At 68.3% G+C, this 113658-nt stretch carries 107 protein-coding genes and 1 tRNA gene (2 of these 108 running past the window's edge); 75 read left to right on the top strand and 33 right to left on the bottom strand.

All coding sequences use genetic code 11. From position 1 onward, the window contains the following. The 3 genes in view from ACLF6J_RS07700 to ACLF6J_RS07690 are tightly spaced (at most 10 nt apart) and all read left to right on the top strand, a layout consistent with a single transcriptional unit that may run on beyond the window. On the top strand, window positions 1-908 hold the 3' portion of the coding sequence (locus tag ACLF6J_RS07700; protein WP_047520508.1) for a DUF917 domain-containing protein. The gene continues 211 nt to the left of window position 1, outside the view; only the last 908 of its 1119 coding nucleotides appear in the window; the start codon falls outside the window, past its left edge; it ends in the stop codon at window positions 906-908. A 10-nt stretch (window positions 909-918) separates the two neighbouring features. Next, a complete protein-coding gene (locus ACLF6J_RS07695) occupies window positions 919-1947 on the top strand; it encodes a DUF917 family protein (RefSeq protein ID WP_134352997.1) in 1029 nt (342 codons plus the stop codon). After that, window positions 1944-3458 (top strand): PucR family transcriptional regulator, encoded by a 1515-nt coding sequence (locus ACLF6J_RS07690; protein WP_134352999.1) that lies wholly within the window; start codon window positions 1944-1946, stop codon window positions 3456-3458. Before ACLF6J_RS07695 ends, ACLF6J_RS07690 begins: the two co-directional genes overlap by 4 nt. A gap of 12 nt (window positions 3459-3470) precedes the next feature. Here ACLF6J_RS07690 and ACLF6J_RS07685 read toward each other — a convergent pair whose 3' ends face one another. Together ACLF6J_RS07685 and ACLF6J_RS07680 are read right to left on the bottom strand one after the other, a co-directional pair. Further along, window positions 3471-3911, bottom strand: coding sequence for a VOC family protein (locus ACLF6J_RS07685; RefSeq protein WP_331283714.1), 441 nt, complete (start codon window positions 3909-3911; stop codon window positions 3471-3473). A 92-nt stretch (window positions 3912-4003) separates the two neighbouring features. Beyond that, window positions 4004-4744 (bottom strand): SDR family oxidoreductase, encoded by a 741-nt coding sequence (locus ACLF6J_RS07680; RefSeq protein ID WP_131491734.1) that lies wholly within the window; start codon window positions 4742-4744, stop codon window positions 4004-4006. A gap of 120 nt (window positions 4745-4864) precedes the next feature. Here ACLF6J_RS07680 and sigJ point away from each other — a divergent pair, with 120 nt between their 5' ends. The 3 genes from sigJ to ACLF6J_RS07665 are packed head-to-tail and all read left to right on the top strand — an operon-like array spanning window position 4865 to window position 8628. After that, on the top strand, window positions 4865-5746 hold the full coding sequence (sigJ, locus tag ACLF6J_RS07675) for an RNA polymerase sigma factor SigJ (RefSeq protein ID WP_134353001.1): 882 nt from the start codon (window positions 4865-4867) through the stop codon (window positions 5744-5746). 25 nt (window positions 5747-5771) lie between these two features. After that, window positions 5772-7112, top strand: a complete 1341-nt coding sequence (locus ACLF6J_RS07670; RefSeq protein ID WP_134353003.1) for a M20/M25/M40 family metallo-hydrolase — start codon at window positions 5772-5774, stop codon at window positions 7110-7112. Window positions 7113-7167: 55 nt separating this feature from the next. Next, window positions 7168-8628: an MFS transporter gene (locus ACLF6J_RS07665; RefSeq protein WP_134353004.1), complete on the top strand. Its 1461-nt coding sequence runs from the start codon at window positions 7168-7170 to the stop codon at window positions 8626-8628. A 2-nt stretch (window positions 8629-8630) separates the two neighbouring features. Here the strand turns inward: ACLF6J_RS07665 and ACLF6J_RS07660 are convergent, their stop codons facing one another. The 4 genes from ACLF6J_RS07660 to ACLF6J_RS07645 form a co-directional block, all read right to left on the bottom strand. After that, entirely contained in the window at window positions 8631-9455 is an 825-nt protein-coding gene (locus ACLF6J_RS07660; RefSeq protein WP_134353006.1) for an acyl-CoA thioester hydrolase/BAAT C-terminal domain-containing protein, read from the bottom strand. Next, a complete protein-coding gene (locus ACLF6J_RS07655) occupies window positions 9455-9745 on the bottom strand; it encodes a hypothetical protein (protein WP_244093596.1) in 291 nt (96 codons plus the stop codon). The genes ACLF6J_RS07660 and ACLF6J_RS07655 overlap by 1 nt, the downstream gene beginning before the upstream one ends. 238 nt (window positions 9746-9983) lie before the next feature. After that, on the bottom strand, window positions 9984-11153 hold the full coding sequence (locus ACLF6J_RS07650; RefSeq protein WP_134353009.1) for an RtcB family protein: 1170 nt from the start codon (window positions 11151-11153) through the stop codon (window positions 9984-9986). Between the two features lie 391 nt (window positions 11154-11544). Continuing rightward, window positions 11545-12312 (bottom strand): siderophore-interacting protein, encoded by a 768-nt coding sequence (locus ACLF6J_RS07645; protein WP_134353011.1) that lies wholly within the window; start codon window positions 12310-12312, stop codon window positions 11545-11547. A 100-nt stretch (window positions 12313-12412) separates the two neighbouring features. Here ACLF6J_RS07645 and ACLF6J_RS07640 point away from each other — a divergent pair, with 100 nt between their 5' ends. Genes ACLF6J_RS07640 through ACLF6J_RS07625 form a run of 4 tightly spaced genes read left to right on the top strand, consistent with a single transcriptional unit; the run spans window position 12413 to window position 16231 of the window. Then, window positions 12413-13408 carry a siderophore ABC transporter substrate-binding protein gene (locus ACLF6J_RS07640; RefSeq protein ID WP_134353013.1) on the top strand — a complete coding sequence of 332 codons (996 nt, stop codon included), beginning with the start codon at window positions 12413-12415 and terminating at the stop codon, window positions 13406-13408. 48 nt (window positions 13409-13456) lie between these two features. Further along, window positions 13457-14443 carry an iron chelate uptake ABC transporter family permease subunit gene (locus ACLF6J_RS07635; protein WP_134353014.1) on the top strand — a complete coding sequence of 329 codons (987 nt, stop codon included), beginning with the start codon at window positions 13457-13459 and terminating at the stop codon, window positions 14441-14443. A gap of 7 nt (window positions 14444-14450) precedes the next feature. Beyond that, window positions 14451-15479, top strand: a complete 1029-nt coding sequence (locus tag ACLF6J_RS07630) for an iron chelate uptake ABC transporter family permease subunit (RefSeq protein ID WP_134353954.1) — start codon at window positions 14451-14453, stop codon at window positions 15477-15479. Beyond that, window positions 15476-16231 (top strand): ABC transporter ATP-binding protein, encoded by a 756-nt coding sequence (locus ACLF6J_RS07625; protein WP_131491744.1) that lies wholly within the window; start codon window positions 15476-15478, stop codon window positions 16229-16231. Before ACLF6J_RS07630 ends, ACLF6J_RS07625 begins: the two co-directional genes overlap by 4 nt. Window positions 16232-16249: 18 nt before the next feature. Here the strand turns inward: ACLF6J_RS07625 and ACLF6J_RS07620 are convergent, their stop codons facing one another. The 3 genes from ACLF6J_RS07620 to ACLF6J_RS07610 are packed head-to-tail and all read right to left on the bottom strand — an operon-like array spanning window position 16250 to window position 18180. After that, window positions 16250-16447 (bottom strand): hypothetical protein, encoded by a 198-nt coding sequence (locus ACLF6J_RS07620; protein WP_047520535.1) that lies wholly within the window; start codon window positions 16445-16447, stop codon window positions 16250-16252. Between the two features lie 22 nt (window positions 16448-16469). Continuing rightward, the gene (locus ACLF6J_RS07615; RefSeq protein WP_131491745.1) at window positions 16470-17429 is read right to left on the bottom strand and encodes a DNA-3-methyladenine glycosylase family protein; all 960 of its coding nucleotides are present in this window, start codon (window positions 17427-17429) and stop codon (window positions 16470-16472) included. 43 nt (window positions 17430-17472) lie between these two features. Further along, entirely contained in the window at window positions 17473-18180 is a 708-nt protein-coding gene (locus ACLF6J_RS07610) for a winged helix-turn-helix domain-containing protein (protein ID WP_131491746.1), read from the bottom strand. A gap of 331 nt (window positions 18181-18511) precedes the next feature. Here ACLF6J_RS07610 and ACLF6J_RS07605 point away from each other — a divergent pair, with 331 nt between their 5' ends. The 3 genes from ACLF6J_RS07605 to ACLF6J_RS07595 all read left to right on the top strand — a co-directional run bounded on the left by ACLF6J_RS07605 (window position 18512) and on the right by ACLF6J_RS07595 (window position 23102). Beyond that, window positions 18512-18820 carry a GNAT family N-acetyltransferase gene (locus ACLF6J_RS07605; RefSeq protein WP_047520540.1) on the top strand — a complete coding sequence of 103 codons (309 nt, stop codon included), beginning with the start codon at window positions 18512-18514 and terminating at the stop codon, window positions 18818-18820. Window positions 18821-18932: 112 nt separating this feature from the next. Then, entirely contained in the window at window positions 18933-20102 is a 1170-nt protein-coding gene (locus tag ACLF6J_RS07600; RefSeq protein ID WP_131491747.1) for an exonuclease SbcCD subunit D, read from the top strand. After that, entirely contained in the window at window positions 20103-23102 is a 3000-nt protein-coding gene (locus ACLF6J_RS07595; protein WP_134353016.1) for an AAA family ATPase, read from the top strand. Between the two features lie 26 nt (window positions 23103-23128). On the opposite strand, the gene ACLF6J_RS07590 is transcribed toward ACLF6J_RS07595, so the two are convergent. Beyond that, window positions 23129-23686 (bottom strand): nucleoside phosphorylase, encoded by a 558-nt coding sequence (locus ACLF6J_RS07590; protein ID WP_134353018.1) that lies wholly within the window; start codon window positions 23684-23686, stop codon window positions 23129-23131. A 109-nt stretch (window positions 23687-23795) separates the two neighbouring features. Between ACLF6J_RS07590 and nadE the strand changes: the two genes are divergently transcribed. The 3 genes from nadE (at window position 23796) to ACLF6J_RS07575 (ending at window position 28946) form a co-directional block, all read left to right on the top strand. Continuing rightward, on the top strand, window positions 23796-24614 hold the full coding sequence (gene nadE / locus ACLF6J_RS07585) for an ammonia-dependent NAD(+) synthetase (protein WP_047520547.1): 819 nt from the start codon (window positions 23796-23798) through the stop codon (window positions 24612-24614). A gap of 85 nt (window positions 24615-24699) precedes the next feature. After that, window positions 24700-28170, top strand: a complete 3471-nt coding sequence (locus tag ACLF6J_RS07580; protein WP_421076848.1) for a TM0106 family RecB-like putative nuclease — start codon at window positions 24700-24702, stop codon at window positions 28168-28170. After that, on the top strand, window positions 28167-28946 hold the full coding sequence (locus ACLF6J_RS07575) for a hypothetical protein (protein WP_134353021.1): 780 nt from the start codon (window positions 28167-28169) through the stop codon (window positions 28944-28946). Before ACLF6J_RS07580 ends, ACLF6J_RS07575 begins: the two co-directional genes overlap by 4 nt. A gap of 6 nt (window positions 28947-28952) precedes the next feature. Here the strand turns inward: ACLF6J_RS07575 and upp are convergent, their stop codons facing one another. Beyond that, window positions 28953-29585 (bottom strand): uracil phosphoribosyltransferase, encoded by a 633-nt coding sequence (gene upp / locus ACLF6J_RS07570; protein WP_047520553.1) that lies wholly within the window; start codon window positions 29583-29585, stop codon window positions 28953-28955. A gap of 81 nt (window positions 29586-29666) precedes the next feature. On the opposite strand from upp, the gene tadA reads away from it, so the two are divergent. Next, entirely contained in the window at window positions 29667-30122 is a 456-nt protein-coding gene (tadA, locus tag ACLF6J_RS07565; protein ID WP_134353022.1) for a tRNA adenosine(34) deaminase TadA, read from the top strand. Between the two features lie 28 nt (window positions 30123-30150). Here tadA and ACLF6J_RS07560 read toward each other — a convergent pair whose 3' ends face one another. Next, window positions 30151-31122, bottom strand: a complete 972-nt coding sequence (locus tag ACLF6J_RS07560; RefSeq protein ID WP_047520558.1) for a cation diffusion facilitator family transporter — start codon at window positions 31120-31122, stop codon at window positions 30151-30153. Between the two features lie 60 nt (window positions 31123-31182). Between ACLF6J_RS07560 and proC the strand changes: the two genes are divergently transcribed. Further along, window positions 31183-32022, top strand: coding sequence for a pyrroline-5-carboxylate reductase (gene proC, locus ACLF6J_RS07555; RefSeq protein WP_134353024.1), 840 nt, complete (start codon window positions 31183-31185; stop codon window positions 32020-32022). Between the two features lie 46 nt (window positions 32023-32068). On the opposite strand, the gene ACLF6J_RS07550 is transcribed toward proC, so the two are convergent. The 4 genes from ACLF6J_RS07550 to ACLF6J_RS07535 all read right to left on the bottom strand — a co-directional run bounded on the left by ACLF6J_RS07550 (window position 32069) and on the right by ACLF6J_RS07535 (window position 36592). After that, a complete protein-coding gene (locus ACLF6J_RS07550) occupies window positions 32069-33661 on the bottom strand; it encodes a hypothetical protein (protein ID WP_134353026.1) in 1593 nt (530 codons plus the stop codon). Then, on the bottom strand, window positions 33643-34419 hold the full coding sequence (locus tag ACLF6J_RS07545) for an ABC transporter ATP-binding protein (protein WP_421076847.1): 777 nt from the start codon (window positions 34417-34419) through the stop codon (window positions 33643-33645). The genes ACLF6J_RS07550 and ACLF6J_RS07545 overlap by 19 nt, the downstream gene beginning before the upstream one ends. Before the next feature lie 78 nt (window positions 34420-34497). Continuing rightward, window positions 34498-35169 carry a potassium channel family protein gene (locus tag ACLF6J_RS07540; protein ID WP_047520565.1) on the bottom strand — a complete coding sequence of 224 codons (672 nt, stop codon included), beginning with the start codon at window positions 35167-35169 and terminating at the stop codon, window positions 34498-34500. After that, on the bottom strand, window positions 35162-36592 hold the full coding sequence (locus ACLF6J_RS07535) for a TrkH family potassium uptake protein (protein WP_047520583.1): 1431 nt from the start codon (window positions 36590-36592) through the stop codon (window positions 35162-35164). Before ACLF6J_RS07535 ends, ACLF6J_RS07540 begins: the two co-directional genes overlap by 8 nt. Window positions 36593-36698: 106 nt before the next feature. On the opposite strand from ACLF6J_RS07535, the gene ACLF6J_RS07530 reads away from it, so the two are divergent. The 9 genes from ACLF6J_RS07530 to ACLF6J_RS07490 all read left to right on the top strand — a co-directional run bounded on the left by ACLF6J_RS07530 (window position 36699) and on the right by ACLF6J_RS07490 (window position 41423). Then, entirely contained in the window at window positions 36699-37115 is a 417-nt protein-coding gene (locus ACLF6J_RS07530; RefSeq protein ID WP_134353029.1) for an ArsR/SmtB family transcription factor, read from the top strand. Between the two features lie 350 nt (window positions 37116-37465). Continuing rightward, window positions 37466-37657: a helix-turn-helix domain-containing protein gene (locus ACLF6J_RS07525; RefSeq protein WP_047520567.1), complete on the top strand. Its 192-nt coding sequence runs from the start codon at window positions 37466-37468 to the stop codon at window positions 37655-37657. Window positions 37658-37780: 123 nt separating this feature from the next. After that, a complete protein-coding gene (locus ACLF6J_RS07520) occupies window positions 37781-37879 on the top strand; it encodes a 30S ribosomal protein bS22 (RefSeq protein ID WP_003792170.1) in 99 nt (32 codons plus the stop codon). Window positions 37880-37957: 78 nt separating this feature from the next. Next, on the top strand, window positions 37958-38260 hold the full coding sequence (locus tag ACLF6J_RS07515; RefSeq protein ID WP_047520569.1) for a rhodanese-like domain-containing protein: 303 nt from the start codon (window positions 37958-37960) through the stop codon (window positions 38258-38260). Next, complete coding sequence (locus tag ACLF6J_RS07510) at window positions 38257-38571, top strand: glutaredoxin family protein (RefSeq protein WP_134353031.1); 315 nt, start codon at window positions 38257-38259, stop codon at window positions 38569-38571. The genes ACLF6J_RS07515 and ACLF6J_RS07510 overlap by 4 nt, the downstream gene beginning before the upstream one ends. Next, the gene (locus tag ACLF6J_RS07505) at window positions 38550-38852 is read left to right on the top strand and encodes a Dabb family protein (RefSeq protein ID WP_134353033.1); all 303 of its coding nucleotides are present in this window, start codon (window positions 38550-38552) and stop codon (window positions 38850-38852) included. The genes ACLF6J_RS07510 and ACLF6J_RS07505 overlap by 22 nt, the downstream gene beginning before the upstream one ends. Before the next feature lie 174 nt (window positions 38853-39026). Beyond that, window positions 39027-39839, top strand: a complete 813-nt coding sequence (locus ACLF6J_RS07500) for a basic amino acid ABC transporter substrate-binding protein (protein ID WP_134353034.1) — start codon at window positions 39027-39029, stop codon at window positions 39837-39839. A gap of 34 nt (window positions 39840-39873) precedes the next feature. Beyond that, window positions 39874-40671 (top strand): amino acid ABC transporter permease, encoded by a 798-nt coding sequence (locus ACLF6J_RS07495; protein ID WP_134353036.1) that lies wholly within the window; start codon window positions 39874-39876, stop codon window positions 40669-40671. Next, window positions 40668-41423 (top strand): amino acid ABC transporter ATP-binding protein, encoded by a 756-nt coding sequence (locus ACLF6J_RS07490; protein ID WP_134353038.1) that lies wholly within the window; start codon window positions 40668-40670, stop codon window positions 41421-41423. Before ACLF6J_RS07495 ends, ACLF6J_RS07490 begins: the two co-directional genes overlap by 4 nt. A gap of 244 nt (window positions 41424-41667) precedes the next feature. Here the strand turns inward: ACLF6J_RS07490 and ACLF6J_RS07485 are convergent, their stop codons facing one another. The 6 genes from ACLF6J_RS07485 to ACLF6J_RS07460 all read right to left on the bottom strand — a co-directional run bounded on the left by ACLF6J_RS07485 (window position 41668) and on the right by ACLF6J_RS07460 (window position 46539). Next, a complete protein-coding gene (locus ACLF6J_RS07485) occupies window positions 41668-41847 on the bottom strand; it encodes a YegP family protein (RefSeq protein WP_134353040.1) in 180 nt (59 codons plus the stop codon). 88 nt (window positions 41848-41935) lie between these two features. Beyond that, window positions 41936-43027, bottom strand: coding sequence for an ABC transporter ATP-binding protein (locus tag ACLF6J_RS07480; RefSeq protein ID WP_047523413.1), 1092 nt, complete (start codon window positions 43025-43027; stop codon window positions 41936-41938). Beyond that, window positions 43024-43818, bottom strand: coding sequence for an ABC transporter permease (locus ACLF6J_RS07475; protein WP_134353955.1), 795 nt, complete (start codon window positions 43816-43818; stop codon window positions 43024-43026). The genes ACLF6J_RS07480 and ACLF6J_RS07475 overlap by 4 nt, the downstream gene beginning before the upstream one ends. After that, window positions 43815-44753, bottom strand: coding sequence for an ABC transporter permease (locus tag ACLF6J_RS07470; RefSeq protein ID WP_134353042.1), 939 nt, complete (start codon window positions 44751-44753; stop codon window positions 43815-43817). Before ACLF6J_RS07470 ends, ACLF6J_RS07475 begins: the two co-directional genes overlap by 4 nt. After that, window positions 44750-45889 (bottom strand): ABC transporter substrate-binding protein, encoded by a 1140-nt coding sequence (locus ACLF6J_RS07465; protein ID WP_134353043.1) that lies wholly within the window; start codon window positions 45887-45889, stop codon window positions 44750-44752. Before ACLF6J_RS07465 ends, ACLF6J_RS07470 begins: the two co-directional genes overlap by 4 nt. Before the next feature lie 134 nt (window positions 45890-46023). Continuing rightward, window positions 46024-46539 carry a GNAT family N-acetyltransferase gene (locus tag ACLF6J_RS07460; RefSeq protein ID WP_134353044.1) on the bottom strand — a complete coding sequence of 172 codons (516 nt, stop codon included), beginning with the start codon at window positions 46537-46539 and terminating at the stop codon, window positions 46024-46026. A gap of 65 nt (window positions 46540-46604) precedes the next feature. Between ACLF6J_RS07460 and ACLF6J_RS07455 the strand changes: the two genes are divergently transcribed. After that, the gene (locus ACLF6J_RS07455) at window positions 46605-47432 is read left to right on the top strand and encodes a sulfite exporter TauE/SafE family protein (RefSeq protein WP_134353045.1); all 828 of its coding nucleotides are present in this window, start codon (window positions 46605-46607) and stop codon (window positions 47430-47432) included. A gap of 76 nt (window positions 47433-47508) precedes the next feature. On the opposite strand, the gene aspS is transcribed toward ACLF6J_RS07455, so the two are convergent. Then, entirely contained in the window at window positions 47509-49290 is a 1782-nt protein-coding gene (gene aspS, locus ACLF6J_RS07450) for an aspartate--tRNA ligase (protein ID WP_134353046.1), read from the bottom strand. 143 nt (window positions 49291-49433) lie between these two features. Here aspS and ACLF6J_RS07445 point away from each other — a divergent pair, with 143 nt between their 5' ends. Together ACLF6J_RS07445 and ACLF6J_RS07440 are read left to right on the top strand one after the other, a co-directional pair. Then, complete coding sequence (locus ACLF6J_RS07445; RefSeq protein ID WP_134353047.1) at window positions 49434-49808, top strand: DUF5684 domain-containing protein; 375 nt, start codon at window positions 49434-49436, stop codon at window positions 49806-49808. 1 nt (window position 49809) lies between these two features. Next, a complete protein-coding gene (locus ACLF6J_RS07440) occupies window positions 49810-50439 on the top strand; it encodes a histidine phosphatase family protein (RefSeq protein WP_134353048.1) in 630 nt (209 codons plus the stop codon). Window positions 50440-50512: 73 nt separating this feature from the next. Here ACLF6J_RS07440 and ACLF6J_RS07435 read toward each other — a convergent pair whose 3' ends face one another. Continuing rightward, window positions 50513-51418, bottom strand: a complete 906-nt coding sequence (locus ACLF6J_RS07435) for an NAD(P)/FAD-dependent oxidoreductase (protein ID WP_134353049.1) — start codon at window positions 51416-51418, stop codon at window positions 50513-50515. Between the two features lie 54 nt (window positions 51419-51472). Here ACLF6J_RS07435 and ACLF6J_RS07430 point away from each other — a divergent pair, with 54 nt between their 5' ends. From ACLF6J_RS07430 to ACLF6J_RS07405, 6 genes are all read left to right on the top strand, one after another. Further along, complete coding sequence (locus ACLF6J_RS07430) at window positions 51473-51877, top strand: MerR family transcriptional regulator (protein WP_047520711.1); 405 nt, start codon at window positions 51473-51475, stop codon at window positions 51875-51877. 62 nt (window positions 51878-51939) lie between these two features. Further along, entirely contained in the window at window positions 51940-52590 is a 651-nt protein-coding gene (locus tag ACLF6J_RS07425) for a TlpA family protein disulfide reductase (RefSeq protein ID WP_047520716.1), read from the top strand. Window positions 52591-52606: 16 nt separating this feature from the next. Next, window positions 52607-53386 (top strand): cytochrome c biogenesis CcdA family protein, encoded by a 780-nt coding sequence (locus ACLF6J_RS07420; RefSeq protein ID WP_047520718.1) that lies wholly within the window; start codon window positions 52607-52609, stop codon window positions 53384-53386. A gap of 52 nt (window positions 53387-53438) precedes the next feature. Further along, window positions 53439-55223 carry a cytochrome c biogenesis protein ResB gene (gene resB / locus ACLF6J_RS07415; RefSeq protein WP_227991992.1) on the top strand — a complete coding sequence of 595 codons (1785 nt, stop codon included), beginning with the start codon at window positions 53439-53441 and terminating at the stop codon, window positions 55221-55223. Between the two features lie 4 nt (window positions 55224-55227). Continuing rightward, window positions 55228-56202: a c-type cytochrome biogenesis protein CcsB gene (gene ccsB, locus ACLF6J_RS07410; protein ID WP_421076846.1), complete on the top strand. Its 975-nt coding sequence runs from the start codon at window positions 55228-55230 to the stop codon at window positions 56200-56202. Between the two features lie 145 nt (window positions 56203-56347). Continuing rightward, window positions 56348-56983: a response regulator transcription factor gene (locus ACLF6J_RS07405; protein WP_134353052.1), complete on the top strand. Its 636-nt coding sequence runs from the start codon at window positions 56348-56350 to the stop codon at window positions 56981-56983. Window positions 56984-56999: 16 nt separating this feature from the next. On the opposite strand, the gene ACLF6J_RS07400 is transcribed toward ACLF6J_RS07405, so the two are convergent. Continuing rightward, window positions 57000-58568, bottom strand: coding sequence for an SLC13 family permease (locus ACLF6J_RS07400; protein ID WP_134353053.1), 1569 nt, complete (start codon window positions 58566-58568; stop codon window positions 57000-57002). A 96-nt stretch (window positions 58569-58664) separates the two neighbouring features. Here ACLF6J_RS07400 and ACLF6J_RS07395 point away from each other — a divergent pair, with 96 nt between their 5' ends. Next, window positions 58665-60326, top strand: a complete 1662-nt coding sequence (locus ACLF6J_RS07395) for an AbgT family transporter (protein WP_131491777.1) — start codon at window positions 58665-58667, stop codon at window positions 60324-60326. Between the two features lie 55 nt (window positions 60327-60381). Beyond that, entirely contained in the window at window positions 60382-61887 is a 1506-nt protein-coding gene (locus ACLF6J_RS07390) for a leucyl aminopeptidase family protein (protein WP_134353055.1), read from the top strand. Window positions 61888-61998: 111 nt separating this feature from the next. Here the strand turns inward: ACLF6J_RS07390 and ACLF6J_RS07385 are convergent, their stop codons facing one another. Together ACLF6J_RS07385 and ACLF6J_RS07380 are read right to left on the bottom strand one after the other, a co-directional pair. Then, on the bottom strand, window positions 61999-63972 hold the full coding sequence (locus tag ACLF6J_RS07385; protein WP_134353056.1) for a YhgE/Pip domain-containing protein: 1974 nt from the start codon (window positions 63970-63972) through the stop codon (window positions 61999-62001). Further along, on the bottom strand, window positions 63969-66824 hold the full coding sequence (locus ACLF6J_RS07380; protein WP_134353057.1) for an efflux RND transporter permease subunit: 2856 nt from the start codon (window positions 66822-66824) through the stop codon (window positions 63969-63971). Before ACLF6J_RS07380 ends, ACLF6J_RS07385 begins: the two co-directional genes overlap by 4 nt. 131 nt (window positions 66825-66955) lie before the next feature. On the opposite strand from ACLF6J_RS07380, the gene ACLF6J_RS07375 reads away from it, so the two are divergent. Beyond that, window positions 66956-67579: a TetR/AcrR family transcriptional regulator gene (locus tag ACLF6J_RS07375; protein WP_134353058.1), complete on the top strand. Its 624-nt coding sequence runs from the start codon at window positions 66956-66958 to the stop codon at window positions 67577-67579. A 98-nt stretch (window positions 67580-67677) separates the two neighbouring features. Here the strand turns inward: ACLF6J_RS07375 and ACLF6J_RS07370 are convergent, their stop codons facing one another. Continuing rightward, window positions 67678-68661, bottom strand: coding sequence for an o-succinylbenzoate synthase (locus ACLF6J_RS07370; protein ID WP_134353059.1), 984 nt, complete (start codon window positions 68659-68661; stop codon window positions 67678-67680). 129 nt (window positions 68662-68790) lie between these two features. On the opposite strand from ACLF6J_RS07370, the gene ACLF6J_RS07365 reads away from it, so the two are divergent. From ACLF6J_RS07365 to ACLF6J_RS07315, 11 genes are all read left to right on the top strand, one after another. After that, the gene (locus ACLF6J_RS07365; protein WP_134353060.1) at window positions 68791-69123 is read left to right on the top strand and encodes a PadR family transcriptional regulator; all 333 of its coding nucleotides are present in this window, start codon (window positions 68791-68793) and stop codon (window positions 69121-69123) included. Between the two features lies 1 nt (window position 69124). Beyond that, on the top strand, window positions 69125-70123 hold the full coding sequence (locus ACLF6J_RS07360; protein WP_134353061.1) for a permease prefix domain 1-containing protein: 999 nt from the start codon (window positions 69125-69127) through the stop codon (window positions 70121-70123). A 47-nt stretch (window positions 70124-70170) separates the two neighbouring features. Then, window positions 70171-71091, top strand: a complete 921-nt coding sequence (locus ACLF6J_RS07355) for a 1,4-dihydroxy-2-naphthoyl-CoA synthase (protein WP_134353062.1) — start codon at window positions 70171-70173, stop codon at window positions 71089-71091. A gap of 13 nt (window positions 71092-71104) precedes the next feature. Beyond that, complete coding sequence (locus ACLF6J_RS07350) at window positions 71105-72259, top strand: AMP-binding protein (protein ID WP_208526516.1); 1155 nt, start codon at window positions 71105-71107, stop codon at window positions 72257-72259. Window positions 72260-72294: 35 nt separating this feature from the next. Further along, a complete protein-coding gene (locus tag ACLF6J_RS07345; RefSeq protein WP_134353063.1) occupies window positions 72295-73086 on the top strand; it encodes a class I SAM-dependent methyltransferase in 792 nt (263 codons plus the stop codon). Window positions 73087-73147: 61 nt separating this feature from the next. After that, window positions 73148-74326, top strand: coding sequence for a sensor histidine kinase (locus ACLF6J_RS07340; protein ID WP_047520744.1), 1179 nt, complete (start codon window positions 73148-73150; stop codon window positions 74324-74326). Then, complete coding sequence (locus tag ACLF6J_RS07335; RefSeq protein WP_047520746.1) at window positions 74323-74958, top strand: response regulator; 636 nt, start codon at window positions 74323-74325, stop codon at window positions 74956-74958. Before ACLF6J_RS07340 ends, ACLF6J_RS07335 begins: the two co-directional genes overlap by 4 nt. 92 nt (window positions 74959-75050) lie before the next feature. Beyond that, entirely contained in the window at window positions 75051-75812 is a 762-nt protein-coding gene (locus ACLF6J_RS07330; protein ID WP_047520748.1) for an ABC transporter ATP-binding protein, read from the top strand. Continuing rightward, window positions 75809-77269, top strand: coding sequence for an ABC transporter permease (locus ACLF6J_RS07325; RefSeq protein ID WP_134353064.1), 1461 nt, complete (start codon window positions 75809-75811; stop codon window positions 77267-77269). Before ACLF6J_RS07330 ends, ACLF6J_RS07325 begins: the two co-directional genes overlap by 4 nt. 18 nt (window positions 77270-77287) lie before the next feature. Further along, window positions 77288-77947 carry a 2-phosphosulfolactate phosphatase gene (locus ACLF6J_RS07320; RefSeq protein WP_134353065.1) on the top strand — a complete coding sequence of 220 codons (660 nt, stop codon included), beginning with the start codon at window positions 77288-77290 and terminating at the stop codon, window positions 77945-77947. A 66-nt stretch (window positions 77948-78013) separates the two neighbouring features. After that, entirely contained in the window at window positions 78014-78418 is a 405-nt protein-coding gene (locus tag ACLF6J_RS07315) for a DUF3054 domain-containing protein (RefSeq protein ID WP_134353066.1), read from the top strand. 25 nt (window positions 78419-78443) lie between these two features. Here ACLF6J_RS07315 and ACLF6J_RS07310 read toward each other — a convergent pair whose 3' ends face one another. The 4 genes from ACLF6J_RS07310 to ACLF6J_RS07295 form a co-directional block, all read right to left on the bottom strand. Next, window positions 78444-78932, bottom strand: coding sequence for a SprT-like domain-containing protein (locus tag ACLF6J_RS07310; protein WP_047520761.1), 489 nt, complete (start codon window positions 78930-78932; stop codon window positions 78444-78446). Window positions 78933-78978: 46 nt separating this feature from the next. Then, a complete protein-coding gene (locus tag ACLF6J_RS07305) occupies window positions 78979-79506 on the bottom strand; it encodes a hypothetical protein (protein ID WP_047520763.1) in 528 nt (175 codons plus the stop codon). Between the two features lie 111 nt (window positions 79507-79617). Then, a complete protein-coding gene (locus tag ACLF6J_RS07300) occupies window positions 79618-80478 on the bottom strand; it encodes a spermidine synthase (protein ID WP_134353067.1) in 861 nt (286 codons plus the stop codon). 29 nt (window positions 80479-80507) lie between these two features. Continuing rightward, entirely contained in the window at window positions 80508-81764 is a 1257-nt protein-coding gene (locus tag ACLF6J_RS07295; protein WP_134353068.1) for an LCP family protein, read from the bottom strand. Window positions 81765-81913: 149 nt separating this feature from the next. Between ACLF6J_RS07295 and ACLF6J_RS07290 the strand changes: the two genes are divergently transcribed. The 5 genes from ACLF6J_RS07290 to ACLF6J_RS07270 are packed head-to-tail and all read left to right on the top strand — an operon-like array spanning window position 81914 to window position 87407. Next, window positions 81914-83200 (top strand): sugar ABC transporter substrate-binding protein, encoded by a 1287-nt coding sequence (locus tag ACLF6J_RS07290; protein WP_131491789.1) that lies wholly within the window; start codon window positions 81914-81916, stop codon window positions 83198-83200. A 15-nt stretch (window positions 83201-83215) separates the two neighbouring features. After that, on the top strand, window positions 83216-84190 hold the full coding sequence (locus ACLF6J_RS07285; RefSeq protein ID WP_047520770.1) for a carbohydrate ABC transporter permease: 975 nt from the start codon (window positions 83216-83218) through the stop codon (window positions 84188-84190). Continuing rightward, window positions 84187-85020, top strand: a complete 834-nt coding sequence (locus tag ACLF6J_RS07280; RefSeq protein ID WP_047520772.1) for a carbohydrate ABC transporter permease — start codon at window positions 84187-84189, stop codon at window positions 85018-85020. Before ACLF6J_RS07285 ends, ACLF6J_RS07280 begins: the two co-directional genes overlap by 4 nt. Beyond that, window positions 85017-86528 carry a glycoside hydrolase family 3 N-terminal domain-containing protein gene (locus tag ACLF6J_RS07275; protein ID WP_134353069.1) on the top strand — a complete coding sequence of 504 codons (1512 nt, stop codon included), beginning with the start codon at window positions 85017-85019 and terminating at the stop codon, window positions 86526-86528. The genes ACLF6J_RS07280 and ACLF6J_RS07275 overlap by 4 nt, the downstream gene beginning before the upstream one ends. 12 nt (window positions 86529-86540) lie before the next feature. After that, a complete protein-coding gene (locus tag ACLF6J_RS07270) occupies window positions 86541-87407 on the top strand; it encodes a MurR/RpiR family transcriptional regulator (RefSeq protein WP_047520776.1) in 867 nt (288 codons plus the stop codon). A 27-nt stretch (window positions 87408-87434) separates the two neighbouring features. Here the strand turns inward: ACLF6J_RS07270 and ACLF6J_RS07265 are convergent, their stop codons facing one another. Next, complete coding sequence (locus ACLF6J_RS07265; RefSeq protein WP_134353070.1) at window positions 87435-88355, bottom strand: sugar kinase; 921 nt, start codon at window positions 88353-88355, stop codon at window positions 87435-87437. A gap of 163 nt (window positions 88356-88518) precedes the next feature. Between ACLF6J_RS07265 and ACLF6J_RS07260 the strand changes: the two genes are divergently transcribed. From ACLF6J_RS07260 to ACLF6J_RS07165, 20 genes are all read left to right on the top strand, one after another. Beyond that, window positions 88519-90192, top strand: a complete 1674-nt coding sequence (locus tag ACLF6J_RS07260; RefSeq protein ID WP_047520780.1) for an ABC transporter substrate-binding protein — start codon at window positions 88519-88521, stop codon at window positions 90190-90192. 86 nt (window positions 90193-90278) lie between these two features. Continuing rightward, window positions 90279-91283, top strand: a complete 1005-nt coding sequence (locus ACLF6J_RS07255; RefSeq protein WP_047520782.1) for an ABC transporter permease — start codon at window positions 90279-90281, stop codon at window positions 91281-91283. A 34-nt stretch (window positions 91284-91317) separates the two neighbouring features. Then, the gene (locus tag ACLF6J_RS07250) at window positions 91318-92283 is read left to right on the top strand and encodes an ABC transporter permease (RefSeq protein WP_047520784.1); all 966 of its coding nucleotides are present in this window, start codon (window positions 91318-91320) and stop codon (window positions 92281-92283) included. After that, complete coding sequence (locus ACLF6J_RS07245) at window positions 92280-93998, top strand: ABC transporter ATP-binding protein (protein WP_134353071.1); 1719 nt, start codon at window positions 92280-92282, stop codon at window positions 93996-93998. The genes ACLF6J_RS07250 and ACLF6J_RS07245 overlap by 4 nt, the downstream gene beginning before the upstream one ends. A 209-nt stretch (window positions 93999-94207) precedes the next feature. Further along, window positions 94208-97711, top strand: a complete 3504-nt coding sequence (locus ACLF6J_RS07240) for a DNA-directed RNA polymerase subunit beta (RefSeq protein WP_134353072.1) — start codon at window positions 94208-94210, stop codon at window positions 97709-97711. Between the two features lie 81 nt (window positions 97712-97792). After that, complete coding sequence (gene rpoC / locus ACLF6J_RS07235; RefSeq protein WP_421076845.1) at window positions 97793-101668, top strand: DNA-directed RNA polymerase subunit beta'; 3876 nt, start codon at window positions 97793-97795, stop codon at window positions 101666-101668. 285 nt (window positions 101669-101953) lie between these two features. Continuing rightward, window positions 101954-102883: a PfkB family carbohydrate kinase gene (locus ACLF6J_RS07230; RefSeq protein WP_134353073.1), complete on the top strand. Its 930-nt coding sequence runs from the start codon at window positions 101954-101956 to the stop codon at window positions 102881-102883. An 86-nt stretch (window positions 102884-102969) separates the two neighbouring features. Further along, window positions 102970-103054: transfer RNA gene (locus ACLF6J_RS07225), tRNA-Tyr, on the top strand. A 223-nt stretch (window positions 103055-103277) separates the two neighbouring features. Continuing rightward, the gene (locus ACLF6J_RS07220) at window positions 103278-103730 is read left to right on the top strand and encodes a hypothetical protein (RefSeq protein ID WP_134353074.1); all 453 of its coding nucleotides are present in this window, start codon (window positions 103278-103280) and stop codon (window positions 103728-103730) included. 73 nt (window positions 103731-103803) lie between these two features. Continuing rightward, window positions 103804-104685: a bile acid:sodium symporter family protein gene (locus tag ACLF6J_RS07215; RefSeq protein ID WP_131491797.1), complete on the top strand. Its 882-nt coding sequence runs from the start codon at window positions 103804-103806 to the stop codon at window positions 104683-104685. Window positions 104686-104788: 103 nt separating this feature from the next. Further along, window positions 104789-105910, top strand: coding sequence for a LacI family DNA-binding transcriptional regulator (locus ACLF6J_RS07210; protein WP_081996922.1), 1122 nt, complete (start codon window positions 104789-104791; stop codon window positions 105908-105910). Window positions 105911-105919: 9 nt separating this feature from the next. Further along, the gene (locus ACLF6J_RS07205) at window positions 105920-107212 is read left to right on the top strand and encodes a sugar ABC transporter substrate-binding protein (protein ID WP_047520795.1); all 1293 of its coding nucleotides are present in this window, start codon (window positions 105920-105922) and stop codon (window positions 107210-107212) included. Between the two features lie 82 nt (window positions 107213-107294). Beyond that, window positions 107295-108236, top strand: a complete 942-nt coding sequence (locus ACLF6J_RS07200) for a carbohydrate ABC transporter permease (protein ID WP_131491799.1) — start codon at window positions 107295-107297, stop codon at window positions 108234-108236. Next, window positions 108236-109186 carry a carbohydrate ABC transporter permease gene (locus ACLF6J_RS07195; protein ID WP_134353075.1) on the top strand — a complete coding sequence of 317 codons (951 nt, stop codon included), beginning with the start codon at window positions 108236-108238 and terminating at the stop codon, window positions 109184-109186. Before ACLF6J_RS07200 ends, ACLF6J_RS07195 begins: the two co-directional genes overlap by 1 nt. An 11-nt stretch (window positions 109187-109197) precedes the next feature. Continuing rightward, window positions 109198-110166, top strand: a complete 969-nt coding sequence (locus ACLF6J_RS07190) for a glycosyl hydrolase family 32 (protein WP_134353957.1) — start codon at window positions 109198-109200, stop codon at window positions 110164-110166. Window positions 110167-110175: 9 nt separating this feature from the next. Next, window positions 110176-110667, top strand: a complete 492-nt coding sequence (locus ACLF6J_RS07185; protein WP_047520802.1) for an FBP domain-containing protein — start codon at window positions 110176-110178, stop codon at window positions 110665-110667. A 46-nt stretch (window positions 110668-110713) separates the two neighbouring features. Further along, a complete protein-coding gene (locus ACLF6J_RS07180; protein WP_134353076.1) occupies window positions 110714-111514 on the top strand; it encodes an enoyl-CoA hydratase/isomerase family protein in 801 nt (266 codons plus the stop codon). A gap of 115 nt (window positions 111515-111629) precedes the next feature. After that, a complete protein-coding gene (locus ACLF6J_RS07175) occupies window positions 111630-112625 on the top strand; it encodes a hypothetical protein (protein WP_134353077.1) in 996 nt (331 codons plus the stop codon). Further along, a complete protein-coding gene (locus ACLF6J_RS07170) occupies window positions 112622-113416 on the top strand; it encodes an inositol monophosphatase family protein (RefSeq protein ID WP_134353078.1) in 795 nt (264 codons plus the stop codon). Before ACLF6J_RS07175 ends, ACLF6J_RS07170 begins: the two co-directional genes overlap by 4 nt. A gap of 121 nt (window positions 113417-113537) precedes the next feature. Further along, window positions 113538-113658: the start of a M23 family metallopeptidase gene (locus ACLF6J_RS07165; RefSeq protein ID WP_134353079.1), read on the top strand. It continues 1163 nt past the right edge of the window; 121 of the gene's 1284 nt are visible here — the first part of the coding sequence; the start codon lies at window positions 113538-113540; the stop codon falls past the right edge of the window.

Below are 113658 nucleotides of genomic sequence, written 5' to 3'. Positions count from 1 at the left end.
TCGAGAAGATCCCGGCCGGCACCGAGCCCACGCTCGCCCTGCGCACCCTCGAGGAGCACCTCGGACGCACGGCGGATGCCACGATGCCGATCGAGTGCGGCGGCATCAACTCGATGATCCCGCTCATCGTCGCGGCCGAGACGGGCTTGCCGGTGGTAGATGCCGACGGCATGGGCAGGGCGTTCCCCGAGCTGTCGATGGAGACCTTCGCCGTGTACGGCGTGCACGGATCGCCCCTCGCGCTCGCGGGAGAACGCGGCGAGAAGGTCGTGATCGACACGGGAGACGACGACCGGCAGATGGAGTGGCTCGCCCGCGGCATCACGATCCGTCTCGGCGGCGTCGGCCACATCGCCGAGTACGCGATGACCGGCGCGGACGTCCGGCGCACCGCCGTCCCGCGCACGATCTCGATGGCCCTCGCGCTGGGCCGCGCCATCCGTCTCGCCCGGGAGGAGCATCGTTCACCGTTCGAGGCGATCGCCTCGACCCTCGCGACGACGCTCTACCCGCACCTTCGGGAACTCTGCGTCGGCAAGGTCATCGACGTCGAGCGGCGCACGACCGAGGGGTTCGCCAAGGGGCGTGCGGTGATCGCACCGCTCGGCGCAGAGGAGGGTGCCACCTTCGAGATCTCGTTCCAGAACGAGAACCTCATCGCCCATCACGGGGAGACGCTCGTGGCCATCGTGCCCGACCTCATCTGCGTGGTCGATCACGAGACGGCCGAGCCCATCACCACCGAGGGACTCCGCTACGGGCAGCGCGTACGGGTGCTCGGCATCTCCACACCCGAGATGATGCGCACCCCCGAGGCGCTCGCCGCCTTCGGACCGTCCGCTTTCGGCCTCGCCGCGGACTTCGTCCCGGTCGAGACTCTGGCCGCGGGTGAGGACGTTTCTCCCTAGGCTGGAGCGCATGATGCTGCAGCGCGACGACCTCACGGCGCTCGCCCGCGGCTATTCGCTCCTCGGATCCGGCGGTGGCGGTTCGACGACCATGCTCGAGCTGATGCTCGCCGGGTCCGACCGGGAGCCGATCGAGATCTCCCCGATCTCCTCGCTGGACCCGCGGACACCCTGCCTGGGCGTCGCCTTCGTCGGTTCGACGATGCTGCTCGGCGAACGCCTTCCCGGCGCCGAGCCCTTCGCTCGTCTGCTGGCCGCGGTCGAACGGTGGATCGGTCATCCCGTTCCCGCGGTCTGCTCCCTCGAAGGCGGCGGGATGAACGGGCTCGCTCCGTTGACGCTGGCCGGGTCCCACCTCGTGGTGGACGCGGACTGCACCGGCCGCGCCGTTCCGGGGCTGGACCAGATGTCGCTGTTCGTCGACCGCGTTCCCGGACTCGTGTTCGCCTGCGACACCGGCGCCGGAGGGGTCGCCCTCGTCGAGGCGCACCGGGCGATCGACGCCGAGCGGGTCGTGCGCTCCGCGATCATCCAGGCGGGCGGCGTCGGCTGTGCGGTGCTCGGAGGCTTCACGGTCGGCGACCTCCACGAACACGCGATCGGGGGCCATCTGGCGCATGCACTCGAACTCGGCAGGGCCTACCTCGCATCGGCGGGCGCGCCCCTCCCGCTCCTGGCGGATGCCCTCGGTGGCGAGCTGCTGGCTGAAGGGCGTATCGTCTCGGTCGCCGCGTCGCCGCAGGATCCGCACGTGAACGCCGTCGAGATCAGCGGACTCGGCGGTGCCGTCCACCGTGTGGTGAGCCGATCGGAGACCCTCGCGGTGCTGACCGATGGGCTGCTCGTCGCGTCCGCCCCCACGATCATCGTGGTCGTCGATGCGGTGTCACGCGAGATCCTCGAGGTCACGGAACTGCGTCTGGCACGGAACGTCGCGGTCTTCTCCATCCCTGCGCCCGCCTGGTGGAATGCGCGGCCCGAGCGTCGCGCGAAAGTGCTGCCCTCCGCCTACGGCCTCGACGATCTGGATGCGGCGTGAGCGCGCGGCTGCCCGTGAGCGCGCTGCTCTCCCACACGGAGAACGGCGGCCTGCAGTGGGTCGCAGGACCACGCGATGCGGCGTGGGAGGAGGTGGCCGTCGGCGCGAGCGAAGCCGAACTCACGGAGAAGGGCGCCGAGCGGCTCGCGATCATCACCGCATCGGCCCCGACATCGACCTGGCAGCAGGACGCTCTGCTGCGCCGGCTGCGGGACCGGGGGTTCACCGGGCTCGCCGTGTCCGGGGCGGCGGACTTCGATGCGGGCGCGTTCCGCCTCGCGGATCGGATCGGCCTGTGCCTGCTCGACGTCCAGCGCCCCATCCAGCTCGCGAAGGCCTGTTGGATGCTGATCGAGGCGCGCGATGCGCTGACGCTCAGCCAGGTGCGCAAGGTCGCGCAGTCGTTCGAGTACGCCGCCGATGATCTCACCGATCTGCTCGGACACATCGCGGCGAACCTCGGTGTCGGTGCCGCACTGATCGACTCGTCCGGTGTCCTGCAGGAGGCGGGCGCGCATCTCGACGAGCGACTGCATGCGGCCATCGGCTTCGACTCGTGGCTCGACCGGGTGAGCGTCGGCGAGACGGCTGCGGCGTCGGTGCGGGTCGACAGCCCCGGACGCAGCGGTCTGAGGCTCGTGCTCTTCGGGCAGGGCCTCGGCGAGGCACAGGTGCAGTCGCTCTCGGTCGCGGCCGAGGTCGCGATGCCCGCCGTCGCGGCCCGCATCCTGATCGACGAGGTGGCGGCCGTGAATGACGTCGCCGTGTCGTCCGGGCTGCTGCGTGACTTCGTGGACCTGCACGGAGCGGCGGATGCCGATGTCCAGCGGCGGATGCTCGAGCGCGGCTGGCGCACGAGCGGTCATCATCTCGGTTTCCGGGTGGTGGCGAGAGGGCGGCTCGATTCGTTCTCGCTGCTGCGCTCCGTCAGTGCCGGACTCAGTGCGATCGACGCGGAGGCGCATGCCACGACAGCGGGTCGAGGACTGAGCGGGTGGCTGACGTTCCCGGACGCCCCCGATCCCGATCGCGTCGAGCGGGCCGTGGCCGCACTGCGTGAGCTCCACCTGGGTGTCCTACGGGACTTCACCGTCGCGACCGGCGTCGGATCCTTGCAGGCCGGATCCGAAGGACTCGCCACGACGCTGGACGAGGCGGGGGATGCGGCGCGGATCGCGGCGGCGCGGTCGGCGACCGGGTGGTTCGTGCGGGTGGACAGTCTCGGCCTGGAGCAGCTGCTGCTGGCGTGGACGGGGAACGACACGTTCGTGCCCGCCGCGGAATCCCTCCTCGCTCCGCTGCGGGAAGGGGGAGGCGAACTGCTCACCACTCTTTCCGCGTATCTCGATCACGAGTCGGGCATAGCGGCGACGGCGACGGCCCTCGGTCTGCACCGCAACACCATCGCCGTGCGGATCCGGCGCGTGCAGGAGCTGCTCGGGATCGACATGAACGACCCCGAGGCACGATTGGCGCTGCACCTGGCCTGTCGGGCTGTGCAGCCGCGCTGAGGCCGGGCGGGTTCAGTCCTCCGGATCGCCGTGCAGCATCCAGGGGATGCCGAAGCGGTCGACGAGCATCCCGAAGAGGCCACCCCACGGCGGCACATCGAGCGGCATCGTGATGGTCGCCCCTTCGGACAGCTTCTCCCAGACCTCGCGGGTGGTGTCCTGAGAGTTGCCGCTCAACGAGACCGAAAAACCCTGCGGCTTCTCGTACGGCATGCCGTCGGGGGAGTCGGAGCCCATCAGCACGAGTCCTCCCGGTGCATCCAGCTGTGCGTGCATGACGAGGTCCTTCTGGCTCGGATCCTGCACCATGTCGGGGAACTCTCCGAAGGTGTTGATCACGAGCTCCCCGCCGAGCACGCTCCGGTAGAACTCCATCGCCTCGCGGGCTTCGGTGCGGAAGGACAGATACGGATTGAGGTTCGCCATGATCGCTCCGGGGTGAGGTGGATGCATCGACCGCACGCTCAGTCTGCGCCGCCTCCGACCGGATCCGCAAGAGGACTCCTGCGCGCTCCGAGAACCCCGTGCCTCGGTGGAGCAGGTGCTCACCGCGCGGCGAGCCACTCCGTGAAGGTCTGGCGTCCGAGATCGGCGTCGGGACCGGGAAGTGCATCGCCGGCACGCATCCCCGCCATCTGCGGCCCGGGGACGTTGAGCGCCGGGATCCACCCTCGATACCCCTCCCGGCGGGCGAACGCCCGGATCATGGTGGAGAGCTGTTCCTCGCGCGGGCCGGCGAGGTCACGCGCCCGGCCCTGCGGCTCCGACGTCGCGAGGGCTGCGAGCCGGGCGCCGACCTCGGAGGCGGCCACGGGTTGGGTGCGGGCGTTCGGGGCGAGGTGCAGCGGCCCGAGTTTCGCCCGCGCGAACATCTGCCCCGCGAACTCGTGGAACTGTGTCGCCCGCAGAATCGTCCAGGGCACCCGTGAGGACGCGATCACCTTCTCCTGCGCGATCTTGCCTGCGTAGTAGTCGTAGGGGATGCGGTCGATACCCACGATCGACAGGAGCACGACGTGTCGGACCCCGGCCTCCTCGGCCGCGGAGACGAGGGTCCCGGTCGCGGCGGTGAAGAACTCGATCGCCGCGGCGGCCTTGAGCGTCTCGATGCTCGTGACGTCGATCACGACGTCGGCACCGTCCAGCGCGGCATCGAGTCCCCGGCCGGTCACCAGGTCCACCCCGTGCGAACGGCTGAGCACCACCGCGTCATGTCCGTCGGCCTCGATCGCGGCCACGGTCGGCCGACCGACCGTCCCGGTTCCTCCTGCGACGGCGATTCTCATGTGTGCTCCTTCTCTCTCGATTTCATCCTTCTCCTCTTTCGACGACGCAGACCACGGGAATGTGAGGCGACAGCCGAAAGACGGCAGCGGCGGGCGCCGAGTCGGGCCAGGATGGAGACGATGGATGATCTCGAGGTGATCGACGCCGAACGCCGCACCCTGCTCGCTCTCGCCTATCGTCTGCTCGGCACGGTCGCCGATGCGGAAGACGCGGTGCAGGAGACGTATGTGCGGTGGTATCGGATGAGCGTCGAGGAACGTGCACAGATCAGGAACCCCGCTGCGTGGCTGACCCGCGTCGCCGGACGCATCTGCTTGGACGCGCTGGGATCGGCGCGTGCACGTCGGGAGAGGTACGTCGGCCCCTGGTTGCCGGAGCCCGTTCCGCACGACTCGCTGCTCGCCGCCCGTCCGCACCCGGATCCGTTGGAGCGGATGACGCTCGACGAGTCGGTGGGGATGGCCCTGCTCGTCGTGCTGGAGTCGCTCACCCCCGCCGAGCGGGTCGCGTTCGTGCTGCACGACGTGTTCGGTGTCCCCTTCGCCGAGATCGCGGAGACGGTCGGTCGGAGCCCGGATGCGGTGCGCCAGCTCGCCTCGCAGGGTCGCCGGCGCGTGCGCGAACGCCGGGCGGTCGTAGCGTCGCGGGAACAGCACGATGTCGTGGCGAGAGCTTTCCTCGCCGCTGCGTCGACCGGAGAGCTGCAAGGTCTGATCGCACTGCTCGACCCCGACGTCGTGCTCGTCTCCGACGGAGGAGGGAAGAAGTCGGCTGCGCTGCGGCCGGTGGCGGGAGCGGACCGCGTGGCACGCTTCCTGCGGGGGATCGCGCAGCGCCATCCCGAGGCCGACGTCTCGCTCGTCGCGGCCCCCGATGGGCTCGTGATGCTCGCGACGATCGACGGCCGCGCGGATGCGGTCTTCTCCTTCGTCGTCCGCGAAGACCGCATCACGGAAGTCTTCGCCGTGCGCAATCCCGACAAACTCAGCCAATGGCCGTGAGACCTCACTCGGTACGATGACGAGCGTGACCACCCCGACCGTGCGCCCCGGCATCGCCGAACGGCTTTCGCAGATGATCCGGATCCCGACGGTCTCGGCGGAGCTCGATGAGCGCGGACCTGCCCCCTTCGAGGAGTTCGTCGCGCTGATCGCCGAACTGTACCCCTTGACGCACCGGGACTTGCGGCTGGAACGGCACACCGACTTCGGTCTCCTGTTCCACTGGGCGGGCAACGGCGCGGCGGGCCGAGACCCTCTCGTGCTGATGGCGCACTACGACGTCGTCCCCGTCGACGAGAGCGACGCGTGGACGTATCCGCCGTTCGCGGGAACCATCGCCGACGGTTCGGTGTACGGCCGAGGCGCCCTGGACGACAAGGGCCCGCTGCTCGTCGTGCTCGAAGCCGTGGAGAATCTGCTCGCGGACGGCTTCGTCCCGTCCCGCGACGTGTACCTCTCGTTCGGCGGCAACGAGGAGACCTACGGGAAGGCGGCGGAGGAGATCGCACGCGTGCTGCGCGCACGCGGCGTGATGCCGTGGCTCGTCCTCGACGAAGGCGGCGCCGTCGTCGATGCGCCGCTGCCCTTCGTCCCCGGTCGAGCGGCGATGATCGGCGTGGGGGAGAAGGGCGTGATGACCCTCCGGTTGACGGCACGGGGCGAGGGTGGTCATGCGTCGGCACCGCCGTCGCTCACCGCGGTCCGACGCGTCGCGAGAGCCGTCGACCGGCTCGGACCCGCGACCTTCAGACCTCGTGCCTCGAAAGCGATCCTGCGGATGCTGTCGCAACTGGCGACACGCACCCCGGGGCCGGCCCGCCACCTGCTGAGCTTCTTGGGGTCGATGCCGCTGGTGACCGCGCAGGTCTTCGCCGCGCTCGGGGGTGAACCCGCCGCTCTCGTCCGCACGACCGTGGCTCCGACCATGCAGTCGGGCGGCACGGCGGCGAACGTGCTGCCCTCGCAGGCGTCCGCCACCCTCAACCTCCGCATCGCGCTGGGGGAGACCACCCAGCAGACGGTCTTCCGGGTACGGCGGCGCATCCGCGATCCGCTCGTCTCCGTCGAGGTCGTCGAAGCGGGGGAGCCCTCGCCGGAGTCGCCCACCGACAACGCGCAGTTCGCGCTGCTCGCAGCCGCGTTGGGCGTCTCTCATCCCGGAGTCCCCGCCGTGCCCTATGTGATGATGGCCGCCACCGACTCCCGGCACTTCCATCGCTTCTCGCCCGCCGTCTACCGCTTCGCGCCCTTGGACATGTCGAATGCCCAGCGGGCGTCGATCCATGGCGTCGACGAGAGCGTCGAGATCGTCGCCCTGGAGCGCGGGGAGCGATTCCATCGGGCACTTCTCGAACGACTAGGGTGATCTCACCCCGCCTCCTGCCGACGCAGGAGCATCCGAACGAGAAGCAGGAGACGCGATGACGCGCACCCGCACACTGGGCACCCTCGCCGTCGTCGTCGGCTTCCTCGCCTTCGTCGAGTTCACGAGCGGTGTGCTGCAGGGGTATTACACGCCCATGCTGACGGACATCGCCCGTCATCTCGGGGTCCATGATGCCGACGTGAACTGGCTCGAGGGCACGCAGCTGATGCTCTCAGCCCTCGTCGTCCCGGCGTTCGCGAAGCTCGGCGACATGGTCGGCCACAAGCGGATGCTGCTGATCTCCACCGCGGTCACCGGCTCGGCCGCCCTGGTGCTGCCGTTCACGGACTCCTTCGGCGTGTTCCTCGCCGCCTGGGCGCTGATGGGGTTCTACGTCGTCTGGCTCCCGCTGGAGATCGCCCTCATCTGGTCGCGGTCGCGGCGGATGGAGGGTCGCTCCTCGATCACGGCCAAGGCGGCGGGACTCCTGGTCGCGGCGCTCGAAGGCGGCGCGATCATCGGCGCCCTCGTCGGCGGTGCACTCATCGACGTCCTGCCGCTCACCGTGGTCCTGCTGGTGCCCGCCGTGCTGATCGTGGTGTGCTTCTTCGTGATCCTGCTCGGGGTCAAGGAGTCTCCGGAGCCCGCGGGCGGCGTCTTCGACACGGTCGGTCTCGTGCTGATCTCGCTCGCACTCGTCTGCTTCACCGGGGGTCTCAGTCTGCTTCGTCTCGAGGGCGGACTGGAGAACCCCTGGTCGTGGGGTGTGGTGGTCCTGGGTGTACTGCTGGTGGTTCCGTTCGTGTTGTGGGAGCTGCGGTGCGAAGACCCCCTCATCGATGTGCGCATGTTCCGCTCGCCCGCGCTCGGCCCGGTGTTCCTGACGGCAGGGCTCTTCGGGGTGAGTGTCCTCGGCGCGCAGGCACCGCTGTCGACGTTCGCGCGCACCGACCCCGCGGTCTACGGCTACGGTCTCGGGACCAGCGGATTCGCGACCTCGCTGATCATCGGCGTCTACCTCGTCGCCATGATCACGGGTGCCCTGCTGTTCCCGTCGTTCGCCCGCTGGATCACCCCACGCCTGACGCTGATGGGGGCATCGGTGCTCGTGGGACTCGGCTTTCTGCTCTTCCTGCCGTTCCACGACACCTACACGCAGGTCATCGTGAACATGGTCGTCGTCGGACTCGGCTCAGGCGCCCTGGTGGCCGCGCTCCCTGCCGCCGCGGCCTCGGCAGCACCGGCGTCGCAGACCGGCGTCGCGACGGGCCTCACGAACTCCGTCAAGACCGTCGGCGGGGCGATCGCCTCGTGTGTGTTCGGCATCGCGCTGCTGCACGGCGTCGCGACCACGGCGGGGGCGACCGAGGGGACCGCGGGGTCGCTCGCCGGCTACTTCACCGTGTGGATCGTGTGCGGCGCCACCGCTCTCGCCGCAGCCGTGATCCTCGTGTTCGTCCCGAAGACCGCGTTCACCGACCGGGCTGCCGATGCGGAGGTCGTCTCGGCACTCTGACGTCACTCGCGCAGATCGAGTGCCCGGGCGATCGCCGTCCAGGCGTCGGCGCCGAGGGCCGCACCGGCGGATGGTGTGCCGCCCCGACCCATGGTCACACCGCCGTGGACGCCGGTCTCGCCGGGAAGGGTGATGCGGTGTCCGGCCTCGGGGTGGGTGACGACGGTCGTCTCTCTGGCGTGCAACGAGCGGCGACGCTGGATCTCGGCCGCAAATCGGTCGCTCGGCCAGACACGGTCGTCTCCGCCGGCGACGAGGATGACCGGACCGGTGATGTCCTCGACACGGATCACCGCGCGGCTGGGATCGGGATCGCGGGCGAGGCTGGATTCGTAGAGCGATCGATACTCCGGCGGTTCGGTTGTCGGGGACCACGACGGATCGAACCCCACGGAGGGAAGCGGAGTGCCACGAAGGCTCCAGTGCGACGACCAGTTGCCGTCGACGACGCCCGACCAGACGACGGACGACGGCGCGACCGCGACGGTGGCGTCGACCGGGTGCAGCGACGCGGTGACGAGTGCCGCTTCTGCTCCGAACGACGTGCCGAAGATCGCGACGCGATCCGCATCACGGCGGAGCAGATCCAACTGGTCGATGAAGATCTCGATCGGTACCTCGTGCGGAGCGGGGCGCTGGCCCGTGCCGCCGAACCAGCGGATGGCGCGGACCCGAGCCCCGTGCCGCGCGAGCAGGTCGGCCCGCTGAGCCTCCACACGTCCGCTGGATCCGGCGAGGAGCAGGACCGCGGTGCCGCAGGGGGCCTCCGGAAAGGCATCGTGCCGGTCGGCGGGGTCGACCGAGGTGCGGGGAAGCTTCGTCGTCATCACTCGCGATCGAGCCCGAACGTGCGCTTCACGATGGCCTGGACGTCGCGGTCGAGGGCATCGATGCGGGTGTTCACGGTGTCGAATCGGGCATTCATCTCGGTGCGCAGACCGCCGAGCTGTCCGTTCATCTCGGTGCGCAGACCGCCGATCTGTCCGTTCATCTCGGTGCGCAGGCCAGCGATCTCGCTGCGAACGATCCGGACGAACAGGGTCGAGACGACCGTGAGGGTGCTGAACATCAGCACGGTGAACGATCCGATCATGGTCCAGATCTGTGCGTCATTCATGAATCCCACTCCGTCATCGTCGCATCGATCCGGCAAGCTTGCCAGAGTGCGGGAGACGAAGATATCGGCTACTCACGAACGGCGAACAACTGGTTTGCATGTCGTTCGGTGGAGGAAAGGTCAGTCCCCGCCCTGGGGGGGGTGTGCAGGAACTCGATCCGGATGCCGTCGGCATCTTCGACGGAGGCGAGGTGCTGCCACCCGACCGGGCGGTGGGGTTCCCACCGCCCGGTCCTGTTCAGTCGCCCTTCACGTTGACGATCTGCCGCAGCGTGTGCCGGATCGATACGAGGCTCGCGGCATCCGCCATCACCTGGTCGATCGGCTTGTACGCCTGCGGGATCTCATCGATGAAGGCATCCGTGTCGCGGAACTCGATTCCCGTCATCGCTGCCCGCAGCTGCTCGTGGGTGAAGGTCCGCCGTGCTGCCGACCGGGAGTACTCCCGCCCGGCACCGTGCGGAGAGGAGTTCAGCGACTGCGGGTCGCCGAGCCCCTCGACCACGTACGAGGCGGTGCCCATCGACCCGGGGATCAGTCCTGGTCGGCCGGCGTCCGCCTGGATGGCACCCTTCCGCGACACCCACACCTGCGTGCCGTAGTGCTTCTCCGACTCCGTGAAGTTGTGGTGGCAGTTGATGCGCTCCTGCTCGTCGACCGCGGTGCCGAGGAATTCCGAGACCTGGCGCATGACGCGGTCCATCATCTCCTCCCGGTTCAGCAGGGCGAAGTGCTGGGCCCACCGCAGTTCCCGGATGTAGCGGGTGAACTCCGCGGTCCCCTCGACCAGGTAGGCCAGGTCGGGGTCGGGGAGGTCGATCCACCACTGCTTCGCCAGCCGCTGGGCGACACCGATGTGGTGTCCGGCGATCTTGTTGCCGACGCCTCGCGATCCCGAGTGCAGGAACAGCCAGACCCGGTCGAGTTCGTCGACCGACACCTCGATGAAGTGGTTGCCTGAACCGAGCGTCCCCAGCTGCAGCCGCCAGTTCCCGGCGTACTGAGCGGGATCGAAGCCGCCCTTCTCGGCGAGCTGCTCGAGCTCGGCGATGCGCGGTTCGGCGGTGGCCACGACCTTGCGGTTGTAGCGTCCGGCCGACAGGGGGATGGCACGTTCGATCTGCTCCCGGAGTCCTGCGAGGTCATGACCTGCGAGGTCGTTCCCGGTGAACTGGGTGCGAACGGCGATCATGCCGCAGCCGATGTCGACGCCGACGGCCGCGGGGATGATCGCGCCGAGCGTCGGGATGACCGAGCCGACCGTCGCCCCCTTGCCGAGGTGGGCATCCGGCATCAGTGCCAGGTGCGGGTGGATGAACGGCATGCGAGCCGTGGTGTGCGCCTGAGCGAGTGTCTTCTCGTCGATCAGTGACGCCCACGACAGCAGCCGTGCGGAGAGCCTCTCCATGATTCCTTTCCTTGTGGTGGTTTCCGGCCACAGGTCAGGGGTCTTCCACGGAAAACGCCCCGGACCTGACGGTACGGGGCGTTGTGAGAGCGGGTGCTGTCACACGGCGCGTGCCGGAGGGTATGACTCGTAGCGGTCATTGCGCTTCTGCTGAAGCTGCAACACCGCTGCGATGGGGAGGTTCCGCTGCGCGGTCATCCGTCGACTCCTCGGCTGGTGTGCTGCGCCGAATGGCACAGCCTTGCCACCCTAGGGTGCGACACGCCCGGGAGTCAAGCGGCACCGACCGCGCCGGAGGGCGAAAACCCAGATCGGCGCCAGGAGCTCCGGTGTGTCGAACCACGACCCGCCGCGAACACGTCGGCTGGTCCGAGCTTTCGCGGGGAAAGGGTCAGTGTGGCGCGTGGTACTCGGCCTCGCCGCGCTTCCAGTACCCCTTCACGACGGCCTTCGCCGTGTCGACGCCCCAGCGTTCGAGCAGTGCCCTGCCCGGCTTGACGATCGACTGCTCCGCGGCGATGAACACGAACGGGTCGTCTCCGACGGCGTCGTCCGCGGTCAGAGCCTCGAGGAAGGCGATGAGTGCGGAACCGGAGGGGGCTTCGCCGCGATGCAGCCACTCGATGTCGACCGGTGCATCGATCTCGAACTCGCGTCCCTGGTTCACGGTCTCCACCACGATGCGGGCCGGGGTGCCTGCCGGGATCAGCGCGGCGAAGCGTCGGATGGCGGGGATCGCGGTCTCGTCGCCGACCAGCAGCCAGGAGCCGGGGTCGCCGGCCAACACGGCTGACCCGCGCGGACCGCCGACACCGATCCTGGATCCGAGCGGTGCCGTCGCCGCCCAGGGGGCCGCGACGCCCTGGTCTCCGTGCACCGCGAACTCGACATCGAGCCAGTCGTCGCCCCAGGCGAGCGGCGTGTACTCGCGGCTCGGCGAGGCGCGGAGTTCCTCGACCGAGTCCGTGGGGCCGGAGGGGAAGAAAAGCCGCATGTGGTCATCGGCGCCCGGCGAATCGAAGCCGGCGAGGTCCGAGCCGGTCAGCCGCACTCGGACGAAATCCGGCGCGAGCCATTCCCGGGCGCTCAGTGCGACGTGGCGGAAGCGCAGCTCCAGGCCACGACGTTCGATTGAGAATCCGGATTTCGTGTTGCTCATAAAGTAAGGCTAACCTAAAACTGTCGAGGGAAGGTTGCCCTAACCTCGCCGCCCGGCGCCCGTCGTGTGCGCATCGATCCCGCAGAACAGGAGTCTCTCCATGTCCGTGCCCAGAACCCTCACCGCCACGAGCGTCGCGCTCGTCGGTCTTCTCGCCCTCGCCGGCTGCGCATCCGGCGGTTCGGCGGAATCGGAGAACAACGAACCCGCAGCCGCGACCGTCACGGTCGAGGACAACACCGGCACGCACGAGATCGCGACACCTCCCACCTCCGTCGTGGCTCTCGACAACCGCACCTTCCAGACGCTGTCCGACTGGGGCGTCGAGCTCTCGGCCGGAGCCGTCGCGCTCATGCCCGAGACCGTGTCGTACATGAAGGACGACGGCATCGTCGACATCGGACTGCACAGTGAGCCCGACCTCGAGGCCATCGTCGCCGTGGAGCCCGACCTGATCATCAGCGGCCAGCGATTCACGCAGCACAACACCGCGATCGCCGACCTCGTGCCCGATGCGACGATCGTCGACCTCGAGCCGCGCGAGGGAGAGCCCTTCGACGAGGAGCTCAAGCGCCAGGTCACCGTGCTCGGAGAGATCTTCGGCAAGCAGGACGAGGCCGCGAAGCTCGTCGAGGACTTCGACGCCGCTGCCGAGCGCGCGAAGGCCGCGTACGACGACGCCGACACCGTCATGGCCGTCAACACCTCGGGCGGCGAGATCGGCTACCTCGCCCCGACCGTCGGCCGCTCGCTCGGCCCGATCTACGACCTTCTCGGGCTCACCCCGGCACTTCAGGTCGACGACGCGACCGATGACCACCAGGGCGATGAGATCTCCGTCGAGGCGATCGCCGCGTCGGACCCCGACTGGATCCTCGTGCTCGACCGCGACGCCGTGTTCGCTGCCGAGACCCCGGACTACGTGCAGGCCGCGGAGATCCTCGAGAGCTCCGAGGCCCTCGCCGGCGTCACGGCCGTGAAGGAGAAGCAGCTCGTCTACATGCCCACCGACACGTACCTGAACGAGGGCATCCAGACTTACACGTCGTTCCTCAACGACTTCGCAGACGCCCTCGAGAAGAGCGCGAAGAACTGAGGTACTGCGGCGGCATCCGGATGATCCGGGTGCCGCCGCACGGTCATCATGGTCTCCACCGACATCACCCAGCCGCCCCGCCACGCCGGGCGGCTCTTCGACGTGAAACTGCTCATCGGCGTGCTCGTCGTCGCGGTGCTCCTCGTGATCTCGCTCTTCACGGGCGTCTACGACATCGCCGGGGCGGACGACGGCGCGCAGATGTTCCAGATCACGCGCGTCCCCCGCACGATCGCCCTCGTTCTCGCCGGCGCCGCAATGGCCATGGCGGGCCTCGTGATGCAGCTTCTCACCCAGAACCGCTTCGTCGAGCCCACGACGACCGGGACCACCGAATGGGCGGGGCTCGGGCTGCTGATGGTCATGGTCCTCGTGCCGCAGCCGTCGCTCCCGTTGCGGATGGCCGGTGCGATCCTCGCGGCCTTCGTCGGCACGATGGTGTTCTTCGCGTTCCTCCGTCGGGTCGCCCTCAAGTCCTCGCTCATCGTCCCGATCGTCGGCATCATGCTCGGTGCGGTCGTCGGTGCCCTGTCCACGTATCTCGCCCTGGTCACCAACTCGCTGCAGATCATCGGCGTCTGGTTCGCGGGGAGCTTCACCTCGGTGATGCGCGGTCAGTACGAGATGCTCTGGATCGTGGCGGTCATCGGGGTCATCGTCTTCATCGTCGCCGATCGGCTGACCATCGCCGGACTCGGGGAGGAGGTCGCCACGAACGTCGGTGTGAACTACAACCGGATCATCCTGCTCGGCACGGTGCTCATCGCGGTGACCACCGGTGTCGTGACGGTCGTCGTCGGCAATCTTCCTTTCCTGGGGCTGATCGTGCCGAACATCGTCTCGATGGTGCGCGGTGACGATCTGCGCAGCAATCTGCCGTGGGTGTGCCTGCTCGGCATCGCGATCGTCACGGTGTGCGACATCATCGGCCGCACCATCATCATGCCGTTCGAGGTCCCGGTGTCGTTGATCCTCGGGGTCGTCGGCGCGGTGGTGTTCGTGCTCCTCCTGCTGAGGCAGCGTCGACGTGGCTAGCGCGGTGATGACACCGACGACGACGGGCGGCCCGGTGCGATCGGCCGGCTCGTTCACGACCCCGCGAGCGCGCCGTCGCTACGTCCTCGTCCTCGGCGTGCTCGTCGTCCTCGCCGCCGTCTCCGGCTTCGGGCTGCTGGCATGGGCGAACCCGATGCCGGTCGGCTCCGCAGGATTCTGGCGCATCGCCCAGCACCGCGCGATCGATGTCACCGTGATGGCGCTCGTCGCCGTGTCTCAGGCGATCGCCACGGTGAGCTTCCAGACCGTCACCAACAACCGCATCATCACGCCGTCGATCATGGGCTTCGAGTCGCTGTACCGCGTCGTGCAGACCTCCACCGTCTACCTGTTCGGGGTCGCCGGACTCGTCGCGATCCAGGGCATCGGCCAGTTCGCGATCCAGGTCGTCATCATGGTCGGACTCGCGGTCGCCCTGTACGGATGGCTGCTCTCGGGGCGGTACGGAAACCTGCAGATCATGCTTCTGGTCGGCATCGTGGTCGGCGGCGGTCTCGGAGCGGTCGCCACGTTCATGCAGCGTCTGCTCACCCCCAGCGAGTTCGACGTGCTCGCCGCCCGTCTCTTCGGCAACGTCTCGAACGCGGACGCCTCCTACCTGCCGCTCGCGATCCCGCTCGTGATCGTGGCCTCCGCTCTGCTGTGGATCCGATCGCGTCGGCTCAATCTCATGGCCCTGGGTCCGGACGCCGCGCGCTCGCTCGGTGTCGATCATCGGCGCGAGCTGTTCGTCGTGCTGTTCCTCGTCGCCGTGCTGATGGCGACGTCGACCGCGCTGGTCGGGCCGATGACCTTCCTCGGCTTCCTGGTCGCCACGCTCGCCTACCAGTTCGCCGACACGCATGACCATCGGCTGATCTTCCCCGTCGCGGTGCTCACCGCCTTCACGATCCTCGCGGGGGCGTACTTCGTGATGAAGAACGTGTTCTACGCGCAGGGGATGGTCTCGATCCTGATCGAGCTCGTCGGCGGGACCGTGTTCCTCATCGTCATCCTCAGAAAGGGCAGACTGTGATCGCTCTCGACGGCGTCCGCCGGGACTACAGCAGCGAGGTCGCGATCGGTCCGGTCGACCTCGAGATCCCGACCGGCGGCATCACCGCGCTGATCGGACCCAACGGCGCAGGCAAGTCGACGCTGCTCACGATGATCGGCCGGCTGAACGGGATGGATGCGGGGGCCATCGAGATCGCGGGGCTCGATGTGGCCTCGACGAAGTCGAAGGACCTGGCGAAGGTCGTGTCGATCCTGCGTCAGGAGAACCACTTCGTCACGCGACTCACCGTGCGCCAGCTCGTGGGATTCGGCCGGTTCCCGCATTCGAAGGGACGGCTGAACCGGGCCGACGAGGAGATCATCAGCCAGGCCATCGACTTCCTCGACCTCGGTCCGCTGGAGGGGCGGTATCTCGATGAGCTCTCCGGAGGGCAGCGTCAGCGCGCCTACGTGGCGATGGTGCTGGCACAGGACACCGAGTTCGTGCTGCTGGACGAACCGCTGAACAACCTCGACATGCGCCACGCGGTGCAGATGATGAAGCACCTGCGACGGGCGGCGGAGGAGCTCGGACGCACGATCGTGATCGTGCTGCACGACATCAACTTCGCGGGGCATTACGCCGACCACATCTGCGCGATGAAGGACGGCGCGGTCGTGGAGTTCGGATCCCCTGCCGCGATCATGACGGATGAGGTGCTCTCACGGGTCTTCGACACCCCCGTGAGCGTGATCGCCGGACCCTCCGGACCGCTCGCGGTGTACTACTGACCTCCGCGCACGAGCTCCTCAGAGCTCGATGCCGTGGTCTTCATCGTTGACGCCGGCGTTGTTCCCTCGCCGCGACTCGTACCCGAGGAACCAGCCCAGCCACACGATGGCGGCGAGAAGAACGCCCAGCCACACATTCTGGAAGATGAGCCCGACCACCACGCCGACGATCAACAGGCCGACGGTGATGGAGATGCGGATCGCTCTGCGGGACATGGCCCCAGCATAGGCGGCGGAGTCAGCGGTCGCGATGGTTCTCGGGTGCGAGGCGAGGGCCTCGGCGCGGCTCGTGCACCCCGCTGGCGGCGATGAGGCGGACCGCTCGCTGCCGTTGCCCCGCCCAGGGAGCGAGGAGCTCGAGCATCCCGGCGTCATCGGTGCGCGTGCCGGTGAGGGCGTAGCCGATCTCGTGGGCGAGGTGGTAGTCGCCGACGCTGACGGCATCGGTGTCGCCGAGCGCGCGGGCCCGGGTCTCCGCCGAGGTCCACACCCCGACGCCGGGAAGGCTCGTGAGAACGCGGTCGCGCGCCGTGCCGTCCGGGGCGGTCCGCACGGCGTGGGCGATGCGGTCGCCTCGTTCCGCGGCGCGCACGAGGGTCCGGGACTGTGGGGGCTCGACCCCGGCGCGGTGCCAGGCCCAGGAGGGGATGCGGTGCCACTGTGCGGCGGTGGGCGCGGTGAACATCGGTCGTGGCGTCGGGCCGGGGGCGCGCTCGCCGAAGCGGGAGACGAGCCAACGCCACGCTCCGAACGCCTGCATGCCGGTGACCTTCTGCTCGATGATCGCGCATGCCAGCGCGTCGAACACCTCGTCGGTGCGTGTCAGGCGCAGCCCGGGATGGCGATGCGCGGACTCGGCGACGAGAGGGTGATGCGATGCGTCGAACCCCTCGGCGTCGTCGTGGGCTCCACAGAGTGCGGGGACGGCATCGAGCGCGAAGTCCGTTCCGGGGCCCCAGGCGGTCGCGCGCACCTCGCCACCGATCGTGCGCACCGCCAACGTCGTCGGACCGAGGGGTGTGCGCACCGCCCGCCAGATCACCGATCCGGCGATGACCATGGTCGGGTCGCCCGTGCCACGGCGAAGGAAGCCGAGTGTGCGGCCGAGATCGAGAGGGTGCGAGGGGCGGTAGACGGTCTCCCGAGGGGCATCCGATGGCGCGACCTCAGCCGCTGCGGATTGCGCCGTCGATGTCATGCGCCCACCCTACGCGCCGGCCCTGACACCGACTCGCAGACGGTCAGAAGCGGTCGGGCGAGGGGGTTCCGTGTCCGTAGCGGATGACGACGTCGGCGTGCCGGTCGAACCGGTAGCCGATTCCCCGCACCGTGCGGACGATGTCCTCGTAGCGTCCGAGCTTCGCGCGGAGACGACGCACGTGGACGTCGATCGTGCGTTCACCGGGGGTCTCGTCGTCCTGCGCCTGCCAGAGAGCAGAGACCAGCTCGCTGCGTTCGATCGTGCGGCCCTCGCGCAGCACGAGGTACTGCAGCAGCTCGAACTCCTTATAGGTGAAGGCCGCGGACTCCCCGTCGATCAGGACGCGCTTGCGGGAGATGTCGACGGTGACGCCGCTCTCCTCTTCCGCCGTGTCCTCTTCGGCAGCGGCCTTGGTGCGCGCGATGGCGCCCGGCTCCTGCAGGGCGAGGCGGACGACGTCGAGGTCGCGGCCGCCCGAGCCGTGCGGCGCGAGGGCGACCGTGGCGTGCGTCTCCGCACCCGGAGCGAGTTCGGCGAGGGTGCGCCGCAGGGCATCGACGAGCAACGGCAGGCTCACACCGGCTTCGGCGGCCTTGATCTCGTCGAGCCCCACGTAGAGCGCGAAGCCTCGCGGGGAGCGGACGGCGGGAAGGTCTGCGGTGGCGGAGGGCACCGGTGCGGTGGCCTCGGTACGAGTGCGGATCGCGGCGGTGGTGGCGGGACGCTCGAGAAGTGCGGTGTTCGACATGATGATGAAGTCCTCAGGACGTGAGCCCGGATCGAGGGGGCTCTGATGCGTTGCATGAATGACCGGCGGAGCCGGGAAGCGAGCAGAGGGTGGATGCTCGGAAACACTGGCCTCGCAGTTCGCGAGGAATCAGGTCAGGCGGGGTGGCTGTTCGTTCAGCGACACATTCGGCAACACATGCCAACGCGACCGGGCATCATCATCCCGGCAGTCCTGTTCGCCTCCTGGGCGGACAAAGGGCTTGCGTTGGTGGTCATGGGGGGATTATGTCCGATCGTGACGCCCCATGTCAAAACGCCCGGGCGCTCCTGGCGGGCGTAACGTGGATCGAATGACGATCTCGCACACTGTCGGAGGCTTCATCCTGACCGACGAGAAGGACGCGTCCCGCTACACGCTCATGCGCGACGGAAAGCTCGTGAGCGTTCTCGACTACCGCGACGACGGTCACACGATCGCCCTCACCCGCGCGTTCACTATCCCGACTTTCCGCGGCAACGGCTACGCGGGCAAGGTCGTGGAGGGTGCGGTGGCCGACATCGAGGAGCGTGGCGACCGCACGGTGGACGCGGTGTGCTGGTACGTCGCCGATTGGTTCGCCGCGCACCCCGAGCACGCCCCCCTGCTGCGCTCGCGCTGACCGCCGTCGTTTCATGACGTCGTGTTACGGCGGGTTACCGACGGGGTGACGTCATGAACGGGTCGCGGCACGCCTCGGACGGAATGTCCGAGGGGGTTCGTACCGTGTGAGTATGCGAATCCTGCACACCTCCGACTGGCACATCGGCCGCACGTTCCATGGCAACTCGACCATGGACGCGCTGACCGAGGTGCTCGGGGCGCTGACCGAGCAGGTGCGCACGCACTCCGTCGACGTCGTGGTCGTCGCGGGAGACGTCTTCGACTCCGCGACGCCGTCCGGACCCGCCTACTCGCTCCTCGGCGATGCGCTGGTGGCGCTGGAAGAGGCCGGGGCGCGAGTGATCGTCACGAGCGGAAACCATGACTCGGCCGCGCGACTCGGTTTCCAGGCGCGGCTGCTCCGTGACGGCATCCACGTGCTGACCGATCCGCTCGCCGTCGGGGAGCCCATCACGATCGCGGATGCCGATGGACCGGTTCATTTCTTCGGCATCCCCTACCTCGAGCCGGCCATCGTGCGTCAACACTGGCCCGAGGGCGACAGCGCGGGCCGCCCGCTGCGCACCCAGGCGCAGACCATGGGGCATGCGATGGACCTCGTCCGTGCGGGCATGGACACGCACGAGGGCCGTGCGGTCGCCATCGCGCACTGCTTCGCCGCAGGGGTCGACGCCACCGCAGGCCTCGAGCGCGAGGTGCGTCAGGGTGGGCTCGACGTCGTGCCTCTCAGCGTGTTCGACGGCCCCGACTACGTGGCGCTCGGGCACATCCACGGTCGCCAGACGCTCAGCGAGCGCGTCCGCTACGCCGGGGCTCCGCTGCACTACAGCTTCGGCGAGCAGCACAAGGCGCGCGGTTCGTGGCTCGTCGACCTCGATGCCCACGGTCTCGCCGCCGTCGAGTGGCTCGAGCTGCCCGTGCCGCGTCGTCTGGTCACGCTCACGGGAACGCTCGACGAGATCCTGGCGCCGGAGATGGTCGCCGAGCATGCGAACGAGTGGGTGTGCGCCGTGTACACCGATGCTCTGCCCCAGGCCGAGCCGATGCGGCGTCTGCGCGAGAGCTACCCCTACTGCGCCATGGTGCAGCACCAGCCCGTGGCCGTCTCCGAGGCGGAGGAGAGGTCGTACTCGCAGCGACTCCGTACCGCGGTGACCGATGTCGACCGGATCGAGGCGTTCCTCGAGCACGTCCGAGCCGGGCACGGCGCCACGGATGCGGAGCGCGATCTGATCCGCGCGGTGCTCGACGAGCGCGTGCGCGCGGAAGCTCTCGTCTAGATGCGCCTCCATCGCCTGGAGATCGAGGGGTTCGGCCCTTTCCGGTCGCGGCAGATCGTGGATTTCGACGCTTTCGGCGACGATGGCATCTTCCTGATCGCCGGGCGGACCGGCGCCGGCAAGTCGAGCATCCTCGATGCCGTCTGCTTCGGTCTCTACGGTGGTGTGCCACGCTACGACGGGGGCGAGAAGCGGCTCCGCAGCGACCACTGCGAGCCCGATGATCCCTCCGAGGTCGTGGTCGAGTTCAGTACGCCGGCCGGCCGGTTCCGCGTGACGCGCTCGCCGGAGTACCTTCGTCCGGCCAAGCGCGGCGGGGGGCTGACGAAGCAGGCCGCAGCGGTGTCACTGGAGGAATGGACGGACGCGGGCTGGGTGGGGCGTGCCGCACGAGCCGTCGACGTCGCCGGCGACCTCGATGAGATCCTGCAGCTGAGCCGCGAGCAGTTCCTGCAGGTGATCCTCCTGGCGCAGAACCGCTTCTCCGAGTTCCTGCTGGCGGGGAGCAGGGATCGCCAGGCGCTGCTTCGCCGCCTCTTCGGCACTCAGCGATTCGAAGACGTGCAGGCCCGTTTCGACGAGCGGCGCCGCCAGGCGGAGCAGACGCTCGGTGCGCGGCTCGCCACCGTCGACGCTCGTGTCGGTGAGGCCGAGCGTCTGGTGGACACCACGGGCCTCTCGGGCGATGCCGACGACGGCACGGCCACCACGGCGGCGGGGGAGCAGCCGACGACATCACAGACGATCGATGAGCGTCTCGACGCCCTTCGCCGAGCCCAGGCGCGAGCGGACTACCGTGCCGAGCGGCGGGCCTCCGAACAGGCCGACGCCGAGAAGCGATCCGCCGAGGCCGATGCGGCGCTGGCGACGACGCGTGAGGAGCAGCGCGCACAGCAGGAACGCGACCGTGCACGTGCGGCACTCGCCCGTCTCGAAGCGGATGCGCCGCTGATCGACGAGGCGCGTGCCGAGCTCACGGCTGCGCGTGCTGCCGAGGCGCTGCGCTCGACGATCGCTGCGGCATCACGGGCTCACGAGCTGGTCGACGCTGCCGCGACGGCCGAGGAGCGCGCTCGCGCGGAATGGGACGCCCTCGAGTTCGACGTCGACGGAGATCTCGAGGCGTGGGTGACGGCGCGTACCAAGGAGACCGGGTCCTGGGAGCGGGCGCGTGAGCTCGAGGAACAGGCACCGGCCCTCGACGAAGAACTGCGGATCGCGGTCGCCGCCGTCGACGCAGCGACCGCACGCATCGAGGCCGGGGAAGCGGAGCGCGCCTCGTTGCCCGACGCGGTGGCCGCGCTGAAGGCGGAGCGAGACCAGACCCGGCGCATCGCCGATCGTGCGGACGACCTGAGGATCGCGCAGGAGTCGGCGGACGTACGTGTCGTGGCGGCGAGGGCAGCCCGACGGCTCCAGGCCGACCAGGCGGCCACGGAGCGCGATCTCACCGCTGCCACCACCGAGCACGCCGCTGCGCAGACCGCGCTCGCGAAGCTTCGTCAGCGTCGGACCGACGGGATGGCCGGCGAACTGGCGTCGAGTCTCCGCCCTGACGACCCCTGCCCGGTCTGCGGCTCTGTCGAGCACCCGAGCCTCGCCACGCACTCCGGTCCGGTGTCGCCCGACGACATCGCCGACGCCGAACTCATTCGTGACGCTGCGGCACAGCGGGAGCGTGAACTCATGTCGGCCGTATCGACCGTGCAGGCCGAGTTGGCCGCGGTCCTGGCTCGCGCCGACGGAAGGAGCGTCGAGCAGGCCGAGAGGGAGCACGCCGAGGCGACGGCGGCGTACACACGCAGCCTGAGCGCCCTGGAGGAGTTGGAGGCGCTCGACGCGAGACTGGCGGCACTGACGGCGCGTGTCGAACGGCTCGAGGCCGAGAAGGCGGCAGACGCGGCGGCCCTCGCTCAGGCACGAGAAGACCACGCTCTGCTGCGGCAGCGGGAGGCGCAGGCGCGCGAGTCGATCGCCGAGGCTCGGGGCGACTTCGACACGGTTGCCGCCCGGCTCGCGGACACGGCGACCGCGATCGCCGCCGCCCGTGCTCTCGCTGCGGCGGTCGCGGAACACCGTCGCAGGTCCGAGGCGCTCGTCGCGGCGGAATCCGAGCGAGACACGGCCCTCGCCGACTCACCTTTCAGCGACGCGGCGGCCGCGGAGGAGGCGCTTCGCTCGTCGACGGCGCAAGAGGCCCTCGACGCCCGGATCGCGCAGCATGCCGTCCAGCGCGAGAAAGAGCGCGGGATCCTGTTCGATCTGGAACTGCGCACGCTCCCCGAAGAGCCCATCGACCTGGAACCGGCCGAGCAGGCGGCGGAAGCCGCCCGGGCGCTCTGGAAGGGCGCGGTCGATGAGGCGGCCCGCGCTGCAGGTGTCGCCGAGCGACTCGAAGGGCTGATCGAGTCGGCTGCCGCGGAGCATGCGAGGACGACCGCGGAGGCGACCGAATTCGAGCTGCTGCAGAATCTCGCAGACACGATCGCCGGGCGCGGAGCGAACACGCACAAGATGACGCTCGAGACCTTCGTCCTCGCCGCCGAACTCGAAGAGATCGTCGAAGCGGCGAACCGGCGGTTGCACGACATGTCGACGGGGCGCTACCAGCTGCGGCATTCGGATGCGCTCGCCGCACGAGGCGCCGCTTCCGGTCTCGGCATCGTGGTGTTCGACGCGTTCACCGGACAGTCCAGGCCGCCGCAGTCCCTCTCGGGTGGGGAAACGTTCCTCACCTCGCTCGCGCTCGCGCTCGGCCTCGCCGAAGTCGTCACCGCGCGAGCCGGCGGCATCCGCTTGGACACGCTCTTCATCGACGAGGGATTCGGCTCGCTCGACGGCGACACTCTCGATGTCGCCATGCGCACCCTCGACGAACTACGACAGGGCGGCAGGACCGTCGGGGTGATCAGCCACGTCGAGGCCATGCAGGAGCAGATCCCGGCGCAACTCACGGTGCGGGCGTTGCCGAACGGTCCCAGCATGATCGAGCCTCGCTGAGGTGGTGCCCGAACGGCGCCGCGGTGTCACACGTCGTATTCGGTGAGGATGAACTCGCGCAGCTGCACACTGCAGCGCGCGACGGCTTCGCGCCAGTCCGTGAGGGCGCCGTCTTCGGCCTGATCGGAGATGGCCCGGAACACGCGGATCGGGACCTCGAATTGCCCCGCCACCCAGATGTACGCATAGGTCTCCATGTCGACCAGAACCGCGCCGGACGGGCGGATCACGGCGGTGATCTCCGCGTCCTCGACGAAGTGGTCGCCGGTCGCGATCAGTACGCCCTCCTTCCCGGTCGACACCTTCGTGGGAAGGGAGACGTGCTGCCCGGAGATCCCGTCGAGATCGGTGACGTCGTGCTGGAATGCCGTGCCGACCTCGTGCACCCTCGACTCGAGGTCGGGGTCGATCGCCCCGGCGGTGCCCACCACGACGATCTCGTCGTAGTCGTTCGCATCGAGGGCACGGGTGAGTGCGTACGTCGCCTGCAACTTGCCGGGGCCCGTGATGAGCCGATCGAAGCCCTCGAGCTCCTCCGGGAAGGCGGACAGTTCGGAAGCGAGCGCGGCGACGAGGAGTTTCACTGCCCCATTCTCTCAGGTCACCGCGAACAGAACCTGACGAGCGACGCGGCGTCACCCGGGTGTAACACGGAGGGGCGATACTGATTCGAGGAACAGAGCGGAGGATCACATGTCGTTGCAGCAGCAGATCTCGGAGGACCTCGGCGTCCGGCCCGAGATCGATCCCGAGGCCGAGGTCGAACGTCGAGTCGCGTTCCTCGTCGAGTACCTCCGCACGACGGGCGCGAAGGGTTACGTACTCGGGATCTCGGGCGGGCAGGACTCGACCCTCGCCGGGCGTCTGGCGCAGCTCGCGGTCGAGAGGGTGCGGTCCGAGGGCGGCGAGGCGAAGTTCCTGGCCGTGCGCCTGCCGTACCGCGTCCAGCATGATGCGGCGGACGCTGAGGCGGCACTCGACTTCATCGCTCCGGATTCCTCGGTCGAGGTCAACATCCAGAACGGCGTCGACGGTGTGGAGGAAGACATCGAGTTCGCGGTCACGAGTGACATCAGCGACTTCAACCGCGGCAACATCAAAGCACGCGTGCGCATGGTCACGCAGTACGCGCTCGCCGGGCACGACGGCCTCCTCGTCATCGGCACGGATCACGCTGCCGAAGCGGTGACCGGTTTCTTCACGAAGTTCGGTGACGGCGCGGCCGACATCCTTCCGTTGTCCGGTCTCAGCAAACGGCAGGGGCGTTCGCTGCTGCAGTTCCTCGATGCCCCGGATCGACTCGCGTTCAAGGTGCCCACCGCCGATCTTCTCGACGGGCAACCCGGCCGGGCCGACGAGGAAGAACTCGGGCTCACGTACGAGCAGATCGACGACTTCCTCGAAGGACGGTCGGTGGATCCCGACGTCGCCGGCCGCATCGAGGCGCGATACCTCGCGACGCAGCACAAGAGACACCTGCCGGTGACCCCGGACGACACCTGGTGGCGGTGATCGCAGTCCGCTTCTGAGAGCGTCCCGCTTCGCCCGTGTCGGATGCCGCGGATAGTGTCGAAGCATCCGACAGAACGGGAGCATCGTGCGGATCGACACTCAGGCGCAGCGCGTCATCTGGAGCGCGAGCGACCTCAAGGCGGCCGCGGAATGCGAGTTCGCGTGGTGTCGGGCGATCGACGCGAAGCTGGGCCGGGTGCCGGCAGTCGAAGAGCCGGAGGACGCGACGCTGAAGCGCGCCGCGGAGCTCGGTGACGTCCACGAGCAGAACGTGCTCGCCCGCTACATCGACGACCTCGGCGACGAGAACGTGCATCGCATCGAGAAGGTGTCCTCGGTCGATGCGCAGGCGTTGGCCGCGGCGATCGACGAGACCGTGCGAGCGCTGCGGTCCGAGGCGCTGGTCGTCTTCCAGGCGGCGTTCGCGACCGAGGAGTTCGTCGGGTTCGCTGATTTCCTGCGCAAGGACGACGAGGGGCGGTGGCGTGTCCAGGACTCGAAGCTGGCGCGCAAGGCTCGTGTGACAGCACTCATGCAGCTCGCGGCATATGCCGATCAGCTCGACCGGCTCGGCATCCCGCGCTCCGATGAGGTCGATCTCATCCTCGGCGACGGCACTCTCAGCACGCATGCCGTCGACGACCTCCTCCCGTTGTTCCAGGTGCGTCGCGCCCGGCTTCGTGCACTCATCGCCGATCGTCGTGTCGCCGACGGTGCCACGGGCACTCCTCTCGCCTGGGGCGATGATCGCGGTGACCTCCAGATCGTGGCCTGCGGCCGGTGCGCGACCTGTGAGGAGCAGGTGCTCGCACATCGAGACCTCCTGATGGTCGCGCGGATGCGACCCGTGCAGCGGGCGCGACTGCGGGCAGCCGGTGTCGAGACGATCGACGCCCTCGCCGCCGCGATCCATGCTCCGGCGGGAATGAACACCGACACGTTCGAGAATCTCCGCGCTCAAGCCCGTCTGCAGCTGCGCGCGGATGCAGACGGCGAGCCGACGTACGACGTGCACTACGCGCAAGCGATCCATACGCTTCCCCTGCCCAGTCACGGCGACATCTTCTTCGACTTCGAGGGGGATCCGCTCTACACCGAGCCCGCAGCCGACGGTGAGGCGCAGTGGGGGATCGACTACCTCTTCGGCTGGGTGGACAACGCGGACCAGTACTCGGCGCTGTGGGCGCACACCTTCGCCGACGAGAAGCGGGCGCTCGAGTCCTTCCTCGACTTCGTCACCCTGCGCCGGGCGGCGCATCCCGGTATGCACATCTATCACTATGCCCCGTACGAGACGTCGCATCTGGTGGCGATGGCCGCGCGACACGGCGTGCGCGAAGGAGAGGTCGACCGGCTGCTGCGAGAAGGGGTGTTCGTCGATCTGTACCCGCTGGTGCTGCGTACCGTGCGGGTGGGATCCCGCTCGTACTCGATCAAGAAGCTCGAACCGCTCTACATGGGTGAAGACGTGCGCACGAGCGACGTGCAGAAGGGCGATGACTCGATCGTTCAGTACGTCGCGGCGCGCGAGCTCGCGGCGGCCGGGAACCAGCGTGAGGCGGAGGTGGTCCTCGCCGACCTCGCCGACTACAACCGCTACGACTGCGTGTCCACTCGAAGGCTGCGCAACTGGCTCATCGACATCGCACGGCAGAAGGGCGTCACACCGGCGCCGCCGGACGCCGCCGACGAGGTCATCTACGAGCCGTCGCCCCGCTCCGTCGCGCTCCTCGCCGACGCGGAGCAGGCCGTGGAGGCCGGGGGCGACGGACTCGTCCATCGCATCGCGGCCGCGGCGATCGACTACTTCCCTCGCGAGGCGAAGAGCTTCTGGGTGTCGCATTTCCAGCGGCTGCGGGAGCCGGTGACGATGTGGGACGGCACGCGAGACGTGGTGCGGGTCGATCGTCCCTCGTCTTCCGTCCGTCGGGACTGGAGTATCGGGGAAGGGCGCAGGGTGATGTCCCGCGACATCGAGATCCGGGGAGAGGTGTCACCGGGAACGACTCTCGGCGCGGGTTCGCAACCGTTCGCCCTGTACGAGGTGCCGGCGCCCTTCGATACCGAAGTGCCGTCCCGAGCAGTCCACGTGCCGCACACCGTCACGGTGGCCGAAGTGCTCGACGACGGTTACCTCGTCACCGAATCGGCGGTGCGGGGCCAGACCTGGGACGAGCTTCCCCTCGCACTCACCCCCGCCGCGCCGCCGCGGGTCGTCTCCCTGCAAGGGGCGATCGACGAGTGGGCCGATGCCGTGCACGTTGCGGCCCCGGGCTACCCGCATGATGCCGCGACCGACATCCTGCGTCGTATCCCTCCGCGCACGACGTCAGGGGATGCGCTCCCGCCCGCAGACGACGACGTCATCGATGCGATCGTGCGCGGCGTGCTCGACCTCGACCACAGCTATCTCGCCGTGCAGGGGCCTCCCGGAACGGGCAAGACCTACACCGGGTCTCGTGTGATCGCACGTCTCGTGAACGAGCACGGCTTCAAGGTCGGCGTGGTCGCGCAGTCGCACGCCATCATCGAGACGCTGCTGGCGCGGATCGTGTCCGACGGCGTCTCGCCCTCTCAGGTGGCGAAAGCGCCGAAGGATCCCGACGCCGAACCGCCGTACACCGCGATCCCCAAGAACGGCATGGCAGCCTTCCTCGCGGAGCACATCGGGGAGGGCGCGGTCGTCGGTGGCACGGCATGGGACTTCAGCAACACCCAGCGCGTCGACAGGGAGGGACTCGATCTGCTCGTGATCGACGAGGCCGGACAATTCTCGCTCGCCTCGACCATCGCCGTCGCCGCCGGTGCGAAACGGCTCCTGCTGCTCGGTGATCCGCAGCAGCTCCCGCAGGTGAGCCAGGGCGCTCATCCCGAGCCGGTGGACACGTCCGCTCTCGGGTGGGTGATGGACGGCGATCCGGTGGTCCGGCCGGAGTACGGCTACTTTCTCGCGCGATCGTGGCGCATGCACCCGGCGGTGGCGGCTCCGGTGTCGAAGCTCGCATACGCCGGACAGCTCGCCTCGGCGCCCGGCACGGAACTCCGCTCGCTCGACGGTGTGGAGCCCGGACTGCACGTGGTTCCGCTCCGGCACCGGGGGAACGCCACTGCGTCACCGGAGGAGGCCGCCGAAGTCGTACGGCTCGTCGACGATCTGATCGGTCGGACTTTCACCGACAACGATCCGAATGCCTCGGCGCGTCCGCTGACGCAGTCCGACATCATCGTCGTCACGCCCTACAACGCGCAGCGACAGCTGGTGCTCGATGCGCTGGCCGATGCAGGCTTCCCGGATGTTCCGGTGGGGACGGTCGACAACTTCCAGGGCAAGGAGGCGGTGGTGTCGATCACCTCGCTGGCTGCCTCGAGCGGTCGGGATGCGCCGCGGGGGCCGGAGTTCCTGCTGCTGCAGAATCGTCTCAACGTGGCGATCTCCCGCGCTCAGGTCGTCGCCTACCTCATCCACTCCCCGGCCCTCCTCGACGATCTGCCGTATACGCCCGAGGGAGTCGCTCGTCTCAGTGCCTTCGCGCGTCTCGTGGGTGCGGCGGAGTGAGCGTCCACACCACGGAGGACATCCTCCGGGCCTCCGCTGCGTGGGTGTGGTTCCCCCGTGACAGCGATCAGGTGCACGAGGAACTGCAACTCGTGCGGTACCCGGCGCGCTTCGGCGGCGGGGTTCGTGCATCGCAGGTCCGCTCGTCTGTCGATGCCTCTTCGGTGCTCGATCACGCGATCGCGCACACCCGCGGCTGGGGCGAGGCGCAGCTGACGTTCTGGACCAACCCCTCGGACTCTCCCGATCTCGAAGACGAGCTGCGTCGGCGCGGCGCTGAGCACCTCGACACCGTCGCCGTCCTCGCGCGCGCCATCGATGAGCTCGTCGTCGACGTCCCCGGGGAGGCGTCGGCGGAGATCGTGCGCACGCTCGAACAGGTGCGGGAGGTCGACGCGATCAACGTGCCGGTCTGGGCGCAGGAACCGCTCGACGAGGAGGGGATCCGCATCGAGAAGGATGAGGTCGTCGCAGGGCTGAAGACGGGGCGCGACGTGCGCGTCCTCGGTCGGCTGGAGGGACGGTCTGTGAGTACCGGCGGATGCACGATCGTCGACGGCTTCGCACGGTTGTGGGGAGCGGCGACACTACCGGATGCGCGTGGTCATGGTGCCTATCGGGCTGTCCTCGCCGAGCGGTTGCGCGCTGCCGCCGAACGGGGCGCGGCGACCGCCCTCGTGAAGGGCCGCATCGCCACGTCCGCACCGATCCTCAGACGTGTGGGCTTCCGGCATTTCGGCGACGAGCGCGCCTATCGACTCGCCCTCGCAGACTGAAATCGGTCAGACCGTGCCGTAGAGGCGATCGCCGGCGTCGCCGAGTCCGGGGACGATGTAGCCCTTTTCGTCGAGACGCTCGTCGAGCGCGCCGAGCACGAGGGTCACGTCGCGGTCGCCCGCCATCGCCTCGATCGCGGCGACACCTTCGGGAGTGCCGAGCAGGCAGATCGCCGTGACGTCCTTCGCCCCGCGGTCGAACAGGAACTGGATCGCCGCCGCGAGCGATCCGCCGGTGGCGAGCATCGGGTCGATGGCGAAGCACTGGCGGTCGCTCAGGTCGTCGGGGAGACGCTCGGCGTACGTGGTCGGTTCGAAGGTCGTCTCGTCGCGCACCATTCCGAGGAACCCGACCTCTGCGGTCGGGAGCAGCTTGACCAGACCTTCCAGCATCCCGAGGCCGGCGCGGAGGATCGGCACCACGATGGGACGCGGCTCCGAGATCTTGACGCCCGTGGTCGTCGTCACAGGGGTGGTGATCTCGATCGGGCTGACCTTCACGTTGCGGGTCGCCTCGTACGCGAGCAGGGTCACGAGTTCTTCCGTGAGCTGACGGAACACCGGCGACGGGGTGCGCGCGTCGCGCAGCACCGAGAGCTTGTGAGTGACGAGAGGGTGGTCGGCGACGTGAACACGCATGGATACAGGGTAATGCGCCGGGGAGCCCGGCACGACATCCGGGCCCGGGTGACCTGGGTGCGGCTGTCGTAGGCTCGACGCATGACCGCCGCCGACGACCTCGCGATGCAGCGGGCGCTCGCGCTTGCGGACGAGGCGGCGGCAGCGGCGGAGATCCCGGTCGGAGCGGTGGTCCTCGACCGTGACGGGAACATCGTCGCCGAGGGGCGAAACACCCGCGAGGCCACGAACGATCCGACCGGTCATGCCGAAGTGGAGGCCTTGCGTCGTGCGGCGGCATCCGTCGGCTCGTGGAACCTCGAGGGGCACACCCTGGTGGTCACCCTCGAGCCGTGCATCATGTGTGCCGGGGCGATTCTGCAGGCGCGCATCGGGCGCGTGGTCTTCGGCGCCTGGGACGAGAAGGCGGGCGCGGCCGGCTCCATGTACGACGTCCTGCGCGACCGGAGGCTCCCGTACCGCGCCGAGGTGATCGGCGGTGTGCAGGCGGACGCGGTGGCGTCGCAGCTGCGCACCTTCTTCGAGCAGCGGCGCTGAGCACTCGCTGCCCGTCCGGGCTCCGCGCTCAGTCGGAGGACTTCAGCACGAAGACGTCGGTCGACGGCTCGGGATCGATCGCGGGGCGATACACGTCCGGCTCGATGTAGACGATGCGAGCGACCGGAACGGCCTCGCGGATGCGCGCCTCGATCGCGTTGATGTCGTCGGCGGCTTCCCGCAACGGCTTGTCGGCGTTGAGGGCGATCTTCGCAGCGACCATCAGCTCGTCCGGTCCGAGGTAGAGAGTCTTCATGTGGATGATCTTCTCGATCTCGTCGCCCGCGTTGATGGCATCGACGATGCGGTCGTGATCGGCGGCCGTCGCCCCTTCGCCGACCAGCAGGCTCTTCGTCTCGACGCCCAGCACGATCGCGATCAGCACCAGCAGCACACCGATCATCACGGTCCCGAGGGCGTCGAACACCGGGTTTCCGGTGAGGAGCGTGAGCCCGACGCCGAGCAGCGCGAACGTGAGGCCGGTCAGCGCACCGACGTCTTCGAGCAGCACGACAGGGAGTTCGGGAGCCTTCGAACGACGCACGAAGGAGACCCACGACTGCCCCTTCTCCCGCACGATGTTGCTCTCACGCACCGCGGTGCGCAGCGAGAACGACTCGAGCCCGATCGCGATGAAGAGGACGACCAGCGGCAACCACCACCAGGTCCTGTCGAGCTCGTGGGGGTTGGTGAGCTTCTCGACGCCCTCGTAGATCGCGAAGAGTCCACCGACGGAGAAAAGGATGATCGACACGACGAAGGCGTACACATAGCGCTCCCGGCCATAGCCGAAGGGGTGCGCACGGTCCGCTTCGCGACGTGCCTTGCGTCCGCCGAGCATGAGCAGGAGCTGGTTGCCGGAATCGGCGACCGAGTGGATGGCCTCCGCGAGCATCGAGGCGGAACCGGACAGCGCCCAGGCGACGAACTTCGCGAGCGCGATGCCCAGGTTCGCCAGGAACGCCGCGACGATGGCCTTGTTGCCTCCGGATGCACTCATGGGACGAGTCTAGAACCGCCCACCGGAGGATGCGGGGAGTGCCCGCCGTAGGATGACGACATGGCTGACTTGCTTCCTTCCCTCGCTTTCCTCGGTGCCGGCTCGATGGGCGGTGCGATCCTGCGCGGAGTGGTCGCGTCGGGCATCCGGATCGACGGCGGGATCACCGCGACGAACCGCACCGCGGAGAAGGCGGAGGCGTTCGAAGGGCTCGAAGGCGTCACCAGCATCGCACTCGCAGAGCGGCCGGACGGCAACGTCGAGGCCGCTGCGGGCGCGCGCATCGTCCTGGTCGGCGTCAAGCCGGCGATGGTGCCCGACCTGCTGCGCGAGATCGCCCCGCACCTCGCCGCCGACGCGATCGTGGTGAGTGTCGCCGCCGGTGTCACGCTGCAGACCTTCGCCGATGTGCTCGGCCCCGATGCCCGCGTGATCCGGTCGATGCCGAACACTCCGTCGACGGTGCGCAAGGGCGTCACCGGTCTCGCCGCAGGGGCCGCCGCGACCGCGGACGATCTGTCGCTCGTGCGTCGTCTGTTCGAGACCGTCGGCGCGGTCGTCGAGGTGCCGGAGTCTCAGATCGACGCGCTGTCGACGATCTCGGGATCGGGTCCGGCCTACGTGTATCTGCTGATCGAGGAGTTCACGAAGGCAGCCGTCGGCATGGGCTTCGAGGATGCCGACGCCAGGCTCATGGTGGAGCAGACGTTCATCGGCGCGACCGCACTGCTCGACGCCTCGGGAGAGGATCCTGCCGAGCTGCGTCGCCGCGTCACGAGTCCGAAGGGGACGACGGAGCGGGCTGTCGCGGTGCTGCAGGACGCGCACCTCGAACGCACTTTCTCCGATGCCGCTGCCGCCGCACTCGCGCGGGCGAAGGAACTCGCCGCCGGAGCCTGAACCGGGCCCCGGCGGATCGGCACCCCCCTATCGGTGCACGAGGTCGCTAGCTCTCGCTGGCGACCTCGGCGAGCACTTCGGGCCAGCGTCGGTTGAGGATGCTGCCTCCGAGCACCGTCCCACCCCACAGGGCGAGCGCGCCGAGCACGACACCGCACGCGAGGCTGACCCAGCCCAGCGCAGGATTCCAGATCCCCGCGATCGCGAACCCGAGGGCGGGTGCGCCGACGAGCAGCGTGATCGGTCCGATGATGATCATCGCGAGAAGCGACTGCACGCCACCGGAGGAGCCGCGACCGAGCGGGTTGGCCTCGGGCGCGGGAGCGCGACCCGGGAGGAAGCTGCCCACCCAGGCGCCTGCGCCGGCCGAGATCGCCGTCAGTCCGAGCGCCGACCCGAGGCTGCCGGGCAGCAGGTCCATCCGGCCGGCGAGCAGGCAGGTGGCGACGCACAGCACGAGGGTCAGGGGCACGGCGATCAGCCCGAATCCGAGCAGTCGTCCCGCCCGATCCGCGGCGCCGCGGACGCCGCCCAGGATGTGGGCGGCGATCGCGTCGTTGTCGTAGGCGATCGCCATCTGGATGATGGTGCCGGTGAGGAGGGCGTTGATCGTCGGGATCAGCGTGAGTGCGGGCCCGAATCCGACGGACTCGTCCTGCAGTCCGTTCATGAGCGCGAGCCCGATGAAGATCGCGGGCAGGAGCAGCATCATCACGACGTTCACGACCTGTCGAGGGTCGCGGCGGAAATATCGCAGTGTGCGTGCGGCGATGGCGCCGGTCGGAGTGGCGGGCAGGACCCGGTCCAGCAGACCACCGGAGCGCACACGTCCTCCGCCGCTGTTCTGGATCGGGGCGACGAGGCGTGCGGCGAGCAGCCCCCGTGCCGCGAACCACAGGGCGATGACCGTCGCCAGGGCGATGAGCAGGCGGAGTGCTGCGGAGAGGTATTCGCCCTGCGCGACCGACGCGGAGACGCCGAACACCGCGCCGATGGGCGTCCAGCCGACGATGTCGGTGACGGCGGTGAACGCCCCGCCGATGTCGTTCACCCGGAACAGCGCACCCATGCCGAGGTTGAGCAGCAGGCCGGAGGAGGCGACGAGCAGCACCCCCAGGATCACGACGAGGTCGCGGGTGCCACGGCGGGCCAACCACCCGGCGAGGACCCCGCTCACCACACGGGCGCCCAGCACACACGTCACGACGGCGACGGGTGCGAGGATCAGAGCGCTGAGCAGTGCCGGAAGGCTGATCGACCAGCCGAGGAGCATGAGCAGCAGTGCCGTGATCGTGCCGAGGCCCCCGATGGTCGTCGCGCCGGCGACGACCAGTCCGGGCAGCAGGGCGCCGGCGGTGAGGGGGAGCAGAGCGAATCGCTCGGGGGCCAGCGAATCATCGCCGCTCACCAGGATCGACCCGACCCACCACCCGACGACCAGCACAGTGCCGGCGAGGACCATGACGGTGACCGCGGCCTCGGGGGCGGCGAAGCGCAGCGCCACGAGTCCCGCCGTCAGACCCGCGAGCATGCCCAGGGCGATCATCCCGGTGAGGACCAGGGTCACGATCATCCAGGGGTTGCGCGAGAGCTGGTGGCCCAGCTGCCGCCAGCGCAGGCTTACGAGGAGCGCAACCACGCGAGTGTCTCCGTCCCGAGATCGTGTGCGCCCACCAGGGCCAGGAACCGCTGCTGAAGCGTGAGACCGGCGCGCACCTCATCCAGCGTGCCGTGCGCGAGCAGACGACCCTCCGCGACGATGGCGACCCAGTCGCACATCGACTCGACGAGCTCCATCACGTGGCTGGAGAGCACCACCGTGCCGCCGCCGTCGACGAACGCGCGCAGGATCTGGCGGATCGTCTCGCCCGACACAGGATCGACCGCCTCGAGGGGCTCGTCCAGGATCAGGAGTCGCGGCGCATGGATCAGGGCGCACGCGAGGCCGATCTTCTTGCGCATGCCCGCCGAGTAGTCCACGACGAGGCGATCACGCGCATCGGTGAGGCCGAGGGCGGCGAGGAGCTCTTCGGTGCGCGATGCCACGTCAGCCTCAGGCATGCCCCGCAGCAGGCCCGTGTAGCGCAGCAGCTCTGCGCCGGAGAGCCGGTCGAGCATGCGGATGCCGTCGGGGAGCACGCCCATGCGCGCCTTGGCTTCGGCGGGGTTCTGCCACACATCCGCACCGAGCACCCACGCGTTCCCGGCGTCCGGACGCAGCAGTCCGGTCGCCATGGCGAGGGTCGTGGTCTTGCCCGCGCCGTTCGGTCCGAGGAGTCCGAGCATCGATCCGGCCGGCACGTCGAGGGAGAGGTTGTCGACGGCGACCTTCGGCCCGAACTGCTTGTGGAGCCCGCGGAGAGCGAGGACGGGTGGGGCCGTTGTGGGGTCGGTCATGCCCTCCATCCCACCACGGACGGGTCGTCTGCGCGTCCGCCCTGAGGGGGAGTCGTGGATCCGGGGTGGGTCCCGCCGTCAGCGGTCGAGTGCAGCGAAACGCTCGATGTCGCTGTTGGTGCCCGACACGATGATGAGGTCGTGGTTGGTGACGATCGTGTTCGCCTCGGCGTAGCGGAACGGCTTGCCGGGGCTCTTCACCCCGACGACGGTGACCTTGTACTTCGAGCGGACGCCCGACTCGTTCAGGCCGACGCCGCGGATGAACTTCGGCGGGTACATCTTGGCGAGCACGAAGTCGTCATCGAAGCGGATGAAGTCGAGCATCCGTCCGCTCACCAGGTGCGCCACGCGCTCGCCGGCCTCGCGCTCCGGGTAGATGACGTGGTTCGCGCCGACACGGGCCAGGATCTTGCCGTGGGACTGGGACACGGCCTTGGCCCAGATCTGCGGCACCTTGAGGTCGACGAGGTTGGCCGTGATCAGCACGGACGCCTCGATCGAGGAGCCGACGGCGACGACGGCGACCTGGAAGTCCTGCGCACCGATCTGGCGGAGCGCATCGATGTTCTTCGCGTCGGCCTGCACGGTGTGCGTGACGCGGTCGGACCACTTCTGCACGAGCTCGAGGTTGTCGTCGATCGCGAGCACCTCGCGGTCGAGACGGTCGAGCTCTCCGGCGCAGGCGGCGCCGAAGCGGCCGAGACCGATGACGAGGACGGGAGCGTCGCCCCGGAGGACTTCAACCAACGATCGGCCTTTCCACGGGCAGTGAGTAGTACTGCGTTCGCGATGTCGCGGCGACCGCCGCGGCGAGAGTCACTGTACCAACGCGCCCCATGAAGATGGTCGCGGCCATGACGTAGGAGGCTGAATCGGGCAGATCCGCGGTGAGCCCCGTCGACAGCCCGACGGTGCCGAAGGCCGAGATCACATCGAACAGGACGTGGCTGATCTCCTCCTTGGTGAGCTGGGCGATCACGATGGTCGACAGCGCGACGATGGTCGCCCCCCACGCGACGACGCTGAGCGCCACGCGTTGCACGTCGCTCGGGATGCGCCGCCCGAAGGCCTCGACGGACTGACGGCCCTTCGCCTCCGACCACACGGCGATCGCGAGGACGGCCAGGGTGGTGACCTTGATGCCGCCCGCCGTCGACGCCGAGCCGCCTCCGACGAACATCAGCATGCTGGCCGCGAGGAGGGAGGAGCCATTCAGATCGTCCATGTCGATCACGCTGAAGCCACCGGATCGGGTCATCGCCGAGAGGAAGAAGGCCTGGAACGTCGTGTCGGCGGCATCCATCGACCCGAACGTCTTCGGGTTGTCGAACTCCAGGACGACGAAGACGGCCGCACCCAGGATGAACAGGAGCACCGTGGTGACGAGGGTGAGCTTGGTGTGCAGCGACCAGCGCTTGACGTGCCAGACGTGCTTGGCGAGCGAGTAGATGACGGGGAAGCCGATGCTGCCGAGGAACACGCCCACCATGAGGAGAGAGAGCACGAGGTAGTCGTCGCCGAACACGGCCACACCGCCGTCGTTCGGGGCGAAGCCGGTGTTGGTGAAGGCCATGGCCGCGAAGTACGGGGCCTCCCAGAGCGCCGCGATGGGGTTGACCTCCGCCATCACGAGGGCGGGGTAGAGCAGAACGGCGAGCGTGGCCTCGATGATGAGCGCCGATACCGCGACGGTCGTGAGCAGCTGGCCGACCTCGCCCAGGCGCACCGTCTGGCTCTCGTTCACCACGCCCCCGTGCGCGCGCAGAGGGTTCGTGTCGCCGGCCGCCAGCAGTTTGGCCCGCAGCCCCAAGCGCTTCGAGATGAGCATCCCCATGAGGGACGCGAGGGTGAGGACGCCGATACCGCCGATGTTCACGCCGAGGAAGACGACGACGTGCCCGAACGGCGACCAGTGGTTCGCCATGTCCACGGTCGACAGGCCGGTGACGCAGATCGTCGACATGGCCGTGAAGAGGGCGTCGCTCAGCGGGGTGACGGTGCCGCTGGCGGACGCGATCGGTAGCGACAGGAGAACCGTGAACACGAGGATCAGGAGCGCGAAGACGACGATCGCGAAACGGGAGGGCGAGGAGGTGAGGATCTGCCTCGCACGGCCGGCGATGCCCGACAGACCCTGTCCTGGGGACGACGCCGAAACGATGCCCGACATCGCTGCCCCCTCATCTTCTCTCTCGGACGCGCCCCACGGTCGCACGGCGCCGGTCAGCCGAGCCTCCGTCATGGTACTCCGTGCCGGAGCCGACTACCCTGATCACATGACGGACATCTTCGACGTGATCGCAGACGGTACGAGGCGCGACATCCTCCAGCTCCTGCTGCGGCACATGTCCGAAGGGGAGACCGGCACGAGTGTCAGCCAGATCGTCGCCGATCTCGGCATCAGCCAGCCCACCGTCTCGAAGCACCTCAAGGTTCTTCGCGATGCCGAACTGGTGTCCGTGCGCGAAGACGGACAGCGCCGGTTCTACAGCCTCGCGGTCGAACCGCTCGAAGTCGTCGATGACTGGCTCGTCCCGTTCCTGGTCGACGCGTACGGCGACGCGGCGCCGGACATCGACTACCCCGGTGGCCCGCTTCCCGACAGTGCGGCACATGCCGCCGAGGTCGTCGGGCGCGCCGCAGCCTCCGCCAAGCACGCCGTCACCTCGGCGCTCAAGCGGTTCGGCGGCTGAACCCCGTCGACGGTTCGCGTCCCGGTGTGGCCGCTCGTGGGGCGTGCCCGGAAATGCCTCGCCCCTGACGGCCGGGGGGCATGACGTCAGGGGCGATCCGCGGATCCCCAGATCCGCGAGGACTCGGCGCGGTGCCGGCGCGAGTCCTGCACTGACAGTGGCAGTCGCGGCTGAGCGAAAGGCGAGCGACGCCTATGTCTCGGCTGGACGGCGGGAGCCGGTGTCGGAGGCCTGCGCGAGTTTCCTGGCTGTGGATCCCGCCGATGCCCCACTGATCACATGAGTCACACGGGTTTACAGGTGTCCCAGCTACCCCATAGAGTGTGCACATCGAGAAAGGGGTACGTGGGATGCCCGAGGTTCCAGACGTCCGATTCCTCACGGTGGCCGAGGTCGCCGAAATCATGCGCGTGTCCAAGATGACCGTGTATCGGCTGGTGCACGCCGGGGAACTGCCAGCCGTCCGCTTCGGGCGGAGCTACCGCGTACCGGAGTCGGCCGTGGCCGACGCCCTGCAGCGCCCCATCGCCGACGTCGGGTGAGTCGACGCGAGGCCGCACGGCGCACGCCGTCGGGTTTGCTAGACTGATCCGAGGCATTTTTCCGTGCCCGTACCCGGGTGTCCGATTTCGGGGACACCCAGCCCCTGACTTAGTGAGGTTTCCGTGGGTTCTGTCATCAAGAAGCGCCGCAAGCGCATGGCGAAGAAGAAGCACCGCAAGCTGCTTCGTAAGACTCGCCACCAGCGTCGCAACAAGAAGTAAGCGACCAGACACGAGCGCCTGTCTTCGGACGGGCGCTTTGTGTCTCTGCCCACAGATCTGCACCGCCGAGAGGATGTCATGAAGTCGATCACCGTCACCGAACTCGCCGAGCGCTCCGGTGTCCCGCTCATCGATGTCCGGGAGGTGGACGAGTTCGCCGCAGGCCACGTGCCCGGTGCCGTCAACATCCCGATGTCCGAGATCGGCAACCGGCTCGAGGAGTTGCCGTCGGAGGCGTTCGACGTGATCTGCCAGGCCGGCGGCCGTTCGGCGCGGGTCGTCGAGGCGCTGGAGTCCCGCGGGTACGACGCGACGAACGTCGAGGGTGGCACCGGTGAGTGGATCTCGCAGGGACGTGCCGTCGAGGTGCCGTCGGCGTGACCACGCTGACCCTGATCCGCAAGCCCGACTGCCATCTGTGCGAGGTGGCTTCTGAGGTGATCGACGCCGTCGTCGCCGAACTGCCGGACGCGGCGGCGGAGCAGATCGAGATCGTCGAGGCATCGATCAACGACGACCCCGCCCTGTACGAGCTGTGGTGGGAGAAGATCCCGGTCCTGTTGATCGACGGCGAGTTGCATGCGCACTGGCGCGTGACGCCGGACCGTCTGCGGGAAGCGCTGGAGACAGCCGTCCGCAGCGATGTGAAGTCCGAGTCGAAGGAAGCCCTGTGGCCATCCGCCATGTCGTGACTTGGAAGCTCGCCGCCGAAGACGCCACCGTGCGTGCCGAGCAGGCGAAGGAAGCCGCGCGCCGCCTGAACGCCCTCGACGGTGTGGTGCCGCAGCTCCTCTCGATCTCCGCTGGAGCCAACATGGCGTACCCGGAGGCGAACTGGGACGTGACGCTGGTCGCGGACTTCGACTCGGTGGAGGCGATCGAGGAGTACCAGGTGCACCCCGCGCACGAAGAGGTCGTCACGTACATCCGCTCAGTCGTGGCATCGCGCGTCGCCGTCGACTTCGAGGTCTGACACTCCGTCGCGGGTTGCGAGGAACTCGATTTCGTCCGTCTTCCCAGCGGTCTCGCAACACAAACGTGATACGCGGCGACGCCGATGCCATTGGTCACGTGACCGACCGCATGTTTAGATGTTCTCCTACCCGTCACCGGGCGTCACATTCGCCCTCGACTCACAGGAGCCGACATGCCTCGTCGTAACCTCATCGCCGGTCTCGCCCTCGCGGCGACCGCCACCCTCGCGCTCGCCGGCTGCGCGACGGGATCCTCCGACGCAGGCAGCGGTGGTGAGCCGGCTGCGGGCGACGACTACGGCTTGATCGAGGCGGGTACGCTCACCGTCTGCTCGGACATCCCCTACAAGCCCTTCGAGTTCGAGGATGAGAACGGGGAGTACACCGGCTTCGACATCGATCTGCTCACCGCGATCGCGGAGAAGCTGGACCTGAAGATCTCCGTGCAGGACGTGGGCTTCGAGGCGCTTCAGTCGGGCACGCTGCTCGCCGCCGGCAACTGCGATGTCGGCGCGTCCGCTATGACGATCACCGATGAGCGCAAGGCGAACATCGACTTCTCCGACCCCTACTACGACTCGCTGCAGTCGCTCCTGGTGCGCACGGATTCGGGCATCGAGTCCATTGACGACCTCGCCGGGAAGAACGTCGGCGTGCAGCAGGGGACGACCGGCGAAGCCTATGCGGGGGAGAACGCTCCGGAGGCACAGCTCGTGCAGTATCCGTCTGACGGTGAGCTGTGGCCGGCCATGCAGGCCGGACAGATCGAGGCCATCCTGCAGGACCAGCCGGTGAACCTCGAGCACGAGAAGGCTGACTCGAACTACAAGATCGTCGAGACCTACGAGACCGACGAGTCGTACGGCTTCGCCTTCGCGAAGGGCGAGAAGGACGCGCTGCTCGACGCGGTGAACGGCGCACTGGCGGACCTCCGCGACAGCGGCGAGTACCAGAAGATCTACGACCAGTACTTCACGGCCAACTGAGTCCGCAGGCGAGTCGGTCGAGAGGACCTTGACGATGGCGTTGAGGCGCACCACGAAAAGCAAGCTGTACCGGTACACCGTCTATGCGGTGCTGATCGCGATCGCCGTCTGGGTGATCGTCAGCACTGACTGGGCTCGGATCGCGAATCTCTACTTCAACCCCGAGGTCGCGGTGAAGATGCTCCCGGGCATCATCACCACGGCACTCGTGAACACCCTATGGTTCACCGCGGTGGCCTTCGTCGGTGGTCTGCTGCTCGGCGTGGTGCTGGCGTTGATGAAGTTGTCCGCAATCGGTCCGTTCCGCTGGATCGCGACCTGCTGGATCGAGCTGTTCCGCGGCCTTCCCGCAATCCTCACGATCTTCGCGATCGCGTTCATTGTGCCGATCGGGTTGGGAGTGCCCGGCACGAAGCTCGGCGGACCGGTGGTCCTCGGACTCATCGGTCTGATCCTGGTCGCTTCGGCCTACATGGCCGAGACGATCCGCGCCGGTATCCAGGCGGTTCCGAAGGGGCAGACGGAGGCGGCGCGTTCGCTGGGCATGTCGCCGATGAAGACGACCTTCTGGATCGTCGTGCCCCAGGGTTTCCGGATCATCATCCCGCCGCTGACCAATGAGTTCGTCCTGCTGTTGAAGGACACCTCGCTCCTGTTCGTGGCAGGATCCTTCATCTGGTCGAAGGAGCTCACGAACTTCGCCCGCGACGCGAGCACGCAGAACGCGAACGGAACGCCGCTGATCATGGCGGCGATCCTGTACCTGATCGTGACGATCCCGCTCACGCGCTTCAGTGCGTGGCTGGAACGACGGATGGCGAGGCAGCGATGATCACCGACCTGATCGATGTCCATGCCCCCGCGATCGACGTGCAGGGGCTCGTGAAATCCTTCGGCGACAACGAGGTGCTCAAGGGCATCGACCTCACCGTCACCAAGGGCGAGGTGGTCTGCGTGATCGGGCCCTCGGGCTCGGGGAAGTCGACGCTGCTGCGCTCGGTGAACCTGCTCGAGGAACCGACTGACGGCAAGGTGCTGATCGAGGGGATCGACATCACCGATCCCGACGTCGACATCGACCGGGTGCGCACGCGGATCGGCATGGTGTTCCAGAGCTTCAACCTGTTCCCGCACCTCGATGTGCTCGGCAACCTCACCATCGCTCAGCAGCGGGTGAAGAAGCGCTCCAAGAAGGACGCCGAGCAGGTCGCACACGCGATGCTCGAGCGAGTGGGGCTCTCCGAGAAAGCGGATGCCTTCCCAGGACACCTGTCGGGAGGGCAGCAGCAGCGCGTGGCGATCGCGCGTGCCCTGTGCATGAACCCCGACATGATGCTCTTCGACGAGCCGACGTCGGCGCTGGACCCCGAACTGGTCGGCGAGGTGCTGCAGGTCATGCGCTCGCTGGCGGACGAGGGGATGACGATGCTCGTCGTCACGCACGAGATGGGCTTCGCGCGCGAGGTCGGGTCACGCCTCATCTTCATGGACGGTGGACACATCGTCGAAGAGGGCGACCCGCGCGAGGTTCTCAGCAACCCGCAGCACCCGCGCACGAAGGACTTCCTCTCGCGCGTGCTCTGACTCGGCACCCCGCCGCGTCCGCGCGTGGGCACCCCGTCTGCGCGTCGAGACCCCGTCTGCGCGTCGGCACCCCGTCTGCGCGTCGAGACCCCGTCTGCGCGTCGGCACCCCCGGTGGCAGACGTCTGCCACCGGGGGTCTCGACGCTGAACGGGGGCGTCGAGCTCAGTCGGACGCGAGCTCAGCTGACCGCGAGCTCAGTCGGACGCGAGCTCAGCTGACCGCGAGGTCAGTCGGACGCGAGCTCAGTCGACTTCGACGACCTCGGCGTCGGGGGCGTTCCGCCGGACAGACTCGATGCCGTTCAGGGCAGCGGACTTCGATGAGTAGCCCTCGCTGATCGCGATGACCTCGCCGTTGCCGGCCTTGAGGCGGAAGCGGTGCTCGCCGGACCTGTCGGTGTACAGCTCGAACTTGCCTGCCATGAGGAGTCCTTTCTCTCTCGGATGAGGGCACCCCGCGCCCTCGCGCCTCACGCTAGCGGTCGACGCGGATCCGGGGAAGAGCGCGTGGTCAGCCGCGCGGGTGCACGGCGACGGGTTCGGGAGCGACCGCGATGCGCACGCGGTCGCCGAACGAAGGATGGATCCCGGGGGCGTGCTGCACACGCACGAGCTCGCCCGACTCGGTGCGGACCAGGGTGCGGCGCATGCTTCCCAGGAAGGTGCTCTCCTCGACCAGGGCGTCGGTCGACGAGTCGGCCTCCGACGCGAAGTACACGTTCTCCGGCCGAAGATAGACATCGACCGGGCCATCCGCCGGCGACTGCAGGGGGAGGCGCTGTCCCCACACCAGCACATGGTCGCCCTCCGCCACGCCCGAGACGACGCTCGAGAGTCCCACGAAGGCCGCGACCCCCGCCGTGGAGGGCAGCGTGTACAGCTGCTCCGGCGAACCGATCTGTTCGATCCGTCCGGCGTTCATCACCGCGATCCGGTCGGAGACGGCGAGCGCCTCCTCCTGGTCGTGCGTGACGAAGACGGTCGTGATACCGAGGCGCAACTGGATGCGGCGGATCTCGTCGCGCAGCTGCACCCGCACCTTCGCATCGAGCGCGGAGAGCGGCTCATCGAGCAGCAGCACCTTGGGCTCGGTCACCAGCGCTCGCGCGAGGGCCACCCGTTGCTGCTGACCGCCCGAGAGTTGATGCGGGAACCTGTCGGCCAAGTCACGCAAACCGACCAGCGCGAGCGCGTCGAGTGAGCGCTTCTCCGCCTCCGCCCTGCCGATGCCCCGCCGCCGCAGTCCGAAGGCGGTGTTGTCGGCGACCCGCAGGTGGGGGAAGAGCGAGTACGACTGGAAGACCATGCCGATGTCGCGCTTGTTCGTCGGTATGCGTGACACGTCCCCACCGCCGAGCAGCACGGCGCCGGCATCGGCTCCTTCGAGGCCTGCGAGCACTCGGAGCAGCGTCGTCTTGCCGCACCCCGAGGGACCGAGCAGCGAGACGAACTCACCGGGTGCGATGTCGAGGTCCACACCGTGCAGGACCCGCGTGCCGGCGTAGCTCTTCACGATCCCCTGGAGCTCGACGCGCGTGCCCTCCCCGGCACGGGCGAGCAGCAGGTTGTCCTTGGTGCGGGGCAGGGCATGGTCGACGGTCATGAGCGGGCCTTTCGTGGGCCGCGGGCGACACGGCCGATCAGGAGGAGCAGGAGGAACACGAACGCCAGCGCGAGCAGGGTGAAGATGGCCGGCGCGTACGGATCCTGTTTGTTCACCACGACCATCGCGGTCTGGAACACCTGGCGGTTGAGGAGGGAGGCGATCGTGAACTCGCCGAGCACCACGGCGATCGAGATCAGCGAAGCCGCTAGGAGCCCCTGGCGGAGGTTCGGAGCGAGCACCTTGAGCACGACGACCGGCCAACTCGCTCCGAGCGAGCGTGCGGCCTCGGCGAGTGTGCGCAGGTCGGCGGCATCGATCGAAGCCTGGATCGAGCGGAAGGCGAACGGCAGCACGGTGATGCCGTAGGCGAAGGCCAGCGTCCACGTGCCGGTGCCGAGCGTGCGTCCGATCTGCAGGTAGATCGGCGCGAGACCGACGACCAGCACGATCGCGGGAATCGAGATCGGGAGGAGCACCGCGAACTCGAACGCCGGCCGGAGTCTCGGGAAGCGCAGGTTCACCAGGATCATGGTCGGCGCCAGCAGGAGCAGCACGATGGCCACGGTGACGACGGCGAGGATCAGTGAGTTGCCGAGTCCCGTCCAGATCGGCTTGAGGGTGGCGGCGGCCGCGGGATCGAACAGCGCGATCCAGCGGGCGAACGACAGACCGCCCTCGGGATCGCGCAGCGTGAAGAGGAACGTCGAGACCAGCGGGACGGCGAAGAACGCACCGACGACGATGCCGATGACCCAGCGGGTGGGGCGGGACGGACCGAGCCGGTTCACGACTGCCACCTCGCCGCGCGTCGCTGCACGAAGGAGTACAGGCCCATCACGATGCCGACCACCACGATCATGCCGAGCGCGAGGGCGCCGGCGAGGTTCTCCCGCCCGAGCACGGTCTCGCTCGTGAGAGCGGTACGGATCTGGAGCGGCACGATCTGCGCCCCCTGGCTCGCGAGGGCGGCGGCCGTGGCATAGGACGAGAACGCGTTCGCGAACAGCAGCAACAGGCTGGCGAGGAACGAGGGTGCGAGCACGGGGAGGCCGATGCGCATCCAGAAGCTCGCACGGGTGCCGCCGAGGGTGAGATTCGCCTCCGCCCACTGTGGCTTGAGGGCAGCGAGGGCGGGCATGAAGGTGATGACCATCAGGGGGATCTGGAAGAAGAAGTAGGGGAGGATCAGACCCGGCAACTCGTAGAGCCAGGTGCCGTTCGCGAAGATGTCGATGCCGAGCGAGTCCCTCAGGAAGACGGTGACGACGCCCTGGATGCCGATGGTCGCGATGAAGGCGAAGGCCAGCATGACGCCACCGAACTGGGCGAGCACTCCCGCCGCGGCATCCACGGCGGAACGGCTGCGGCTCTCGGGGTCCATGCCGAGCAGTGCGTAGCAGACGAGCGCACCGACGACGGCGCCGACCAGGGCGGTGAGGAGCGAGAGTCCGGCGGAGTTCGCGAACGTGTTCAACACGACGGGGTCGGCGAGGGCCGCGATGTTCGACCAGGTGAACGCGCCGTCCTTCGTGAAGAAGCCGGAACCGACCGCGAGCACGGTGGGAACGGCGAGGAACAGTACGACGTAGGCGGTGAAGGGGACGAGCCCGAGCCAGGCGAAGGACGGAGTGGACCGCCGGGCCCTCGCGTGGGGCGAGGACCCGGCGGTGGGAGCGGGGGCGGATGCCGTGGCATCCGCCCCCGTTGCGGTGAGGGCCGTCACTGGACCGCCGCGGCCCACTTCTCGCCGAGAAGCGTGCCGGCGTTCGTGGACTGCTCCTCGGTCGGGACCACGGTCGTCTCCGGCGCCTCGGGGAGCGCAGCAGCGAGGTCGGCGTCGATCGTGCCCGCGTCGGTCATGGCCTCCATGCGCACCGGACGGGCGCCGCCCTTCAGCCACAGGTTCTGGACCTCGTCGCTGTAGAGGAACTCCTGCCACAGACGGGCTGCAGCGGGGTGCGGGGCGTCGACGTTGATGGCCTGGTTGTAGTAGCCGGCGTAGCCTGTGCCGTCGAGCACGACGACCTTCCAGTCCTCGTTGTCGGCCGAGTGCGAGGCGTTCAGGTAGTCCCAGTCGAACACGACCGGGGTCTCGCCGCTCACGATGGTCGCGGTGGTGACGTCGACCTTGAGCAGGTTGCCCGCCTGCTGAAGCTCGGAGAAGAAGTCGATGCCCGGCTGGAAGTCGTCGAGCGTGCCGTCGGACTGCACGGTCGCCAGGCCCACGGCGGCGAAGGCGGCACCGGCCTGCGTCGGGTCGCCGTTGATCGCCACAGCACCCTTGTAGTCGGACGAGATCAGGTCGGAGAGCTCGGCGGGAGCATCGAACTTCGACGAGTCGTAGCCGATCGACATGTACCCGCCGTAGTCGCCGACGAAGAGGCCGCTGGGCTCCTTCAGCTCCTCGGGGATGTCGTCCCAGGTCTGCACCTTGTACGGCGCGAACGTGTCGGTGTTCTGGAGCGCGACGGTCAGTCCGAGGTCGAACACGTCCGGGGCGGTGTCGAGACCCTTGTTGGTCTTCGCGGCCTGGATCTCCTCGGCGCTGGAGACGTCGGGCGAGGTCTCGTTGATCGTGATCTCCGGGTACTTCTCGGCGAACAGATCGAGGATCTCGCCGTAGTTCGCCCAGTCACGCGGAAGGGCGATGACGTTGAGGGAGCCCTCGGCCTTGGCTGCGGCTTCGAGGTCGGCGAAGGTGCCGAAGTCGGTGACCGAGGTCGCAGTGGCGGCGTCGACGTCGGAGCTGCCACCACCGGTCGCGTCCGCTGCGCCGGAGCAGGCGGTGAGTGCGAGTGCGGCCGTGGTGGCCAGGGCGATGCCGGCGCCGATGCGCGCGCGGCGGGTGATGCGGGCCATGAGTGTCCTCTCGGTGTCCGGCGCTGTGAGCCGGGTTCGGGTTGCGAGAGGACACTATGAGGCGCAGGTTGCCGACCGTCGCGGTGCGGGTGAACGGTCGGTGGCGAGAGGGTGGCCGAACAGGGCCGCGGGCCTCAGACCTGCGGGACGCTGTACTTGAAGCCGCGGTGCGAGCCGACGTAGCCCAGTCGCTCGTAGAAGCGGTGCGCGTCGGTACGGGCGGCATCGGAGGTGAGCTGCACCATCGTCGCGCCCACGGCGGGGGCAGCGACCTCTCCCACCCAGCGCATCACGGCGGAGCCGATGCCCGACGAGCGCAGACTGCTCCGCACGCGCACTGCCTCGACGAGCAGTCGCCGCGCGCCCCGACGCGCCATCCCCGGGATCGAGGTGAGCTGCAGCGTGCCGACGACGTCGCCGTCCAGCTCGACCACGAGGAGGTCGTTCGACGGCTCGGTCAGGATCTCGACGAGCCCCCGTGTGTACGCGGGACGGTCCTCGTCGGAAGCCACGTCACCGCGCGCGGCGCTGATCGGATCGTCGGCGAGGAGAGCGATCACGGCATCCGTGTCGTCCACGGTCGCCCGGCGCAGGAGCGCGGTGCCCCTGCGCGAATCGAACGAGTGCGGCAGCGGGAGGGCATCGAGCATGCCACCAGTCTGCCAGCGCCCGGCCGGATGCCGGAGCACCGCCGACTCTCTGGAATCATGGCCAGGTGGATATCGGCGCTGTGCTCGGACTGGAGCAACTCACGTGGGGCATACTGCTGCTCGTCGTCATCGCCGCTTTCTGCGCCGGCTGGATCGACGCGGTCGTCGGTGGGGGAGGTCTGCTGCAGCTCCCCGCGCTCCTGCTGATCCCCGGCATCTCGCCGGTGCAGGCCCTCGCGACGAACAAGCTCGCCTCGGTCTTCGGCACCGCGACCAGTAGCGTCACCTACTACCGCCGCGCGAAGCCCGACATACGCACGGCCCTGCCCATGGCGGCGATCGCCTTCGTCGGCTCGTTCGGTGGCGCGGCCGTGGCGACCGTGCTTCCGCCCGCCGCGTTCAAGCCCATCATCGTGATCGCCCTGCTCGTGGTGGCGCTGTTCACCGCATTCCGTCCCCAGATGGGCGCGGCGACCCAACTGCGTTTCCACGGGCACAAGCATCACATCATGGCGGGTGCCGCCGGCTTCGGGATCGGCTTCTACGACGGGATGATCGGTCCCGGCACCGGTACCTTCCTCGTGATCACTCTCGTCGCGCTGCTCGGCTACGACTTCCTGCAGGCGAGCGCCAAAGCGAAGATCGTGAACCTGGCCACGAATGCGGGTGCCCTGATGCTGTTCATCCCGCACGGCGCGGTGCTGTGGTTGCTGGGCGGCATCCTCGCCGTGGCGAACGTCGCGGGCAGCTACCTGGGCTCGCGCATGGCCATCTCCCGCGGCACGACCTTCATCCGCGTGGTGTTCCTGGCGGTCGTGGTCGCCCTGATCGCGAAGCTCGGCGTCGACGTGTGGAACGAGAACATCGTGCCCGCGCTCGCGCTCCTCGGCTGAGCAACGAAAAAGCGCCCGGGTCGCACGAATCCGAAGATCTCGTGCGACCCGGGCGCGCGTCGCGGTGACGGCGGGGTCAGGCCTCGTCGTCCTCCGGCTCGAAGTCGACGCCGGCCTCGGCGCGCTGCGCCGCGGTGATCGGTGCCGGTGCAGCGGTCAACGGGTCGAAGCCGTTGCCTGACTTCGGGAACGCGATGACTTCGCGGATCGACTCGGTCTTGGTGAGGTGCTGCAGCACGCGGTCCATGCCGAGCGCGATTCCGCCGTGCGGCGGGGCGCCGAACTTGAACGCGTCGAGCAGGAAGCCGAACTGCTCGTCAGCCTGCTCGTCGCTGATGCCCATGACCTCGAACACGCGCTTCTGCACGTCTTCGCGGTGGATGCGGATCGACCCGCCGCCGAGCTCGGATCCGTTGCACACGATGTCGTAGGCGTAGGCGAGAGCAGAACCGGGGTCGGTGTCGAAGGTGTCCTCGAACTCCGGCTTCGGGCCCGTGAACGCGTGGTGCACGGCGGTCCATGCCCCGGCGCCCACAGCGACGTCGCCCGAGGCCACGGCATCTGCAGCGGGCTCGAACATCGGGGCGTCGACGACCCAGGTGAAGGCGAACTCGTCCGGGCTCAGGTAGCCGAGGCGACGACCGATCTCGACGCGTGCGGCACCGAGCAGGGCGCGGCTCTCCTTGGTGGAACCGGCGGCGAAGAACACGCAGTCGCCGGTCTCCGCACCCACGAGCTCTGCGAGTCCGGCCTGTTCCGACTCGGACAGGTTCTTCGCCGCGGGGCCGCCGAGCGTCCCGTCCTCGTTGAACAGCACGTACGCGAGACCACGGGCTCCACGCTGCTTCGCCCAGTCCTGCCACGCGTCGAGCTGCTTGCGCGGCTGGCTCGCGCCGCCGGGCATCCGCACGGCGCCGACGTACTCGGCCTGGAAGACGCGGAACGGGGTGTCCGCGAAGTACTCGGTCGCGTCGACGAGTTCGAGGCCGAAGCGCAGGTCGGGCTTGTCGGAACCGTACTTCGCCATGGCATCGGCGTACGTCATGCGCGGCAGCGGGGTCGCGACCTCGACGCCGATCGTCGCCCACATCGCGACGATGAGCGACTCCATCAGGGCGATGACGTCTTCCTGGTCGACGAAGCTCATCTCGATGTCGAGCTGCGTGAACTCGGGCTGGCGGTCGGCGCGGAAGTCCTCGTCGCGGTAGCAGCGTGCGATCTGGAAGTACTTCTCGACACCGCCGACCATCAGCAGCTGCTTGAACAGCTGCGGCGACTGCGGCAGGGCATACCAGCTGCCGGGGCTCAGTCGTGCGGGCACCAGGAAGTCGCGGGCGCCTTCGGGCGTCGAACGCGTGAGGGTCGGCGTCTCGACCTCGGTGAAGTCCTCGGCGTGCAGCACATCGCGGATCGCCTTGTAGACGTCGGAACGCAGGCGCAGGTTCGCAGCCTGTCCGGGACGACGCAGGTCGAGGTAGCGGTACTTGAGGCGCGCCTCTTCTCCGACCGTCTCGGTGTCGGCGAGCGCCGTCGACACCTGGAAGGGCAGCGCAGCGGACTCGTTGAGCACCTCGACATCGGTCGCGATGAGCTCGATCTCACCGGTCGGCAGGTTCGGGTTCGCGTTGCCCTCGGGGCGCAGCGACACCTCCCCGGCGACCTTCAGGACGAACTCGTTGCGCAGCGGGTGCGCGATCTCCTCGTCGCGGATGACGACCTGGGCGATGCCCGAGGCATCCCGCAGATCGATGAAAGCGACTCCTCCGTGGTCACGACGGCGATCGACCCAACCCGTGAGGGTGACGGTCTGACCGATGTGCTCGGCTCGCAGAGAGCCTGCCGAGTGGGTGCGAAGCACGGAGTATTCCTTCTGATCTGGGAAATGGGGAACGCGCCCATTCTACGGGGGTGGTCGGCACGGCTCCGGCCCCGTCAGCGGCGCCGGAGCCGTCGGATCAGTAGGATCGCCACGACACAGCTCTTACACAGAAAGGGAGCACCGTGGACAACAACGGCATCTCCGATCTCTACGCATCGATCTTCTCCGGCACCACGGGGCTGATCGCGCTCGTCTTCTACATCCTCGTCGCCGTCGGACTCTGGAAGGTGTTCACGAAGGCCGGATACCCCGGGATCCTCGCGATCATCCCGATCGTGAACCTCGTCTTCCTGGTGAAGATCGCCGGCATGTCCGGGTGGTTCGCGCTGCTCTACCTGATCCCGATCGCGAACCTGGTCCTCGCGATCATCGTGGCGTTCAAGCTCGGCGCACGCTTCGGCAAGGGCGGGGTCTTCTCGTTCTTCCTGCTGTTCATCTTCCCGTACATCGGGTATCTGATCCTCGGCTTCGGGGATTCGCGCTACAGCAAGGCGTGACATGACGGCGTCCCGGTTGCACCTCGTCCGACACGGCGAGGTGCACAATCCGGCCCGCGTGCTCTACGGGCGGCTGCCCGATTACCACCTGAGCACGGCGGGCCGGGGGATGGCGGCGGCCGCTGCCGAGCACGTCGCGGAGTCGGGTCGGCCGGTCTCCGCGCTGTACTCCTCACCGTTGGAGCGTGCGCAGGAGTCCGCCGAGCCGTTCGCCGAGGGCTTCGATCTCGTGCCGGAGATCGACATCCGCCTCATCGAGCCGACCAACGTCTTCGAGGGCACGCAGATGCGTCGTTCCCTCATGAACCCGCTGAACTGGTGGCACCTGCGCCAGCCCGCGCTGCCGAGCTGGGGCGAACCGTATTCCTCCATCGCGGAGCGGATGCTCGGCGTCATGGACGAGGCCTGGGATGGGGCGGCCGACGGAGACGTCGTGATGGTGTCCCATCAGGCGCCGATCTGGATCACGCACCTCCGCGTGGCGGGTCTGCCCCTGCGCCACGACCCGCGCACCCGCCGCTGCGCCCTGTCGAGCGTCACCTCGTTCGAACGCGTCGGTGATGTCTGGCGCGAAGTCGCCTACGCCGAGCCGGCCGCGACCGGCGGCGCCGTGGATGTCGGGGCCGTCTGACCCCCGTTCGAATCGCGCAACCGGCTCCCCTTCGGCGACGGATGCGGCCGGTTGCGCGATTCGAAAGCCGAGGTCAGTGCTCGGCAGCCAGGAGTGACTGGATGATGCCGACGGCTGCGAGCTGACCGGCGCCGGCCGCCAGCAGGACGGACGCCATCGGGCCGGGGAGCGAGGCGCGGTGCGCGAGGTCGCCCGCGGCGAAGACCCCGGGGAGCGAGGTGCGGCCGAATTCATCGATCTCGATCGCACCGGACTCGAGCATCCGCACGCCGAGATCTGCGGCGAAGGGTGCCCGCTGCCGCATCGTGCCGGACGCCACGAAGACGCCGGCCACGACGGACTCCTCGGAACCGGCGATGATCCGTACCCCGTCGTCGTGCCTCTCGACGGATGCCACCGGAGCAGCGCTGATCCGCACTCCCTCCGCCTCGAGGGAGATGCGTTCCTCGTCCGTGAACGCCTCGGCGATCGGGAACACCGTGATGTCCTCGACGATGCGCCCGAGCAGCCCGATCAGATGGCCGGCGCGAGGGGCGGCACCCACGATGCCGATCGACCTGCCCGCATGCTCGTGACCGTCGCAGAAGGGGCAGCTGAACGCGAGGGTGCCCCACAGGTCCTGCAACCCGGGGACGACGGGCAGATCGTCGGCGACGCCGGTGGCCAGGATGACCCGTCGCCCCTCGACGGTCGATCCGTCGGCGAGCGTCACGGTGAACGCATCCTCGGATCCGGAGATCCCGGTGGCGGCACCCTCGCGGATCTCCACGTCGGCGTAGGCCGAGAGCTCGTCTCGAGCCTTCGCTCGGAACTCGGCAGGGGGAGTGCCGTCTGCACCGATCATGTTGTGCATGTGCAGCACGGTGCCGTTGCGGTACTCGCCCGAGTCCAGCAGCAGTGTCGAGCGGTGCATCCGGCCGAGGGTCAGGGCGGCTTGCAGCCCTGCCGGGCCTGCGCCGATCACGATGGCGTCGTACATGGGAATCCTTCCGTGGAGGTTGCTTTCCCGCACAGTCTGTGACTTCATGTCAACATGAAGTCAAGCGCCGAGCATCCCTGGTCCGTGGGCGACGTCGCCACCCGGTTCGATCTGCCGACCAATGTGTTGCGGCATTGGGAGTCGGTCGGGCTGCTCACTCCTCCCCGCGACTCCGCCGGGCGGCGACGTTATGGCGAGGACGAGGTCGTGCGCATCGCCGTGATCCAGCGCAGCAAGGCCGCGGGGATGAGCCTCGAGCAGATCGCGGTGCTGCTCGACGACGGGAGCGCCGGACGGCACCAGGTGCTGCAGCAGCACCTGGACGACATCGACCGGCGCATGGAGGAGATGCGCCGATCACGGGAGATGACCGAGCACGCGATGGGGTGTCGCGCGCACGACATCGCCACGTGCCCTCGTTTCCGAGCCGGTGTGGACGACGTCCTGGCGCGGTTCTGAGGCTTCGTCAGACGCCTCCGTTTCCATCTCGCGCATAGGAAGCTCTGCGTAAACTCGGAGTCGTGCCAAGCGATTCGACGGTCCGTCCGATCCGCAGCGGCCGCTCCTCCCGCACCCGGCGCTCGCGTCGTGCGGTCGGTGCCGCGCTCGCTGCGGTGCTCGCCATCGGTCTGAGCGCCTGCGCTCCCGATCCGGTGAGTGAATCGTTCCTGAACGGCGAGAACACCGGCTATGTCGCGGCCGACGGCGCGATCGTGGAGATCCCCGCCGCCGACCGTGGCGAACCGGTGGAGTTCGGCGGTGTCACCGAGACCGGCGAGAAGTTCGACAGCGCAGACGTCGCCGGACAGGTCACGGTGGTCAACTTCTGGTACGCCGGCTGCGCGCCGTGCCGCCTCGAAGCCGCCGACCTGGAGGCCGTGTGGCAGAAGTTCGCCGACGAGGATGTGTCTTTCGTGGGCATCAACACCCGCGACCAGGCCGACACCGCCGTCGCGTTCGCCGAAGAGTACGGCATCACCTACCCGAGTCTGATCGACGTCGACACCGCTGAGGCCAAGTTGGCGTTCGCCAAGGTCGTGCCGATCGCGGCCACACCCACCACACTCGTCCTCGACAAGCAGGGTCGTGTCGCCGCCAAGATCATCGGTCCGATCGATGGCCCGTCGATCCTCTCCACGCTGGTCAAGGACGCGCTCGCGGAGGACTCGTGAGTATCTCGGGAGCGTTGTGAATCCCGACGCGATCATCGGCTCCGGAGCCCTCTGGCTCGCGATTCCGGTCGCGATGCTCGCGGGACTCGTCTCGTTCCTGTCCCCGTGCGTCCTCCCGCTGGTCCCCGGTTACCTCGGGTTCCTGGGCGGTGCGGTCGCGCCCCGGTCTTCCACGGTCGCCGGTGCGGAGGCGCAGACGACGACCCAGGCGACGGCGACCCGCGGTCGACTCGTGATGGGCGTGCTGCTGTTCATCCTCGGCTTCACGATCGTCTTCATCGCCTACACGGTGCTCGGAGGAACGGTCGGTGTCTTCCTCCTGCAGTGGGGTGACCTGATCACCCGCATCCTGGGCGTGGTCATCATCGGAATGGGATTGGTGTTCCTGGGCCTGTTCGGGTTCGCGCAGAAGGAGTTCCGCTTCCACGTCGACTCGCGGGCCGGCATCGTCGGAGCCCCGCTGCTCGGTATCGCCCTCGGCATCGGCTGGGCACCGTGCATGGGGCCGACGCTCGCCGCCATCATCGCCCTCTCCTTCAATGCCGGAGATCCGGTGCGTGCGGGCTTCCTGGGCCTCGCCTACTCGCTCGGACTCGGCATCCCGTTCCTCCTCGTCGCGCTCGGGTTCGGGTGGGCGACGAAGGCAGTCGGCTTCCTCCGTCGTCACATCCGCACGGTGAACGTCATCGGCGGAGTGATGCTGATCGTCCTCGGCGTCCTGATGGCCACCGGCCTGTGGACCGAGATCATGTCCCGGCTGATGGCGGTGATCGGCAGTGTCATCCTCCCGCTCTGATCACGCCGCGAAATCCACCAGCCCCGAGAAGAACCCCCGCACAGAGAACACCATGACCGAGAACAAGGGTGCCGTGAACAGCGACTCCAGCGACCCGCTCCGCCCGTCCGACCACGTCGACGGCGACGACACGATCACCCAGCCGCGGCTCGGGTTCGTGGGTTGGCTGCGGTGGGGGTGGCGGCAGCTGACCTCGATGCGCACGGCTCTCATCCTGCTGCTCGTGCTCGCGATCGCGGCGATCCCCGGCTCGATCTTCCCGCAGCGGATGGCCGACCCGAACGGCGTCACGCAGTGGGAGCGCGACAACCCCGACCTGTTCCCGGTGCTCGACGGACTCAAGATGTTCGACGTGTACCTGTCGCCGTGGTTCTCGGCGATCTACCTGCTGCTGTTCGCTTCGCTCGTCGGCTGTGTGATCCCGCGCATCAAGCACCATGCGAAGGCGCTCCGCGCACGTCCGCCGCGCACTCCCGCACGGCTGCAGCGCCTCGAGGACTACCGTGCGGTGACGCGAGACCCCTCTGCGGACTCCGGGACGAAGACCGGTGATGCCGATGCCGAGGCCGCCGCATCGATCGAGGTCGCGACGAAACAGCTCAAGGCACTCGGCTATCGGGTCGAACGCTACGACCGGGGCCGCACGTTCTCGGTCTCCGCGGAGCGCGGATACTGGCGTGAGACCGGCAACCTCCTGTTCCACCTCGCGCTCGTGGGCGTGCTCGTCACGGTCGGCATCGGCGGCGGGTTCTCGTACACAGGTCAGCGCGTGCTCGTCGAGGGGGAGACTTTCGCGAACACGCTCCTCGACTACGACTCGATGAACCGCGGTCGGTTCGTGGGTGACGATGCGTTCGCTCCGTACTCGATGCGCCTCGACTCGTTCGACGTGACGTATCAGCCGTTCGGCGAGCCGGGTTCCGGGCAGGCGGGCGACTTCTCGGCGAACGTGACCGTGCAGGAGAACGGTGAGGAGCGCACCGGCGCGGTCAAGGTGAACGAGCCGCTCGCGGTCGCCGACGACGACGTGTTCCTGCTCGGCAACGGCTACGCGCCCACCGTGACCGTGCGTGATCCCGAGGGCAAGGTCGTCTTCACGGGCAGCACGCCCTTCCTCCCGCAGGACACCAGCATGACCTCCCTCGGAGTTCTCAAGGTGCCGGACGGACTCGCCGAGCAGGTCGGCCTGGTCGGGTTCTTCTATCCGACGACCGGCGTGCTCGACACCGGTGCGTTCTTCTCCGCGTACGGCGACCTCACCAACCCGACGCTGACGCTCGACGTGTACACCGGCGACTTGGGCATCAACGAGGGCGTGCCGCGCTCGGTCTACGTGCTCGACACCACGGGGATGACCAAGCTCACCGGCCGCACCACGGACGTCGAGTCGATCGAACTCACCCCCGGACAGACCGCGCAGCTGCCGAACGGCCTCGGTTCGGTCACCTTCGAGGACGACTCTCCCGCAGGTGCGACGGACGCCTCGCAGTCGGTGAAGCGCTTCGCCTCGCTGCAGATCCACCGTGACGAGTCCGGCGTCTGGGTCCTCGGCTTCGCGCTGCTCGCCCTCGGCGGTCTCATGATCGCCCTGTTCGTGCCCCGTCGACGCGTGTGGGTCAAGGCCACGGCACGCGACGGCGAGATCGCTCTGGAGTACGCCGCACTCGCCCGTGGCGAGGACCCGACGCTCGCTGCTGCCGTGGACGACCTCGTCGCAGGGCACACCCGACTGCTCGACGCGGCCGGAGGAACCACGGCGCGCTCCCCAATCGATGACACTGCGGACGAGTCCGCCGAGCCGGAGACCCCGGCGCCCGAAACCCGGAAAGTAGACTGACACCATGCTCGAGCTCAACGTGATCTCGCCGGTCCTGCTCTGGACGGCGATCGCGATCTACGCGGCGGCCTTCGTGGCCTACGCCTTCGATCTCGCGCGGCGCTCGCAGACGACGGCCGACGCGCTCACCGTCCGCGAGCAGGTGCTCGTCGGAGCCTCTGGGGGGAGCGTCCCGGCATCCGGCGAGGCCCCCGGTGCGGTCGCCGCCCCGCAGCGATTCGTGATGGCGCGGATCGGCACCTCGCTGACGGTGCTCGGATTCCTCTTCCAACTCGCCGCCACCGTCACCCGCGGCATCGCGGCGGGGCGCGTGCCGTGGGCGAACCTGTACGAATTCGCGATGATGGGCACGTTGCTCATCATCGCGGTGTACCTGGTGGTGCTCACCCGCATCGACCTGCGGTTCCTCGGCACTTTCATCACAGGCCTCGTCGTCGTGCTGCTCGGCCTGGGGGCGACGAACTTCTACGTCGATGTCTCTCCGTTGATGGACCCGCTGAAGAGCGTGTGGCTCGTCATCCACGTGTTCGTGGCCTCTCTCGCGACGGCCTTCTTCGCCCTCGCGTTCGCGCTCTCGGTGATCCAGCTCATGCAGTCGCGTCGTGAGAGACTCGTCGGCGAAGGTGCCACGAAGACCGGTCCCGGCTTCCTCCGGACCTTCCCCAACGCGGTACGCCTGGAGAGCCTGGCGTACATGTTCACGATCATCGGCTTCATCCTCTGGACCTTCACCCTCATCGCCGGTTCGATCTGGGCGTACTACGCCTGGAGCCGTTTCTGGGGCTTCGACGTGAAGGAGACCTGGACGTTCGTGATCTGGGTCCTCTATGCCGGCTACATCCATGCCCGTGCAACCCGCGGCTGGCGCGGCAACCCTTCGGCGTGGCTGGCGATCGTGGGCTTCTCCGCCGTGATCTTCAACTTCACGATCGTGAATGTGTTCTTCAAGGGCCTGCACGCGTACTCCGGTCTGAGCTGACCCGACTCTCGCAACGACACCGAGACCCGTCCGCGGCAGCATCCGCGCGGACGGGTCTCGTGCGTCCGGAGTATTTGCCCTCCGGTGCGCCGATGCGCAGTTGTATGCTCATCGCAAGGGAGCGCGCCCACGGCAGGAGTCCCACATGCCCGTCCTCGTCGGAATCGTTGAAGATCATCCCGCGATGCTGTTCGGGATCGTGACCATCCTCAACCGCAGCGGCGGTATCCGGGTCGCAGCCAGCGGTGCGACCGCGAACGAGGTCGCGCGCCGTGCACGGAGACTCGATGTGGTCCTGCTCGACCTCGCCCTCTCCGACGGTTCGACCCCGGCGGAGAACATCCGGAAGCTCCAGTGCCTCGCGGCGAGCATCCTCGCGTACACCTCGGGGGACGAGTCGCAACGGCTCCGCGAGGCGGTGCGCGCGGGTGCCTCGGGGATGATCGCCAAGTCGGACTCGCTCGAGGTCATCACCGCGTCGGTGCGACGCGCTGCTCAGGGGCAGGTCGTGGCGACGACCGAATGGGCGGCAGCGCTCGATGCGGACCGCCGGTTCGTCGCTGCGCATCTCAGCCCCCGTGAGTCCGAGGTGCTGTCGCTGTACGCCTCCGGCGAGACGGCCGAGCAGGTCGCACAGGCCCTGTTCCTGTCGCGGGAGACCGTGCTCGATCACATCCGTCGCATCCGCGCGAAGTACGCCGCGGTCGACCGGGCGGCGCCGACGAAGGTCGACCTCTTCCGTCGCGCGGTGGAGGACGGACTGGTCCTGCAGCCCAGCTGATCGTGGCGGGAGGCGCTCAGCCCGTGAACGGCCAGATCAGGGGGACGTAGAAGACGGCGACGGCGAAGAACAGGATCATGAGGGGCCAGCCGAAGCGCGCGTAGTCCCCGAAGCGGTAGCCGCCGGGTTCCATCACCATCAGGTTCGCCGGCGTCGCGACCGGGGTGAGGAATGAGGCCGCTCCCGCGATCGTGAGGGCCATCAGGAACGGCAGCACCGACGCCTCCATCGCGGCGGCGAGAGCGACCGCCACCGGGGCCACGATGAGCACGGTCGCGGTGTTGCTGATGAGCTGCCCGAGTACCAGGGTGATGAGCACGATCACGGCGACGGCGGCGTGCGGGCCGGCCGTGCCCAGGAACGAGCGCAGGCCGTCGGCGATGAGCTGCGCGGCACCGGTCTCCTGGAACGCGGTCGAGAGCGGGATCATGCCGGCGACCAGGATGACCGTCGTCCAGGAGATCGCCCGGTACGCCCGGGTGATCGACACCACCCTCGTCAGGATCAGGGCACCGGCTGCGAGGAGCCCCGCGATCGCGGCGGGCACGATGCCGGTCGCGAGCAGGACGATCATCGCGAGCAGGATCACGGCCGTACGCTTGGCACCGACTCCGAGCGGGACCGAGCGGCGCAGGGTGAGCGGCGCATCGACGACCAGAACCTCGTCGCGTTTCGAGGTGTGCCGGTGCAGGTCGTCCCAGGACCCGTCGAGGAGCAGCGCATCTCCCGCCTGCAGGTCGGTGCCCGACTCGTCGAGCGCCTCCTGCCCTCGTCGCACTCCGAGCACGACGAGATCGCCCGATGGCGTGCACATGCCGGGGAAGACATGCAGGCCGATCAGCACGGATCGCGGCGGAACCACGACCTCGGCGACCCCTCGCGACGCCGAGACCAACGCGCGGTCGGGTGAGATCGCGTAGTCGGATCGCAACGTCGAGGCGAGGCGTTCGAGGTCGATCGGTGCCGACGCCGGGGTCCGTTCGGGCAGCAGCCGGTTACCGAGCAGCAGGATGATGGCCAGCGTCCCCACCAGAAGCGGAAGCCCGGCGAGGGCGAACTCGAAGAACCCGAACGGGCGGGCACCGCTGTCGGCGGCGACCTCGGACACGATGATGTTGACCGGTGTACCGGTGAGAGCCATCATCGAGCCGGCGTGCGCGGAGAACGCGAGCGGCATCAGCATCTGAGACGGGCGGATCCCGGCGCGCGCCGCGACGACCACGACCAGGGGCAGGAGCGCGGCCACCGACCCGTTCACGCTGATGACCGCGGTCATCGCGGCGGCCAGCAGCCCGATCGTGAGGAGCAGGCGCGCGCGGCCGGTTCCGGAGCGGGCCACGACCTCCTGTCCGGCCCAGGCGATGATGCCCGTCGACTCCAGAGCCTCGCTCACCACGAACAGGGAGGCGATGAAGAGCACGGTCGGATCACCGAACCCGGCGAGGGCGGAGGTCAGATCGAGCACCCCGGTCAGATAAAGGGCGACCGAGACCCCGACGGCCACGACGCCGAGCGGGATGCGATTCGAGACGAACGCGATCACTGCGCAGAGCAGGATGACGAACGTCGCGATGATCGGGTCCACGGCCCCACGATAGGGCGACGCTCGCATCGCGGCGACCCCCCTAGTTCTAGGGGGTGGTCTTGTGGGAGCTTCTCGCTCGACAGGATCATGGGGGCTATGGCTACGGAGAAGTCGTCGAGCACCCCCGATGCCGGGGACAAAGGGTTCCTGAACTGGATCGAGAAGGTCGGCAACAAGGTGCCGGATCCGACGATCATGTTCGTCTACCTGATCGGCCTCATCGCCGTGCTCTCCGCGGTCCTCGCGTGGATCGGGGTGTCGGTCACCGATGATGTCGTGATCCCCGTTCCGAAGGAAGAGTTCTCCCAGGTCAACGAGCAGTTCGGTGGCAACTGGCAGATCTATGACACCACCACCGGGATGCCCGCCGAGATCCCCGACTACACGATCGAGGAGCGCACCTTCGAGGTGCGCAACCTGCTCTCGATCGACGGCATCCGCTTCTTCTTCTCCTCCTTCGTCGACAACTTCGCGGGCTTCGGTGTGGTCGCCGTCGTGCTCATCGCGATGGCGGGCGTCGGAGTGGCAGAGCACGCGGGGTTGATGGGCGCGATGATCCGTCGCGTCGTGAAAGTGGCCCCGCGCCGTTGGCTCGCGTTCATCCTGATTTTCGTCGGTGTGCTGTCGTCGGTGGCGACGGATGCCGGCTACCTGATCCTCGTGCCGCTCGCCGCCGCCGCCTTCCTCACCGTCGGGCGGCATCCGCTGGCCGGTCTCGCCGGGGCATTCGCCGGTGTCGGCGCGGCCTTCGGGGCGAACCTCCTGATCACGCCCAGCGACAGCATGCTGACCGAGATCACCAATGAGGTGCTCGTCAGCGCCGGAATGCAGCCGATCGAGGTGACGCAGAACTTCTACTTCGGGATCGTGTCGACCTTCCTGCTCGCCACGGTGGCGCTCCTGGTGACGGTGTTCGTCACCGAGAAACGTCTGGGCTCCTACGACCGCAGAGACATGACGATCGCGGATGAGGCCGAAGGCGTCGACCACGACGCCGAGGCCCGCGGGCTGAAGTTCTCGTTCTGGGCGCTGCTGGGGTTCGTCGCCCTGGTCCTCGCGCTGACCCTGCCACCCGGCGCACCGTTGCGTGACCCGGAGACCGGCGCGATCATCGGCACGACGCCCTTCATGGCCAGCCTGGTGTTCCTCATCTCCCTCGCCTTCCTGGTGTGCGGCGTCGCCTACGGCGCGGGGGCGAGGACGCTGCGAGGCGGAACGGCCACCGTCCGTGCGATCGCCAAGACGTTCGCGAGTCTGGGCGGTCTGCTGGTGATGTTCCTGATGATCGCCCAGTTCATCGCGCTGTTCAACTGGACCAATCTCCCGACCGTCGCCGCGGTCTCGGCCGCCGAGCTGCTGGAGCAGGCGAGTGTCCCCGCCATCGTCCTGCTGCTCGCGTTCATCGTCGTGATCGTGATCCTGGACTTCATCCTCCCGGGACTCGTGCCCAAGTGGGTGATCTTCGCGCCGGTGTTCATCCCGATCTTCGCGTCGCTCGACGTGGCACCACAGACGCTCCTCGCCGCCTACCGGGTGGGGGACTCGCCCGTGAACGTGCTCACGCCGCTGATGGTCTACCTGCCGTTCATGGTCACCGTGGCGCAGCGTTACAAGAAGGAGGCGGGTATCGGCACGATCATCGCCCTGATGATCCCGTATGCGGTGTGGATGCTGCTCTCCTGGACGGCGCTGTACGTGGTCTGGTTCCTCCTCGGCATCCCCTGGGGCCCGGGCTCACCGGTCGACATCGCCGGCTGACCGACATCGCCGGCGGACGACGTATCCGAACAACCGCACAGAAGGAGCAGACCCCATGGACCGCAGACCCAACAAGTTGATCCCCGCCGATCTGAAGACCACGCCCGGGCTGGATGCCGTGGACGCCGTGGATCTCCGGGTCGGTGAGATCGCCTCCGACGTCGAGGCGATCGGAGTCGGGGTGTACACCGACGGGGACGTTCCGGGTGAGCTCGGGTTCGACCGCGCCGGCCTGGAGGATGCGGGGTTCACTGCTGAGCCGGGGACCTCGCTGGTGCTGCCGCGTGCGGGTCAGCCTGATCTCGTCGCCGTCGGTCTGGGCGATCGGGCGGATGTCGGGCCGCGTGGCCTTCGCGATGCAGCGGCTGCTCTCGCTCGCGCCGTCCCCCGTCGGGCGACCCTGGGGCTGCGGATCGGCGACCTCGCGGGGGTGGAGGCAGGCGAGGCTTTGCGAGCGCTCGCCGAAGGGGCACTCCTCGCGCGCTACCGGTACACGGTGCTGAACGCGTCGTCGAAGCACGTCCCGCTCGCCGCGTTCACCGTGGATGTGCCGGGCGCGGACGGGGGGCCACTCGAGGTCGCACGCACGGCTGCCCGCGCCGGTGTCGTCGCCCGTGATCTGGCGAACACCCCTCCCGGTCACCTGACGGCGGTGAACATGGGCGAGATCGCGGTGGAACTCGGAGCGCGTTTCGGATTCGAGGTCGAGCTGTTCGACAAGCAGGCGCTCATCGATCTCGGCTGCGGGGGTCTGCTCGGCGTCAATCAGGGATCCGTGGAGGAGCCGCGCATGATCAAGCTCGTCTACACGCCCGAGGGTGGGGGCTCCCGCCACCTCGGTCTGGTGGGCAAGGGCATCATGTACGACTCGGGTGGCATCAGCCTCAAGCCCAGCGACCCGATGCATCTGCTCATGAAGATGGACATGGGCGGTGCTGCGGCCGTGCTCGGTGCCTTCGTCGGGCTGCGCGACGCCGGAGTCTCGACCAAGGTCTCGGGCTGGCTGATGTGCACCGACAACATGCCGTCCGGTACCGCGTACAAACTCGGTGACGTGCTCACGGCGCGCGGCGGCACCACGATCGAGGTGAAGAACACCGATGCCGAAGGGCGTCTCGTGATGAGCGATGCCCTCGTGCTCGCGACCGAGGACGGGGTGGACGCGATCGTCGACATCGCCACACTCACCGGTGCCGCATTGGTCTCCCTCGGCTCCGCGACCGCGCCGGTCTTCGGCAACGACCAGACGATGGTCGACCGGGTGCGTGAGGCCGCGGCGCTCGCCGACGAGCCCGTGTGGCAGCTGCCGCTCGAGCAGAAGTATCGCAAGCAACTCGACTCGGACATCGCCGACATCGCGAACCTCGGTGGCCCCTTCGCCGGAGCCACGACGGCGGCGCTGTTCTTGCAGCACTTCGTGGGCGAGACGCCGTGGGCGCACATCGACATCGCCGGGACGATGCAGACCGAGAAGGACGACTCCTGGCGCACCGCGGGTGCCACCGGTTTCGGTGCGCGACTGCTGTGGGAGGCGGCCCGGAGCTTCACGCCGACCTCGTGAGCCTCAGCCGCCGAGGGGGATGCGAAAACCGAGACCGAAACACTCCGGCCCGGCGCGTCATGAGTCGACGCGCCGGGCCGGGAGCGGATGGTCTCCGATTTCGCAGGGTGCTCAGGCCGCGGCGACGACCGCCCGCGCCGAAGTGGTCCGTCGGAGGGCGACGGCGAGGGTCGTGGCCACGAGCGACAGCACGCCCCACACGACCAGGGCTGCGACCGCGGAGCCGCTCGCGGTGATCAGTCCTGCGAAGGCCGGAGCGGTGGGCAGGACCGCGCCGAGTCCGGCCAGCCAGTCGGGCACGGTGGAGATCAGACCCGTGGCGACCGCGAGCACACCGACGAGCGCCGAGATCCACCGTCCCACACCGCCGAACAGTGCGACGAGTGCCTGGTTCACAGCGGCGAACACCACGCCGGCGAGCACGGCTGTGCCGGCGAAGGCCCACCAGGCGGGGGCATCGTAGCTCGCGACGATCTGCACGATCAACGACACCAGCAGGCCCTGACCTGCCCCGATCAGAGCAGCGGGTGCGAAGGCGCGCAACGTGAGCGTGGCAGACGAGCGTCGTGAGGTGAGGGTGCGGGCGGTGTGGGCGCGCATGACGAGGAAGGTCGCGAGTCCGCCGAACCACAGCACGACCGCGGCGAGCAGCGGGATCGCGGTCGGGCCGAAGATCGTGTCCATCGACGAGTTCGACGACACCGGATCGGCGATCACCGAGGCGAGGGACTTCGACTCCGAGTCGCTGAAGGAGGGGAGCGAGTCGGAGGCCGTGCGCAGCCCGCCCGCGAGGTCACCCGTTCCGGTGGCCAGCGTGTCGAGCCCGGTCGAGAGCTCGGTGGCACCGTCGGCGAGGGCGGTGGCGCCGGTCGACAGCTGGGTGGCTCCGGAGGCGATGCCCCGCGCGCCCGTGGCGGACGCGCTGATGCCCTGATCCGCGAGCTGGGTGAGCCCGGACGACAGCTGCGTGACACCGGCGCCGGCTTGGGACATCTGCCCGGCGAGGGTCGAGAACGTCCCCGGAAGGGCGGCGACTCCGGCGGCGACCTTCTCGCTGTTCAGGATGCCGGAGGCCGTGCCGGCGTCTTTCGCGACGGTTCCTGCCTCCGCGGCCAGGTCGGAGAGCTGCTGGCATTCCGCCGGGTCCGAGACCGGGGGCGTGCAGGCCGCGGCCGCTGCGGCCCCGAGTTTCTGAGCGAGGTCGGCCGAGCCGCTCGCGGCCGCTTGCGCCGACGAGGACGCGCTCTGAATCGCGCCGACCAGTTGCTTCGAGTCCTCGGCTCCGGACTGGAGCTGAGATGCCCCGGCTGTCAGCCCCGACCCGATCTGCGCAGCACCCGCGGCGGCATCCCGCGTGTTGCCCGCGATCGTGTCGAGTCCCGTGGCGAGTGACGATGCGCCGGTGCTGAGTTCTCCCGCACCGGAAGCGAGTTGGGTGGCGCCGTCGGGGATCGCGGCGGCTCCGGTCGCGGCATCCCGCGCTCCGTTCGCGAGCTTCAACGCACCATCCGCCGCCTCGCCGATCTGGTCGCCGATCGTGGTGAAGCCGACCAGGATGTTCTCGGTCGTGGCCTCGGAGAGCATGGTGCCCATGGTCGAGGCGGCGACGTCGGCGATCTGTCCCGTGATGAGGTCATCGGCGACGAGGCCGTCGTCGGGTGTGGTCACGGTGATCGTGGCCTGCTCGGCCTTCCCGCCGCCGTCCGAGATCGCGGTGCCCGCGGAGGTGGCGGCTGCGGAGAACTCCTCCGGGATCGTGATGACGGCCTGGTAGGTGCCGTCGGCGAGTCCGTCGGTGGCGTCGTCCTGGTTGGAGATGACCCAGGTGAGGTTCGAGTCCAGGTCGTCCGATCCTTCGACCAGGCCCGAGGCGAGCTGGCGTCCGAGCGGGGTCACCTGCCCGTCGATGGTCACCGGATCGTCGAGGTTGACGATCGCCGCGGTCATCGAGTCCAGACGCTCGGTCGGGTTCTGCAGGGCCGCGACCAGGATGCCGCCGACCGCGGCAGGCAGCAGCAGCACTCCGAGAATCGTGAGCCACGTGATGGGTTTGCGGGAGCGGGCGCGCTCGATGGGGAGGGTCATGCGGTCACCTCGGTGGCTTTCGTCGTGTCGTCTTCAGGTCGAGGCCCCCGCTCGTCGTCGGCACCCCCGTCTGGATGCGGTGACTCGAGGGGGTGTCGACGCTCGGCGGGGGTGTCGACGGAGAGAAGGTCGGGGGCGGGACGACCTGCGGCGGCGAGGAGGTCGCGCGCGACCTCGGGTGCGGTGGTCGTGAGGATCACGGCGGTCGCAGCATCCGCATCCCGGAGCCGGGCGGCGATCTGATCGCGAGCGGCGAGGGGGAGCCTCTCGACGCCGTCGATCACGACCACCGCGGGTCGATCGCGCAGCGCCTCGGAGAGCTCGGATGCCGGAACCCCGGCATCCGTCGCGATCAAGGCGCCGACGTGTGCGCGCACCCAGGCCGCGCGTCCTGGCAGCAGATGCCCCGCCACCCGGAGGCGGCCGGTGTCAGGCGTCACCCGTCCGGCGATCGTCAGAGCCAGCGCACGCAACGCGGCACCGGAGCTCCCGGTCAGCAGCAGCGCTCCGCCCGGACGGACCCGGAGGTGCAGGCCGTCGATCCCGGCCTCCGTCAGCACGAGGTCGTCGGCGGCGACGATCGAACCGTCTCCCGGCCAGGCAGCGAGGTGCCGTTCACGTTCCACCGCCTCGCCCTCGACGTCGACGCGGGGGAGGATCTTCTCCAGCCAGGCCGGGAGCTCCCAGGCGCGCTCCCCGAGGATGGCCATCAGCGCGGGGATCAAGGTCATGCGCACCAGGAAGGCGTCGATCGCGATGCCGGCTGCGAGGCCCAGGGCGATGGGTTTCAGTGACGAGTCGCCCTCGGGGACGAACGCCACGAAGACGGCGAACATGATGAGGCCGGCTGCCGTGACCACCTTCGCCGACCCGGTGAACCCGCTGCGAACGGTGCGCAATGCGGCGGCGCGCCGCGTCGCCCGGTCGGGGCTCTTGGAGTCCGGGTCGTGCACGAAGTCCTCCCGCATGCGCGAGACGAGGAAGACCTGGTAGTCCATCGCGAGTCCGAACAGCACGCCCATCAGGATGATCGGCATGAAGCTGATGATGGGCCCGACCCGGGCGACGTGCAGGAGGTCGGCGAACCAGCCCCATTCGAACACGGCCCCGACGACGCCGAACGCCGCCACGATCGAGAGCAGGTATCCGGCGGCCGCGGTGATCGGCACCCACAGCGAGCGGAACACGATGGTCAGCAGGATGAGGGAGAGGCCGATCACGAAGATGCCGAACGGCAACAGGGCATTGCCGAGCTGATCGGAGATGTCGATGCCGACGGCGGTGAAGCCGGTGACCTTGAGGTCGATGCCGAATTCGTCGAGCCACTCGTCGTGATGGCTGCGCAGTTCGCGGACGAGGTCGGCGGTCGCCGGGTCGTCCGGGGCCGTCTCCGGGATGATCTGGACGATGCCGGTGTCAGCGGTCTCGTTCGGCGTCGCGAGGGCGACTTCCTTGACGCCGGGCACCTTCGCGACGGCATCCCCGAGGTCTTCCATCAAGGTGAGCGGGTCGGTGGACGTGACGATCGTGCCCGTGAGGATCAGCGGGCCGTTGAATCCGGGTCCGAATTCCTCAGCGACGAGGTCGTAGTTCTGACGCGCTTCCGAGTCCTTCGGCAGCACCCCGGCGTTCGGGAGGGCGAGGTTCAGGCTGAGGGCGGGGATGGCCACGATGCCGAGGCCGATCACCACGGCGAGGGAGACGAGGAGGGGGCGCTTGGTGACACCGTTCACCCAGCGGGCACTGCCCTTGGCGCGGGCGGGAGCCGCGGGCGCGCTGTCGGGGTCGTCGCTCGCGTCCTTCTTCTTGGGCTTCGGTGCGCGCTTCGGCCGACCCACCACTCTGCCCTTCATGAATCCGAGGAGCGCGGGGGTGAGGGTGACCGCGATCGCGACCGCGACGGCCACGGCGACCGAGGCGGCGATGCCCATGGTCGTCAGGAACGGGATCCCGGCGAAGCCGAGTCCGATCAGGGCGATGAGCACGGTGACGCCCGCGAACACCACGGCGGAGCCTGCCGTCCCGACGGCGCGCGACGCGGACTCCTCCGGATCGACGCCCTCGCGCACCTGATCCTGATGCCGCGCCATGATGAACAGTGCGTAGTCGATGCCGACCGCGAGCCCGAGCATGAGCGCCAGCAGCGGCGTGGTGGAGGAGACCGTGGCGAAGGCCGTCGCCGTGAAGATGCCTGCCATCGAGATGCCGACGCCGAGGATCGCCGTGAGGAGGGGAAGACCGGCGACGACGAATGAGCGGAAGGTGACGATCAGGACCAGCAGCGCGATGAGCAGACCGACCGCCTCGGTGAGCGTGACGCCCGGGATCGAGATCGCGAAGAGGTCGCCGCCGAGGGAGGTCTGTGCGCCGTCCGGGAGCTCGGAGTCCAGGTCGCTCACGACGGTGCGCAGTGCTTCTTTCGTGTCGTCCGAGACATCCGTGGACTCACCGTCGAACTGCACACGGACGATCGCCGCGGTGTCGTCGTCATTGATCATCCCGCTGACCATCTCGTCGTACGGCGAGGTGGCCGCGAGGACACCGTCGAGGTCCGCGAGGTCGTCGACGGCCTCTTCGATGTGGTCGCGGTAGTCGTCATCCGTGACCTGATCGCCGTCGGCGGCCACCACGATGAACTGCGCGTTCGTGCCGCTCACCTGGGGGAAGGACCGGGAGAGCTGCTCCAGACCTGCCTGGGACTCGGTTCCGGGGATGGAGAACGTGTTGTCCGTGCCTGCGCCGAGCACGAGGGCACCGGCACCGGCGATGCCGAGCGCGAGGAGCCAGGACACGAGGACTCGCCACGGGTGACGGAACGACCAACGTCCGAGTGAGGACAGGAGTGTGGACACGCGTTCCTCCGAAGGGTGCGGGATGGATACACAGGTGTATCCGATACATAGATGTATCGTAAGGTGACCCGCACGGGTGAGTCTGTGTGCGGGGTGTGAATCGTGCGAGAGTGAAGGGTCAGGAGGTTTCGATGTCGACACCCGCAACCCGTAGTCGCGAGAACACGCGTGCCCGTCTGCTGGAGGCGGCGGCGCAGGTCTTCGCCGAAGTCGGACTCGACGGTGCCTCCGTCGAGGCGGTCTGCGAGCGTGCAGGGTTCACTCGCGGCGCGTTCTACTCGAACTTCGAATCCAAGGACGAGCTCTTCCTGATGCTGGCGGCCAGCGTCTCCGAGGTGCGTGTGAGCGCGGTGCGTGCGCGCGTCGAGCAGCTGACCGCGGACGGCGCGCTCGCCGAGGGCTGCGACCCCATCGAGCTCGTCCAGCAGATCATGGAGCTCGGAGGCGATGACCGCCTCGGCGTGATGCTGATGAGCGAGATCCGTATCCGTGCACTGCGTGACCCGGAGTTCGGCGCGGCCTATCTCGTTCAGGAGAGCGAGATGGTCGGGAGCATCGCGCAGATCATCGAGGACATCGTGTCGGCGGGGCCGTTGCAGTTGCGTCTGCCTGCGGAGACGGCGGCGCGGATGCTCATGATCCTCTGGGAGGGACTGACCGTGCGCGGTGCGATGGCAGGGCTCGACGACGCGCAACTGCGGCATTCGGGCAGCGAGCAGCTCGGACGGCTCGTGCAGTTGTTCATCGAGTTGTAGCGGTCCCGGTCCGCTCGTTCAATCCTCGGCCGACACGCCAGATGCCGGACCGTACCCGCGGAAGCGCCCGAGATCTGGCGTGTCGGCGGTGCGCCGGGTCAGTGCGCGGCGGCGGACAGCTCGTAGTGGCAGCGGGCGAGGCGGGCGAGCCACCATTCGCGGCGTTCGTCCGAGGCGGCGAGGCGGCTGAGTGCTTCGGCGTCCGGGGTCACGCGCCCGACGGGGATCGAGCCATCGACCGGGCGCAAGTCGGCCACGTCGTCGAGGAACAGCGACGCCGTGCCGAGCCCGCAGTCGTAGTCCAGCGTCGGAAGGGCAGCGGCGAGCGCGGCTCCCTGGGACAGGCCGATCGCGGTGTCCAGCGCGCTCGAGACCACGACCGGGAGTCCAGCAGCCGTGACGATCTGCAGGGCGTGCGTGATGCCGCCCAGCGGCTGGGCCTTGATCACGAGGAGGTCGGCGGCACCGGCGCGGGCGACCGCGAGTGGATCGGAGGACTTCCGCACGCTCTCATCTGCTGCCACCGGGATGCCCATGTACTTCACGCGCGTGCGGAGTTCCGCCAGCTCCGGAACCGTCGCGCAGGGCTGCTCGACGTATTCCAGGTCGTATTCACCGAGGGCATGCACCGCGTGCTCGGCCTCGTCGACGTTCCAGGCGCCGTTCGCGTCGACCCGGATGCGTCCCTCGGGCCCCATCGCCTCGCGCACCCCCCGGACGCGTGCCACGTCGTCGGCGAGGGTCTGCCCCGGCTCGGCGACCTTGACCTTGGCCGTGCGGCACCCCGTGAACCGCGACAGCAGCTCAGCCACGCGGTCGGCCTCGATCGCCGGGACGGTCGCGTTCACGCCGATCCGATCACGGAGCGGTTCAGGCTGGGGGCGCCAGGCGAAGTCGATCGCCGCGGCGAGCCAGGTCGAGGCCTCGACGTCGTCGTACTCGACGAACGGTGAGAACTCCGCCCAGCCTTCCGGTCCTTCGAAGAGGAGCGCTTCGCGCACATCGACGCCGCGGAAGCGACTGTGCAGGGGGAGGGCGACGACCCTGGCCGAGTCGAGCAGGTCTGCGAGCGGCGGGATCATGTGCCCATTCTGCTCCGTGGCGCATGCGGGCCGGTGTTCGTCGTCCGGGTGAGTCGTCAGGTCGGCACCGCTCTTCGATTGTCGATGTGCCATTGCCAATAGTGTGCGTCACACAGTAATGTGTTCGACATGAACGAGACGCTCGATACGCACCTGCAGGAACTGAGGCGCGGCACGGTGGTGCTCGCCTGCCTGCAGCTGCTGCGTACGCCGGGGTACGGCTACTCGCTTCTCGAGCAACTCGAGCGCCGCGGCTTCGCGACGGACGCCAACACGCTGTATCCGCTGCTTCGCCGTCTGGAGAAGCAGGAGTACCTCACGAGCGAGTGGAACACCGAGGAAGCCAGGCCGCGCAAGTTCTACCGCACCTCCGAAGCAGGCATCCGGCTGGCCGACACCCTCACCGACGAATGGCGGTCACTCACGACCGCGATCACCTCTCTCGCCACAGAGGAGAACTGACATGACCACGACGACCACGCTCACGGAGCGGTACATCAGTGCCACGATCCGCAGTCTCCGTCCCGACGCCCAGGACGATGTCCGTGCAGAGCTCGAAGCCTCCATCGCCGATGCGATCGAGGCGCGGGTGGACCAGGGCGACGCACCGGAGGATGCCGAGCGCGCGGTGCTCGCCGAGCTCGGCGACCCCGGCGTCCTCGCCGCCGGCTATGCGGATCGCCCGCTGTACCTCATCGGTCCGCGGTTCTACCTGACCTGGTGGCGGCTGCTCAAGCTGCTGCTGATCATCGTTCCGGTCTGCGTCCTCGGAGCGGTCGCCCTCGGGCAGACCATCGCGGGCGCTCCGGTCGGCGAGATCGTCTCCTCGTCGATCCTCGCCGCCGGGGGCGCGATCCTCCACATCTGCTTCTGGACCACGTTGGTGTTCGTCATCCTCGATCGCACCGACAGCGCGACGGCGATCGAGAAGTGGGACCTCGACCAGCTCCCGGAGCCGAGCGAGAACGGTGTGGCGGGGCGGAACGATCTGATCGCCTCGCTCGTCTTCCTCGGGATCTCCGTCGGCGCGCTCCTCTGGGACCGTTTCCGAGGCTTCGTCATCGTGGACGGCGCCGTCGTGCCGATCGTCGATCCACAGTTGTGGCCCTGGGGGATCAGCGTCCTGTTCCTCCTGATCGCCGCGGAGGCGGTGTTCGCCGTCGTGCTGTTCCGCACGAGACGGTGGACGATCGGCCTGGCTGTGGTGAACACGATCCTCGCTCTGATGTTCCTTCTCTGGGTCGTCGCCCTCCTGCTCACGAACCAGCTCGTGAATCCGGACTTCCTCGCGCGGATCGCAGCTGCGGGCGGCGAGGGTTTCGCCGCGGGGCAGGCGGCATCCGCCGACGAGGGTGGCGTCTTCCGCATCCTCGCCGTGCTGTTGGGGTTCGGCTTCGCGATCGGTGTCGGCTGGGACATCGTCGACGGCTGGATCAAGACGGTTCGCGCACGCCGCGCCTGACATCACGGAATCCCGTGCCGAGCGGGCCGAGGAATAGGCTGGATGTCGTGACCAGTGCATTCGTCTCCGACCTCTTCGACCCGGCCGAATGGGTGCTCGCGCCCGGGGCCGAGAGCTACACCGACATCACTGCGCACGTCTCGCACGACGGCGGAGTCGCACGCATCGCCTTCAACCGTCCGGAGGTGCGCAACGCGTTCCGCCCGCACACCGTCGACGAGCTCTACCGTGCCCTCGACATCGCCCGGCAGGATGCCCGCATCGGCGCGGTGCTGCTCACCGGAAACGGCCCGAGCTCGAAAGACGGCGGCTGGGCGTTCTGCTCCGGTGGCGACCAGCGCATCCGCGGTCGTGACGGCTACAAGTACTCGGACGCCGAGACGGCGGTCGTCGACGGTGCGAGCCGTGCCGCGGTCGGTCGTCTGCACATCCTCGAGGTGCAGCGCCTCATCCGCTTCATGCCCAAGGTCGTTATCGCCGTCGTCCCCGGGTGGGCAGCAGGAGGCGGGCACTCGCTGCACGTGGTCTGCGACCTCACGATCGCATCCGCGGAGGAGGCCCGCTTCAAGCAGACGGACGCCGATGTCGGCAGCTTCGACGCCGGCTACGGGTCTGCGTACATGGCCCGCCAGACCGGTCAGAAGTTCGCGCGTGAGGTGTTCTTCCTCGCCGAGGAGTACTCCGCGCAGCGCGCGTACGAGATGGGCGCCGTGAACCGTGTGGTCCCGCATGCCGAACTCGAACGCGAAGCGCTGAAGATGGCCCGCACCGTGCTCACGAAATCGCCCACGGCGATCCGCATGCTGAAGTTCGCCTTCAATGCCGTCGACGACGGTCTGGTGGGACAGCAGGTGTTCGCCGGGGAGGCGACCCGCCTGGCCTATGGCACCGATGAAGCCGTCGAGGGCCGCGACTCGTTCCTCGAGAAGCGCGATCCCGACTGGTCTTCCTTCCCCTGGCACTACTGAGCCGGAGAGCAGCATGGTCGCACTGATCCCGACGGATGCCGAAGACCCGGCACAGCTGCGGGATGCCCTGGAGCGCGCGTTCGACGGCGGCCCCGCCCTGGGACTCGGGATGGTCGCCGGAGCGCCCGAGGGGGTGGCCGACGGAATCGCGGCCGTCATCGCGACGTCCGGGTCGAGCGGGATCCCGAAGCGAGTCGCGCTCAGCGGTGAGGCGTTGCGGGCGAGCGCCGAGGCCACCGCGGCGCGGATCGGCAGCGGACGTTGGCTGCTCGCCCTCCCCGCCGGCTATGTCGCGGGGCTGCAGGTGCTCGTGCGCTCGATCCTCGCCGGCACCCAGCCGACGCGGATCGAGGGCCGCTTCTCGCCGGAGTCCTTCGCTGAGGCGACCTTCGAGATGATGCGCCCTTCGTCGCCGTCGGGCATCCCCGACCTCTACACCTCGCTGGTCCCGGCCCAGGTCGCGACGCTGCTCGATGCGGCGGAGGACACGGCGGTCCGCGCCGCGCTCACGGCGTATCGAGCGATCCTCGTCGGTGGGCAGGCGCTCCCGGAGCCCCTCCGCGAGCGGGCGGCCGACCTCGGAGTGCGTCTGGTGCGCACCTACGGCTCGACGGAGACCAGCGGCGGGTGCGTCTACGACGGTGTGCCGCTCGACACCGTGGGGGTGCGCGTGGTCGACGGCGAGCTGCGCCTCGCGGGTCCCATGCTCGCCGAAGGGTACCTCGGCGACGGGTCGCTGACGGCCCGGACGTTCGTCCACGACGAGCACGGGATCCGCTGGTACCGCACCGGCGACCTGGGCCTGGTGGAGGACGGGATCGTGCGTGTGCACGGCAGAGCGGACAATGTGATCGTCTCGGGCGGGATCAACATCTCGCTCGATCGGGTGGAGCGCATCGTCCGTCGGATCGCGGGACTTCACGAGGCCGTGGTGGTCGGCGTGGAAGACGAGCGCTGGGGGGAGGCCTCGGTGATCGTCGCAGTCCGCGGCGAGGTCCTGCGGCGCAGCGAGTCTGAGCAGCTCGCCCACGCGCGCGACGCCGTCGAAGACGAGCTCGGCAGGCACGCACGTCCGGCCCGCCTGATCCTCGTGGACGAGATCGACGTCCTCCCGTCCGGGAAGCCCGACCGCGAGGCGATCCGGCGCGCCGTCGTCGAGTTGCACTGAGTGTCGCTGCCCTGCGCTCTGCCAGACTGAACCGCATGGCCTCGTACACGCATGGACACCACGAATCCGTCCTCCGCTCGCACAACTCGCGCGACATCGCGAACTCCGCGGCCTATCTTCGCCCGCACCTCACCGCGGCGACGCGGCTTCTCGACGTCGGGGCGGGGCCGGGCACCATCACCGCCGACTTCGCCGGGATCGTCGCCCACGTCACCGCGACCGAGATCGATGAGAACGCACTGTCCCTGTCGCGCGACCTCGCCGGCGAGCGGGGCCTGACGAACCTCGCCTTCTCGATCGAAGACGTGCATGCCCTGAGCTTCCCCGATGCCTCCTTCGACGTCGTGCACGCGCACCAGGTGCTGCAGCATGTCGGCGACCCGGTGCAGGCACTGCGGGAGATGCGCCGAGTGACCGCTCCGGGTGGCATCGTCGCCGCTCGCGATGCGGACTACGCGGGCTTCATCTGGTTCCCGATCCTGCCCGAACTCGACCGCTGGCTGACGCTGTACCAGGCAGCCGCGCGGGCGAACGGCGGGGAGCCCGATGCCGGAAGACGACTGTTGGCCTGGGCGCGCGCCGCGGGCTTCGAAGAGGTCACGGCGACGGCGTCCACCTGGTGCTACGCCTCTCCTTCCGAGCGTGCGTGGTGGGGCGGGATGTGGGCCGACCGCATCCTCGAGTCGGCACTCGCACGGCAGCTCGTCGACAGCGGCCTGGCGACGCGGGCCGAGCTGCAGGAGATCAGCGACGCCTGGAAGCGCTGGACCGATGACGGCGACGGCTGGTACCTCGTGCCGCACGGAGAGATCATCGCCCGCGTCTGACGAGCCGGGGATACATCCTGCGACGGATGCCCGCGCCCAGACCCTCGCGTAGCGTGGGGGAGTGATCCGCCCCCTGTCCCGCACGGCGCTGATCCTCGACATCGTCGGGGCTGCGCTGCTCTTCCTCGTCTTCGTCCCGATGTCGATCGTGTTCTACGGTCCGGGCACCGGGAACAGCGCGCTCGGGGGCGCGGCGGTCGTGGCCGTGGTCTTCGCCGCCGTCCTGATGTTCGGCGGTGTCGCGATCGGGCGACTCGCGCCCGGGCTCGCCCTCGCCGCCGCGTGGGCGGGCGCGATCCTCCAGATGCTGGCCGGATTCGGGCCGGTGCCGATCGACATCGCGATCCTGCTCGTGCTCTACGCCACGGCGGCCTGGGGAACTCGGCGCGTGCTCTGGTGGGGGTTCGGGTCCGCGCTTCTGGGCGGCCTCATCGCCGCGCTGTACATGGTGGTCGTCAACGGTGTCGCCTTCGGCACGAGCAGCGGCTGGGAGAAGGTGACGACGGGCACACTCCTGCTGGTGATCTCGGTCATGGCCCTCGGCTTCGCCTGGGTGTGCGGGTTGCTGTGGCGGGTCGTGCTGCGTGCGCGGCGCACCCGTGCGGCGCAGCTGCAGGCCGAGTCGCTCGCCATCGAGGAGCAGGAGCGGGTGCGCATCGCGCGGGACATGCACGACATCGTCGCCCACTCCCTGGCCGTCGTCATCGCGCAGGCGGACGGTGCACGGTATGCGGCAGCGGCGAAACCCGAGATGGCGACCGAGGCGCTCGGCACGATCGCGCAGACCGCGCGCGGAGCCTTGAGCGATGTGCGGATGCTGCTCACGCAGCTCCGGCACCGTCAGGGTGACGGTCCGCAACCGACCCTCGCCGACCTCGAAGCCCTGTTCGCGCAGGTCCGGCAAGCGGGAATCGAGCCGCGGGTCACGGTCGATCCCATGCCCCCGGGGGAGCCGCCCGGGGCCATCCAGCTCGCGGTGTACCGCATCCTGCAGGAGGCGCTCACGAACGCGATCCGGCACGGCGACGGCGCGGTCGACGTCCACCTCGCGTGGCTCGCGGACCGCGTCGACGTCGACGTGCGCAACACGGTGTCGCGCGACGCTGCCGTCGGTGTCGGAGGCCACGGCGTGATCGGGATGCGGGAGCGGGCGCAGCTCGTCGGCGGTAGTCTGCAAGCCGAGCGTCGAGGGGCGCAGTTCGTCGTCCATGCCACGCTTCCGATCGGAGCCGCCGAATGATCAGAGTCGTGCTCGTCGACGACCAGGCGCTGTTCCGTGCCGGTATCCGCATGCTCGTGGCTTCGCAGCCCGATCTCGAAGTGGTCGGCGAGGCGGGCGACGGGCGGGAGGCTCTCGAGGTCGTACGGGCGACGCGGCCGGACGTGGTGCTGATGGACATCCGGATGCCGGTCATGGACGGGCTCACCGCGACGGCCGAGATCCTCGCCCGTCCGGAGCCTCCGCGCGTCGTCATGCTCACCACGTTCGACCTCGACGAGGCCGCCGCCCGGGCGATCCGGCAGGGTGCGAGCGGCTTCCTGCTCAAGGACGCCGATCCCGAGTTTCTGCTCGCCGCGATCCGCACGGTGCACTCCGGTTCGAGCGTGATCGCGGCCGCGGCGACGCGCGACCTGTTCGCGCACTTCGCGGAAGCGCCGCGCCCGGTGCCTCCGCAGTACGACACGCTCACCGATCGCGAGAAGGAGATCTTCGCGCTCGCGGCACGCGGCTTGTCGAACGCCGAGATCGCCGGCCGGGAGTACCTCAGTGAGGCGACGGTGAAGACGCACATCAGCCGCATCCTCACGAAGCTCGTGCTGCGCGACCGGGTGCAGCTCGTGGTCTTCGCGTTCGAGCACGGCCTCGCCTGACCGTCGGTCGAGCACGGATCATCCTTGCGATGTACGCGGATGATCCGCCCGGGCGATGACCCGCAGGCAGCGACCGAAATAGCGTCGGAGGCATGGAGATCACGACCACCGACATGGGGCTCGCCGCCCGCGTCCAGCACCTGAAGAAGACCTACGGCTCGGGCGAGGGCACCGTCCGTGCGCTCGACGATGTCAGCGTGGGCATCCGCCGCGGACAGTTCACCGCGATCATGGGGCCCTCCGGCTCGGGGAAGTCCACCCTGATGCACATCATGGCGGGGCTCGACAGCCCCACGGAGGGCCGTGCGTGGATCGGCGACACCGAGATCACCGGGCTCGGTGACATCGACCTCACCATCCTGCGCCGCCGTCGCGTGGGCTTCATCTTCCAGGCGTTCAACCTCGTCCCCACGCTCGACGCACGTGCCAACATCATGCTGCCGTTCGAGCTCGACGGCCGGCGTCCGAGTGCGATCGAACGCGCCAGGATCGACGGTCTCATCGAGACCCTCGGCCTCGGCTCACGCCTGAACCACCGGCCCCATCAGCTGTCGGGCGGGCAGCAGCAGCGGGTCGCGATCGCCCGCGCTCTCGCCACCGCGCCCGACCTCGTGTTCGCGGATGAGCCCACCGGGAACCTCGACTCGAAGACAGGCCGAGAGGTGTTGCGTCTGCTCGCCACGGCGAGCCGGGAGCACGGGCAGTCCATCGCGATGGTCACGCATGACGCGATCGCCGCGAGTCACGCCGACCGCGTGCTGTACCTCGGAGACGGCCGCATCGTCGCGGACCACCCTCGGCAGACCGCGGAGGAGATCTCCGCGTACATGCTCGCCGCGGAGGTGGCCGCGTGACCGCCGTCGCGTCGGTCGTCCCCGAGAGTCGGGCGACCGGACCGCGTCTGGCCTGGCTGCGTGATCGCGGTATGGGCGCCAGCATCCTGGTGGCCGCACTGTCGGCCGCGTTCGGGGTGCTCCTCGTGGAGATCACCGCCTACATCGGCGCCGTGTTGCAGGCCGACCCGTTCATCGGCGACAGCGGGACGCTCGCGTTCGTCGTCGCGCTCCTGTCGGTGCTGCTGACGGTGGTCGCGATGTATGTCGCGGCGATCGTCACGGCGAACACCTTCTCGACGATCATCGCCGGGCGCACCCGGCAGATCGCTCTCCTCCGTCTGATCGGAGCGACGGCGCGCTCGCAGCGGGCCGAGGTGGGCACGCAGGGCCTCGTGGTCGGGCTGATCGGTGCGGTACTCGGCCTTCTGGCCGGACTCGTGCTGGCGGCGATCGGGGTCCAGGTCGGCGCCCAGTTCCTCGACAACGTCCCGACCTCCTTCTCCCTCGCGCAGCCATTCGTGGCGCTTCCGGCGGTCGGCGTCGCGCTCACCACCTGGGCCGCAGCCTGGGCCGGCTCGCGACGGGTGCTCTCGGTGACCCCGCTGCAGGCCCTCGGCGGCGCAGTGGAGCGCACGCACGAAGAGGTCTCGGGCACACAGGGACGACACATCGGCGCCTGGATCCTGCTCCTCACCGGTGCGGCACTGCTGGCGGGTGGGGTGGTGGTCGGCCTCATGACGCCCCTCGGCGTCGTGGTCGCCTTCTTCGGCGGGGTGCTCTCGTTCACCGGCCTGGCCCTCGGCTCCGTGCTGTTCATGCCGCCCGTGCTGCGGTTGGTGGGGCGGATGTTCGGGTCGAGCGCCACCGCGCGACTCGCCGCCGAGAACGCACTGCGGTATCCGGAGCGCTCGTCGCGGATGGCGATCGGCGTGGTGATGGGGGTGACCCTGGTGACGATGTTCGCTGTCGCGCTCGAGTCCGCGAAGCGTCTGATGATGAGCCAGGTCACGGGAGAGATCCCCGATGAGTTCTTCGCCCCGATGGACGCCTTCGCCGCGATCATGATGGTGCTCGTGGCCGTCTCTGCCGTGATCGCCGCGGTCGGCCTCGTGAACCTGCTCACGATCGGTGTCGTGCAGCGCCGTCGCGAACTCGGTCTGCTGCGCTCGATCGGTCTGTCCAACGGGCAGGTGCGGCGGATGGTCCTCTTGGAGGCGACGCACATCACCGTCGCGGCGACGCTGACCGGACTCGTGCTGGGCATCGTGTATGGCTGGATCGCCGCGCAGTCGCTCTTGGGATCCGTCCCGACCCTGCCCGACTTCGTCCCCGCCGGCCTCGTGGCACCGCAGATCCCGTGGATCCCGGTGGCGATCATCGTCGCCTCCACGGCCGTGCTCACCCTCGTGGCCGCGGCGACGCCCACCCGCCTGGCGACGCGGGTGGCTCCGGTGGAGGCGCTCGCGGCGGACTGACGCCTCTAGGCTGGTCGGATGCCGTCGCCGTTCGATCAGTCCACGTATCAGGTCCGCCTCGAGTGGGGCACCGCGGGCCTCGCCCGCCTCGCCCCCACTGACATCGTGGTGGTCGTGGATGTGCTGCGATTCTCCTCCACGGTCATCGATGCGGTGGTGTCCGGCACGGAGGTCGTGCTGGCGGAGGCGGAGGGCTGGTCGCGGAACGGCGCGGCAGTGGCCGCGGCGGCAGCACCGGATGCGACCGTGCTGATCGGCGGTGTTCGCAACGCCTCTGCCGTGGCACGTGCGGTGCAGACGCTCCAGGAGCGGCGGCAGGCGCGCACCTCGGTCGCGATCGTCGCCGCGGGGGAGGCCGATGCGGAGGGAACGCTGCGGTTCGCGGTCGAGGACCAGCTCGGCGCGGGGGCGATCGTCCTGGCCCTCTCGGATCGCGGCATCGATCACACGGCCCCGGATGCGGCGGTCGCCGCCGAGGGGTTCCGTGCGCTGCGAGGTGCCCTGCGGCACATGATCGGCGCGAGCGGGTCAGGGCGCGAGCTCGCAGGGGGTGTCGAGGCGACCACCCGTATCGAGGCAGCCGGTCTGGTGCCGACGTCGACGACGGACGCTGCCGCGCTCGACGCGGTCGACGTCGTCCCGGTGCTGCGGGCGGGGGCGTTCGTCCCGTTCGCCTGATCCCCCGGCACGGACTCGTGCGGCGAGGGAGGCTCCGGTTCGGCTCAGGGCACGTAGGGTCGTGGCATGAGGTACCTCCCCGCCGTCATCGTCGACATCGTGCTCGTGCTGGTCTTCGCGGCGATCGGCCGGGCCTCGCACGACGAGAACCCCGCCGGGTTCCTGCTCACCGCCTGGCCCTTCCTGATCGCGGTGCTCCTCGGGCATCTCCTCGCCGCTCTGCTCCCGGGCAGGCCGCGCCGCCCGTGGTCCGTCCTGTGGGGCGTGGTCGTGTGGATCGTGACGGTCGCAGGCGGAATGCTCATCCGCGTGCTCAGCGGTGACACCGCCGAGGTGCCGTTCATCATCGTCGCGACGCTGGTCCTCGGCGCGTTCCTCGTCGGCTGGCGCGGGATCGCGGCGTTGCTTCGCCGCCGACGTGGCGCCGCCCCTCACCATGACCTCGCGGACTCGACCGAGCAGGGGGACTGAGGCGACCCGGCCACCTGAGTCGCGGTCAGCGCGGCATCTGCGCGGCGAGACGCACGTCGGACGAGATCTCGCGCCGCGTCCAGGCGAACAGGTGTCGGGCGTCGTAGGTGCGCGAACAGCGCGCGCAGGAAGTGGGGCGGGTCGGTCGGCGGTGGCGGTACGTCACGTGACCCGCGGGGCAGCTTCCCACCCAGGGGGCGAGCTCGACGGCGGTCTCTCCGTGGTGCGTCGTGCCGCCGACGTATCCGAGGTCGCGCGCGACGCGCTTCCACGCCGGTCCGTGCGCCGCTGCGTGACCGGCGAGGGCGTGCGCGACCTCGTGCAGCAGCACCTGGTGGATCTCGTCGTCATCGAACCGCGCGGCCAGATAGCGCGAGACCGTGATGCGCTGTTTCGTGTAGTCGCACTGCCCGGCACGGCGCTTGGCATTGTCGAAGCCGAAGGACCAGCTGTCATCGAGATGCAGCGTGATCAGTGCTTCGCCCCAGACGCGCACACGGTCGAGTTCCGCCATGCGATCAGGGTAAGCCATGCGACCGACATCGCGGTCGCGGGACGCCTCAGCCCGCGATGAGCTGTGAGGGGCGATGCCGCTCGGCCGCTTCGATCGCGAGCAGCGCGGTTTCCAGTTCGCTGTCCTGTGCACCGGACTCACGACGCAGGAACAGCGACTGCTTGAAGCTCTCCCGAGCGGTCTCGAAGTCCCCGGCGTCGTAGGCGTTCTTGCCGTGGTGCTGATACGCGAAGGCCGCGATCGACAGCCACCGTTGTCCCTCGGCCTCGGTCGCGCAGGTCGCAAGCTCCTGTTCGGCAGCAGCGTGCGCTCCCCGATACTGCAAGATCGTCGCGTGCAGCACGCGAGCGCGGAGCACGTCCTTGCGGGTGCCGGCCATGCGCGCCTGGCGGACGGTCTCGTCGGCCAGCGCGAGCGCCTCATCCAGGCGGTCGAGCACTTTCAACAGCCAGACCCGCTCCAGCAGTGCGGGCAGGCTCCGCTGCCCCTCGATCTCCGCGAGACGGGTCGCGCACTCGTCGAGATCGACCACCTCGCGGAGGGTCTCCTGGTCGTATCCCCGGATGAAACTCATTGCTCTCCTTCCGCAGCGTCCCCGTCCAGTCTGCCTTCCGGTCGCGGGGTCGTCCCGGCGGCGCGCCCTGGTCTCCGCATCCGGCGTCGTCGCTGTGCCGGATCGGCCGGCTCAGCGCAGGAACAGCGAGGCGTCGGGACGCGGTGAGGCGACGGCATCCGCATCCGTGACGATGCGGGCGCCCTGAGTGAACGTCTCGACCTCGGCGCCCTGGGCGATCTTCGCGGGGTGGGGGCCGGCGGCGAGGATCCGCGGCAGCCATTCCGTCGGCAGGGGAGCGGCGGACGCCGCGATCACGAGGTTCCCGAATCGTCTGCCCTTGAGCACCTGGGTGTCGGCGAGGACGGCGACCTCCGGGAGGACCTCCGCGATCGTCGCCGTCTGGCGCCGGGCGAAGGCGAGGCCGGGACCATCGGCGACGTTGACGAGGAGTACGCCGCCGGGAGCCAGCAGCTCCGCGAGCTCGCGGTAAAACTCGACGCTGGTGAGGTGTGCGGGCGTCTGCGCCCCCGAGTAGACGTCGGAGACGACGAGGTCGCAGTTCGCCCGCAGTGCGTTCGGGAGCTTCGTGACGCCCGCGCGCGCATCGCCGATCCTGATCCGGATGGAGGCGCCCTTCGGCAGTGGGAGGTGCTCCCGGACCAGCTGTGCCAGCGGAGCCTCCAACTCGATGACCTGCTGGCGGGAGCCGGGGCGCGTCGCTTCGATGTAGCGGGGGATGGTCATCGCGCCGGCGCCGAGGTGCACGGCGGTCAGCGGGCCTGCGGCGAGCTGATCGATCACCGCCCCCATGCGCACGATGTACTCGAAGTGCAGGTGCGTCGGGTCGTCGAGGTCGACGTGCGACTGCGGGGTGCCGTCGACGATCAGCTCGAAGCCCGTGGTGAACTCCGACGGCATGACACCGGCGATGCCCCCATGATCGAGTCGGGCCTGCGGGTGCTCGGTGTCGCGCGATCTCGTCCGGCCCATGGGCACGAGCCTACGCTCCGGGGAGGGGCTCAGCGCAGCTTGCCGTTGGCGCACGTCTCCTGCTCGACCGTCTGGCCGGAGATGGCCGGGTCGAGCGTGGCACGCGGCGAGGGTGTCCCGGTGGGAGGTGCCTCGGTCGCCGGTTCCTCCGGATCGGTTCCCGGCGCGGGGTCGACGAGCTCGACGCCGCCGTTGTTGCTGGCCTTGCCCGTCAGCTGCACCGACTGGCCGGCCTTGAGTGCATCCCAGATCGTCGCTGCAGCCTCGCGGTTGGGGATGACGCGGTCGGAATCGTCCGGGTCCTCGAACACGGGGTACTGCACGAAGACGAACTCGGAGAACGGCACGTCCTTGATGGACAGGGCGAGCTGCGCCAGACGCACCGGGTTGGCCAGCTGGTCGCTCGGGTCGATGTTGTCGACGACGGTGTTGGCGAGTCCGAGCACCTTGCCGGGGTCGGTGAGGACCTCGTCGCTCATGATCTTCTTCACCAGGCGCGACATGTACTGCTGCTGGTTCGACACCCTCGCCATGTCGCTCTCGTCGCCGACGCCGTGCCGCGTGCGGATGAACTGGAGGGCTTCGTAGCCGGAGACGGTGCGGGGGCCCGGCGCCCAGTCGAGAGCGGTGTGGCTGTCTCGGATGCCGTCGCCGCCGATGCACACCTCGACGCCGCCGATCGCATCGGTCACCTCCATCACGCCGTCGAAGTCGATCTTCGCGGCGAAGGGGATCTCCATGCCCGTGAGCTCGGTCACCGTCTTCGCCACGCAGGACAGTCCTGCTCGCTGGAAGATCGAGTTGATCTGCGTCTTGCTCGTGGACGAGGCGACGGATCCGTCGGGCAGGGTGCACTCCGGCGTCTCGAGCATCAGATCACGAGGGAGCGAGATCGCCGTGACCTTGCGGGGTTCCGCCGACACGTGCACGAGCAGGTTCACGTCGTTGAGGATCCCGCCGTCAGCCTCGGAGCAGCGCTCACCCAGCAGGCCCGTCGACACCGCACCGCACTCGTCGGTCCCGATGATGAGCATGCTGAACTCGCCGGGGTAGGCACTGATCGAGGGCGGCTCGACCTCCGGCGCACCCTCCAGCGTGACGGCACCGTCGTTGAATCGGTTGAAGTAGTCGGTCACGACGAAAGCGGCGACGGCGATCGCGGAGACGAGCACGACGCCCAGCGTGATTCCGGCGATCTTCAGGAAACCTCTGGCGGGCCCGGGAGAGGGGAGCGTCGCGTGGCGGGCGACCGTCGAACGGTCCTTGTCGGGAGTGCGGCGAACCATCCGGGGAGCCTACCGGGGGAAGCTGATGTTACGGCCATATGACGATTGTGGGAGCAACTTGCAGGGAATTAGTTAGTCGTGGATACTTTTTCCTAACCCCCGGTGAGTACCCGATGCTTTCCAGGACTTTCAAAGAGGAGATCCCCGCAATGCACAAGCGCATTCTCTCGGCCGTGGCGCTCGGCGCCGTGGCCACGCTCGCCCTCGCCGGCTGCGCCGGCGGCAGCGACACCGGTTCGGCCGACGGTGAGGGCAAGGAGCTCACCGTCTGGATCATGAAGGGCACCAACCCCGACGCGACCGCCTTCTACGACGACGTCTCGGCAGCCTTCGAGAAGGAGACCGGTGCGACGGTCAAGATCGAGGAGATCCAGTGGGCCGACGCTCACGATCGCTTCGTGACCTCCATCGCCGGTGGCACGACCCCCGACATCGCCGAGACCGGCACCACCTGGACCGCCGAGTTCGCCGACGCCGGAGCACTCCTTCCGATCGACGAGTACGTCGACGGTGAGAAGGACCTGCGCGGCGACCTGGTCGAGGGCCTCGAGGTCGCCGGCACCTACGACGGTGAGCTCTACGGCATGCCCTGGTACGCCGGCGTCCGCTCGCTCGTCTACCGCGCCGACGTGTTCGAGGAGCTCGGTCTCGACGCTCCGAAGACGTGGGACGACATCGTCGCCGCGGGTGACGCGATCAAGGCTGCCAAGCCCGACATGCTGCCGTTCCCGGTTCCGGGTGACGCCGAGTTCCAGGTCTACCCCTGGGTCTGGGGCGCCGGCGGCGAGATCGCCACGAAGGACGGCGACACCTGGACGAGCGAGCTCGACAGCGCCGAGTCGCAGGCGGGCATCGAGTTCTACACGGGCCTGGCGACCGAGCACGGCTTCTCCTCCGCAGGTGCCACCACCTGGAAGGAGACCGACCTCCGCGACGCGTTCACGCAGGGCAACGTCGCCATGATGCTCTCCGGCTCCTGGACGCCGAACTCGCTCATCGAGGCGAACCCCGAGCTCGAAGGCAAGATCGGCGCCGCGGTCATCCCCGGCGAAGACGGCGGCATCGCCCCGTCCGTGCTGGGCGGATCGCACCTCTCGATCTTCAACACGACCAAGAACGCCGACCTGGCGTGGGAGTTCGTGAAGCTCGTCACCACCGGTGAGTTCGCCGAGCAGTGGTCGAACGAGACCGGCTACTTCCCGGGCGTGCAGTCCGCGATGGAGGAGGCCCTCGCCTCGACCGACCCGCTCGTCGCACCGTTCGCCGAGCAGATGGTCGACGGCGGCGCATCCGTGCCGGTCACCCCGAACTTCGGCGCCGTGCAGGCGAAGAAGACGACCAACTCCATGATCCAGGCCATCCTCAGCGGGCAGAAGGACGTCGCCACCGCGACGAAGGACGCCGCCGCCGAGATGACCGAACTGCTCAACCAGTAAGGAAGCATCCCTTCCATGTCGATGGTGCAAGCGCCACTGCCGGCCACGAAGGCGGAGTCCACCTCCGCCTCCGTGGCCGGCGGCCGGAAGCGACGCGGTCTCTCGATCGTCGCGGCCCGCCCCTGGCTCCTTCTCGCGCCCGGGCTGGCCATCCTCGCGGTGCTCATGCTCTGGCCGCTCGTCCAGGTGTTCATCTACTCGCTGCAGGACTACGGCCTGCGTGAGATCAACACCGGGGAGAACAACTGGATCGGCTTCGACAACTACGTCGAGGCGCTCACCAACCCGACTCTCTGGACGGTGGTGCTGCCCAACACGGTCGGGTTCGCCGCCGTCGCGGTGTTCGTCACCGTGGCCGTCGGCACGCTCGTGGCCCTGCTCCTGGCACGCCTCGGCACGACCTGGCGGGTCATCGTCTCCAGCTGCATCATGGTCGCGTGGGCGATGCCCGCCGTGACCGGCACGTACGTCTGGACCTTCATCTTCGATGCCGACCGCGGCATCTTCAACCAGGTCCTCATGGACCTCGGTCTCATGAGCGATCCGGTCAACTGGTTCACGAACCAGTGGTCGTTCTACGCCATCGTGCTCCTCAACGTGGTCCACCACGGCTTCCCGTTCGTGGCGATCACCGTGCTGGCCGGCCTCCTCGGCGTCTCGAAGGAGATGCTCGAAGCCGCAGCGCTCGACGGTGCGGGCGCCTGGCGCCGCTTCTGGAAGATCATCTTCCCGACGCTCAGGCCCGTGTTCTCGGTCGTGATCATCCTCTCGACCATCTGGGACTTCAAGGTCTTCGCACAGGTGTATCTGATGCCCGGCGGCGGGGGTGGCAACCGTCAGGTGCTGAACCTCGGTGTCTGGTCCTACGTCGAGTCCTTCGGACAGAACCGCTACGGATTCGGTGCCGCTCTCGCCGTGCTGCTCACCCTCGTGCTCATCGGCATCACGATCGTCTACATCCGCTCCCTCATGAAGGAGGACGAGCTGTGAACCCGCGTCCGAGGCTCCGCTCCCGCATCGGCACCGGCATCGCGGTCGCCGCGGTCCTGATCTTCACCCTGTTCCCCGTCTACTGGATGGTCTCCAGCGCCTTCGACGCCAAGGCCTCCAGCGGCGGGCAGTCGTTGGTCCCCCAGGAATTCACGTGGGACAACTTCGCCTTCGTCTTGACCGAGGGGGGCTTCGGCACCTACCTCCGCAACTCGGCGATCGTCGCGCTCGTCACCGTGCTCGTCAGTGCGCTCGTGTGTCTGCTCGCCGCGGTCGCGGTCGCGCGGTTCAAGTTCAAGTTCCGCACCATGATCCTGATGATGATCCTCATCGTGCAGATGGTGCCGCTCGAGGCGCTCGTCATCCCGCTCTTCCTCCAGGTCAAGAGCCTTGGTCTGCTCAACAGCATCCTCGGACTCATGGTCGTGTACGTCGCGCTGTCCCTCGCGTTCGGCATCTGGATGCTGCGCGGCTTCGTGGCCGCCGTCCCCGTCGAGCTCGAAGAGGCCGCGTACATCGACGGCGCGAGCTGGTGGCGGATGTTCCGTTCGGTGCTGCTGCCCCTGGTCATGCCCGGTCTGGTCGCGACGAGCATCTTCAGCTTCATCACCGCATGGAACGAGTTCATCTTCGCGATGACGATCCTCGGCGCGCAGACCGACCAGTACACGGTCTCGATCGGTCTGAAGTCGTTCTTCGGCCTCTACTCCAACGACTGGGGCAGCATCATGGCGGCCTCGACCATCATCACTGTCCCGGTCATGATCTTCTTCGTCCTCGTGCAGCGCAAGCTCGCCTCGGGCATGGTCGCAGGAGCGGTGAAGGGATGACCGACGAGCTCGAGCGCCTCGCGAACGGTGTGCTGTGGCCGGGATTCTTCGGCACCGAAGCACCGGAGTGGTTGCGCCAGGAACTGCGTGACGGCCTGGCCGGCGTGGTGTACTTCGGCCAGAACGTCGGCGAACGACTCCCGGCCTTGAGCGCCGAGATCCTCGACGCGAACCCGAACGCCCTGATCGGCATCGACGAAGAGGGCGGCAGCGTCACGCGCCTCGAATCCGCCACCGGCTCCACCGTGCCCGGAGCCGCTCAGCTCGGGCTCCTCGACGACCTGGTCGCCTCGGAGCGGACCGGCGCGGAACTCGCCCGGCGGGTCCGTGCGGTCGGTGCGAACGTCGTGCTCGGTCCGGTCGCCGACGTCAACACCGACCCTCGCAATCCGGTGATCGGTGTGCGGGCCTTCGGTGACGACGAGGCGCTCGTCTCCCGTCACGTGGTCGCGACGATCGACGGCATCCAGGACTCCGCGGTCGCCGCGTGCGTGAAGCACTTCCCCGGCCACGGCGACACCCACCTCGACTCGCACCACTCCCTTCCCGAGATCACTCTCGACGTCGAGGAGTTCGAACGGGTGCACCTGGAGCCGTTCCGCGCGGCGGTCGACGCCGGCGTCGATGCCGTGATGACCGCCCACATCGTGGTCCCGGCGTGGGGCGAGCAGCCCGCGACGCTCAACCCCCGCGTGCTCGGAAAGCTGCGCGACTGGGGCTATGACGGCGTCATCATCACGGATGCGCTGGACATGGCCGCCATCCGCGAGACGGTCGGACTCGGTGGGGGAGCGGCGCTCGCCCTCGCTGCCGGCGCCGACCTCCTCTGCATCGGCAACCCGACCAACCCGGGTGACGCCGCGCTTGTGGACCAGGACGAACGGGACTTCCACGCGGCCAGGGACGGGATCGTCGCCGCGTTGCGCGACGGCTCGCTCTCCCGTGCGCGCGTGGAGGAGGCGGCCGCTCGCGTCGCCGCACTCGCCACCAAGCTCCGCGCCGCCGCAGAGCTCGGGCACGACGACCCGGACGACTACGACGCCGCGGAGATCGTGCGTCGGACGGTGACGGTCTCCGGCGATGCCCCCGAGGCAGCCACGGCCCTCGCGGTCATCGACGCGCGCCGCCGGTCGACCCTCGCCGTCGACAGTGCGGGATCGTACGTGGCGAATGCCCTCGCCGCAGACGGACTCCGTGTGCGCCTGGACGTCGCGTCCGCCGACCTGCCGGAGCAGGACCGTGTGCTCGACGAGGTCACGGCGGCGCCCGGTACGACGGTGCTGCTGATCGACAGGCCGGACACGGATGCCGCGCAGCGCTCTCTCGTCGAGCGGGCGGCTGTCCGTGATCCCGGAGCGGTCGTCGTCAACGTCGGTCTTCCGACGCGGAGTCCCCTTCCGCTGCCCACCATCGAGGTCGCCGCTGCCAGTAGGCTCGGTGCGCAGATGGCGAGGGAAGCACTCCTGGGGCGCTTCGCCGTGACGCAGAGGATGAACAGCGCCGGCTGAGACAGGACCCCCATGGACGATGACGTTCTCGCTCGGGTGCGACGCTCCCTTCCGAAGGTGAGTGCCGCAGAGGCACGGGTTGCCGAGACGATCCTCGGAGACCCCACGCTCGTCGTGGACCTCGCGATCAACGATCTCGCCCAGCTCTGCCACACGTCCCTGTCGACGGTCGCCCGCTACGCCCAGTCCCTGGGCTACTCCGGGTATCGGGAACTCCGGGTCGCGGTCGCGCGTGCCATCACGCTCGCGCAGGCGCAGCAGGCGCGCTTCGGCCTGGACACCACGGCGATCGACAGGGAGGACGGGCCGACGGCCATCGCGGCCAAGCTCGCCGCGCAGGAGATCGACGCGATCGAGCAGACCGCGCTCGCCCTCGATGCCGATGCCCTCGACCGGGTCGCTCGCGCGGTGGTCGGTGCACGGCACATCGACCTCTTCGGGCAGGCGGCGTCGTCCCTGACGGCGCAGGACCTGCTGCTGAAGCTGTCCCGCATCGGATGCTCGGTCTCGCACTCCTCGGATCCGCATCTCGCGGTGACCGCCGCCGCTCTGCGCACCACCGGTGATGTGGCGATCGCGTTCTCGCACGGCGGCGAGACCGCCGAGACGATCCGTGCTCTCGACGTCGCGCGCGACGCCGGAGCCCTGGCGGTCGCGGTGACCAGCGTGGCCGATTCACCGGTGGCGCTCGCGGCGGATGTCGTGCTGCTCACGCACGCGCGGGAGTCGCCGTTCCGGATGGCCGCGATGTCGAGCCGTATCGCCCAGCTCGCCCTGGTCGACGTGCTCTTCGTCCGCGTCGTGCAGCACAGCGGTGAACCGGTGGCCGTGTCGTTGCAGCGCACGCACGACGCGGTCCCGTCGCGACGGAGGCCCTGAGGCCACTCTTCCCGGACCGAGGGCGTGTCAGTCGACGTGGTCGCGGGTGCTGACGAGCGCGCGCGTCGCGATGCGATGTCCGCGGGCGAGGCTTCCCGTGAGTGAGAGTCCGGTGAGGACGCCGGCCAGGAATCCGGCGGCGAAGGCATCCCCGGCACCGATCGTCTCGACGACGGGGGCGTCGAGCGCTTCACTCTCGGCACGTTCGGTGCCGTCGTAGGCGACGGCGCCGCCGGAGTCGGTGACCAGCAGGTACCGGGGCTCGGGGAAGAGCGCACGGAGCTCCTGCGGGTCACTGGTCCCGAACACCGCCGCGGCGTCGGGACGGGTGCAGAACACGATGTCGGCCCGGCGGGCGAAGTCCGAGACGACCGCCTTCCCCTCCGCCATGCGGCCACGCCACAGCGCGGGCCGCCAGTTCAGGTCGAAGCTGAGCAGACTGTCGGGACGCCGGTCGGCGAACAGCGATTCCTGCGCCGCGAGTGCCGATGCGGACAGGGCCGGGGTGATTCCGGAGGTGTGCACGAGCGCCGCCTCGGCGAGGAGTGCGGAGGTCCTCGGCTCGGCCAACGTCTGCGGGGACATCGCCGAGGCCGCGGAACCCGACCGGTAGTAGTGCATCGTGCCGTCGACCGCGCCATCCGCTCGCGGGGCGAGCTCCTTCACATAGAGTCCGGTCGGCGCGTCGGCGTCGACCTGCACCGCGGAATCGTCGACGCCGTGGGCGCGCAGCTCCGCCCTGAGGAAGCGACCGAACCCGTCATCGCCGACGCGCGAGACGACGGCGGTGCGGATACCGGCGGACGCCAGGGCGATCGCGGTGTTCCACTCGGCTCCCGCGAGGGAGCGGTGGAAGGTCCGGCAGTCCTCCAGCGGTCCCGCGGCGGCCGCGACCAGGGCGACCATACCTTCTCCGAAGCATACGGCGAGCGTGGGGGAGTCGGGCACGATCTGGACACTACCGGATCGACGCCTGTCGCGCCGATACCGGATTGCAACCTGGATGCGTTTGGTATCTGAGGATCCGCTGGGTACCGTCTAGTCATCACCGTCCCCGAGGCGAAGAGGCTTCGGGACGCGCAAAGAAGCGCCCGACAGGGAAGGTCACACAATGCACCAATCAGTCAAGCGTCGGCGAGGTCTCATCGCCGCAGCCGGAGCCACGATCGCCGCTCTCGCCCTCGCCGGGTGTGTCGCGAGCGAACGAGGAGATGACGGCGCCGAGGGCTCCGGCGACGTGGACGGGACGTTCGTCTTCGCGGCGTCCTCCGACCCGGCGAGCCTCGACCCCGCGTTCGCGCAGGACGGCGAGAGCTTCCGCGTCTCGCGTCAGATCTTCGAGGGTCTCGTCGGCACCGAGCCCGGCACCGCCGACCCCGCGCCGCTCCTCGCCGAGAAGTGGGAGTCGTCCGAGGACGGCATGTCGCATACGTTCACGCTCAAGGAGAACGTGACCTTCCAGGACGGGACGCCGTTCAACGCCGAGGCCGTCTGCGCCAACTTCGACCGCTGGTTCAACTGGACCGGTCTGGCCGCCTCTGAGGCCTTCGGCTACTACTACAACAAGCTCTTCAAGGGGTACGCCTCCAACGCGGCGGATGCCGTCTACAAGTCGTGCACCCCGGACGGCGACTACTCGGTCACGGTCGACCTGAACAAGCCGTTCGCCGGCTTCGTCGCTTCCCTCTCGCTGCCCTCGTTCGCCATGCAGAGCCCGTCGGCCATGCAGGAGTTCGGCGCCGACGACGTCAGTGGTTCTGCCGAGGCACCGCAGCTGTCCGAGTACGCGATGGGACACCCGGTGGGTACCGGGCCGTACCAGTTCGAGGAGTGGGCACCGGGCGAGCAGGTCACGCTCACGGCCTACGACGACTACTGGGGCGATGCCGGTCAGATCGACGAGATCATCTTCCGCACGATCGATGACCCGACCGCCCGCCGCCAGGCACTCGAGTCCGGCTCGATCGACGGCTACGACCTCGTCGGCCCCGCCGACACCAAGGCCCTCGCCGACGACGGGTTCACGATGGTCTCGCGCCCGCCGTTCACGATCCTGTACCTCGCGTTCAACCAGGCCGTCCCGGAGCTCCAGGACCCGAAGGTCCGCGAGGCGCTGTCGTACGCCGTCGACAAGGACGCCCTGATCAGCCAGGTGCTCCCCGAGGGCACGCAGAAGGCGATCGAGTTCGTCCCCGAGGTCGTCAACGGCTACAACCCGGACGTGACGACCTTCGACTACGACCCCGAGAAGGCCAAGTCGCTGCTGGCCGAGGCGGGCTACGACGAGGCGAACCCGCTGAAGCTGACGTTCAACTACCCGGTCAACGTCTCTCGCCCCTACATGCCGGACCCCGAGCAGATCTACACGGTCCTGTCGTCGCAGCTCTCCGAAGTCGGCGTCGAGACCACCCCGGTCTCGGAGGAGTGGGTCGAGTACCTCGACCGCACCACCGGCACGGCCGACCACGGCATCCACCTGCTGGGCTGGACCGGTGACTACAACGACACCGACAACTTCGTCGGCGTCTTCTTCGGACAGAAGAGCTCCGAGTGGGGCTTCGACAACCCGGAGCTGTTCCAGAAGCTGACCGAGGCGCGCGGCGTCTCCAACCTCGAGGAGCAGACCGCGCTGTACGAAGAGATCAACGAGATGGTCGCCACGTTCATCCCCGGTGTCCCGCTCGCGCACCCCGCGCCGACCCTGGCGTTCGACCCGCGCGTGGAGAGCTACCCGGCCAGCCCCGTGAACGACGAGGTCTTCACCGACATCGTCCTCACCAAGTAGGCCTGACCGTGTGATACGTCGAACCCCGGTCCCGCGCACTCCGCGGGACCGGGGAACGGCGTACCTTCCGATCGACGGAGATCTTCGTGCTGCGCACCATCGGCAGGCGACTGCTGTTCCTCATCCCCACCCTGTTCGGGCTCAGCATCCTGCTGTTCGCCTGGGTCAGGGCCCTTCCCGGCGGCCCCGCGGTCGCCCTCCTCGGCGAGAAGGCCACCCCCGAGGCCATCGCCAGGGTCAACGAGCTCTACGGCTTCGACGAGCCGATCATCCAGCAGTACTTCACCTGGATCGGCCGGCTCCTGCAGGGCGACTTCGGAACGTCCATCCAGACGAACCGGCCGGTGACGGAGGAGTTCCTCCGCCGGTTCCCCGCGACGCTGGAGCTGAGCGTCATGGCGCTCATCTTCGCGGTCGGCATCGGTATCCCGCTGGGCTACTGGGCGGCCCGCCGTCACGGCAAGTTCACCGACCATGCATCGGTCGTGCTGAGCCTCGTCGGCATCACGATCCCGGTGTTCTTCCTGGCGTTCATCCTGAAGTACGTGTTCGCCGTGCAGCTGGGCTGGCTGCCGTCGGACGGACGACAGGATCCTCGAATAGACGCCACCCATCCCACGGGGTTCTATGTGTGGGACGGCATCATCACCGGTGAATTCGACGCCGCATGGGACGCGATCCTGCATCTGATCCTGCCGGCGCTCGCGCTCGGGACGATCCCGCTCGCGATCATCGTGCGCATCACCAGGGCGAGTGTGCTGGAAGTCCAGAACGCGGACTACGTGCGCACCGGTCGGGCGAAGGGCGTCGGTTCCCCGACGCTGCGCAACCGCTTCATCCTGCGCAACGCCATGCTCCCGGTGATCACCACGATCGGCCTGCAGACCGGACTCCTGATCTCCGGGGCGGTGCTCACCGAAACGGTGTTCGCCTTCCCCGGCATCGGCTCGTTCCTGGCGAGGGCGATCTTCACCAGGGACTTCCCGGTCCTTCAGGGTTTCATCATCTTCATCGCGATCGCGTACGCGCTGATCAACCTGGCGGTCGATGTCTCCTACAGCTTCATCGACCCGAGAGTGAGGGTGCAGTGATGTCCCTCTCCATCGTCCGAAAGGAGGCGGTCGCATGAGCATCCCTCTTCCGCCCGCCCAGGGGCCATCGGCAGAGAGCGGCGGCGGCATCGACACCGTCGCGATCGCGCAGGCCGACCTGAAGAAGAGCTCCGGCGGATTCTGGCAGGACGTGTTCCGCCGCCTCCGTCGCAATCCCACGGCCTGGATCGGCGCCGTCATCGTGCTGCTGTTCCTGCTCGTCGCCGCACTCGCCCCCTGGCTGGCTCCGTACCCGGAGACGGCGCTTCCCGGGGCGAAGTACATCACGCCGACCCACATCCCCGGTCCGGGGGAGCTGCCGGAGTTCCCGCTCGGCCTCGACCGCTTCGGCGGGGACGTGCTGTCGAAGCTGATCTGGGGCGCGCAGGCATCACTCCTGATCGGTGTCATCTCGACCGCGATGGGCCTCGTCGGCGGCATGATCCTCGGCCTCATCGCCGGGACGTTCGGCGGCTGGGTCGACACCGTGATCATGCGCGTGGTCGACATCATCCTCTCGGTGCCGAACCTGCTGCTCGCGGTGTCGATCGCCGCGATCCTCGGGCAGACCCCGTTCGCCGTGATGATCGCCATCGGTGCGTCCCAGGTGCCGATCTTCGCGCGGCTGCTCCGTGCGTCGATGCTGCAGCAGCGTTCGAGTGACTACGTCCTGTCGGCGCAGACGCTCGGCCTCGGCCGCGGCAAGATCACCATGTCGCACGTGCTCCCCAACGCCATCGGCCCCGTGATCGTGCAGGGGACGCTGACGCTCGCAACCGCCGTGATCGATGCGGCGGCACTGTCGTTCCTCGGTCTCGGCGGCGGTGGCCCCGCGACGGCCGAGTGGGGGCGCATGCTCACCTACGCACAGTCCGAACTCGCGATCGCCCCGTGGCTCGCGTTCCTCCCCGGCATCTGCATCGCCGTCACGGCGCTCGGCTTCACCCTCCTCGGCGAGGCGTTGCGCGAGGCGATGGACCCGCGGACGAGGGCGCGATGAACGCACGCGACGAAGGCGCGACGCGCGCCGTGAAGGAGAATCAGATGTCGACCGAGCCGTTGCTGTCGGTCCAAGGACTCGCCGTGGACTTCGCCACCATGGACGGGGTCGTGCACGCCGTCGAAGGTGTCGACCTCGAGATCCGTCCGGGCGAGACCGTCGCCATCGTGGGCGAGTCCGGTTCGGGCAAGTCGACCACCGCGATGGCGATCATCGGACTTCTCGCGGGGGGCGGGAAGGTGGCCTCCGGGAGCATCCGGCTCGACGGGAAGGACATCACCCACGCCTCCGAGAACGAGCTGCGCACGATCCGCGGCCGGGACATCGGTCTCGTCCCGCAGGATCCGATGTCGAACCTGAACCCGGTGGCCAAGATCGGCACGCAGGTCGCCGAGACGCTGCTCGCCCACGGTCTCGCGACCCGGCAGGATGTGCAGGCCAAGGTGGTGGAGGCACTCACGGCCGCGGGCCTTCCCGACCCGGAGCGGCGTGCGAAGCAGTACCCGCACGAGTTCTCCGGCGGCATGCGCCAGCGCGCGCTCATCGCGATCGGTCTGGCGTGCAAGCCGCGACTGCTGATCGCCGACGAGCCGACCAGCGCCCTGGATGTGACCGTGCAGCAGACCATCCTCGATCAGATCGGCCAGATGACCCGCGAGCTGGGAACGGCCGTGCTGCTCATCACCCACGACCTCGGGCTCGCCGCCGAGCGCGCGGAGCGCGTGATCGTGATGCACCGCGGCAAGGTCGTCGAGCAAGGAGCCGCGCGGCAGATCCTGGAGGATCCGCAGCATCCGTACACGCAGTCGCTGGTGAAGGCCGCTCCCTCGGTCGCCGCCGCCCGACTGCGGCCGGAGGCCTTCCGGGTGCAGGAGCGCACCGCAGAGACGGATGCCGCAGAGACGGATGCCGCCGGGACCGTCCCCGCCGACAACATCGTCGAGATCGAGAACCTCACCAAGGTGTACCCGGTGCGGGGGCGTGGTGAGGACTTCGTGGCCGTCGACGACGTGTCGCTGGTCATCCCGCGCGGGGAGACGGTCGCGATCGTGGGGGAGTCCGGCTCGGGGAAGACCACGACCGCGCGGATGCTGCTGAAGGTGATCGAGCCCACGAGCGGACTGATCCGCTACGAGGGCAAGGACATCTCGGCGCTCTCGCGGGCCGAGACGCGCGAGTTCCGCCAGCAGGTGCAGCCCATCTTCCAGGATCCGTACTCGAGCCTGAACCCCATGTTCACGATCGAGCGTCTGATCGCCGAACCTCTGGAGTTCTACAAGAGGGGCAGCGGAGCCGATCGACGCACGCGCGTACGGCAGCTGCTGGACGACGTGGCGCTGCCGCAGTCGATGCTGCGTCGCTACCCGTCCGAGCTGTCCGGAGGTCAGCGGCAGCGCGTCGCGATCGCGCGGGCCCTCGCGCTCTCTCCCGATGTGATCGTCTGCGACGAGCCGGTCTCGGCGCTCGACGTGCTGGTGCAGGACCAGATCCTCACGCTGCTCGGCGACCTGCAACGGGAGTACGGACTGAGCTATCTGTTCATCTCCCACGACCTCGCCGTGGTGCGACTGATCAGCGACTACGTCTGCGTCATGAAGGACGGCAGGCTCGTCGAGGCGGCGACCTCGGAGGAGATCTTCACCAACCCGCGGGACCCGTACACGCGGCGACTGCTGGCCTCGATCCCCGGCAACGAGCTGAACATCGCGTCCTGAGAGCACCGGGCCAGGGCTCATACCGCAGCTTCCCACATTGGTCAAGGACTGCGCTTGCCATGTCGCACAATCGTGCGTATAGTTGGTAGTTGCGCTCGCTCCTCCCTGCCCTCATATGGTGGTCGGCATTTCGTTGAGTTCTCGAGCGCACACTCCACCTGACGACAAAGGAATCGAGAAGCCCTGCGGGGCTCACGGAGGTTATTCCCTTGGCTGCTGCTCGCAACGCATCCACATCCACCACCACCAAGAACGGACGCGGAGCTTCCCGTCTTTCGTTCGCCAAGATCTCCGACACGCTGACGGTCCCTGACCTTCTCGCTCTGCAGACCGAATCCTTCGGTTGGCTGGTCGGCAACGACGCCTGGAAGGCGCGCGTGGCCGAGGCCAAGAAGCAGGGGCGCACGGACGTCAACGAGAACAGCGGTCTGGGCGAGATCTTCGAGGAGATCTCTCCGATCGAGGACCTCGGCGAGACGATGCAGCTGTCGTTCACGAACCCCTACCTCGAGCCGGAGAAGTACTCGATCGAGGAGTGCAAGGAGCGTGGCAAGACCTACGCCGCTCCGCTGTACGTCGAGGCCGAGTTCATGAACCACCTCACGGGTGAGATCAAGACCCAGACGGTCTTCATGGGCGACTTCCCGCTGCAGACCGACAAGGGCACGTTCATCATCAACGGCTCCGAGCGCGTCGTCGTCTCGCAGCTGGTCCGCTCCCCGGGCGTCTACTTCGACAAGACCCCCGACAAGACGTCCGACAAGGACATCGTGTCGGCACGCGTCATCCCGAGCCGTGGCGCATGGCTCGAGTTCGAGATCGACAAGCGCGACCAGGTCGGCGTGCGCGTCGACCGCAAGCGCAAGCAGTCGGTCACCGTCTTCCTCAAGGCGCTGGGCATGACCAGCGAGGAGATCCTCACCGAGTTCGCCGGCTACACCTCGATCGAGGAGACGCTCGCGAAGGACACGATCGTCACGAAGGAAGATGCGCTCCGCGACATCTACCGCAAGCTCCGTCCGGGCGAGCAGGTCGCCGCCGAGGCCGCTCGCGCCCTCCTGGACAACTTCTATTTCAACCCGAAGCGCTACGACCTGGCCAAGGTCGGTCGTTACAAGATCAACCACAAGCTGGGCCTGGACCAGCCGCTGACCTCCTCGGTGCTCACCGTCGAGGACATCGTGGCCACGATCAAGTACCTCGTCCGCCTGCACGCAGGCACCGAGGAGACCTTCACGGGCATCCGCGGTGGCAAGAAGGCCGAGATCCGTCTCGCGACCGACGACATCGACAACTTCGGCAACCGTCGCATCCGCGCGGTCGGCGAGCTCATCCAGAACCAGGTCCGCACCGGTCTCTCCCGCATGGAGCGCGTCGTCCGCGAGCGCATGACCACGCAGGACATCGAGGCGATCACGCCGCAGACCCTGATCAACGTGCGACCCGTCGTCGCCGCGATCAAGGAGTTCTTCGGAACGTCGCAGCTGTCGCAGTTCATGGACCAGAACAACCCGCTCGCAGGTCTGACGAACAAGCGTCGTCTCTCCGCGCTCGGACCCGGTGGTCTCTCCCGTGACCGCGCCGGCGTCGAGGTCCGTGACGTCCACCCCTCGCACTACGGCCGCATGTGCCCGATCGAGACTCCGGAAGGCCCGAACATCGGTCTGATCGGTGCGCTCGCGACCTTCGCGCGCATCAACTCGTTCGGTTTCATCGAGACCCCGTACCGCAAGGTCGTCGACGGCGTCGTGACCGAGCAGATCGACTACCTCACGGCTTCCGAAGAGGTCGACTTCAACATCGCGCAGGCGAACGCCCCGCTCGATGCCAAGGGTCGCTTCATCGAGAGCCACGTCCTGGCCCGCCCCAAGGGCGGCAGCGGCGAGGTCGACATGTTCCTGCCGGAAGACATCGGCTACATCGACGTCTCCCCGCGCCAGATGGTGTCGGTCGCGACCTCGCTCGTGCCGTTCCTCGAGCACGACGACGCACAGCGCGCCCTCATGGGCGCCAACATGCAGCGTCAGGCCGTCCCGCTGCTGCGCAGCGACTCGCCGCTCGTCGGAACCGGTATGGAGGGCTACACGGCCATCGACGCCGGTGACGTCCTCACCGCCGAGAAGGCCGGTGTCGTCTCCGAGGTCTCCGCAGACCGCGTCGTCGTCATGCTCGATGAGGGCGGGACGCAGGAGTACCACCTCCGCAAGTTCGACCGCTCGAACCAGGGCACGTCGTACAACCAGAAGGTCGTCGTCAACGCCGGTGAGCGCGTCGAGGTCGGAGAGGTCATCGCCGATGGTCCCGCTACCGAGAACGGCGAGCTGGCCCTCGGGAAGAACCTCCTCGTCGCGTTCATGACGTGGGAGGGCTACAACTTCGAGGACGCGATCATCCTGAGCCAGGACCTGGTGAAGGACGACACCCTCTCCTCGATCCACATCGAGGAGTACGAGGTCGACGCGCGCGACACCAAGCTCGGCAAGGAGGAGATCACCCGTGACCTCCCCAACGTCAGCCCGGAGCTGCTGAAGGACCTCGACGAGCGCGGCATCATCCGCATCGGCGCCGAGGTCCGCCCCGGCGACATCCTCGTCGGCAAGGTCACGCCGAAGGGTGAGACCGAGCTGTCGGCCGAGGAGCGTCTGCTGCGTGCGATCTTCAACGAGAAGAGCCGCGAGGTCCGCGACACGTCCCTGAAGGTGCCTCACGGCGAGCAGGGAACCATCATCGCGGTCAAGGAGTTCAACGCCGAGGACGGCGACGACGAGCTCGGCTCCGGTGTCAACCGCCGCGTCGTGGTCTACATCGCCCAGAAGCGCAAGATCACCGAGGGTGACAAGCTCGCCGGCCGTCACGGCAACAAGGGTGTCATCGCGAAGATCCTCCCGATCGAGGACATGCCGTTCATGGCGGACGGCACCCCGGTCGACATCGTCCTGAACCCGCTCGGCATCCCGGGTCGAATGAACTTCGGTCAGGTGCTCGAGACCCACCTCGGGTGGATCGCGAAGCAGGGCTGGAAGGTCGAGGGCACCCCGGAGTGGGCCGTCCGTCTGCCGGAGGAGGCCTTCGAGGCTGCTCCCGGTACGAAGGTCGCCACCCCGGTGTTCGACGGTGCGAGCGAGGAGGAGATCGCTGGTCTCCTCGACGCCACAACCCCGACCCGCGACGGTGTGCGCCTGATCGACTCGAGCGGAAAGGCCCAGATGTTCGACGGCCGCTCCGGCGAGCCGTTCCCGGCCCCGATCTCCGTGGGCTACATGTACATCCTGAAGCTGCACCACCTGGTCGACGACAAGATCCACGCACGTTCCACGGGTCCGTACTCGATGATCACCCAGCAGCCGCTCGGTGGTAAGGCGCAGTTCGGTGGACAGCGCTTCGGTGAGATGGAGGTGTGGGCCCTCGAGGCCTACGGCGCCGCATACGCGCTCCAGGAGCTCCTCACGATCAAGTCCGACGACATCCTCGGCCGCGTCAAGGTGTACGAGGCGATCGTCAAGGGCGAGAACATCCAGGAGCCCGGCATCCCCGAGTCCTTCAAGGTGCTCATGAAGGAGATGCAGTCGCTCTGCCTGAACGTCGAGGTCCTCTCGGCCGACGGCACACTGGTGAACCTCCGCGACACCGACGATGAGGCGTTCCGCGCCGCGGAAGAGCTCGGTATCAACATCTCCAGCCGCTTCGAGGCCGCCTCGATCGACGAGATCTAATCCGCGGGTGTGCCCGGGGGTCCAACTCCCGGGCACACCGAAGCAGACTTCTCAAACAGAATTTCCGACACAGGAGAACTAGTGCTCGAGTCCACAACTTTCGACGAGCTTCGCATCGGCCTGGCCACCGCAGAGAACATCCGCGCGTGGTCCTACGGTGAGGTCAAGAAGCCCGAAACCATCAACTACCGCACTCTGAAGCCGGAGAAGGATGGTCTCTTCGGAGAGCAGATCTTCGGCCCGTCCCGCGACTGGGAGTGCGCCTGCGGCAAGTACAAGCGCGTCCGCTTCAAGGGCATCGTCTGCGAGCGCTGCGGCGTGGAGGTCACCAAGAGCTCCGTCCGTCGTGAGCGCATGGGTCACATCGAGCTCGCTGCTCCGGTCACCCACATCTGGTACTTCAAGGGCGTGCCCTCGCGCCTCGGGTACCTGCTCGACATGGCACCGAAGGACCTCGAGAAGGTCATCTACTTCGCCGCCTACATGGTCATCTCGGTCGACGAGGAAGCTCGTCACCGCGACCTGGGCACGCAGGAGAACAACATCCGCCTCGAGCTGAAGACGCTCGGCGACCGTCGCGACGCCAAGATCGCGGAGCGCCTGGCCAAGCTGGAGGAGGAGCTCGCTGCTCTCGAGGCAGAGGGTGCCAAGGCCGACGCCAAGAAGAAGGTCAAGGACGCCGCTGAGAAGGAGATGTCGCTCATCCGCAAGGGTGCAGACGACGCGATCCTGAAGCTGGAGCGCGTGTGGGAAGACTTCCGCACCCTCGAGGTCGGTGCCCTGCGCCCGGAGGACGACGTCTTCCACGAGCTGCAGGACCGCTTCGGCCAGTACTTCGAGGCCTACATGGGCGCCGAGTCGATCCAGCGTCGCCTTGCGGCGTTCGACCTCGTCGCCGAGGCGGAGAACCTGCGTCTGCAGATCTCCGAGGGCAAGGGCCAGCGCAAGATCCGTGCGATCAAGCGCCTCAAGGTCGTCAGCTCGTTCCTCGAGACCGGCATGAGCCCGGCCGCGATGGTCCTCGACGTCGTCCCGGTGATCCCGCCGGAGCTGCGCCCGATGGTCCAGCTCGACGGTGGCCGCTTCGCGACTTCCGACCTGAACGACCTCTACCGTCGTGTGATCAACCGCAACAACCGTCTTCGTCGTCTGATCGACCTCGGTGCCCCCGAGATCATCGTCAACAACGAGAAGCGCATGCTGCAGGAGGCCGTCGACGCGCTGTTCGACAACGGTCGCCGCGGTCGTCCCGTCACCGGTACGGGTAACCGTGCCCTGAAGTCCCTCAGCGACATGCTGAAGGGTAAGCAGGGTCGTTTCCGTCAGAACCTGCTTGGAAAGCGTGTCGACTACTCCGGCCGTTCGGTCATCATCGTCGGCCCGCAGCTGAAGCTGCACCAGTGCGGTCTTCCCAAGCAGATGGCGCTGGAGCTCTTCAAGCCGTTCGTCATCAAGCGCCTGATCGATCTCGGTCACTCGCAGAACATCAAGGCTGCCAAGCGCGCCGTCGAGCGCACCCGTCCCGAGGTCTGGGACGTGCTCGAAGAGATCATCCGCGAGCGTCCGGTGCTGCTCAACCGTGCACCCACCCTGCACCGCCTGGGTATCCAGGCGTTCGAGCCGCAGCTCGTCGAGGGTAAGGCCATCCAGCTGCACCCGCTCGTCTGCGCGGCGTTCAACGCCGACTTCGACGGTGACCAGATGGCTGTGCACCTGCCCCTGTCGGTCGAGGCTCAGGCCGAGGCCCGCGTGCTGATGCTCGCGTCGAACAACATCCTGAAGCCGTCCGACGGTCGTCCGGTCACCCTGCCTTCGCAGGACATGATCATCGGTCTGCACCACCTGACCACGGTCAGGGAGGGTGCGGTCGGTGAGGGTCGTGCGTTCGGTTCGGTGGGCGAGGCGATCCTGGCCAAGGACGAGGGCACCCTCGACCTGCAGGCGAAGATCCGCATCCGCATCCCCGGTCTGACCTTCCTCGAGGGCGAAGCTCCCGAGGGCTACGAGCGTCACGGTCTCGTCGACGCCTCGCTGGGTCAGGCGATCTTCAACGACACGCTTCCCAAGGGCTACCCGTTCGTTCGCGAGCAGGCCGACAAGAACAAGCTGTCGCAGATCGTCAACAAGCTGGCCGAGGAGTACCCGAATGTCGAGACGGCCGCGTCGCTGGACCGCATCAAGGACGCCGGTTTCTACTGGGCCACGCGCTCCGGTGTGACCGTCGCCCTGAGCGACATCCTCACGCCGCCGAACAAGGGCGAGATCGTCGCCGGCTACGAGAAGCAGGCCGCGAAGGTTCAGTCGCAGTACGAGAAGGGTCTGACGACCGACTCCGAGCGTCGCCAGGAGCTCATCAAGATCTGGACCGAGGCAACCGACGAGGTCCAGGCCGCGATGCGGGCGAACTTCCCGGAGGACAACACCATCAACCGCATGGTGTCCTCGGGTGCTCGTGGTAACTGGCTGCAGATCCGGAACATCGCCGGTATGCGTGGTCTGGTGAATAACCCCAAGGGTGAGATCATCCCGCGTCCGATCATCTCCTCGTACCGCGAGGGTCTGTCGGTGGCGGAGTACTTCATCGCGACGCACGGTACCCGTAAGGGTCTGGCCGACACCGCTCTGCGTACCGCCGACTCGGGTTACCTGACCCGTCGTCTGGTGGACGTCTCGCAGGACGTCATCATCCGCGAAGAGGACTGTGGCACGTCGAAGGGCCTCGAGCTCCCGATCGCCGCTCCGAACTCGCAGGGTGAGCTCGTGCGCGACGCGAACGTCGAGAACTCGGTGTTCGCTCGTACGCTGGCCTCCGACGTCGTGAGCGCGTCGGGCGAGGTGCTCGCCGCTGCCGGTGACGACGTGGGTGACGTGCTGATCGACAAGCTCGTCGGTCTCGGTGTCGAGAGCATCAAGGTGCGCTCGGTCCTGACCTGCGACTCCGCTGTCGGTGTCTGCGCGCAGTGCTACGGCCGTTCGCTCGCGACCGGCAAGACCGTCGACATCGGCGAGGCCGTCGGCATCATCGCGGCCCAGTCGATCGGTGAGCCCGGTACCCAGCTGACGATGCGTACCTTCCACACGGGTGGTTCGGCATCGGCGGACGACATCACGCAGGGTCTTCCCCGTGTGCAGGAGCTCTTCGAGGCGCGTACCCCCAAGGGGGCGTCCCCGATCGCCGAGGCCGATGGCCGCATCACGATCGACGAGACCGACAAGGGCAAGAAGGTCATCCTCACGCCCGACAGCGGCGACGAGCCCGTGGTCTACCCGGTGCTGAAGCGTGCCACGCTTCTCGTCGAGGACGGCCAGCACGTCACCGTCGGTCAGCCCCTGCAGGTCGGCACGCTCGACCCCAAGGAGATCATGCGCGTCATGGGTGCTCGCGAGGTGCAGCGTTACCTCGTCGGCGGCGTCCAGGGCGTGTACCGCTCGCAGGGTGTGCCGATCCACGACAAGCACATCGAGGTCATCGTCCGTCAGATGCTCCGCAAGGTCACCGTCGTCGATCACGCCGACACGACCCTGCTCCCGGGTGAGATGGTCGACCTCAAGCGCTACCAGTCGATCAACCGCGAGGCTGTGTCCGAGGGCAAGCGCCCCGCGTCCGGCCGTCCGGAGCTGATGGGTATCACGAAGGCGTCGCTCGCGACCGAGTCGTGGCTGTCGGCTGCCTCCTTCCAGGAGACGACCCGCGTGCTCACCGAGGCTGCGATGCAGGGCAAGCGTGACCCGCTGGTCGGTCTCAAGGAGAACGTCATCATCGGAAAGCTCATCCCTGCCGGAACCGGTCTCTCGAAGTACCGCGACGTCACGGTCGAGGCCACCGAGGAAGCCAAGAGCGAGCGCTACCCGAACCGGATCTTCGCATCCGACGGTGCGTACGCTGACGGCGACTTCGGCTACGTCGACTTCGACGCGTTCTCGACGGACGACATCACGCCCGGTACCTACAACTGAGTGAGTGCTGAGTGAGAAGGCCCCAGGCGATTCGCCTGGGGCCTTCTTCGTGTCCGGGGTGGGCGCAGGGCCGCGTCACGCGTGCTGAAGCGGCCACGTTCGAAGGAGTTCGCACGTGCTGAAGTGCGCACGGTGAAGGAGTTCTCGCGTTCTGAAGCGCGCGCGTTCTGAAGGAGTTCTCGCGTTCTGAAGGAGAGCATTCCCGAAAGGCTCCTTCTTTTCGAGAGAACTCCTTCAGAGTTGACGGCGTTCCCCGTGCGACCTGCGGCGCGATAGTGTCGGCGGGTGAGCAACGACACTACTTCTGCCGTTTCCGTGGTCGTGATCGGCGACGCTTTGATCGACGAGATCCGGGATGACGCCGGGGTGCGAGAGCTCGTCGGCGGTGCGGCGCTCAATGTCGCTGTCGGTCTCCGACGTCTCGGCGTGCCGACGACGCTGATCGCGATGGTGGGCGACGACGAGGCCGGTGGGCACATCCGTGAGTACTTGTCCGACCACGGTGTGCGTCTGATCGCGAGTGAGGCTCCGCTCGGCTCGTCCCGGGCGATCGTGCAGCGGGCGGCGAACGGCGAGCCGCAGTACGTCTTCAATGAGGCCGCGCAGAAGCGCAGCGTCCGCTACTCCGACGAGGCACGTCAGGCGATTGCCGACGCCGGTCTCGTTGCGATCAGCTGCTTCCCCTTCGACGTGCCGACCGAGGTCGATGCGCTCGTCGACGCCCTGGGTGACGCGCGCGTGGCTGTCGATCCCAACCCGCGAACGGGCATGCTCAGCGACCGGGAGGAGTTCGTCCGCGGGTTCGAGCGCCTCGCTGCTTCGGCGGCCATCGTCAAGGTCGGAGCAGATGACGCGGCGATCCTCTACGACGGTGACCTCGACGCGTTGCGCGCGCGTTTGCGGGGGCTCGGCGCTGCTGCCGTCCTTGCGACCGCGGGTGCCGACGGCGCGACGATCGATGCGGATGCCGGCATCGTGTCCGCGCCGATCGCACAGCTTCCCGGTGCCGTGATCGACACCGTCGGTGCGGGAGACGCGACTCTCGCCGCGGTGTCAGAGGGCCTGGTCGCGGCCTCTCCGTCAGACGTGGGGGAGTGGGGTTCGTTGCTGCGGCGCGCCATGGATGTCGCTGCCGCGACCTGTCGCGCCGAGGGCGGTCTGCTGCGGACGCCCGAGTCGCTCGCGGATGCCGGACGCGGTGTGAACGGCAGCTGACCGTTCGATTTCTTGCACCCGCCTCGGGCGGGTATGCTTGTCTCTCGTGCCCCCGGTTGGCTGTTCAAGTCGGACGGGTGCGCTCTGGCGAGTTACCCAAGCGGCCAAAGGGATCTGACTGTAAATCAGACTGCTCTGCATTCGGGGGTTCGAATCCCTCACTCGCCACCACCACCTCCGCGCGATCGATCGCGAACAGAAATGCCTCCGGACTCGGAGGCATTTCGCATTTCACGCCTGCGACGCCCATCTCCCGGTCGAGGGGTGAAGCGCCACTGAACTCCTCGAGAACAGACACTGCCGCCAATGCCGGGTGCCTCGGTGCGGCACCAGTAACGTGGTGTGCTTGAGACAAGCCGGGGTCCCGGTACACAGCCCAGAGGATACATACACAATGAACGCATCTCGCTCCGTCACCGCCGCTTCCGTCGCGCTGCTCGCGCTCCTGTTCACCGGCTGTGCCGCCGGCGCCTCCGACTCGGGCAGTGACACGAACTCCGACTCCGCCGACAAGCCGGCCGCCACGCAGACCAAGGAAGAGGCCTGCGACATCATGGTCACGAGCCTCTCGGACCTGCAGTCGCTGTCGTCGGTCGACACGTCGGACCCGAACGCTGCACTGGCCGCCTTCAAGGAGGCTCAGGGCAAGGTCGACGACGCGGCGAAGCAGGTGTCGAACGACGAGGTCAAGCCCTCCGCCGATGATTCCGCAGCCGCTCTGAAGGGGTACGTCGACTTCCTGGACCAGGCGAGCTCGGACCCGGCGAACGTGGACGTCTCGAAGATGAGCGAGCACGTGCAGGCGCTCACCGACAGCATCACCGAGCTCTCCACGGTCTGCTCCTGACCGTCCGGGCCGAGAAGGGGATCCTCACGGATACGCGTGACACCGGAGCCCCTTCTCGGCCACACTGAGTTCCATGGGATCAGCGTTGACCACCATCGGACTGCCCGTCGCCCTCGGCATCATCATGCTGGGGCTCGGGCTCAGCCTCACCCTCGCCGACTTCGCTCGGGTGCTGAAGCAGCCGAAGGCGGTGATCATCGCCCTGCTGTGTCAGCTGGTGCTGCTGCCGGCCATCTGCTTCGGCCTCGTCCTCGCGTTCCAGCTGCCGCCGATCCTCGCTGTCGGCATGATGATGCTGGCGGCGTCGCCAGGCGGGACCACGGCGAACCTCTACAGTCATCTGTTCCGCGGTGACATCGCCCTGAACATCTCGCTGACCGCCGTGAACTCCGTGATCGCCGTGATCACCCTCCCGATCATCACGAACTTCGCGATCGCGTACTTCCAGCCGTTCGACGACCGACTGGGGCTGCAGTGGTCGAAGGCGCTCGAAGTGTTCGCGATCGTGCTCTTGCCCGTGGCTCTCGGCATGATCGTGCGACGTTTCTGGCCGAAGTTCGCCGCCGGCATGGACAAGCCGGTGCGCATCGCCTCCGTCGTGATCCTGGTCGTCGTGATCGCGGGCGCCGTGGCATCGAACTGGACCCTCCTCGTCTCGAACTTCACCCAGCTCGCCCTGATCACCGTGCTGTTCTGCCTGATCAGCCTCACGGTCGGCTTCTTCGTCCCGCGGATGCTCCGCGTGGGGAAGCGCCAGGCGATCGCGACGTCGTTCGAGATCGGCATCCACAACGCCACGCTGGCGATCGTGATCGCTCAGTCGGTGCTCGGATCGGTGGAGCTGAGCCTCCCCGCCGCGGTGTACGGAGTGCTGATGTTCTTCATCGCGTTCGGCTTCGGGTTCCTGATCCGAGACCGTCACGCGGTCCCCGCCCCGGTGGCGCCCTCGCCCTGAGAGGGCTTGACCTCGAACGCACGTCTGGTTTAGCATCTGATAAATCGATTTAACAGCGGCCCGAGGTGATCTGGTCGCCACACGACGGAGTGAGGTGAACGCGATGGGCAGAGCGCGGATCTCTGATGTCGCCGCTGCAGCTGGCGTGTCGGTCACCACTGTGTCGCTCGTGCTGAACGATGCCGAGTCGCGCATCTCCGAGCAGACCCGCATCCGTGTCCGTGCGGCTGCGGAGGCCGTCGGCTACGCCCCCAGCGCCGTTGCCCGGGGGCTCCGCACGCAACGCACCCGCATCGTGGGACTCCTGTCCGACCAGATCGCGACGACCCCGTTCGCGGGCCGCATGCTCGCCGGCGCACAGGACGCCGCGCGCGAGCATGATCACCTCCTGCTCTTCATCGACACCGGCGGCGACGCAGACATCGAAGCGGATGCCCTCCGCGCCTTGGCGGCACAGCAGGTCGACGGCATGATCTACGCCTGCATGTGGCACCGCGCGGTCGACGTCCCCGCCGGGCTCCCTCGAGGCTCGGTGCTGCTCGACTGCTACCCCGAGGGTGGCGGCTTCCGCAGCGTCGTGCCCGATGACCGCGTGGGCGGTGCCGCTGCGGTGCGAGAGCTGCTCGCCGCCGGACACCGCCGCATCGCGTACCTCGACACCGACGACCCCGAGCCCATCGCCTCGCGACTGCGTCACGAGGGCTACCTCGAAGCGCTGGCCGAGGCGGGCATCGAGGCCGATCCCGCGCTCCATGTGACGGGGGAGACGTCCGCGCAGGGCGGGCGTGCGGCAGCCGAGCGGTTGCTCGATCTGCCCGAGGACCAGCGTCCGACCGGCATCTTCTGCTTCAACGACCGGATGGCGATCGGCGTCTACGCCGCGGCACACCATCGCGGCCTCGAAATCCCGCGCGACCTCTCGGTCGTCGGCTACGACGATCAGCAGTTGGTCGCCGCAGAAATGGATCCACCTCTCACCACCATCGCTCTGCCCCACTACGAGATGGGTCGCTGGGCGATGGAGGTCGCGCTCGGCGTCCGCGCGGAGGGGGATGAGGACGCCTCGCACCGAATGGACTGTCCCGTCATCCGACGGGATTCCGTGGGCCCGCCGCCGGCGCATGTCGCCAAACAGAACCGACGACGGGCTTCACACACAACCGAAGGGCCGCGCTCGGCGGCTCCCGATCAGGTGCCCGACGTGGGCGTCAGGCACCAAGAATAGGAAACCACAATGACGCGCAGAACGTCGCCGATCTTCGTGGCGGCTGGGTTGGTGACAGCCCTCGCCCTCACAGGATGTGGACAAGCAGGTCAAGGCAACACGACCGGAGAAGACGGTCGAACACAGCTCACGATGTGGACGCACTCGGCGGGGAACGCCGCGGAGCTCGCCGTCTACGAGAAGATCATCACCGATTTCAACGCCTCACAGGACGAGTACGAAGTCGTGCACGAGTCCTTCCCGCAAGGTGCCTACAACGACGCGATCGTCGCTGCGGCGGCCTCGGGAGACCTTCCCTGCCTGCTTGACCTCGATGGGCCGATCATGCCCAACTGGGCGTGGGCGGAGTACCTCCAGCCGTTGGAGATCTCGACCGAGATCACCGACAAGCTCCTCCCGACGGCGGTGGGCGTGTGGGACGGCGAGATCTACTCGGCCGGCTACTGGGATGCGGCGCTGTCGATCTTCGCGCGCAAGTCGGTGCTCGATGCCAACGGCATCCGCATCCCCTCGACGGATCAGCCGTGGACGGCCTCCGAGTTCGATGCCGCGCTGTCGACGCTGCAGGATGCCGGCTACGACACCCCCATCGACATCGGTGCGGAAGACACCGGCGAGTGGTGGCCGTACGCATACTCCCCGCTGCTGCAGAGCTTCGGCGGCGATCTGATCGACCGCGACACGATGCTCACCGCGGACGGCGCGCTGAACGGCGACGCCGCCGTGGAGTGGGGCACCTGGTTCCAGAACCTCTTCGCCGAGGGCTACGCGAGCAACGCGGGCACGATCGGCAACCAGGAGTTCGTCGACGATGAGGTGGCGCTCAGCTACACCGGCGTGTGGAACGCGCTGGCATCCGTCGAAGCGATCGGCGATGATCTCCTGATCCTGCCGCCGCCCGACTTCGGCAACGGCCCGAAGATCGGTGGCGGGTCGTGGCAGTGGGCGATCTCTTCGGGCTGCAACGACGCCGATGGCGCCCGGCAGTACCTCGAGTTCAGCTTCAACGACGAGTACATCACCGAGTTCGCCGACAACCAGATCGTCATCCCGGCGACGGAAGCCGCTGCGCAGGCGTCGGAGTACTTCGGCGATGACGGTGTGCTGCGCCCGTTCGTGGAGCTGTCGCAGAAGTACGCCGTGCTGCGGCCGGAGACTCCCGCCTACGCCGTGATCTCGACCACGTTCGAGACGGCGGCGAAGAACATCATGAGCGGCGCCGACGTCACGGCGACCCTCGACCAGGCCGTCGCGGACATCGATGCCAACATCGCGTCCAACGACGGGTACGGATTCCAGTAGACGGTGACGGCGGAGGTGGGGGCGCGGGCGACCGCGTGCCCACCCCGCCGCGCTGCTCCACCCGCTCCTGAAAGACGCATCGATGACCGTCACACCTCCGACGGCGGGGGCCGAGACTCCTCGGCGCTCCCTCCGCTCCTTCCGCTCCAGCCGTGGACGCGAGACGTGGGCAGGTCTGGGCATGGTCGCACCGGCCGCCCTCCTGCTCACACTGTTCCTCATCGTCCCGGTGGTCCTCGCGTTCACTCTCTCCTTCACGAATGCGAGGCTCATCTCGCCGAACCCACCTCGCTTCGTCGGGGTCGACAACTTCATTCGCGCCTTCACCGCTGACCCGCTCTTCGTGCAGTCGATCGGCAACACGGCGATCTTCGCGCTCATCGTCGTGCCCGTGCAGGCCGGCCTCGGCCTCGCGCTCGCGGTGCTCGTGAATCGAAAGCTCCGCGGCACGACGTTCTTCCGCGTCGTGTTCTTCATCCCCGTCGTGACCTCGATCGTCGTCGTCTCCATCCTGTGGAAGTTCCTCTATCAGGATGACGGGCTCATCAACTCGATGATCGACGCCGTGACGTTCGGGTTGTGGAGCGGGAACGATTGGCTCAACGACCCCTCGACGGCGCTCGGCGCGATCATCGTCATGTCGATCTGGCAGGCCGTCGGGTTCCACATGATCATCTGGCTGTCGGGGCTGCAGACGATCCCCGAAGAGCTCTACGAGGCGGCGCGCATGGATGGCGCCAGCCCGTGGCGCCAGTTCACCAACGTCACGTGGCCGGGGCTGCGCCCGACGATGGTGTTCGTGCTCGTCACCATCACGATCGCCGCCCTCGGGTTGTTCGTCCAGATCGACGTCATGACCCAGGGCGGTCCGCAGGGCGCCACCTCGACGGTCGTCTACCACGCGGTGCGCAAGGGCTTCGGTCAGCAGGAGATCGGCTACGCGGCCGCGATCTCGCTCATCTTCTTCGTGGCCGTGCTCATCATCGCGCTCATCCAGCGTCGCATCACCCGGGAGAAGGACTGATGACCGCCACCGTCGACAACCACACCGAGACGGGGCGGCCGGCGTCGCGCTCCGCCCGCGCCCCGCGCACGGCTGCTGCGGGCCGCCGATGGGGCACGGCGGCGACCTATATCGCCATGTCGGTGCTCGCTGTGATCTTCCTGTTCCCGCTCGTGTTCATGTTCGTGTCGAGCCTCAAGCCCGACGCGCAGATTCTGCAGGACCTCGACTCTCCGCTCGCCTTCCTCCCCGTCGGTGACATCAGCCTCGACAACTACTTCGGGGTCTTCGACCGGGTGCCGGTCGCGCAGTTCATGTTCAACTCGGTGCTCGTGACGGTGCTGACCGTCGGGCTCGGGCTCATCGTCAACTCGATGGCCGGTTTCGCCCTTTCGCGGCTCGCATGGCGCGGCCGGCTCGTCGTGCTCGCCGTCATCATCGCGACCCTCATCGTGCCGTTCGAGACCATCGCGGTGCCGATGGTCTACTGGGTCGCCCAGCTGCCCACCCTCGTCTTCGAAGGCGGCGTGCTCAAGTACGACTTCGGCTGGTTGAACACCTACGAGGTGCAGATCGTGCCGTTCATCGCGAACGCGTTCTCCATCTTCCTGTTCACGCAGTACTTCTCCACGATCCCGAAGTCGCTCGACGAGGCTGCCCGGATCGACGGGGCGAGCTGGTTCAGGATCTACCGCCGCATCATCGTGCCGCTGTCGGGCCCGGCGTTCGCGACGGTCGCGATCCTGACCTTCCTGCCTGCATGGAACCAGTACCTGTGGCCGCTCATGGTCGTGCAGCGAGAGAACCTCCGGCCCGTCATGGTCGGCATGCAGTACTTCTTCCAACTCAACACCGCCTGGGGTGAGGTCATGGCGTACACGTCGATGATCACGATCCCCGTGCTCATCGTCTTCCTGATCTTCCAGCGCGCCTTCGTCAGCTCGATCGCCGCGAGCGGAGTGAAAGGGTGAAAGGAAACACCGTGTTCGACCTTCCCGACTCGTGGGTATGGGACTTCTGGTTCGCCGACGACGGCGAGCAGTACCACCTCTTCTTCCTCTACGCCTCGCGCGCGCTGCACGACCCGGAACGGCGCCACTACCGCGCCTCGATCGGTCACGCGACCTCGCTCGACCTCGTCGAGTGGACACGGGGACCGGATGCGCTCGTGCGCGGTGACGCTCCTGCGTTCGACGACCTCGCCACCTGGACGGGTTCGACGGTGCGGCACCCGGACGGGACGTGGTTCCTCTTCTACACGGGCGCGAGCCTGAGCGACGGGGGCAAGAACATCCAGTCGATCGGGTATGCCACCTCGTCAGACCTCGTCGAGTGGCACAAGGCGCCGCATCCGGTGCTGAACGCGCAGGCCCCCTGGTACGAGACGGTCGACAGTGGCGCGTGGCACGACGAGGCCTTCCGCGACCCGTGGGTCTTCCCCGACCCCGAGGGCGACGGGTGGCACATGTACGTCACGGCGCGTGCACCTCATGGACCCGTCGAGGGCAGGGGAGTGATCGGCCACGCGTGGTCGGCCGATCTTCGCGAGTGGGAGTTGCGTGAGCCGTTGAGCGTGCCCTCCGACGACGGGTTCGGACAGTTGGAGGTCGTTCAGGTCGAGGTCGTCGACGGTCGCCCCGTTCTCCTGTTCTCCTGCCTGGCGGAGCACTCGATGCCGTCGCGGCGGCCGGCTGCGGGAGGCACATGGGCGGTGACCGCAGACAGTGTGCTCGGACCCTTCGACATCTCTCGCGCCGAACCCTTGACCGGTGACGACCTCTACGTGGGCAGGCTCCTGCGCCGCCGCGACGATGGGAGATGGTTGCTGTTCGCCTTCCGCAACCGTGGTGACGACGGGCACTTCGTCGGGGGGATCACCGATCCGATGCCGGTCGAATGGGTCGAGGGGCGTCTTGCCGTGCGCGAAGCCGTGGCCGGCAGGCGTTCGTAGACTGGAGCGATGCGACCGCTCACCGAAGCCGACGTCCGGGCATCGTTCGTCAACGCGGACGCGGAGGAGCTGCGGATCATGGAGATGCCGCATGACTTCCTGCTCGTCGATTGGGACTACCTCGACTTCTTCGCCTGGTCGGATCCGAATGCGAGCCGCCGCGGCTACGTCTTGATCCCGCTGGAGGAGACGGTCGTCGGGATCGTGCTCCGGGCCACCGAGCCCGGGCGTGGACGATCGGGGATGTGCGACATCTGCCACACGATGCAGCCCGGCAACCAGATCTCCCTGTTCTCCGCACGCCGCTCGGGCCAGGCCGGGCGGCGCGGCGATTCGGTCGGCGCCTACATGTGCGCCGACCTCTCCTGCCACGAGAACGTACGTCTCGCGCACCCGTTGGCACCGAACGAGGTCAGGGCACCGGGGCAGGCCGACCTGCGCCTGGACGGGACACACCGCCGGATGGAGCGCTTCGTCTCGCAGGTCTGGGAGCGCAGCTGATCGCGGCTACGCTGGACCCACACGTCCTGTGCTCGAAGGAGACGCCATGAGTGATGCCATCCTGTTCGCCGTCGAAGAGGGGGTGGCCCGGCTCACGCTGAACCGCCCCGCCCGCCTCAACGCCTTCAACGCCGACCTCGCACATGCGTGGAAGGACGCGACCGCCGAGGCGACTTCGCGCGCCGACGTGAAGGCGATCCTGATCGATGCGTCCGGCCCCGCCTTCTGCGCGGGGGGCGATGTGATCGACATGGCCACGACCATGGGAGCTTCCGGCGCGGAGATCACCGCGCTCGCCGAGGTCATCAACACCGGTATCCGTTCCCTCACGGAATCGACGGTTCCCGTGGTCGCCGCCGCGCACGGCACGACGGCGGGCGGGGGCCTCGGCATCCTGCTCTCGAGCGACTATGCGGTCGTCGGCTCGCGGTCGAAGCTCGGGAGCCTGTACGCGAACATCGGCCTGACGCCCGACCTCTCGGTGTCGGCCCAGCTCGCGCGCGCCGTCGGCCAGAGGCGCGCACTGCAGCTGGTGTTGCAGGATCGTCTGCTGTCGGCCTCGGAGGCGCTCGACTGGGGACTCGTGGCCGAGGTCGTCGAGGGGGAGGATTCCGTGGCCGAGGCCGCCCTGGTGCGAGCGCGTGGCGAGGAGATCGCCCGCTTCTGGCTGGCGGGAGCCGCCGACGCGTACGGGCACGCGAAGCGATTGGTCCGTTCCCAGCCCGAACGCTCCTTCGCCGAGCAGTTGAGCGAGGAGGCCCGATCGATCGGCGCCGCGCTGGAGACTCCGGACGCGCAGGCGCGGGTGTCGGCATTCGCCGCCTCGGCAGCCAAGAGGGCCGGCTGACTTCTTCTGCTCCGCTTCGTGCGGATGGTGACTTTCCCCAACCCGTGCGGTGGCCGCGGTATCCGGCGGTGGGCGTGGCAGGATGAAGGCATCGCCGCTCGACGAGAGGATCGCCATGTCCCAGCCGGACATCACCACACCGCAGCCGCAGGGTGAGAAGAAGAACATGTCGCTGCTGATCCGAGGCTCTCTCTGGATCGCCATCGGCGCTCTGATCGCCGCTGCACTGGTCTGCGTCGTCTGGGTGCTCATCGGGGATCAGGACGGACTGATCGGCCGAGCCTTCCTCACGATCCTCCTCCTGGCGGCCTTCGCGGGGATCGCGATCGCCGAGGCCGGGCTCGCCCCGAACCGTCCCGACTGGCTGCAGCTGGCCAGCATGGTGAGCTGGATCGTCGCGCTCCTCGTCGGCGCCGTCAAGATCTGGCTCCCCGAAGACGGCATGTACTTCGGCGCCGAGCGCTTCTTCCAACTGCTGCTGGTCATCGGCATCCTCCAGCTCGCGCTCGTCCACGTGCGACTGTTCACACCGGCTGCCCAGCGCTACGTCACCACGTTCACACGAGTCATCTACATCGTCACGATCACCTTCCTCGGTGGCCTCGTCGGCATGCTCGTGTTCTTCCTCGCCTTCCCGAACACGTTCGAGTACGGCGCGCTGTACTGGCGGATCGTCGTCGCCCTCACGATCCTCGTCGCCGTCGGCACCACGCTCATCCCGCTCCTGAACGCGCTCTTCGCGCCCAAGAAGACACCGGCCACGCCGGGCGTCAGATCCGCGCCGTCCTGGCCGACCTATGCCGACGGCATCACCCCGCTGCCGGTGCTTCCCGACTCGTCGCCCGATTGGACGGCGTACTACACCGGGTACCCGACGGTCACGGCACAGCAGTCGCTTCCGGCGGCCCCGGCCGCGAGCTTCCCCGTCGTGCCGCAGCCGGTGGAGCAGGCGTACGCACAACCCGCGCCGCCGCAGGCCCCCGGGGTGCATACGATGCCGCCGACACCTGGTGCCGTGGAGCAGCCCCCGGCGCCGAGGCAAGAGCCCTCTGCGTTCCCGCCTCCTCCGCCCGCGCCGCAACCGCCCGCGCCGCAACCGCCCGCGCCGTGACCCTCGCCGGAGAGCTCGGCGAACTCGCGACGGAGATCGCGCGCGAAGCGGGAGACCTCGCGCGCAGACGCCGACAAGAGGGTGTGCGTCTGGCGGCGACCAAGTCGACGCTCGCGGACATCGTCACGGAAGCGGACCGCGAGGTCGAGGCGCTCATCCGCGATAGTCTGCGCGCTGCCCGCGCGGAGGACGGCTTTCTCGGTGAGGAGTCCGGGGCCGAGGTCGGAACGAGCGGGATCACCTGGGTCGTCGACCCGATCGACGGCACCGTCAATTATGCGTACGGCATCCCGGCCTACAACGTCAGCATCGCCGCCGTCCGAGGCGAGCCCGACCCCGAATCCTGGGAAGCTCTCGCCGCCGCGGTCAACGCGCCCGCGCTCGGCGAGATCTTCACCGCAGCCCTCGGTCACGGTGCGTGGTCAGACGGCGCCCGGCTCTCGGTCACGGCGGAGACGCCCGCCGGAGCGCTCCTCGGTACCGGCTTCGGCTACGACCCTGCAACCCATGAAGGCGACCTCGCCACGGTGGCGCGGGTGATGCCGATGGCACGTGATGTCCGTCGCATGGGAGCGGCCGCTCTCGACCTCGCGTATGTCGCTGCGGGGCGGCTCGACGGCTACTTCGAGCGCGGCTTGCGTCCGTGGGACCATGCCGCCGGTGGGCTCCTGGTGTCGGAGGCCGGTGGAGTCGTGTCACGCACCGACGTCGAATCCCCGCGGCCCATGCTCGTCGCGGCAGGACGCGCCGTGCACGACCGACTGCTCGCGATCCTGGGAACGGAAAAGTGAATGATCCATGGCTTTCCCAGGGTGGCCAGGGTAGTGTTTTACCCGATCGTTACTCTCACCACCCGAAGGTGAGAGTTTGAGTTTGCGCCCCCGAGCTGACGCACGACCCGAGAGAAACGCTTTGCCCTTCGAGAATCCCGAGGCTGCCTCTGCGCCCACGCGCCGGTCCAGCCGACTCCGCATCGCGGCCTCCGAGGCCTCTGCGGCGGGAACGACGGGACCCCTCTCCACGGCTGACTCCA

The organism is Microbacterium sp. IO18 (assembly GCF_049099505.1).
Lineage (GTDB): Bacteria > Actinomycetota > Actinomycetes > Actinomycetales > Microbacteriaceae > Microbacterium > Microbacterium aurugineum.
Note: the sequence above shows the minus strand (reverse complement) of the source record. Positions and strands in the feature narration are given on the sequence as shown.

What these genes read in the sequence shown, in the direction of transcription:
- ACLF6J_RS07200 (WP_131491799.1), top strand. Translation starts at nt 107,295, where the DNA reads ATGACCGTCACACCTCCGACGGCGGGGGCCGAGACTCCTCGGCGCTCC.
- ACLF6J_RS07405 (WP_134353052.1), top strand. Translation starts at nt 56,348, where the DNA reads ATGCCCGTCCTCGTCGGAATCGTTGAAGATCATCCCGCGATGCTGTTC.
- ACLF6J_RS07430 (WP_047520711.1), top strand. Translation starts at nt 51,473, where the DNA reads ATGAAGTCAAGCGCCGAGCATCCCTGGTCCGTGGGCGACGTCGCCACC.
- ACLF6J_RS07260 (WP_047520780.1), top strand. Translation starts at nt 88,519, where the DNA reads ATGCACCAATCAGTCAAGCGTCGGCGAGGTCTCATCGCCGCAGCCGGA.
- ACLF6J_RS07270 (WP_047520776.1), top strand. Translation starts at nt 86,541, where the DNA reads ATGGACGATGACGTTCTCGCTCGGGTGCGACGCTCCCTTCCGAAGGTG.
- ACLF6J_RS07305 (WP_047520763.1), bottom strand. Translation starts at nt 79,506, where the DNA reads ATGAGTTTCATCCGGGGATACGACCAGGAGACCCTCCGCGAGGTGGTC.
- tadA (WP_134353022.1), top strand. Translation starts at nt 29,667, where the DNA reads ATGACCGCCGCCGACGACCTCGCGATGCAGCGGGCGCTCGCGCTTGCG.
- ACLF6J_RS07655 (WP_244093596.1), bottom strand. Translation starts at nt 9,745, where the DNA reads ATGAATGACGCACAGATCTGGACCATGATCGGATCGTTCACCGTGCTG.
- ACLF6J_RS07210 (WP_081996922.1), top strand. Translation starts at nt 104,789, where the DNA reads ATGGGCAGAGCGCGGATCTCTGATGTCGCCGCTGCAGCTGGCGTGTCG.
- ACLF6J_RS07245 (WP_134353071.1), top strand. Translation starts at nt 92,280, where the DNA reads ATGAACGCACGCGACGAAGGCGCGACGCGCGCCGTGAAGGAGAATCAG.
- ACLF6J_RS07515 (WP_047520569.1), top strand. Translation starts at nt 37,958, where the DNA reads ATGAAGTCGATCACCGTCACCGAACTCGCCGAGCGCTCCGGTGTCCCG.
- ACLF6J_RS07220 (WP_134353074.1), top strand. Translation starts at nt 103,278, where the DNA reads ATGAACGCATCTCGCTCCGTCACCGCCGCTTCCGTCGCGCTGCTCGCG.
- ACLF6J_RS07370 (WP_134353059.1), bottom strand. Translation starts at nt 68,661, where the DNA reads ATGATCCCGCCGCTCGCAGACCTGCTCGACTCGGCCAGGGTCGTCGCC.
- ACLF6J_RS07360 (WP_134353061.1), top strand. Translation starts at nt 69,125, where the DNA reads ATGACCACGACGACCACGCTCACGGAGCGGTACATCAGTGCCACGATC.
- ACLF6J_RS07290 (WP_131491789.1), top strand. Translation starts at nt 81,914, where the DNA reads ATGCACAAGCGCATTCTCTCGGCCGTGGCGCTCGGCGCCGTGGCCACG.
- ACLF6J_RS07545 (WP_421076847.1), bottom strand. Translation starts at nt 34,419, where the DNA reads ATGACCGACCCCACAACGGCCCCACCCGTCCTCGCTCTCCGCGGGCTC.
- ACLF6J_RS07180 (WP_134353076.1), top strand. Translation starts at nt 110,714, where the DNA reads ATGAGTGATGCCATCCTGTTCGCCGTCGAAGAGGGGGTGGCCCGGCTC.
- ACLF6J_RS07435 (WP_134353049.1), bottom strand. Translation starts at nt 51,418, where the DNA reads ATGTACGACGCCATCGTGATCGGCGCAGGCCCGGCAGGGCTGCAAGCC.
- ACLF6J_RS07495 (WP_134353036.1), top strand. Translation starts at nt 39,874, where the DNA reads ATGGCGTTGAGGCGCACCACGAAAAGCAAGCTGTACCGGTACACCGTC.
- ACLF6J_RS07320 (WP_134353065.1), top strand. Translation starts at nt 77,288, where the DNA reads ATGCCGTCGCCGTTCGATCAGTCCACGTATCAGGTCCGCCTCGAGTGG.
- ACLF6J_RS07285 (WP_047520770.1), top strand. Translation starts at nt 83,216, where the DNA reads ATGTCGATGGTGCAAGCGCCACTGCCGGCCACGAAGGCGGAGTCCACC.
- ACLF6J_RS07315 (WP_134353066.1), top strand. Translation starts at nt 78,014, where the DNA reads ATGAGGTACCTCCCCGCCGTCATCGTCGACATCGTGCTCGTGCTGGTC.
- ACLF6J_RS07330 (WP_047520748.1), top strand. Translation starts at nt 75,051, where the DNA reads ATGGAGATCACGACCACCGACATGGGGCTCGCCGCCCGCGTCCAGCAC.
- ACLF6J_RS07310 (WP_047520761.1), bottom strand. Translation starts at nt 78,932, where the DNA reads ATGGCGGAACTCGACCGTGTGCGCGTCTGGGGCGAAGCACTGATCACG.
- ccsB (WP_421076846.1), top strand. Translation starts at nt 55,228, where the DNA reads ATGCTCGAGCTCAACGTGATCTCGCCGGTCCTGCTCTGGACGGCGATC.
- ACLF6J_RS07250 (WP_047520784.1), top strand. Translation starts at nt 91,318, where the DNA reads ATGAGCATCCCTCTTCCGCCCGCCCAGGGGCCATCGGCAGAGAGCGGC.
- ACLF6J_RS07385 (WP_134353056.1), bottom strand. Translation starts at nt 63,972, where the DNA reads ATGACCCTCCCCATCGAGCGCGCCCGCTCCCGCAAACCCATCACGTGG.
- ACLF6J_RS07345 (WP_134353063.1), top strand. Translation starts at nt 72,295, where the DNA reads ATGGCCTCGTACACGCATGGACACCACGAATCCGTCCTCCGCTCGCAC.
- ACLF6J_RS07600 (WP_131491747.1), top strand. Translation starts at nt 18,933, where the DNA reads ATGCGAATCCTGCACACCTCCGACTGGCACATCGGCCGCACGTTCCAT.
- ACLF6J_RS07440 (WP_134353048.1), top strand. Translation starts at nt 49,810, where the DNA reads ATGACGGCGTCCCGGTTGCACCTCGTCCGACACGGCGAGGTGCACAAT.
- ACLF6J_RS07640 (WP_134353013.1), top strand. Translation starts at nt 12,413, where the DNA reads ATGTCCGTGCCCAGAACCCTCACCGCCACGAGCGTCGCGCTCGTCGGT.
- ACLF6J_RS07215 (WP_131491797.1), top strand. Translation starts at nt 103,804, where the DNA reads ATGGGATCAGCGTTGACCACCATCGGACTGCCCGTCGCCCTCGGCATC.
- ACLF6J_RS07535 (WP_047520583.1), bottom strand. Translation starts at nt 36,592, where the DNA reads ATGTCGGGCATCGTTTCGGCGTCGTCCCCAGGACAGGGTCTGTCGGGC.
- ACLF6J_RS07195 (WP_134353075.1), top strand. Translation starts at nt 108,236, where the DNA reads ATGACCGCCACCGTCGACAACCACACCGAGACGGGGCGGCCGGCGTCG.
- ACLF6J_RS07395 (WP_131491777.1), top strand. Translation starts at nt 58,665, where the DNA reads ATGGCTACGGAGAAGTCGTCGAGCACCCCCGATGCCGGGGACAAAGGG.
- ACLF6J_RS07665 (WP_134353004.1), top strand. Translation starts at nt 7,168, where the DNA reads ATGACGCGCACCCGCACACTGGGCACCCTCGCCGTCGTCGTCGGCTTC.
- ACLF6J_RS07465 (WP_134353043.1), bottom strand. Translation starts at nt 45,889, where the DNA reads ATGGCCCGCATCACCCGCCGCGCGCGCATCGGCGCCGGCATCGCCCTG.
- ACLF6J_RS07615 (WP_131491745.1), bottom strand. Translation starts at nt 17,429, where the DNA reads ATGACATCGACGGCGCAATCCGCAGCGGCTGAGGTCGCGCCATCGGAT.
- ACLF6J_RS07610 (WP_131491746.1), bottom strand. Translation starts at nt 18,180, where the DNA reads ATGTCGAACACCGCACTTCTCGAGCGTCCCGCCACCACCGCCGCGATC.
- ACLF6J_RS07530 (WP_134353029.1), top strand. Translation starts at nt 36,699, where the DNA reads ATGACGGACATCTTCGACGTGATCGCAGACGGTACGAGGCGCGACATC.
- ACLF6J_RS07480 (WP_047523413.1), bottom strand. Translation starts at nt 43,027, where the DNA reads ATGACCGTCGACCATGCCCTGCCCCGCACCAAGGACAACCTGCTGCTC.
- ACLF6J_RS07650 (WP_134353009.1), bottom strand. Translation starts at nt 11,153, where the DNA reads ATGGAGAGGCTCTCCGCACGGCTGCTGTCGTGGGCGTCACTGATCGAC.
- ACLF6J_RS07205 (WP_047520795.1), top strand. Translation starts at nt 105,920, where the DNA reads ATGACGCGCAGAACGTCGCCGATCTTCGTGGCGGCTGGGTTGGTGACA.
- upp (WP_047520553.1), bottom strand. Translation starts at nt 29,585, where the DNA reads ATGCGTGTTCACGTCGCCGACCACCCTCTCGTCACTCACAAGCTCTCG.
- ACLF6J_RS07660 (WP_134353006.1), bottom strand. Translation starts at nt 9,455, where the DNA reads ATGACGACGAAGCTTCCCCGCACCTCGGTCGACCCCGCCGACCGGCAC.
- ACLF6J_RS07350 (WP_208526516.1), top strand. Translation starts at nt 71,105, where the DNA reads ATGGTCGCACTGATCCCGACGGATGCCGAAGACCCGGCACAGCTGCGG.
- ACLF6J_RS07485 (WP_134353040.1), bottom strand. Translation starts at nt 41,847, where the DNA reads ATGGCAGGCAAGTTCGAGCTGTACACCGACAGGTCCGGCGAGCACCGC.
- ACLF6J_RS07175 (WP_134353077.1), top strand. Translation starts at nt 111,630, where the DNA reads ATGTCCCAGCCGGACATCACCACACCGCAGCCGCAGGGTGAGAAGAAG.
- ACLF6J_RS07185 (WP_047520802.1), top strand. Translation starts at nt 110,176, where the DNA reads ATGCGACCGCTCACCGAAGCCGACGTCCGGGCATCGTTCGTCAACGCG.
- ACLF6J_RS07525 (WP_047520567.1), top strand. Translation starts at nt 37,466, where the DNA reads ATGCCCGAGGTTCCAGACGTCCGATTCCTCACGGTGGCCGAGGTCGCC.
- ACLF6J_RS07645 (WP_134353011.1), bottom strand. Translation starts at nt 12,312, where the DNA reads ATGAGCAACACGAAATCCGGATTCTCAATCGAACGTCGTGGCCTGGAG.
- ACLF6J_RS07560 (WP_047520558.1), bottom strand. Translation starts at nt 31,122, where the DNA reads ATGAGTGCATCCGGAGGCAACAAGGCCATCGTCGCGGCGTTCCTGGCG.
- ACLF6J_RS07635 (WP_134353014.1), top strand. Translation starts at nt 13,457, where the DNA reads ATGGTCTCCACCGACATCACCCAGCCGCCCCGCCACGCCGGGCGGCTC.
- ACLF6J_RS07680 (WP_131491734.1), bottom strand. Translation starts at nt 4,744, where the DNA reads ATGAGAATCGCCGTCGCAGGAGGAACCGGGACGGTCGGTCGGCCGACC.
- ACLF6J_RS07460 (WP_134353044.1), bottom strand. Translation starts at nt 46,539, where the DNA reads ATGCTCGATGCCCTCCCGCTGCCGCACTCGTTCGATTCGCGCAGGGGC.
- ACLF6J_RS07375 (WP_134353058.1), top strand. Translation starts at nt 66,956, where the DNA reads ATGTCGACACCCGCAACCCGTAGTCGCGAGAACACGCGTGCCCGTCTG.
- resB (WP_227991992.1), top strand. Translation starts at nt 53,439, where the DNA reads ATGACCGAGAACAAGGGTGCCGTGAACAGCGACTCCAGCGACCCGCTC.
- nadE (WP_047520547.1), top strand. Translation starts at nt 23,796, where the DNA reads ATGTCGTTGCAGCAGCAGATCTCGGAGGACCTCGGCGTCCGGCCCGAG.
- ACLF6J_RS07490 (WP_134353038.1), top strand. Translation starts at nt 40,668, where the DNA reads ATGATCACCGACCTGATCGATGTCCATGCCCCCGCGATCGACGTGCAG.
- ACLF6J_RS07605 (WP_047520540.1), top strand. Translation starts at nt 18,512, where the DNA reads ATGACGATCTCGCACACTGTCGGAGGCTTCATCCTGACCGACGAGAAG.
- ACLF6J_RS07595 (WP_134353016.1), top strand. Translation starts at nt 20,103, where the DNA reads ATGCGCCTCCATCGCCTGGAGATCGAGGGGTTCGGCCCTTTCCGGTCG.
- ACLF6J_RS07620 (WP_047520535.1), bottom strand. Translation starts at nt 16,447, where the DNA reads ATGTCCCGCAGAGCGATCCGCATCTCCATCACCGTCGGCCTGTTGATC.
- proC (WP_134353024.1), top strand. Translation starts at nt 31,183, where the DNA reads ATGGCTGACTTGCTTCCTTCCCTCGCTTTCCTCGGTGCCGGCTCGATG.
- ACLF6J_RS07695 (WP_134352997.1), top strand. Translation starts at nt 919, where the DNA reads ATGATGCTGCAGCGCGACGACCTCACGGCGCTCGCCCGCGGCTATTCG.
- ACLF6J_RS07335 (WP_047520746.1), top strand. Translation starts at nt 74,323, where the DNA reads ATGATCAGAGTCGTGCTCGTCGACGACCAGGCGCTGTTCCGTGCCGGT.
- ACLF6J_RS07390 (WP_134353055.1), top strand. Translation starts at nt 60,382, where the DNA reads ATGGACCGCAGACCCAACAAGTTGATCCCCGCCGATCTGAAGACCACG.
- ACLF6J_RS07500 (WP_134353034.1), top strand. Translation starts at nt 39,027, where the DNA reads ATGCCTCGTCGTAACCTCATCGCCGGTCTCGCCCTCGCGGCGACCGCC.
- ACLF6J_RS07275 (WP_134353069.1), top strand. Translation starts at nt 85,017, where the DNA reads ATGACCGACGAGCTCGAGCGCCTCGCGAACGGTGTGCTGTGGCCGGGA.
- ACLF6J_RS07685 (WP_331283714.1), bottom strand. Translation starts at nt 3,911, where the DNA reads ATGCATCCACCTCACCCCGGAGCGATCATGGCGAACCTCAATCCGTAT.
- ACLF6J_RS07295 (WP_134353068.1), bottom strand. Translation starts at nt 81,764, where the DNA reads ATGGTTCGCCGCACTCCCGACAAGGACCGTTCGACGGTCGCCCGCCAC.
- ACLF6J_RS07630 (WP_134353954.1), top strand. Translation starts at nt 14,451, where the DNA reads ATGACACCGACGACGACGGGCGGCCCGGTGCGATCGGCCGGCTCGTTC.
- ACLF6J_RS07300 (WP_134353067.1), bottom strand. Translation starts at nt 80,478, where the DNA reads ATGGGCCGGACGAGATCGCGCGACACCGAGCACCCGCAGGCCCGACTC.
- ACLF6J_RS07365 (WP_134353060.1), top strand. Translation starts at nt 68,791, where the DNA reads ATGAACGAGACGCTCGATACGCACCTGCAGGAACTGAGGCGCGGCACG.
- sigJ (WP_134353001.1), top strand. Translation starts at nt 4,865, where the DNA reads ATGGATGATCTCGAGGTGATCGACGCCGAACGCCGCACCCTGCTCGCT.